The 115,343-nt window shown below is 36.3% G+C and carries 119 protein-coding genes, 1 tRNA gene, 1 rRNA gene, 2 riboswitches and 1 other annotated feature (1 of these 124 running past the window's edge); of the genes, 22 read left to right on the forward strand and 99 right to left on the reverse strand.

Going from position 1 to position 115,343, the window contains the following annotated elements; translation table 11 throughout:
- Both ACK4M9_RS09765 and pulA read right to left on the reverse strand, forming a co-directional pair.
- Positions 1 to 90, reverse strand: a 16S ribosomal RNA gene (locus tag ACK4M9_RS09765); the annotation flags it as partial.
- 567 nt (positions 91 to 657) lie between these two features.
- Complete coding sequence (gene pulA, locus ACK4M9_RS09770) at positions 658 to 2,613, reverse strand: type I pullulanase (RefSeq protein ID WP_409849875.1); 1,956 nt, start codon at positions 2,611 to 2,613, stop codon at positions 658 to 660.
- Positions 2,614 to 2,796: 183 nt separating this feature from the next.
- Between pulA and ACK4M9_RS09775 the strand changes: the two genes are divergently transcribed.
- Positions 2,797 to 3,432: a 3'-5' exonuclease gene (locus ACK4M9_RS09775; RefSeq protein WP_409849877.1), complete on the forward strand. Its 636-nt coding sequence runs from the start codon at positions 2,797 to 2,799 to the stop codon at positions 3,430 to 3,432.
- Positions 3,433 to 3,706: 274 nt separating this feature from the next.
- Positions 3,707 to 4,633: a GNAT family N-acetyltransferase gene (locus ACK4M9_RS09780; RefSeq protein WP_409849879.1), complete on the forward strand. Its 927-nt coding sequence runs from the start codon at positions 3,707 to 3,709 to the stop codon at positions 4,631 to 4,633.
- Between the two features lie 58 nt (positions 4,634 to 4,691).
- Here ACK4M9_RS09780 and ACK4M9_RS09785 read toward each other — a convergent pair whose 3' ends face one another.
- On the reverse strand, positions 4,692 to 5,624 hold the full coding sequence (locus ACK4M9_RS09785) for a manganese-dependent inorganic pyrophosphatase (RefSeq protein WP_409849881.1): 933 nt from the start codon (positions 5,622 to 5,624) through the stop codon (positions 4,692 to 4,694).
- A gap of 116 nt (positions 5,625 to 5,740) precedes the next feature.
- Complete coding sequence (locus ACK4M9_RS09790) at positions 5,741 to 7,060, reverse strand: solute carrier family 23 protein (protein ID WP_409849883.1); 1,320 nt, start codon at positions 7,058 to 7,060, stop codon at positions 5,741 to 5,743.
- A gap of 387 nt (positions 7,061 to 7,447) precedes the next feature.
- Here ACK4M9_RS09790 and ACK4M9_RS09795 point away from each other — a divergent pair, with 387 nt between their 5' ends.
- Positions 7,448 to 7,999: a hypothetical protein gene (locus ACK4M9_RS09795; protein ID WP_409849885.1), complete on the forward strand. Its 552-nt coding sequence runs from the start codon at positions 7,448 to 7,450 to the stop codon at positions 7,997 to 7,999.
- 68 nt (positions 8,000 to 8,067) lie between these two features.
- On the opposite strand, the gene ACK4M9_RS09800 is transcribed toward ACK4M9_RS09795, so the two are convergent.
- The 4 genes from ACK4M9_RS09800 to asnB form a co-directional block, all read right to left on the reverse strand.
- Positions 8,068 to 9,480, reverse strand: a complete 1,413-nt coding sequence (locus ACK4M9_RS09800; protein ID WP_409849887.1) for a sigma-54 interaction domain-containing protein — start codon at positions 9,478 to 9,480, stop codon at positions 8,068 to 8,070.
- Between the two features lie 164 nt (positions 9,481 to 9,644).
- Complete coding sequence (locus tag ACK4M9_RS09805) at positions 9,645 to 10,385, reverse strand: AIR synthase related protein (protein ID WP_409849889.1); 741 nt, start codon at positions 10,383 to 10,385, stop codon at positions 9,645 to 9,647.
- Positions 10,386 to 10,889: an ECF transporter S component gene (locus ACK4M9_RS09810; RefSeq protein WP_409849891.1), complete on the reverse strand. Its 504-nt coding sequence runs from the start codon at positions 10,887 to 10,889 to the stop codon at positions 10,386 to 10,388.
- A gap of 77 nt (positions 10,890 to 10,966) precedes the next feature.
- Positions 10,967 to 11,155: riboswitch (cobalamin riboswitch) on the reverse strand.
- Between the two features lie 113 nt (positions 11,156 to 11,268).
- Positions 11,269 to 13,116, reverse strand: a complete 1,848-nt coding sequence (gene asnB / locus ACK4M9_RS09815) for an asparagine synthase (glutamine-hydrolyzing) (RefSeq protein WP_409849893.1) — start codon at positions 13,114 to 13,116, stop codon at positions 11,269 to 11,271.
- 196 nt (positions 13,117 to 13,312) lie between these two features.
- Here asnB and ACK4M9_RS09820 point away from each other — a divergent pair, with 196 nt between their 5' ends.
- Positions 13,313 to 13,492, forward strand: coding sequence for an H-type small acid-soluble spore protein (locus tag ACK4M9_RS09820; protein ID WP_409849895.1), 180 nt, complete (start codon positions 13,313 to 13,315; stop codon positions 13,490 to 13,492).
- A 188-nt stretch (positions 13,493 to 13,680) separates the two neighbouring features.
- Here the strand turns inward: ACK4M9_RS09820 and ACK4M9_RS09825 are convergent, their stop codons facing one another.
- The 5 genes from ACK4M9_RS09825 to ACK4M9_RS09845 all read right to left on the reverse strand — a co-directional run bounded on the left by ACK4M9_RS09825 (position 13,681) and on the right by ACK4M9_RS09845 (position 17,422).
- Entirely contained in the window at positions 13,681 to 14,151 is a 471-nt protein-coding gene (locus ACK4M9_RS09825; RefSeq protein WP_409849897.1) for a low molecular weight protein-tyrosine-phosphatase, read from the reverse strand.
- A 305-nt stretch (positions 14,152 to 14,456) separates the two neighbouring features.
- Positions 14,457 to 14,744 (reverse strand): hypothetical protein, encoded by a 288-nt coding sequence (locus tag ACK4M9_RS09830; protein ID WP_409849899.1) that lies wholly within the window; start codon positions 14,742 to 14,744, stop codon positions 14,457 to 14,459.
- 136 nt (positions 14,745 to 14,880) lie between these two features.
- Positions 14,881 to 15,216 (reverse strand): YolD-like family protein, encoded by a 336-nt coding sequence (locus ACK4M9_RS09835; protein WP_409849900.1) that lies wholly within the window; start codon positions 15,214 to 15,216, stop codon positions 14,881 to 14,883.
- A gap of 39 nt (positions 15,217 to 15,255) precedes the next feature.
- Positions 15,256 to 16,518, reverse strand: coding sequence for a Y-family DNA polymerase (locus ACK4M9_RS09840; RefSeq protein WP_409849902.1), 1,263 nt, complete (start codon positions 16,516 to 16,518; stop codon positions 15,256 to 15,258).
- Positions 16,519 to 16,627: 109 nt separating this feature from the next.
- Positions 16,628 to 17,422 carry an SDR family NAD(P)-dependent oxidoreductase gene (locus ACK4M9_RS09845; protein WP_409849904.1) on the reverse strand — a complete coding sequence of 265 codons (795 nt, stop codon included), beginning with the start codon at positions 17,420 to 17,422 and terminating at the stop codon, positions 16,628 to 16,630.
- Positions 17,423 to 17,654: 232 nt separating this feature from the next.
- Positions 17,655 to 17,864: a binding site (T-box leader), on the forward strand.
- Between the two features lie 53 nt (positions 17,865 to 17,917).
- Here ACK4M9_RS09845 and proB point away from each other — a divergent pair.
- The 4 genes from proB to ACK4M9_RS09865 all read left to right on the forward strand — a co-directional run bounded on the left by proB (position 17,918) and on the right by ACK4M9_RS09865 (position 22,378).
- Positions 17,918 to 19,036 (forward strand): glutamate 5-kinase, encoded by a 1,119-nt coding sequence (proB, locus tag ACK4M9_RS09850; RefSeq protein ID WP_409849906.1) that lies wholly within the window; start codon positions 17,918 to 17,920, stop codon positions 19,034 to 19,036.
- Position 19,037: 1 nt separating this feature from the next.
- The gene (locus ACK4M9_RS09855; RefSeq protein ID WP_409849908.1) at positions 19,038 to 20,285 is read left to right on the forward strand and encodes a glutamate-5-semialdehyde dehydrogenase; all 1,248 of its coding nucleotides are present in this window, start codon (positions 19,038 to 19,040) and stop codon (positions 20,283 to 20,285) included.
- Positions 20,286 to 20,482: 197 nt separating this feature from the next.
- Positions 20,483 to 21,316, forward strand: a complete 834-nt coding sequence (proC, locus tag ACK4M9_RS09860) for a pyrroline-5-carboxylate reductase (RefSeq protein WP_409849910.1) — start codon at positions 20,483 to 20,485, stop codon at positions 21,314 to 21,316.
- A 237-nt stretch (positions 21,317 to 21,553) separates the two neighbouring features.
- Positions 21,554 to 22,378 carry an ion transporter gene (locus tag ACK4M9_RS09865; protein WP_409849912.1) on the forward strand — a complete coding sequence of 275 codons (825 nt, stop codon included), beginning with the start codon at positions 21,554 to 21,556 and terminating at the stop codon, positions 22,376 to 22,378.
- Positions 22,379 to 22,446: 68 nt separating this feature from the next.
- On the opposite strand, the gene ACK4M9_RS09870 is transcribed toward ACK4M9_RS09865, so the two are convergent.
- Positions 22,447 to 23,820 (reverse strand): aspartate kinase, encoded by a 1,374-nt coding sequence (locus ACK4M9_RS09870; RefSeq protein ID WP_409849914.1) that lies wholly within the window; start codon positions 23,818 to 23,820, stop codon positions 22,447 to 22,449.
- A 363-nt stretch (positions 23,821 to 24,183) separates the two neighbouring features.
- Between ACK4M9_RS09870 and ACK4M9_RS09875 the strand changes: the two genes are divergently transcribed.
- Both ACK4M9_RS09875 and ACK4M9_RS09880 read left to right on the forward strand, forming a co-directional pair.
- Complete coding sequence (locus tag ACK4M9_RS09875; RefSeq protein WP_409849916.1) at positions 24,184 to 24,489, forward strand: MerR family transcriptional regulator; 306 nt, start codon at positions 24,184 to 24,186, stop codon at positions 24,487 to 24,489.
- A gap of 110 nt (positions 24,490 to 24,599) precedes the next feature.
- On the forward strand, positions 24,600 to 25,394 hold the full coding sequence (locus ACK4M9_RS09880; protein ID WP_409849918.1) for a divergent polysaccharide deacetylase family protein: 795 nt from the start codon (positions 24,600 to 24,602) through the stop codon (positions 25,392 to 25,394).
- 96 nt (positions 25,395 to 25,490) lie between these two features.
- Here ACK4M9_RS09880 and ACK4M9_RS09885 read toward each other — a convergent pair whose 3' ends face one another.
- Positions 25,491 to 25,751, reverse strand: coding sequence for a hypothetical protein (locus tag ACK4M9_RS09885; RefSeq protein WP_409849920.1), 261 nt, complete (start codon positions 25,749 to 25,751; stop codon positions 25,491 to 25,493).
- 161 nt (positions 25,752 to 25,912) lie between these two features.
- On the opposite strand from ACK4M9_RS09885, the gene cbpB reads away from it, so the two are divergent.
- Positions 25,913 to 26,362: a cyclic-di-AMP-binding protein CbpB gene (cbpB, locus tag ACK4M9_RS09890; RefSeq protein WP_409849922.1), complete on the forward strand. Its 450-nt coding sequence runs from the start codon at positions 25,913 to 25,915 to the stop codon at positions 26,360 to 26,362.
- 44 nt (positions 26,363 to 26,406) lie between these two features.
- On the opposite strand, the gene ACK4M9_RS09895 is transcribed toward cbpB, so the two are convergent.
- The gene (locus ACK4M9_RS09895) at positions 26,407 to 26,775 is read right to left on the reverse strand and encodes a DUF2512 family protein (RefSeq protein ID WP_409849924.1); all 369 of its coding nucleotides are present in this window, start codon (positions 26,773 to 26,775) and stop codon (positions 26,407 to 26,409) included.
- A gap of 122 nt (positions 26,776 to 26,897) precedes the next feature.
- Here ACK4M9_RS09895 and namA point away from each other — a divergent pair, with 122 nt between their 5' ends.
- Positions 26,898 to 27,914 carry an NADPH dehydrogenase NamA gene (gene namA, locus ACK4M9_RS09900; protein WP_409849926.1) on the forward strand — a complete coding sequence of 339 codons (1,017 nt, stop codon included), beginning with the start codon at positions 26,898 to 26,900 and terminating at the stop codon, positions 27,912 to 27,914.
- A 52-nt stretch (positions 27,915 to 27,966) separates the two neighbouring features.
- Here namA and ACK4M9_RS09905 read toward each other — a convergent pair whose 3' ends face one another.
- Positions 27,967 to 28,398, reverse strand: a complete 432-nt coding sequence (locus ACK4M9_RS09905) for an SRPBCC family protein (protein WP_409849928.1) — start codon at positions 28,396 to 28,398, stop codon at positions 27,967 to 27,969.
- Between the two features lie 118 nt (positions 28,399 to 28,516).
- On the opposite strand from ACK4M9_RS09905, the gene ACK4M9_RS09910 reads away from it, so the two are divergent.
- Both ACK4M9_RS09910 and ACK4M9_RS09915 read left to right on the forward strand, forming a co-directional pair.
- Positions 28,517 to 29,473 (forward strand): DUF4236 domain-containing protein, encoded by a 957-nt coding sequence (locus ACK4M9_RS09910; protein WP_409849930.1) that lies wholly within the window; start codon positions 28,517 to 28,519, stop codon positions 29,471 to 29,473.
- A complete protein-coding gene (locus ACK4M9_RS09915; RefSeq protein WP_409849932.1) occupies positions 29,446 to 29,760 on the forward strand; it encodes a hypothetical protein in 315 nt (104 codons plus the stop codon). The genes ACK4M9_RS09910 and ACK4M9_RS09915 overlap by 28 nt, the downstream gene beginning before the upstream one ends.
- Positions 29,761 to 29,894: 134 nt before the next feature.
- Here ACK4M9_RS09915 and ACK4M9_RS09920 read toward each other — a convergent pair whose 3' ends face one another.
- The 10 genes from ACK4M9_RS09920 to mce all read right to left on the reverse strand — a co-directional run bounded on the left by ACK4M9_RS09920 (position 29,895) and on the right by mce (position 41,494).
- Positions 29,895 to 30,332, reverse strand: a complete 438-nt coding sequence (locus ACK4M9_RS09920) for a YaaR family protein (RefSeq protein WP_409849934.1) — start codon at positions 30,330 to 30,332, stop codon at positions 29,895 to 29,897.
- Between the two features lie 119 nt (positions 30,333 to 30,451).
- Positions 30,452 to 31,879 carry a flagellin N-terminal helical domain-containing protein gene (locus ACK4M9_RS09925; protein WP_409849936.1) on the reverse strand — a complete coding sequence of 476 codons (1,428 nt, stop codon included), beginning with the start codon at positions 31,877 to 31,879 and terminating at the stop codon, positions 30,452 to 30,454.
- 30 nt (positions 31,880 to 31,909) lie between these two features.
- Complete coding sequence (gene fliS, locus ACK4M9_RS09930; RefSeq protein WP_409849938.1) at positions 31,910 to 32,332, reverse strand: flagellar export chaperone FliS; 423 nt, start codon at positions 32,330 to 32,332, stop codon at positions 31,910 to 31,912.
- A 66-nt stretch (positions 32,333 to 32,398) separates the two neighbouring features.
- Entirely contained in the window at positions 32,399 to 32,698 is a 300-nt protein-coding gene (locus tag ACK4M9_RS09935; RefSeq protein WP_409849940.1) for an EscU/YscU/HrcU family type III secretion system export apparatus switch protein, read from the reverse strand.
- A complete protein-coding gene (locus tag ACK4M9_RS09940) occupies positions 32,695 to 35,835 on the reverse strand; it encodes a hypothetical protein (RefSeq protein ID WP_409849942.1) in 3,141 nt (1,046 codons plus the stop codon). The genes ACK4M9_RS09935 and ACK4M9_RS09940 overlap by 4 nt, the downstream gene beginning before the upstream one ends.
- Positions 35,836 to 35,944: 109 nt before the next feature.
- Entirely contained in the window at positions 35,945 to 37,225 is a 1,281-nt protein-coding gene (locus ACK4M9_RS09945) for a DNA polymerase IV (RefSeq protein WP_409849944.1), read from the reverse strand.
- 174 nt (positions 37,226 to 37,399) lie between these two features.
- Positions 37,400 to 38,857, reverse strand: coding sequence for an NAD(P)/FAD-dependent oxidoreductase (locus ACK4M9_RS09950; protein ID WP_409849946.1), 1,458 nt, complete (start codon positions 38,855 to 38,857; stop codon positions 37,400 to 37,402).
- Between the two features lie 174 nt (positions 38,858 to 39,031).
- Positions 39,032 to 39,553 carry a MarR family transcriptional regulator gene (locus tag ACK4M9_RS09955; protein WP_409849948.1) on the reverse strand — a complete coding sequence of 174 codons (522 nt, stop codon included), beginning with the start codon at positions 39,551 to 39,553 and terminating at the stop codon, positions 39,032 to 39,034.
- Between the two features lie 319 nt (positions 39,554 to 39,872).
- Positions 39,873 to 40,994 (reverse strand): M20/M25/M40 family metallo-hydrolase, encoded by a 1,122-nt coding sequence (locus tag ACK4M9_RS09960; RefSeq protein WP_409849950.1) that lies wholly within the window; start codon positions 40,992 to 40,994, stop codon positions 39,873 to 39,875.
- A gap of 83 nt (positions 40,995 to 41,077) precedes the next feature.
- The gene (mce, locus tag ACK4M9_RS09965) at positions 41,078 to 41,494 is read right to left on the reverse strand and encodes a methylmalonyl-CoA epimerase (RefSeq protein ID WP_409850388.1); all 417 of its coding nucleotides are present in this window, start codon (positions 41,492 to 41,494) and stop codon (positions 41,078 to 41,080) included.
- Between the two features lie 317 nt (positions 41,495 to 41,811).
- Here mce and prli42 point away from each other — a divergent pair, with 317 nt between their 5' ends.
- Positions 41,812 to 41,904: a stressosome-associated protein Prli42 gene (gene prli42 / locus ACK4M9_RS09970; protein WP_159432452.1), complete on the forward strand. Its 93-nt coding sequence runs from the start codon at positions 41,812 to 41,814 to the stop codon at positions 41,902 to 41,904.
- A gap of 52 nt (positions 41,905 to 41,956) precedes the next feature.
- On the opposite strand, the gene ACK4M9_RS09975 is transcribed toward prli42, so the two are convergent.
- The 18 genes from ACK4M9_RS09975 to ACK4M9_RS10060 form a co-directional block, all read right to left on the reverse strand.
- Complete coding sequence (locus ACK4M9_RS09975; protein ID WP_409849952.1) at positions 41,957 to 42,466, reverse strand: L,D-transpeptidase; 510 nt, start codon at positions 42,464 to 42,466, stop codon at positions 41,957 to 41,959.
- A 51-nt stretch (positions 42,467 to 42,517) separates the two neighbouring features.
- Complete coding sequence (locus tag ACK4M9_RS09980; protein WP_409849954.1) at positions 42,518 to 43,471, reverse strand: aromatic acid exporter family protein; 954 nt, start codon at positions 43,469 to 43,471, stop codon at positions 42,518 to 42,520.
- A 267-nt stretch (positions 43,472 to 43,738) separates the two neighbouring features.
- On the reverse strand, positions 43,739 to 44,461 hold the full coding sequence (locus ACK4M9_RS09985; protein ID WP_409849956.1) for an amino acid ABC transporter ATP-binding protein: 723 nt from the start codon (positions 44,459 to 44,461) through the stop codon (positions 43,739 to 43,741).
- Complete coding sequence (locus ACK4M9_RS09990) at positions 44,454 to 45,113, reverse strand: amino acid ABC transporter permease (RefSeq protein ID WP_409849958.1); 660 nt, start codon at positions 45,111 to 45,113, stop codon at positions 44,454 to 44,456. The genes ACK4M9_RS09985 and ACK4M9_RS09990 overlap by 8 nt, the downstream gene beginning before the upstream one ends.
- Positions 45,114 to 45,142: 29 nt before the next feature.
- Positions 45,143 to 45,940, reverse strand: coding sequence for a transporter substrate-binding domain-containing protein (locus ACK4M9_RS09995; protein ID WP_409849960.1), 798 nt, complete (start codon positions 45,938 to 45,940; stop codon positions 45,143 to 45,145).
- Between the two features lie 307 nt (positions 45,941 to 46,247).
- Positions 46,248 to 46,322, reverse strand: a tRNA-Arg gene (locus ACK4M9_RS10000).
- Between the two features lie 190 nt (positions 46,323 to 46,512).
- Positions 46,513 to 46,872 (reverse strand): hypothetical protein, encoded by a 360-nt coding sequence (locus ACK4M9_RS10005; RefSeq protein WP_409849962.1) that lies wholly within the window; start codon positions 46,870 to 46,872, stop codon positions 46,513 to 46,515.
- Positions 46,873 to 47,341: 469 nt separating this feature from the next.
- Positions 47,342 to 47,761, reverse strand: coding sequence for a BrxA/BrxB family bacilliredoxin (locus tag ACK4M9_RS10010; protein ID WP_409849964.1), 420 nt, complete (start codon positions 47,759 to 47,761; stop codon positions 47,342 to 47,344).
- Positions 47,762 to 47,944: 183 nt separating this feature from the next.
- Positions 47,945 to 49,141 carry a metal ABC transporter solute-binding protein, Zn/Mn family gene (locus ACK4M9_RS10015; protein WP_409849966.1) on the reverse strand — a complete coding sequence of 399 codons (1,197 nt, stop codon included), beginning with the start codon at positions 49,139 to 49,141 and terminating at the stop codon, positions 47,945 to 47,947.
- Positions 49,142 to 49,272: 131 nt separating this feature from the next.
- A complete protein-coding gene (locus tag ACK4M9_RS10020; protein ID WP_409849968.1) occupies positions 49,273 to 49,740 on the reverse strand; it encodes a hypothetical protein in 468 nt (155 codons plus the stop codon).
- Positions 49,741 to 49,914: 174 nt separating this feature from the next.
- Positions 49,915 to 51,198 (reverse strand): dihydrolipoamide acetyltransferase family protein, encoded by a 1,284-nt coding sequence (locus ACK4M9_RS10025; protein ID WP_409849970.1) that lies wholly within the window; start codon positions 51,196 to 51,198, stop codon positions 49,915 to 49,917.
- Positions 51,199 to 51,217: 19 nt separating this feature from the next.
- A complete protein-coding gene (locus ACK4M9_RS10030; RefSeq protein WP_409849972.1) occupies positions 51,218 to 52,201 on the reverse strand; it encodes an alpha-ketoacid dehydrogenase subunit beta in 984 nt (327 codons plus the stop codon).
- 3 nt (positions 52,202 to 52,204) lie between these two features.
- Positions 52,205 to 53,203 carry a thiamine pyrophosphate-dependent dehydrogenase E1 component subunit alpha gene (locus tag ACK4M9_RS10035; RefSeq protein WP_409849974.1) on the reverse strand — a complete coding sequence of 333 codons (999 nt, stop codon included), beginning with the start codon at positions 53,201 to 53,203 and terminating at the stop codon, positions 52,205 to 52,207.
- Positions 53,204 to 53,309: 106 nt separating this feature from the next.
- Complete coding sequence (lpdA, locus tag ACK4M9_RS10040) at positions 53,310 to 54,731, reverse strand: dihydrolipoyl dehydrogenase (protein WP_409849976.1); 1,422 nt, start codon at positions 54,729 to 54,731, stop codon at positions 53,310 to 53,312.
- A 17-nt stretch (positions 54,732 to 54,748) separates the two neighbouring features.
- Positions 54,749 to 55,855, reverse strand: coding sequence for a butyrate kinase (buk, locus tag ACK4M9_RS10045; protein WP_409849978.1), 1,107 nt, complete (start codon positions 55,853 to 55,855; stop codon positions 54,749 to 54,751).
- An 87-nt stretch (positions 55,856 to 55,942) separates the two neighbouring features.
- Entirely contained in the window at positions 55,943 to 57,040 is a 1,098-nt protein-coding gene (gene bcd / locus ACK4M9_RS10050; protein WP_409849980.1) for a branched-chain amino acid dehydrogenase, read from the reverse strand.
- Between the two features lie 32 nt (positions 57,041 to 57,072).
- On the reverse strand, positions 57,073 to 57,975 hold the full coding sequence (gene yqiS, locus ACK4M9_RS10055; RefSeq protein WP_409849982.1) for a phosphate butyryltransferase: 903 nt from the start codon (positions 57,973 to 57,975) through the stop codon (positions 57,073 to 57,075).
- A gap of 146 nt (positions 57,976 to 58,121) precedes the next feature.
- Positions 58,122 to 60,212, reverse strand: a complete 2,091-nt coding sequence (locus ACK4M9_RS10060; RefSeq protein WP_409849985.1) for a sigma 54-interacting transcriptional regulator — start codon at positions 60,210 to 60,212, stop codon at positions 58,122 to 58,124.
- Between the two features lie 222 nt (positions 60,213 to 60,434).
- On the opposite strand from ACK4M9_RS10060, the gene ACK4M9_RS10065 reads away from it, so the two are divergent.
- On the forward strand, positions 60,435 to 60,680 hold the full coding sequence (locus ACK4M9_RS10065) for a DUF2627 domain-containing protein (RefSeq protein WP_409849987.1): 246 nt from the start codon (positions 60,435 to 60,437) through the stop codon (positions 60,678 to 60,680).
- 124 nt (positions 60,681 to 60,804) lie between these two features.
- Here ACK4M9_RS10065 and ACK4M9_RS10070 read toward each other — a convergent pair whose 3' ends face one another.
- From ACK4M9_RS10070 to ACK4M9_RS10245, 36 genes are all read right to left on the reverse strand, one after another.
- Positions 60,805 to 61,569, reverse strand: coding sequence for a hypothetical protein (locus ACK4M9_RS10070; protein WP_409849989.1), 765 nt, complete (start codon positions 61,567 to 61,569; stop codon positions 60,805 to 60,807).
- Positions 61,560 to 62,243, reverse strand: a complete 684-nt coding sequence (locus ACK4M9_RS10075) for a glycosyltransferase family 2 protein (protein ID WP_409849991.1) — start codon at positions 62,241 to 62,243, stop codon at positions 61,560 to 61,562. The genes ACK4M9_RS10070 and ACK4M9_RS10075 overlap by 10 nt, the downstream gene beginning before the upstream one ends.
- Positions 62,240 to 62,698 carry a hypothetical protein gene (locus tag ACK4M9_RS10080; RefSeq protein ID WP_409849993.1) on the reverse strand — a complete coding sequence of 153 codons (459 nt, stop codon included), beginning with the start codon at positions 62,696 to 62,698 and terminating at the stop codon, positions 62,240 to 62,242. The genes ACK4M9_RS10075 and ACK4M9_RS10080 overlap by 4 nt, the downstream gene beginning before the upstream one ends.
- A 6-nt stretch (positions 62,699 to 62,704) precedes the next feature.
- A complete protein-coding gene (steA, locus tag ACK4M9_RS10085; RefSeq protein WP_409849995.1) occupies positions 62,705 to 63,832 on the reverse strand; it encodes a putative cytokinetic ring protein SteA in 1,128 nt (375 codons plus the stop codon).
- A gap of 147 nt (positions 63,833 to 63,979) precedes the next feature.
- Positions 63,980 to 64,708, reverse strand: a complete 729-nt coding sequence (gene pflA, locus ACK4M9_RS10090) for a pyruvate formate-lyase-activating protein (RefSeq protein WP_409849997.1) — start codon at positions 64,706 to 64,708, stop codon at positions 63,980 to 63,982.
- A gap of 5 nt (positions 64,709 to 64,713) precedes the next feature.
- The gene (pflB, locus tag ACK4M9_RS10095; protein ID WP_409849999.1) at positions 64,714 to 66,942 is read right to left on the reverse strand and encodes a formate C-acetyltransferase; all 2,229 of its coding nucleotides are present in this window, start codon (positions 66,940 to 66,942) and stop codon (positions 64,714 to 64,716) included.
- Positions 66,943 to 67,375: 433 nt separating this feature from the next.
- Entirely contained in the window at positions 67,376 to 68,173 is a 798-nt protein-coding gene (spo0A, locus tag ACK4M9_RS10100) for a sporulation transcription factor Spo0A (RefSeq protein WP_409850001.1), read from the reverse strand.
- Between the two features lie 317 nt (positions 68,174 to 68,490).
- A complete protein-coding gene (gene spoIVB, locus ACK4M9_RS10105; RefSeq protein WP_409850002.1) occupies positions 68,491 to 69,765 on the reverse strand; it encodes a SpoIVB peptidase in 1,275 nt (424 codons plus the stop codon).
- A gap of 111 nt (positions 69,766 to 69,876) precedes the next feature.
- Positions 69,877 to 71,622 carry a DNA repair protein RecN gene (recN, locus tag ACK4M9_RS10110; RefSeq protein WP_409850004.1) on the reverse strand — a complete coding sequence of 582 codons (1,746 nt, stop codon included), beginning with the start codon at positions 71,620 to 71,622 and terminating at the stop codon, positions 69,877 to 69,879.
- 28 nt (positions 71,623 to 71,650) lie between these two features.
- The gene (gene ahrC, locus ACK4M9_RS10115) at positions 71,651 to 72,100 is read right to left on the reverse strand and encodes a transcriptional regulator AhrC/ArgR (protein ID WP_409850006.1); all 450 of its coding nucleotides are present in this window, start codon (positions 72,098 to 72,100) and stop codon (positions 71,651 to 71,653) included.
- A 140-nt stretch (positions 72,101 to 72,240) separates the two neighbouring features.
- Positions 72,241 to 73,059 (reverse strand): TlyA family RNA methyltransferase, encoded by an 819-nt coding sequence (locus tag ACK4M9_RS10120; RefSeq protein WP_409850008.1) that lies wholly within the window; start codon positions 73,057 to 73,059, stop codon positions 72,241 to 72,243.
- Positions 73,060 to 73,061: 2 nt separating this feature from the next.
- On the reverse strand, positions 73,062 to 74,951 hold the full coding sequence (gene dxs / locus ACK4M9_RS10125; protein ID WP_409850010.1) for a 1-deoxy-D-xylulose-5-phosphate synthase: 1,890 nt from the start codon (positions 74,949 to 74,951) through the stop codon (positions 73,062 to 73,064).
- Between the two features lie 9 nt (positions 74,952 to 74,960).
- Entirely contained in the window at positions 74,961 to 75,572 is a 612-nt protein-coding gene (locus ACK4M9_RS10130; RefSeq protein ID WP_409850012.1) for a hypothetical protein, read from the reverse strand.
- Positions 75,573 to 76,411: 839 nt separating this feature from the next.
- Positions 76,412 to 77,305 carry a polyprenyl synthetase family protein gene (locus ACK4M9_RS10135; protein WP_409850014.1) on the reverse strand — a complete coding sequence of 298 codons (894 nt, stop codon included), beginning with the start codon at positions 77,303 to 77,305 and terminating at the stop codon, positions 76,412 to 76,414.
- A gap of 2 nt (positions 77,306 to 77,307) precedes the next feature.
- Complete coding sequence (gene xseB / locus ACK4M9_RS10140; RefSeq protein ID WP_409850016.1) at positions 77,308 to 77,538, reverse strand: exodeoxyribonuclease VII small subunit; 231 nt, start codon at positions 77,536 to 77,538, stop codon at positions 77,308 to 77,310.
- A gap of 10 nt (positions 77,539 to 77,548) precedes the next feature.
- A complete protein-coding gene (xseA, locus tag ACK4M9_RS10145) occupies positions 77,549 to 78,892 on the reverse strand; it encodes an exodeoxyribonuclease VII large subunit (protein WP_409850018.1) in 1,344 nt (447 codons plus the stop codon).
- A gap of 12 nt (positions 78,893 to 78,904) precedes the next feature.
- Positions 78,905 to 79,765 (reverse strand): bifunctional methylenetetrahydrofolate dehydrogenase/methenyltetrahydrofolate cyclohydrolase FolD, encoded by an 861-nt coding sequence (gene folD / locus ACK4M9_RS10150; RefSeq protein ID WP_409850020.1) that lies wholly within the window; start codon positions 79,763 to 79,765, stop codon positions 78,905 to 78,907.
- A gap of 30 nt (positions 79,766 to 79,795) precedes the next feature.
- A complete protein-coding gene (nusB, locus tag ACK4M9_RS10155; protein WP_409850022.1) occupies positions 79,796 to 80,191 on the reverse strand; it encodes a transcription antitermination factor NusB in 396 nt (131 codons plus the stop codon).
- 239 nt (positions 80,192 to 80,430) lie between these two features.
- Entirely contained in the window at positions 80,431 to 80,838 is a 408-nt protein-coding gene (locus ACK4M9_RS10160) for an Asp23/Gls24 family envelope stress response protein (RefSeq protein WP_409850024.1), read from the reverse strand.
- A 51-nt stretch (positions 80,839 to 80,889) separates the two neighbouring features.
- Complete coding sequence (gene accC, locus ACK4M9_RS10165) at positions 80,890 to 82,242, reverse strand: acetyl-CoA carboxylase biotin carboxylase subunit (protein ID WP_409850025.1); 1,353 nt, start codon at positions 82,240 to 82,242, stop codon at positions 80,890 to 80,892.
- Positions 82,243 to 82,254: 12 nt separating this feature from the next.
- Positions 82,255 to 82,752, reverse strand: coding sequence for an acetyl-CoA carboxylase biotin carboxyl carrier protein (gene accB / locus ACK4M9_RS10170; protein ID WP_409850027.1), 498 nt, complete (start codon positions 82,750 to 82,752; stop codon positions 82,255 to 82,257).
- A gap of 337 nt (positions 82,753 to 83,089) precedes the next feature.
- A complete protein-coding gene (locus ACK4M9_RS10175) occupies positions 83,090 to 83,437 on the reverse strand; it encodes a hypothetical protein (protein WP_409850029.1) in 348 nt (115 codons plus the stop codon).
- A gap of 382 nt (positions 83,438 to 83,819) precedes the next feature.
- Entirely contained in the window at positions 83,820 to 84,392 is a 573-nt protein-coding gene (locus ACK4M9_RS10180) for a SpoIIIAH-like family protein (protein WP_409850031.1), read from the reverse strand.
- Between the two features lie 3 nt (positions 84,393 to 84,395).
- Complete coding sequence (gene spoIIIAG / locus ACK4M9_RS10185; RefSeq protein ID WP_409850033.1) at positions 84,396 to 85,061, reverse strand: stage III sporulation protein AG; 666 nt, start codon at positions 85,059 to 85,061, stop codon at positions 84,396 to 84,398.
- Positions 85,058 to 85,699 (reverse strand): stage III sporulation protein AF, encoded by a 642-nt coding sequence (gene spoIIIAF / locus ACK4M9_RS10190; RefSeq protein ID WP_409850034.1) that lies wholly within the window; start codon positions 85,697 to 85,699, stop codon positions 85,058 to 85,060. The genes spoIIIAG and spoIIIAF overlap by 4 nt, the downstream gene beginning before the upstream one ends.
- Positions 85,700 to 85,990: 291 nt before the next feature.
- Entirely contained in the window at positions 85,991 to 87,154 is a 1,164-nt protein-coding gene (gene spoIIIAE, locus ACK4M9_RS10195) for a stage III sporulation protein AE (protein ID WP_409850036.1), read from the reverse strand.
- 38 nt (positions 87,155 to 87,192) lie between these two features.
- Positions 87,193 to 87,582, reverse strand: a complete 390-nt coding sequence (gene spoIIIAD, locus ACK4M9_RS10200; RefSeq protein ID WP_261179262.1) for a stage III sporulation protein AD — start codon at positions 87,580 to 87,582, stop codon at positions 87,193 to 87,195.
- Between the two features lie 15 nt (positions 87,583 to 87,597).
- Positions 87,598 to 87,801 (reverse strand): stage III sporulation protein AC, encoded by a 204-nt coding sequence (gene spoIIIAC / locus ACK4M9_RS10205; RefSeq protein WP_129079017.1) that lies wholly within the window; start codon positions 87,799 to 87,801, stop codon positions 87,598 to 87,600.
- A gap of 26 nt (positions 87,802 to 87,827) precedes the next feature.
- Positions 87,828 to 88,340, reverse strand: coding sequence for a stage III sporulation protein SpoIIIAB (gene spoIIIAB / locus ACK4M9_RS10210; RefSeq protein ID WP_409850038.1), 513 nt, complete (start codon positions 88,338 to 88,340; stop codon positions 87,828 to 87,830).
- On the reverse strand, positions 88,337 to 89,263 hold the full coding sequence (gene spoIIIAA, locus ACK4M9_RS10215; RefSeq protein WP_409850040.1) for a stage III sporulation protein AA: 927 nt from the start codon (positions 89,261 to 89,263) through the stop codon (positions 88,337 to 88,339). Before spoIIIAA ends, spoIIIAB begins: the two co-directional genes overlap by 4 nt.
- A 91-nt stretch (positions 89,264 to 89,354) precedes the next feature.
- Entirely contained in the window at positions 89,355 to 89,636 is a 282-nt protein-coding gene (locus ACK4M9_RS10220; protein ID WP_409850042.1) for a YqhV family protein, read from the reverse strand.
- Positions 89,637 to 89,872: 236 nt separating this feature from the next.
- Positions 89,873 to 90,274 (reverse strand): hypothetical protein, encoded by a 402-nt coding sequence (locus ACK4M9_RS10225; protein ID WP_409850044.1) that lies wholly within the window; start codon positions 90,272 to 90,274, stop codon positions 89,873 to 89,875.
- A 222-nt stretch (positions 90,275 to 90,496) separates the two neighbouring features.
- A complete protein-coding gene (efp, locus tag ACK4M9_RS10230) occupies positions 90,497 to 91,060 on the reverse strand; it encodes an elongation factor P (protein WP_409850046.1) in 564 nt (187 codons plus the stop codon).
- Positions 91,061 to 91,075: 15 nt separating this feature from the next.
- Complete coding sequence (locus ACK4M9_RS10235) at positions 91,076 to 92,146, reverse strand: M24 family metallopeptidase (RefSeq protein WP_409850048.1); 1,071 nt, start codon at positions 92,144 to 92,146, stop codon at positions 91,076 to 91,078.
- Positions 92,146 to 92,583, reverse strand: a complete 438-nt coding sequence (gene aroQ / locus ACK4M9_RS10240; protein ID WP_409850050.1) for a type II 3-dehydroquinate dehydratase — start codon at positions 92,581 to 92,583, stop codon at positions 92,146 to 92,148. Before aroQ ends, ACK4M9_RS10235 begins: the two co-directional genes overlap by 1 nt.
- Before the next feature lie 251 nt (positions 92,584 to 92,834).
- Positions 92,835 to 93,305: a YqhR family membrane protein gene (locus tag ACK4M9_RS10245; RefSeq protein ID WP_409850052.1), complete on the reverse strand. Its 471-nt coding sequence runs from the start codon at positions 93,303 to 93,305 to the stop codon at positions 92,835 to 92,837.
- A gap of 376 nt (positions 93,306 to 93,681) precedes the next feature.
- Here ACK4M9_RS10245 and ACK4M9_RS10250 point away from each other — a divergent pair, with 376 nt between their 5' ends.
- Entirely contained in the window at positions 93,682 to 94,056 is a 375-nt protein-coding gene (locus tag ACK4M9_RS10250; protein ID WP_409850054.1) for an SA1362 family protein, read from the forward strand.
- Between the two features lie 18 nt (positions 94,057 to 94,074).
- On the opposite strand, the gene ACK4M9_RS10255 is transcribed toward ACK4M9_RS10250, so the two are convergent.
- The 4 genes from ACK4M9_RS10255 to ACK4M9_RS10270 form a co-directional block, all read right to left on the reverse strand.
- Positions 94,075 to 94,962 (reverse strand): patatin-like phospholipase family protein, encoded by an 888-nt coding sequence (locus ACK4M9_RS10255; protein ID WP_409850056.1) that lies wholly within the window; start codon positions 94,960 to 94,962, stop codon positions 94,075 to 94,077.
- Positions 94,963 to 95,144: 182 nt separating this feature from the next.
- On the reverse strand, positions 95,145 to 95,573 hold the full coding sequence (gene mntR / locus ACK4M9_RS10260; protein ID WP_409850058.1) for a transcriptional regulator MntR: 429 nt from the start codon (positions 95,571 to 95,573) through the stop codon (positions 95,145 to 95,147).
- 89 nt (positions 95,574 to 95,662) lie between these two features.
- Positions 95,663 to 96,688 carry a spore photoproduct lyase gene (gene splB / locus ACK4M9_RS10265; RefSeq protein WP_409850060.1) on the reverse strand — a complete coding sequence of 342 codons (1,026 nt, stop codon included), beginning with the start codon at positions 96,686 to 96,688 and terminating at the stop codon, positions 95,663 to 95,665.
- 133 nt (positions 96,689 to 96,821) lie between these two features.
- Entirely contained in the window at positions 96,822 to 99,377 is a 2,556-nt protein-coding gene (locus ACK4M9_RS10270) for a vitamin B12-dependent ribonucleotide reductase (protein ID WP_409850390.1), read from the reverse strand.
- A gap of 595 nt (positions 99,378 to 99,972) precedes the next feature.
- Here ACK4M9_RS10270 and dat point away from each other — a divergent pair.
- Positions 99,973 to 100,818 carry a D-amino-acid transaminase gene (dat, locus tag ACK4M9_RS10275; RefSeq protein ID WP_409850062.1) on the forward strand — a complete coding sequence of 282 codons (846 nt, stop codon included), beginning with the start codon at positions 99,973 to 99,975 and terminating at the stop codon, positions 100,816 to 100,818.
- Positions 100,819 to 100,997: 179 nt separating this feature from the next.
- Here dat and ACK4M9_RS10280 read toward each other — a convergent pair whose 3' ends face one another.
- Positions 100,998 to 101,831: a lipoate--protein ligase family protein gene (locus ACK4M9_RS10280; protein ID WP_409850064.1), complete on the reverse strand. Its 834-nt coding sequence runs from the start codon at positions 101,829 to 101,831 to the stop codon at positions 100,998 to 101,000.
- A 186-nt stretch (positions 101,832 to 102,017) separates the two neighbouring features.
- Between ACK4M9_RS10280 and ACK4M9_RS10285 the strand changes: the two genes are divergently transcribed.
- Positions 102,018 to 102,398 carry a rhodanese-like domain-containing protein gene (locus ACK4M9_RS10285; RefSeq protein ID WP_409850066.1) on the forward strand — a complete coding sequence of 127 codons (381 nt, stop codon included), beginning with the start codon at positions 102,018 to 102,020 and terminating at the stop codon, positions 102,396 to 102,398.
- Between the two features lie 326 nt (positions 102,399 to 102,724).
- Here ACK4M9_RS10285 and gcvPB read toward each other — a convergent pair whose 3' ends face one another.
- From gcvPB to gcvT, 3 genes are read right to left on the reverse strand one after another with little or no spacing between them, the layout of a single operon-like run.
- Positions 102,725 to 104,179 carry an aminomethyl-transferring glycine dehydrogenase subunit GcvPB gene (gene gcvPB, locus ACK4M9_RS10290; RefSeq protein WP_409850068.1) on the reverse strand — a complete coding sequence of 485 codons (1,455 nt, stop codon included), beginning with the start codon at positions 104,177 to 104,179 and terminating at the stop codon, positions 102,725 to 102,727.
- Positions 104,179 to 105,525 (reverse strand): aminomethyl-transferring glycine dehydrogenase subunit GcvPA, encoded by a 1,347-nt coding sequence (gcvPA, locus tag ACK4M9_RS10295; RefSeq protein WP_409850070.1) that lies wholly within the window; start codon positions 105,523 to 105,525, stop codon positions 104,179 to 104,181. Before gcvPA ends, gcvPB begins: the two co-directional genes overlap by 1 nt.
- Positions 105,526 to 105,551: 26 nt before the next feature.
- Positions 105,552 to 106,649 carry a glycine cleavage system aminomethyltransferase GcvT gene (gene gcvT / locus ACK4M9_RS10300; RefSeq protein WP_409850072.1) on the reverse strand — a complete coding sequence of 366 codons (1,098 nt, stop codon included), beginning with the start codon at positions 106,647 to 106,649 and terminating at the stop codon, positions 105,552 to 105,554.
- Between the two features lie 343 nt (positions 106,650 to 106,992).
- A riboswitch (glycine riboswitch) is annotated at positions 106,993 to 107,137 on the reverse strand.
- A 159-nt stretch (positions 107,138 to 107,296) separates the two neighbouring features.
- On the opposite strand from gcvT, the gene ACK4M9_RS10305 reads away from it, so the two are divergent.
- Positions 107,297 to 108,988: a DEAD/DEAH box helicase gene (locus tag ACK4M9_RS10305; RefSeq protein WP_409850074.1), complete on the forward strand. Its 1,692-nt coding sequence runs from the start codon at positions 107,297 to 107,299 to the stop codon at positions 108,986 to 108,988.
- Positions 108,966 to 109,760 (forward strand): YqhG family protein, encoded by a 795-nt coding sequence (locus ACK4M9_RS10310; protein ID WP_409850076.1) that lies wholly within the window; start codon positions 108,966 to 108,968, stop codon positions 109,758 to 109,760. Before ACK4M9_RS10305 ends, ACK4M9_RS10310 begins: the two co-directional genes overlap by 23 nt.
- 143 nt (positions 109,761 to 109,903) lie before the next feature.
- Here ACK4M9_RS10310 and ACK4M9_RS10315 read toward each other — a convergent pair whose 3' ends face one another.
- From ACK4M9_RS10315 to comGC, 7 genes are read right to left on the reverse strand one after another with little or no spacing between them, the layout of a single operon-like run.
- Positions 109,904 to 110,089 carry a YqzE family protein gene (locus tag ACK4M9_RS10315; protein WP_409850078.1) on the reverse strand — a complete coding sequence of 62 codons (186 nt, stop codon included), beginning with the start codon at positions 110,087 to 110,089 and terminating at the stop codon, positions 109,904 to 109,906.
- A 51-nt stretch (positions 110,090 to 110,140) separates the two neighbouring features.
- Complete coding sequence (locus tag ACK4M9_RS10320) at positions 110,141 to 110,638, reverse strand: shikimate kinase (protein ID WP_409850392.1); 498 nt, start codon at positions 110,636 to 110,638, stop codon at positions 110,141 to 110,143.
- A gap of 4 nt (positions 110,639 to 110,642) precedes the next feature.
- Positions 110,643 to 111,023: a competence type IV pilus minor pilin ComGG gene (comGG, locus tag ACK4M9_RS10325; RefSeq protein ID WP_409850080.1), complete on the reverse strand. Its 381-nt coding sequence runs from the start codon at positions 111,021 to 111,023 to the stop codon at positions 110,643 to 110,645.
- Positions 111,013 to 111,450, reverse strand: a complete 438-nt coding sequence (gene comGF / locus ACK4M9_RS10330; protein WP_409850082.1) for a competence type IV pilus minor pilin ComGF — start codon at positions 111,448 to 111,450, stop codon at positions 111,013 to 111,015. Before comGF ends, comGG begins: the two co-directional genes overlap by 11 nt.
- On the reverse strand, positions 111,447 to 111,782 hold the full coding sequence (locus ACK4M9_RS10335) for a prepilin-type N-terminal cleavage/methylation domain-containing protein (RefSeq protein WP_409850084.1): 336 nt from the start codon (positions 111,780 to 111,782) through the stop codon (positions 111,447 to 111,449). Before ACK4M9_RS10335 ends, comGF begins: the two co-directional genes overlap by 4 nt.
- Positions 111,769 to 112,221: a competence type IV pilus minor pilin ComGD gene (gene comGD, locus ACK4M9_RS10340; RefSeq protein WP_409850086.1), complete on the reverse strand. Its 453-nt coding sequence runs from the start codon at positions 112,219 to 112,221 to the stop codon at positions 111,769 to 111,771. The genes ACK4M9_RS10335 and comGD overlap by 14 nt, the downstream gene beginning before the upstream one ends.
- A gap of 1 nt (position 112,222) precedes the next feature.
- Complete coding sequence (comGC, locus tag ACK4M9_RS10345; protein ID WP_409850088.1) at positions 112,223 to 112,528, reverse strand: competence type IV pilus major pilin ComGC; 306 nt, start codon at positions 112,526 to 112,528, stop codon at positions 112,223 to 112,225.
- 368 nt (positions 112,529 to 112,896) lie between these two features.
- Here comGC and ACK4M9_RS10350 point away from each other — a divergent pair, with 368 nt between their 5' ends.
- Entirely contained in the window at positions 112,897 to 113,223 is a 327-nt protein-coding gene (locus ACK4M9_RS10350) for a helix-turn-helix domain-containing protein (RefSeq protein WP_409850090.1), read from the forward strand.
- A gap of 109 nt (positions 113,224 to 113,332) precedes the next feature.
- On the opposite strand, the gene ACK4M9_RS10355 is transcribed toward ACK4M9_RS10350, so the two are convergent.
- From ACK4M9_RS10355 to comGA, 3 genes are all read right to left on the reverse strand, one after another.
- On the reverse strand, positions 113,333 to 113,659 hold the full coding sequence (locus ACK4M9_RS10355; protein ID WP_409850091.1) for a DUF2325 domain-containing protein: 327 nt from the start codon (positions 113,657 to 113,659) through the stop codon (positions 113,333 to 113,335).
- A gap of 86 nt (positions 113,660 to 113,745) precedes the next feature.
- Positions 113,746 to 114,780, reverse strand: a complete 1,035-nt coding sequence (comGB, locus tag ACK4M9_RS10360) for a competence type IV pilus assembly protein ComGB (protein WP_409850093.1) — start codon at positions 114,778 to 114,780, stop codon at positions 113,746 to 113,748.
- Positions 114,780 to 115,343: the 3' portion of a competence type IV pilus ATPase ComGA gene (gene comGA / locus ACK4M9_RS10365; RefSeq protein ID WP_409850095.1), read on the reverse strand. 480 nt of this gene lie beyond the right edge of the window; 564 of the gene's 1,044 nt are visible here — the last part of the coding sequence; its start codon lies off the right edge, out of view — the gene reads right to left on this strand; the stop codon is at positions 114,780 to 114,782. The genes comGB and comGA overlap by 1 nt, the downstream gene beginning before the upstream one ends.

Here is a 115,343-nt window from a genome sequence, read left to right on the forward strand (position 1 = left end):
AAAGTAAACTTTTTTTCAACTCCGCTCGACTTGCATGTATTAGGCACGCCGCCAGCGTTCGTCCTGAGCCAGGATCAAACTCTCCATAAAAGTGTTTGATATAGCTCAAAAAATTTTGTTAAATTGACGAGATATTACTATCTCTTTAATTCGCTTGGCTGTGTGTTCAGTTTTCAAAGAACAATATCATTCATCTCAATTACATCATGAGACACTACCTGAAAGTACATCGTGCAATATTGCGACGAGAAAGTGACGCAAGTAACGCGCAGGAGCAGATCTCTAAGTTATTGTCAGTGCACTACTTAACTTTCGCCGTTTCAGCGACAAGAAATTAATTATATCACGATAATATTTCTCTTGTCAAATTATTTTCCAAGAAACATTAAGCTGAAATAGCAACTTAAACATCATATCACATTACCTTTACATAACGCAACATTTTTTTATATTCTGTGTGACAAGATAACATCACTATCAGAACTTCAATACCGCCACTTCAGTAGCAGATAATTAATATACTATACGAATGATCATAAGACAATAGAATTCTACTATTATTACATGTCCAATTGTTTCCATATGTGAAATCCTAAAACAAAAAAAGAGGCTACATTAAGGTAGCACTCAGTTTCTATTTTTATAAACCTAGCTTAATTATTCGGCAACTAAGATAACACTACTAAGCGGTGCAATTACTAAAGAATCGCTCCCTACTATAAAATTACACTTATCCTCACCTAAAATAACGCTCCACTCTTTTACAAATGGAAGAGTGACTTTCACTTCTGCTCTACTTGCATTATGTGCAACACACAAGGTATCAGCATCACCATTCGCATGATCTCTTAAAGTAAAGGCCACACATTTTTCTGGAGTTTCTTCAAAGAAAAGATGCTTACGGATTTCTTCTGCCGTTTTCATTCGGAATGCAGGATGCTTTTTTCTAATAGCAATAAGTTTTTTCATGAATGATACTTCGTCTTGAAACTCGCTACATCGTTCCCAATCTAGTTGATTTACTTCTGTCGAAGATTTATAGCTATTTTCATCGCCGCCCTTAGTTCTCATAAACTCTTGTCCGGCATGAATAAATGCTATTCCTTGCGAAGTTAAAACAATTGCAGATGCGAGTTTATGCATCCTCTTTAAGGTATCAACTGAATCACCAGGGTTGGTTAATGCTAACTTATCCCATAACGTATGATTATCATGCGCCTCTACATAACTAACTGTTTGGGTCGGTTCTATGGCAAATGTCGATATTTCTTTTGAATACTCTATACCACCAACAAGCCCTCTTTTAATTTCTAATTCCATATCGTCTTTACCATTTACAAAGCCACTTTCATCTACAAAAAATACACTACCTTTTATCCCATCTCTCAAGTAATCATTAAAATGAGCTATATTCGGCATTTTAGGTGCATTTGTTTGGTTCGCTTTCATATCGTCAACAAGCGGCGTATCCAATACCCACCCCTCACCAATTGTAATAATTGAAGGGTCAATAAGGTCTAACTTTTTACGTATTTCATTCATTGTTTCCACATCATGAAGGCCCATTAAATCAAATCGAAAACCATCAAGGTGATACTCTCTTGCCCAGTAGACGACTGAATCAACAATAAACTTTCTAACCATCTTTCGTTCAGATGCGGTGTCGTTCCCACACGCTGATCCATTAGCTAAGGAACCATCTTCGTTATAACGGAAATAATATCCTGGCACTAATTTCATAAAATTCATACGAAATGCATCATATACATGATTATAAACTACATCCATAACTACTCTTAACCCATTGTTATGAAGCGTCGATATAAGCTCCTTTAATTCTTTAATTCGACAAGATGGTTCATACGGATTTGTTGAATAAGACCCTTCTGGAACATTATAGTTTTTTGGGTCATAGCCCCAATTATATTGAGGTGTATCTAATTTTGTTTCATCGACACTATCGGTACTATAATCATAGATCGGTAATAACTGAACATGAGTTACCCCTAAATCCTTGATATATGATAATCCTGTTGGAATTCCATTAGGACCAGTCGTACCTTGTTCACAAAGCCCTAAAAACTTTCCTTTTTTAGTCATTCCACTTTCAGGGTGCATCGATAAATCGCGAATATGTAGTTCATAAATAATTGCATCAGTCGCCGCTGTAAATGAAGATTTCTTAACTGGCCAATTAGTTGGGTTTGTTTTACTGAAATCTATGATTGCTGAACGATCACCGTTAACTGCCACCGCTTTAGCGTATGGGTCAGCCGCTTCATTCCAAGTATTGTCAATCTTTACTTTATAAGTATATAATTTACCTTCATAATTCCCAGGTAATTCTATAAACCAAACTCCTTTTTCTTGACGTTGCATAAGATGCTCACATAACGCCTCTCCATCCCAGCTATCGTACAAAACTACATATGCTTCGGAAGCTGTAGGCGCCCAAACCTTAAGAACTGTACTTTCTTTAGAAAACGTGCAACCTAGATCATCTTTTTCGTAATAAAAAAGATCATCAAACTCCTCTGAAAATACAGAGATACCTCCTGTAACAGAAGGGTCTCCATACGAAATTTCATAATTAATTTCCTTTTGTACCGCCATAATTAACCCCTTTCTCTTTAGAAAAAACAAATTTTATTATATTATTAACAATAACATATTTATCGCATTCCGTTGGCAATCGTTTGCACAATTTTGTTAACATTACTAATGATTATATTAAAATGACTCGTTTTAATTAAGGGAAAGATAAACAAACAAACTTGTACCGAAGGGAAGAGAATATTGAATGCCATAGTTTTTGATTTAGAATTAGTAAAACGTTTCCGAAAAGGTCAGCTTAGTGAAATTGTTGAAATTGGCGCATGTAAGATCGATTTGAAAGAAAAAAAACTTATTGACCAATTTCAGATTTATATCTCACCTAAAAATGGTTACATTTCAAAAAGCACAAGAAAATTTATTAAAATGACGAAAGAAGACATAAAAACTGCTATTCCATTTAGCAAAGCAATTGAACAATTTTCAATTTGGTTAGGAGATGATTATTATTTATGCGCCTGGGGAAAAGATGATAAGGCTCATATTATTAACCAATGCGTTCGAAGTAAAATGAATTTAGATTGGTTCAAAAATTATAACGATATTCAAAAACAAATTGGAGACTTATTAGTCGCCGATAACAATAGTCAATTAGGATTAAAAAATGCTTTGCAACTGGCCCAAATTGAACCCATGGGGAAAGCTCATCGAGGTATTGATGACGCTATAAACACTGCTCAATTGTTATTAAGATTTATTGATGAAATTAAACTCAACAAAAATAACGTCACAAAAAAAGAAATTTCTCAACAGTTTCTAAAAAACAAAGAAACTATCGAGCAAAATAAATTATATAAAGCTAACATATCAGCTAAATGATCAAAAACACATTCGCATTTGAAAGGACACTGAAAAGTCCCTTCATAATTGAATGTGTTTTTTACCTAACAACAAAGCTAGTGACCCCTTCATTTGTAAATACTTCATTGATCAACTACATGAACTTTGCATCGAGGTAACAAATTCAAAACAATGCTTGTGTTTATGTAATACATTTCACATAACTAATTTTTCCTTGGCATCATAAAAAAACTTTGACTGCTAAAAAGGCAGGTTATATATTTTATTTATCTAATCTCAAGGAGGAAGCATTATGACTGATGATCGTTCTTTTTATGTAAGACCTGCTAAGCAAGATGATCTTATTAATATAACTGAGCTAATAATTGCTTGTGATATTGATGAATGGGGTGAACCTGATTTTTCTAAAGAAGATTTACAAGAAATATGGGACGATATATCTTTAGATACCAACACATTTATTATCCAAACCTTTGATTACTCTATTGTTGGTTATGGTTTTATTGAAGAGATTAGTGAAGGACGTATTGATTGCTACGGATTTGTTGCCCCAAACCAAAAAGGACTAGGTGTAGGTTCCCTATTAGTAAAAGCTTTTCACGATAGAGCATCCTATTATATCGATAAATATAAAAAGTTAGGGGTTAAGCATACTTTCAATATTATTATCCCAGCCAAAAATAAAAAGGCGGTTTGTTTAATGAAAGAAAACGGATTTTCTTTCAGTAGACTTCATAGCAAAATGAGTATTGATATTGACACTTTAAATGCTTATAAAATACCTGAAACTATAAAATTAAAGTTATTTGATGCCCAAACAGACTGGGAGTTATTGTTTGATTTGTATAATCATTGTTTTAAAGACACTAGAGAACACAGAGAACAGACTTTAGATATGTGGATGACCGAGAAAACTTCCCCTGGATACGATAAAACTCTCTGGTATATTGCATACTTAAATGACGAACCTTCAGGATTTATCATGTGCAAAAAAAGTCCAGAAGCAATATGGATAGACCTACTTGGCGTTATAAATACTAGGAGGAACCTTGGAGTTGCTAAAACATTATTGAATCAAATTTTTCAGGATTGTTATACCATTAACTTTCCAAAAGTACAGTTAATGGTTGATGCAAACAGCTTAACAAATGCTAATCTTCTATATGAAAAAGTAGGAATGAAGGCTATATATCAGATTGCAGTCTTTAGTAAGAATTAGTAAAAAGTCGATACCAGTAAATCTAAAGCCAGCTAAAGATTTAGCTGGCTTTTTGTCATTACATTTTATTAAAAATATCAGTTAACACAGGTACGATTTGTTTTTTACGTGAAACAACACCTTCTAAAAGAGCTGTATTGTTTGTTAACTTAACGTTGTATGCTTGTTCCACTGCTTTCGTTTCTTTTCCTAACGCCAATCCAACAGAGTTACTGTTTAAGATATCCGTCACAACTAATAAAAATAAATCTAACTCTTTTTCTTTAATTACATTCGTAAGAACTTCTTCTAACTCTGGTTGACGAACTAAAACATCATTTGTATCAATCGCATTCACTTGTGCAATTTCCACTTTGTAATTCCCCATCTGAAATTCCTTCGCATCAAGGGATATTAACTGTTCAACTGTTTTATCAGTTAAATTAGCACCGGCTTTTAACATTTCTAATCCGTAAGAATCTGCATCAACTTCTGCAAGGTCAGCTAGTTCGCGCGCCGCTTTTACATCTTCCTCCGTACACGTTGGCGATTTAAATAATAAAGAATCAGAAATTATTGCTGATAACATTAGTCCTGCAATAGCTTTTTCAATTTTAATGCCATTTTCTTTATATAGTTTGTTTAAAATTGTTGCAGTACAACCTACAGGTTCACAGCGATAATACAAAGGATCGCTTGTTTGAAAATTAGCAATACGATGGTGGTCAATTACTTCTAGAACTCGTACCGTTTCAATATCATCAACACTTTGCTGGAACTCGTTATGGTCGACTAATATTACACTATTTACTTCATTAGCGACTGTTTGAACCAATCGTGGTGTTTCAGCTTTGAAGTAATCTAACGCAAATTGAGTCTCTCCACTAACCTCACCTAAACGAACAGGTTCTACGTCCATTCCTAATTTCTTTTTTAAGTCAGCATAAGCAATTGCTGAACAAATCGTATCAGTATCAGGATTTTTATGACCAAAAATAAGTACTTTTTCCATATTTCTACTCCTTTAATATATAATATGCAACAATTTTACCGAAAAAAGCCTGATTTGTCTAAACTGAATTTTTCCTTAACTGAAAAAGTAGCCAAAAACTCGGCTACTTTTATTACTTATTTATTATCCTTTTCGTCTAAACCTGCAAAAAGAGCATAATTTCCGTAGCTTTGCTCTTTCCCTGACAATAACAAATGAAGCACAATTCCAATGATCGTTGCCAAAGCCATACCAGCAATCTGAACATTTTCAGTTAGTTCAATAAACGCTCCTCCTATACCTACTACTAAAATAACCGAGGAAATAATCAAATTTCGTTTATGCCCTAAATCAACTTTGTTATCAATGAGCATTCTTAACCCAGAGGAAGCAATAATACCAAACAATAAAATCGAAACTCCACCCATTACAGCTGTTGGAATGGTCGCAATTAATGCCTCAATTTTCCCCATAAATCCAAATAAAATAGCTAAAACAGCAGCTCCAGCAATGACAAAAACGCTGAAAACTCTCGTGATTGCTAAAACACCAATGTTTTCACCATATGTCGTATTAGGGGGGCCGCCAAGAAATGAAGCAATCATCGTTGCCACTCCATCACCAAGAATCGATCGGTGAAGTCCTGGTTTTTTTATAAAGTCTTGTCCTACTACCTTACTTAAGACCATTTGGTCACCAATGTGCTCTGAAATTGTGACAACTGATATTGGAACCATTAAAGCAATAATCGTCCAAGAAAATTTTGGTGTGTAGGTGACAAACGGAATAATGAAATTAGGCACTCGAAACCAAGCTGCTTCTAATACTGGCGTAAAATCAACAATCCCTAAAAAATAAGCTGAAATATAACCACCGACAATTCCAAATAATATCGGTACTAGACTAAAAAAACCTCTTAAAAATATCGAACTAAAGATCGTAATTGCTAATGTAATGAGTGCAACTGTAAAGTGTAGCATTGGATCAACGAACACTCCTAGCTCATAATTAAAGTTCATTGCCATGTTTATAGCTACACTCGCTAGACCCAGTCCAATTACCATAATAACAGGACCTACTACAATAGGAGGTAATAACTTCATTAACCAATGGATACCAGTACCTTTAATAATTATTGCGATAACCGCATAAACAACACCAGCCATAAATGATCCAATCATTACCCCTTCTACTCCACCGATAGCAGTTGATGCAATAATCGGCGCGATAAAGGCAAATGATGATCCTAAATAGGCTGGAACGTTCCCTTTTGTAATGACTATATAAGCTAGAGTACCTAAGCCGCTAGAAACTAAAGCTACAGCTGGGCTTAGGCCTGTTAAATAAGGAACAAGGATTGTTGCACCAAACATCGCAAATAAATGTTGAATACTTAAAATGATCCATTTATTCCACTTCGGTATTTCGTGTACACCAAACTCTTGATGATTATTCAAAACTTAAATTCCTCCTTTTTTCCTCTTAGCTTTTGTTGAACTTATTCAATTCATTCAATACATTGCGTAAAAAACAAATAGTAAGAAGTGATTTTGCATCATAACTTCCAGAGGGAGATCAGATGGACAAATTGGCAGTTTTTTTATTAGTACAAAACTAATTTTAGTCCATAATAAATTCGTACTGCATTACAGCAATGTTTGTGATGTAGTTCGAAATGGAGGTGCATTACCATTAATGGAATGTTATTCTTCTGGTTTGTCCTATTTATAGCTGTAGTAATTGGTGTTGTTTATGTAACAAGGGTTACAGATAAGCAAAATCCTAAGTACCTACTTGTGAAATCCAACCCAATACCACAAAACCAATTCAAGGAGGAATTTGCTATGGAAAGAGATACAGATAAGATCATAAAGAAAGCTGAGATCGTTGAAACGGATGCTGCTCAAAAAGCACGTATTGAATCAATTGCACAATCTAAAGTAGAAGAAGAGATTGGAGATGAGTTAATGCCTTTAAGAAATCAGTTAGAGAGTATGCAAAATGCATTAACACAAATGCAATCTTCTCAAGGAAGTATGGGAGGAAGTAGCACAACTTCTAATCAAACCATCCAGTCTTCAAACGAACTTTTACAACAAATGCAACAATTCAGCACTCAAGCTCAGCAGCAACAACAAAAAACTTTCCAGCAGCTACAACAATCCGTTCAACAAGCATCACAAATGTTAGGAAGCGTTGGACAATCTCTACAGTCTTTTAACATGTTAAACCAAATCACACAACAAATTAATCAATCACAACAACAATTGCAACAGCAACAGCAACAAATGCAAAATCAAGGCCAAGGCCAAGGTATGTCAAGCCAAAATCAAGGCAGCTCAATGTCTAGTCAAAATATGTCCGGACAGAATGATTACAATCAATATCAACAATAACAGTGAAAAGGTAGCTAATGACATAAAGTCATTAGCTACCTCTCTAAATGTAGATTCATCCGTCCCAGTTAAAAATCTTTGATTTTATATTTTCTAAGCCGATATTGTAAACTTTGGCGACTAATCCCAAGCACCTTTGCCGTATAAGTAATATTATTTTTATTATTCATCAGAACTTTTTTTAAATAGTTTGCCTCCGCTTCTTCCATTTGATCTTTTAATTTCAATGTTAAGTTATCTAAGTCGGAAGGTTCACCCTGATGATGCTGTGACGGATAGCTAGTAACCTGCTTCGATTTATTTAAAAAATGGTATGGTAAATGGTTATAACTAATTTCTGTTTCGTTGCTAATAAGGTTCATTGCACCTTCAATGGCATGTTCAAGTTCGCGGATATTACCCGGCCAATCATAATCTAAAAATAATTGATATACTTTATTGCTTATCTTCCTAACATCCAGCTGGAACAAATGATTATACTTTTCAATAAATGTTTGAACTAATAGCGGAATATCCTCTTTCCGTTCTCTAAGTGGTGGTATGACTAGAGAAACCACACTTAAACGATAATACAAATCTTTGCGTAGTCTATTGTTTGCAATAGCTTCTATTGGGTCTTCATTGATAGTGGCGATAATTCTAACATCAATTTCTTTGTCTTTCGTATCGCCAACTCTCCTAATCGATTTTTCTTGGATCGCTCTTAATAATTTCGCCTGTAGTGCTATGTTTAGCGAATTAACTTCATCTAGTAAAATCGTTCCACCTTCTGCTTGCTCTAGTAAGCCAGGGTGGTCAATTGCCCCAGTAAACGCGCCTTTTTTTGTACCAAATAATAGACTCTCAATTAAGTTATCGGGCAAAGCAGCGCAATTTTGCGAAATAAACGGCTTGTTAGAGCGGTCACTACCGTGATGAATACTTTGTGAGAATAATTCTTTTCCAGTCCCTGTTTCCCCAATAATTAGAACCGACGAAGATGTACGTGTTGCTCGTTTACTATTTTGAATTACTTCTTTTATTGCTCTACTTTCTCCAATAATACTTTCAAACTTATATCTAATATTACCGCTTTTTAATACATTTTCTTTTAACCTTTCTAATTTGGTAATATCACTTGCAAGTTCTACAGCAGCAATAATATTACCATCTTTAATTATCGGGAAGGTGTTATTAATAGTCGTAATCTCTTTTCCTTTATTCGTAAAATAGGTCTGTTTCGCATTTTTTGTTGCAGTACCATTTTCCAATGCTAGTAATAACCTACTCTCTTTTCTACTTTTAAACGAAAAGATCTCTAGTAGGTTTTTATTTAATACATCATTTAGTTGCATTGACTCTAATTGCATCTTTTTCTGATTATAAATAATTGTATTACCTTCAGTATTAACTACTTGAACTCCTACATTTATTTCGTTTAAGATGCTTTCGTATATATAAATCATGTTTTTTAATTGCTTTAATTCCTCTTTGAGCTTCATTTGTTGTCCCCCTCAACAAGAGTATATGCAAAATCAGTTAGCGGTGCAAAATGATATTGCTCTGAACTAAAAAATAGCCGCTCCGTTTAAATTGGATCAGCTATTTTTTGGAGGAGTATGTTCATATTCGAAAACGTCAAAATAGAAAGACTAAAAATTATTGTTCAAGTCTTATCTATTAATCGACCTAATATACTTATAGGTTGAGTAACTATTTTTTTAATCGTTTCTATACATTCAAGCTTAACTGTTGCAATAACACAAGTAACAGGGCCGGCAGATTTATGTAAGTCTAAACCTGTTTGGAATTTAATAAGGGACATCTGGTTTCGTTTTAACAATTCATTTAGTTCATAATTAATCCCTTTAGAACCAATCGGGACAATTTCATGAACCCCAACAATCTCTCGTAATTCTTGAACAACAGGCAAATTGCAAATTTCAGGATCTTCTAAAGACACTTCATTTCCTACTTTGGGAACACCAATACAAATGACTTGATCTCCGGGGGAACTTTCACATTCTAAATTCGACACTTCACCGATAGCCGTTATACCAACACCCGTTTGTTGGACAGGCATATTTTCTTCTGTGCTGCCATTTAATAAGTTATTTGTATCTAATCCTAGTTGCTCTGCTTCTGCTCTAATTCCACTGATAATCTCTTGACCGGTTGGATTCATTTCCACAGCTAATGTGTCAATAATCGTTATCGGTTTTGCACCAACTGAGATTATTTCCATAAGGACAACTCTTGCTAGAAAACGCCCTAATGTATAACCATCTGTTTTTACCACGTCTAATTTCTTTGGACCGATACCACCAGAAGAATCACAGGCAATGACAAAACTTTTCTCATCGTCATGCAAGATTGTCAAATCACGGTACCTACTAATCCTCATCATTTAAATCCTTCCTTTCAAGGTCCGAACTACGATCGCAACAATAATTAAGTTTACCGCAGAACCAACTAATATAGGTATAAGCATCACCGAAAAAAACGGTAGACCAAACTGAGGAATTAATATAAATGAAGCTGGTGCTGCTACTCCATTTAGTAATAGACCAACCACAAGCGCCATGAATAAGCTACCTTTTCTAAAAATAATTCCAACTAAAGCACAAATTAAGCCCATTTCTGTTGCAATTAATAGATGAATAGGAATCGTTAAAGGAAAGCCAACATTTAACGAAGTTAGTAAATGTCCCATAAAAGCTACGATTGCCCCTGGAACAGGCCCTAGTAGCATTGCTGCTATAAATGCCGGTGCAGAATCTAATGCTACTGTTCCAAACGGGCTTGGAATTTTTATAAAGCTTCCCACAAAAGCCAGTGCAATAAACATCGCCATTAGTACGATTTGTTTCGTTTTAAATTTGTAAGTCTTTTTCATCTTTTTCGTTTCCATCTTTTCATTTCCCCCTTTTTTAAAACAAAAAAAGCCATCAATAAGCATACTTAACTTATTGAAGACTTTTCCATCATCCTCATTGTTCACTTTAGGCAGGTCTCCTGGCTTACGGTTCTTTTTACTCCCTTACCTTCCTACTTACGTAGTGGTTTTTAAGGTTTCATCCCCGATTACAGTGGTGGGTCCGCATCATTTAAGAGTTATACAACCTCTTTTGATTTCCCTATTCTCCATTAATTGGCACCTAAAACGTCTATTTAATTACTTTCATTTTATTAACTGGGACAAAAGAAGTCAATGATAAATAGTAAAAACTTTGGACCTTTTAAGGTCACAAAAAGCAACCAAGAATTTAACTCATGGTTGCTTTTGCTTGTTATTCTTTTATCTCAACCTTATACTCCCTAAGCCACGTATCAATCTGGGCTAGATGAGCGATCAGCTGCGGGCCATTCATCAGTTGCCCAAACCACGGTTTCTTAAATGCTGCTCCATCTGTTTCAATTATTTCTCGCACCTTCTGTTCATCTACAAATTGTAACAATGGTGACGATGGATCATCGACTATTTCTTGTAACCATTGTTTGACTGCCTTTGTATAGTGAGGATTATGAGTTTTTGGGTAAGGGCTCTTTTTACGATAAAGGACATTATGTGGCAACATGCCTTCTAACGCTTTTCGTAAAATCCCTTTCTCACGTCCTTCAAAGTTTTTCATTTGCCATGGGATATTCCAAACATATTCGACAAGTCGATGATCAGCAAATGGTACCCTCACTTCAAGACTTGCCCCCATACTCATCCGGTCTTTGCGATCGAGTAATGTCGTCATAAACCAAACAATGTTTAAATAAAACAACTCACGGCGCCTTGCTTCTTCTTTACTTTCACCTTCAAGACGTGGTGTTTCAGCCAATGTGTCTGTATAACGATTCATGACATAATCTTGAAGCTGAAGTTTTTCGCGCCATTCAGATTTCAGTAACGCTTCCCTTTCTAAAGTAGAGTGCATCCAAGGAAAGCTATTTCGGTTCATTAAATCTTCGCGATGGAACCATGGATAACCACCAAAAATTTCATCTGCGCACTCACCTGATAAACCAACTGTTACATCTTTTTTAATTTGTTTACAAAACCAAAGCAATGAAGAATCAATGTCAGCCATGCCTGGTAGATCGCGGACAAGGACGGCTTCTATCAAATAGCCAGCCAAATCTTCATTCGTAATAATACAAGAGTGATGCTTTGTTCCTAAATAATCAGATACCTCTTTAATCCAAGGCCCATCTGCATTTGGTTGAAAATCGTTAGCCTTAAAGTATTTATCATTATCGACATAGTCGACAGAATAGGTATGGAGTGGACCTCTACCTTCTTTTTTAAAATACTTTGCGGCAAAAGACGTTAACGCGCTTGAATCGACACCCCCAGATAAAAATGTACTCACTGGAACATCGGCGACAAGCTGTCTTTCTACCGTATCTTGTAGCAACCATTGAATTTTGTCCGCTGTTTGTTCAATCGTGTCTTCGTGGTACGTACTTTTCAAACTCCAATAACGGTAAACTTTTAGCCCACTACGATTATATTTTAAGGCGTGACCAGGACGTAATTCCTTCATATTATGAAAAACACCGTGGCCTGGAGTTCTCGAAGGACCTAAACCAAATACTTCAGCTAACCCTTCCTTTGTTACCTCTGACTTTACATCTGGATGAGCTAGCACAGCTTTTAGCTCTGAGCCAAACAATAAAGCACCACTTAATTCCTGATAAAAAAGCGGTTTAACACCTAAACGATCTCGAGCAATGAACAACTCCTCTTTTGCTGCATTCCAAATGGCAAAAGCGAAAATTCCATTTAAGCGATCGACACAATCAGGTCCCCACTCGATAAATGAAGTAAGCAAAACTTCGGTATCAGAGTGTGACTTAAACGAGTGTCCTCGTTGTAACAACTCCTTGCGAAGATCCTCTGTATTATAAAGTTCGCCATTATAGGCTATTGTAAACGTTTTGTCATATGCTGACTTTGTCATCGGCTGTTTGCCACCTTCAGGATCAACAACAACTAATCGTGTATGACCAAAGGAAGCATGTGGCGAACTCCAAACATTGGAATCATCCGGACCTCGCTTCTTTAATGTAGCCGCCATTCGTTCTACCATCTTTGTTTCTTTTGTTAAATCCTTTTTCCAATCAATCCAACCAGTAATACCACACATCTATATCAACCCCTCCTAGGGAATCTTGTTAATTTAATGGGGCGTAGCGCCCATACATCAACATATTCACATATAGGGTCACTCGTTCATTAAATTTGTCGATTGGCATGTATTCTCACATAAATTCTTTCATGCATAGTTTTTTCTATTGTAGAGATATTATGGATAGGGTTTACAAAATAAAGGAGGTATACATATGAACGTCAATCGAGCAAAACAAATTTTAGACTCTGCCAAAGAAATTGAAGTACAGCATAACGGTACTTCGATCTGGATTCAGAATGTTAATAATGAGGATGGTACAGCTCGCGTTTATCCAAAGGAAAATCCTGAAAATGAAATGACAGTAGACGTACAAGAACTTCAAGAGATGTAAAGAAGGAATGCGAAAAGCAAAACTTTTTAAAAATCGGTTATCTTTATTTCTTTCTCAAAAAAGAGGTCATCCCAAAAACAAAGTATCAGTCACCTCACCTACTATAAATAGAGTTTGTACAGCCATACACTTCTATCTATAGACGACTTCGAGGTGCTCTGACACTTATAGGACAGCCTCTTCTCCTTTTATTGTAGTTCTTTCTTTCTAATATACGTTAGAAGCTCGTTACATGCTTCCTCTACTAAATCATAAACCTCTTCAAAATTCCCTGTAAAATATGGATCTGGGACGTCAACAACCTCTGACTCAGGAATGAAATCTAAGAGTCTTCGGATTTCGCCTGATGCCTCTCTACCTTTTATACGGTGTAAGTTCCCTAAGTTTTCTGCATCCATCGCAATGATGTAATCAAACTCTTTCAAGTCTTCGGAACTGACCTGTCTAGCTGTAATATTGGCACTATCAATATTCTTGTCTTTTAAAATTTGCAAAGTCCCTTCATGGGGACGGTTGCCAATATGCCAATTCCCTGTTCCAGCTGAATCAATTGAAAATTTATCCTCAAGTCCAGCTTCTTTCACCTTTTGTCTAAAAATGGCTTCAGCCATTGGTGAGCGACAAATATTTCCTAAACAAACAAATAACACTTTTATCATTTTAGAGCCCCTTTGTTAATATGTTAATGAATTTCATAATTCATTATTTTCGCTATTAAGTTCTAAATATAGCTCGGTTAAGGTAATTATGAAATTCACTCATGTAATAAACTAATTATAGCTTTTCTTTATTTTACTGCAATATTACAAAAGTTTGTTTTTCTCTTGTCCTTAACTTTAACGTTCGTCTTGTCTGTCTCTTTTACAAAAGGAAATCCTCTCAACAAGTATTGAGAGGATGTGTGAAAACGTAGTATATATTTTAATTTAATTTTGTAGATAATTATGGCTACGCAACTAACGTTTTACTTAAAGATTTCTCTGTGCTCTTCTTTAATCATTGCAAGAATATCTTCTACAGTCTTAAATTCTTGCCCAACGCAATAGCTCTTAATATTTCGTAGAGAACAACTACATTCAGGATTACCTTGAAGAATTTGAACGATTTCCTCATCATCACATTCTATTTCTTCTAACATGTTGCCTTCGCAGTTACAATCACTGTTTGCAAATTTTTCATAAATAACAAAAAAATCATTCTTTGTTTCCTCTGTGAAAAATTCTGTTGTTTCGATTAGATCTCGAACGATCACGCCTTCACTTCCTATTCTTGTTTTTTGAATTCACTTTTGCACTACTACTATATCACCTTTTCTTACAGATTGGAGTAAACAAATCGTAAAAAAATTATTACAATACGTTGAACAAAAAGTGAACGTCTATTCAGCCTTAGTTACTTTTTATATCAATAATGTCTTCAGTATCAATCGTTAGTAAAGTCCCATCATTATCGATACGAATACACCCTCTAGCAGGATCATAACGTTCAATAACACCTACAACTACTTTGTAATCATATTCTTGGTAGTATGTTACTATTACTGAATTGTTAGTTTCAATTGCAAAACGAATCAAATCGTTCATTTCTTCAAGCTGCTGCTCATCAATAAGTGGCTTTGATTTGTTGTTTTCATTCATCTTTAACTCCCGAAGCATCGCTACATGCTCAGGTAGCATCATCGCTGTCCATTTTATATTACCCCGATCTCTAATAATTTTTCTCACCTCTTTCAAAGTTCTAAAAAATTTTTTTATCTCAAGTATTTACGATTTATGGCCACCAACAAGTTTACTACGATGTTTAGCTGTTCCTGCCTGCGTATAAGAAACTGCTCTAAGTAGCTTATCTGAACCGTGTTTCTCTCTGATAAAGTCCATTACATAACCTAAATTTCTTTGACGAGGCTTGTTCGGTTCAAACAAACTAAGTTGAATTTGATCATCGTTTAGTACATTCGAAAGGGTAATAGAGATGCTTCGGACAGTTTCCCCTTGGTAGTGCTCATAAAAAAGCTGTAAGCACGCTTTATATATTTCTAGGGTAATATTTGTTGCGCCTTGAAGCGTAATCGATCTGTGAAAACCTCCGCCTGCCACATCCTTGCTGTAACCAATTCCTAAGCTAATTGTTCTTCCTGCCTTTTTAGCTGTCCGCGCTCTTCTAGCCACTTCTTCGCACATTTCTAAAATGACGTGTTTTACTTCTTCACGATCACAATAATCACGAAGTAAGATTTGACTTTTTCCAAAGCTAATTTGACCTTGCATAAGAGGAGCACCAAGATCAGAAAGATCGACTCCATTGGCATGATAGTAAAGCTGGTTTCCGATAATCCCAAAATGTTTTTCAAGTAACGGTAATGGCGCATTGGCTAATTGACCAATAGAGAAAATCCCTAATTTATGTAACCGCTTCTCGACTCTCGAACCAATTCCCCACATTTTGCGTAACGGAGATACATTCCAAAGCTTCGTTTCTACATCAGCATATGTCCACTTCGCAACCCCTACCTTTTTCGCTTCTAAATCAAGACAAACTTTTGCCAGCAGCATATTTGGTCCAATACCAATAGAACAGCTTAAACCAAACTCGGTTAACATTTCCTCGCGGATCCGCTCTGCAAGTTCCCACTCACTTCCCCAAAGTCGTCTCGTTCCTTTAACATCAAGAAAGCTCTCGTCAACGCTATACGTGTGAATTGCTTCTAATGGAACGTATTGATTAAAAAACTGGGTCAGCTTTGTAGAAACTTGTAAATACGTCGTCATTTGAGCGTTGACAATTTTTATACGAGGGTCACTCGGAATTTCAAAGAGACGATTTCCGGTTTTAATCCCAAACTCTGCCTTCAATCGAGGTGTGGCAGCTAAAACCACACTCCCTCCCCTCTCGGTATCTCCAACAACAGCTAAATAACATGTCAATGGATCTAAACCAAGGGCGAGAGCCGAACAACTCGCATAAAAACTTTTCATATCAATACAAAATATTGTTCGTACCGGTAATGAATTATAATCTATTTTCATCTTGCCACTCCTTTCTTAAAATAAGTGCATAAAAAAGAGAACGTATATTCGTATATAATATTCTCTATTATAAACGAATATACGTTCTCTTTTCAATTTGAAATTAATTCTATTTTTGGTTAAGCTTCTTTCCTGCAAGTTTTTCAACTAGGCTAGGGAATAGCTGATATAAGGTCGTCCCAAGCCCCATCCAACCTGGTAAGTTAAGCTCACGCTTTGGCTTTTCAATTAATTTGAGAATTTTTTCCGAAACAAAGGCTGGCTCAAGCATAAATTTCTCAACATTTTTCGTATAGCTTCCTGTACCGTCAGCGCGATCAAAAAATGGGGTTTTAATCGGACCGGGATTTACAGCACTCACAAAGATGTTCGTATCATTTAATTCCATTCGTAAGCTATTTGTAATTGCTAAAACAGCATGCTTGGTAGCTGAATAGACACTAGATTTTGGCGTTGCAAGCTTTCCTGCCTGTGAAGCAATGTTAATAATCTGCCCCTCATTTTCTGCGAGCATTGCGGGAAGTACAGCTTTTGTGCAAGCGATTAATCCAAAGACATTAACATCGAACATACCTTTTATGTCATCTAATTTAGAATTAATAAAAGCGTCAAAAATTGCGTAACCAGCATTATTAATTAAAACATCGATTTTCGGGTATTTTTCTAAGATTTGTGCAAAAGTATGAACAACAGCATCGTTGTCAGCAACATCTACTGTAAAGAAGGGCGCTTCTATACCCGTTGTTTTTAAAATTTCCTCACTAACTCTTTGTAACTTATCTGTGGAGCGCGCCAACAATACTGGTATCCCGCCTTTTTTTGCTACATCTAAAGCTAAAGTCGCACCAATTCCACTTGATGCACCTGTGATGATAATGATTTTATTATGTAAATACGAATTCAATGATTTCACCTCTATAAATTTTTCGGAACAATAAGCTTGAAGTAATATATATGACTTTAACCTCTTTCTCTACTTTACTTCAGTAACAAAGTTTATTATAATTCATATCCATATAGGATACTTAATAAGTCCTTAACTTTTTTATACTTTAATCCTTTAATATAGTCAAACTTAAAGGTAAAAAAGTATTGACAGTAAAAATAAAATGACAGATAATTAAAAAAACTCAAAAGATAAAGTGTTGAAAGGGACTAGTAAATAAACGTTTTGGCGAAAGAGAGTGGAATTCAGCGGCTGAAAGATTCCATCGCAGAAAACTTATTGAACCTACCCTGGAGCGTTAGGCTAAACCTAACCGTTACCAGCGTTAATGGTGTTAAGAGGGCATCAAACTGATGTCAATTAAGGTGGTACCGCGGATAATAACTCTTCCGTCCTTGTATTTTTATAAGGACGGAAGAGTTTTTTATATTTTTAGAAAAAGAGGGATTTATTATGAGTAAGCAGCGCATTGTCGTAAAAATTGGTAGTAGCTCATTAACAAACAGCAATGGTGGTCTTTCTATTGAAAAACTCATTGAACATGCGAACGCACTAGCTAAACTAAAAGAACGAGGTCACGAAGTTATTTTAATTTCATCTGGGGCTGTAGCTGCAGGTTTTACAAAGCTTGGTTACCCAACAAGACCTGTGACAATCGCAGGAAAACAAGCAGCTGCGGCAGTTGGGCAAGGGTTGCTAATGCAAGGCTACGAAGAAGCTTTCGGACGCCATGACATTGTTGTTGCTCAGCTCCTGTTAACCCGTAATGACTTTATTAGCCAAGAACAGTACAGCAATGCTTATGCCGTTTTAGCAGAGTTGCTCACGCGCAATGTTGTACCGATCATCAACGAGAACGATTCTACTTCTGTTGAAGAGCTAACCTTCGGCGACAACGACATGCTTTCTGCCTTAGTTAGCGGACTAGTTCATGCAGACTTTTTAGCGATATTAACAGATATAAATGGTTTGTACGACGAAGACCCACGAAAAAATCCTAAAGCCAAAAAATATCATTATCTTCCTACCGTTAATGATGAACTGTTACAGCAAGCTAAGGAAACTGGCTCAAAAGTAGGAACTGGAGGCATGAAATCGAAAATAGAAGCAGCTAAAACTGCAAATCTCCTAGGAGTTAATGTCTTTATTGGCACCGGTCAAGGGGAACATAAGTTGATAGACATCCTCCTTGGCAAAGGCGACGGAACATATATTGGTTTAGCTACAAAAAAAGGCGTAAAGAACAAAAAACAATGGATTGCCCTTCACTCGACGCCAAACGGAAAAATTGTCATTGATGATGGTGCCGTTCAGGCGATCTTAACAAAAGGAAAAAGCTTATTACCTATTGGAATTCAAGACGTTTCAGGAACATTTCAAAGGGGTGATGTGGTGGAAGTCATCAGTTGCCGTGGAAAAGTGATTGGAAAAGGTAAGGTTAACTATTCTTCAGAAGAACTACTTTCAATTAAAGGAAAAGAAAGCTCTGAAGCGAAAAAAACAACAAACTGTCATTATGATGAAGCTATTCATCGTGATCACTGGATCACATTTCATAAGGGAGGTATTTAAATTGAATGAATTAATCATAAAAGCCCAACAAGCAAAGGCAATAACAGGTTTACTTGGAGCCGCTTCTACTGCTCAAAAAAACGAGGCATTAACGCTAATTAATGAAGCATTAATAAGTGAAATTGCTTATCTATTAGAGGAAAATGAAAAAGATATCGTCGCAGGAAAAACAGCCGGTCTTTCTGATGGTTTACTTGATCGTTTAAAACTAACCGAAGCAAGAATTAAAGATATGGCAGCAGCCCTCAGACAATTAGTAGAACTTGAGGACCCTGTCGGTGCCGTAACGTTTGAAGCCGAACGCCCGAACGGACTACAATTAAAAAGAGTTCGCGTCCCTTTAGGTGTGATTGGAATGATTTACGAAGCTAGACCGAATGTAACCGTTGATGCTGCTAGTCTTTGTTTAAAAACAGGTAATGCTGTATTGCTACGAGGAAGCTCATCTGCCATCCATTCTAACAAAGCACTAGTTCGAGTCATTCATAATGGACTTAAACAAAGCTCGCTACCTACAGAGGCCGTCCAGCTAATTGAAGATACATCAAGAGAAACCGCCGAGAAAATGTTTAAGTTAAACGAGTATTTAGATGTCCTAATTCCACGGGGCGGTGCTTCTCTTATTCGTGCAGTTGTGGAAAAAGCTTCTGTTCCTGTATTAGAAACAGGTGTTGGAAACTGTCATATTTTTATTGATGACACAGCTGAAGAAAAAATGGCGATCGATATTCTCACTAACGCAAAAACACAACGCCCTTCCGTTTGTAATGCATGTGAAACAGTACTTGTTCATAAAGACTGGGCAAAGCTTCATTTTACAAGTTTAGTCGATACCCTTATTAAAAAGCAGGTTGAATTACGGGGCGATGAATTAGCGATGAAATTAGACAATCGAATTATTCCCGCGACTAAGGAAGATTGGGAAACTGAATTTCTTGAGTTAACATTAGCTGTAAAAATTGTTAATTCGGTCGATGAGGCAATAAATCATATCAGCCAATATGGCTCTAAACACTCAGAAGCAATCATTTCTGAAACGAAGCAACATGTAGAGCATTTTTTCACCTTTGTAGATGCTGCTGCTCTTTACCATAATGCCTCTACCCGTTTTACCGACGGATTCGAATTCGGCTTTGGCGCAGAGATCGGTATTAGCACACAGAAACTCCATGCTAGAGGGCCAATGGGACTAGAAGCATTAACATCATCAAAATATATTATTTTAGGCAATGGACAAATTCGAACTTAATAAGAAAAGCGCTGAGCGGCCGCGGAGCTGCGACAAGCAAATGTGTCTTTCAAACAACATCTTAAGTACACATCTTGCAAGCTTTGCGACGAGTAACCGCAGGAGCAGTTGGCGCTCGGCGCTAGACAACTTTTAAAGTAAAGCCAGAGCTCTAACTTATGTAACGTTTTGAAAATGAGATAAAGGAGATGAAGGATATGTTAGCGACGAAAAAGATTGCTTTTATTGGTGCCGGAAGTATGGCTGAGGCGATGATTTCAGGAATATTAACAAAAGAGCTTGTACACCCACAACAAATTTACGTAACAAACCGAAGTAACAAGGAAAAACTTGTCCTTTTACAAAAACAGTTTGGCATCGAAACGTTTGTCAACTACGAAGAAATCCTTCCAGAGATAGATATTATAATTATGGCAACAAAGCCAAAAGATATCGCTGAAACAGTAGAAAAGATAAAGCCATATGCGACAGAAAAACAACTAATCATTTCTGTGCTTGCAGGTGTCTCAACAACCTGTATATCGCAATTACTTAACAACGATGCACCGGTTATTAGAACAATGCCGAACACTTCTGCTGCGGTTGGGCAATCTATTACCGCTATCGCCTCAGGGCAATTTGCTACGGAGGAACATCTAAAACTATCAGAAAACTTATTTAACGCCATTGGTGAAGTCGTTATCGTAGACGAAGAAAAGCTAGATGCGATTACTGGATTATCGGGATCAGGTCCTGCTTATATCTATTATTTAATTGAGGCGATGGAAATTGGCGCTAGTGAGATTGGCTTAGATGAACGGCTAGCAAAACAATTAATAGCCCAGGTTCTCATAGGCGCAGCCGAAAGAATAAAGTCTACAGATCTTTCTTCACAAACATTGTATAAACAAGTGATGAGCCCTGGTGGAACGACGGAGGCAGGCTTTAAAGTATTAGAAAGCTTTCATTATCAAGAAGCAATGGTAGAGTGTATTAAACGAGCCGCAGAACGTTCTACAGAACTTGGAAAGTTATATTCTTATATAAAATAGAGCAAATAAACCTTCCCGGTAACTAGATTATTGTATACGTCAGCGCAAGATCTAGACAGTCCCTGATAGTGCTCAGAAACAGCAATCATTTCTAAAGCAAAGGCAGATTTTTTGCCTTTGCTTTTTAAGTTATCTAGTAATTGTAACAAAACTTTCAAAAAATGTTTCATCCAAGCAAAATATTTAGTAGAATTAAAGTTAGCATTTGAAAAAAGTATCATTTAGTGGAGGAGAATTATGTCTGGATTTAATCAGAAAAGCAAACAGTCATCGATACGACAACAAATAAATCAGCTCGTAAATCATAAGTTTTTTACCGGAACAATCCTCGGCTTAATTATGTTTAACGCGATTGTTGTTGGTATTGAAACATACCCAACGATCTACCAATCCTATAAAGAATTATTTTTCTTAATCGATAAGGCTTTAATTTGGATTTTTACTATTGAGATTGTTTTAAGAATGATTGCGGAGAGAAAATTTAGCGATTTTTTCAAAAACAGTTGGAATTGGTTTGACTTTTTAATCGTTGCAGCAGGACATATCTTTATTGGTGCACACTTTGTTACGGTATTACGTATTTTACGTGTACTACGTGTCTTTAGGGCCATTTCCGTTTTACCATCTCTAAGAAGGTTAGTAGATGCATTACTGTTAACAATCCCAGCATTAGGAAATATCATGCTTTTAATGAGTATCATTTTCTATATCTTTGCGGTAACAGGGACAATGCTATTTGCAGAAGTAGCCCCACAATATTTTGGCTCCTTACAATTAGCACTATTAACTTTATTCCAAGTTGTTACATTGGAGTCATGGGCAAGCGGTGTCATGTGGCCAATATTTCATGAGTTGCCTTGGTCATGGATTTATTTTGTCTCGTTTGTTCTCGTTGGCACATTCGTTATTTTCAACTTATTTATTGGGGTTATCGTCAGTAACGTAGAAAAAGCTGATGCTGCCGATAAGCCAGAAGAACCTGATCAATTAGCAGAATTAAGAAGTGAAGTAAAGGAACTAAAACAATTAATTATTAATATGTCTCGTGATAAATCCAGCTAAACAAAGTACATGAGTCTTATTAATTGAAAAAAATATCCAATTATATAAAAAAGTGAAAAGCCCAGTTCTTAAAGAACTGGGCTTTTTGTTGCAACAAAGAAATCGTTATATAATTCTCTCACAGCTTTATCTGCGTCTGTCGCTCTAACTCCAAAGACCATGCTTACTTCTGATGAGCCTTGGTTAATCATGTGAAGGTTAACTCCAGCTCTCGCTAGACCGGCTGTAGCTTTCGCTGTAATACCGACCATTTTCTTCATTCCTTCTCCAACAACCATTACCATTGCAAAATCATGTTCAACGTGAACATCGTCAGCATGAAGCTCTTTTTCAATGCGTTCCACAATTCTTGCTTCCATTTCCGCAGTTAGCTGTGAGCCTCTAAGAATAACCGATGTATCGTCAATTCCAGATGGCATATGCTCATAGGACAAACCTTCATCTTCAATAATTTCTAAGAGACGGCGTCCAAAACCAACTTCCCTATTCATTAAGTATTTTCTAACATAGATCGTACTAAAACCAGAGTCGCTGGCAATCCCAACAACAGGATTAATCATAAAATTCCGCTCATTAACTACCATCGTTCCCCGAGCCGCTGGGTTATTCGTATTTTTAATACAGACAGGTACCCCCTTTTTAAAAGCAGGTATTAACGCTTCGTCATGGAATACAGAAAAACCAGCATAAGATAATTCTCGCATTTCACGGTATGTTAGTTCACTAATTTCCACTGGATTTTGGACGACATTAGGGTTAGCAGCGAAAACAGAATCGACATCAGTGAAATTTTCATAAAGCTCAGCTTCAACAGCTGCTGCCACAATCGATCCAGTAATGTCAGAGCCCCCACGCGGAAAAGTTACAAGTGTTCCTTCTGGCGTATATCCAAAGAAGCCTGGAAAAATTAAAATCCCTTCTTTATTTCTAAGTTCTTTGTATAAATTATCATAAGCTTCAGGCAAAACTTGGGCATTTCCGTATTCCTTACTAACTAACAAACCTGCTTCTTTCGGATCAACATAATGAGCATTTACACCTAGTGATTGCATGTAATATGAAAACAGTTTTGCACAATTATCTTCACCACTCGCCTTCATTAAATCGATAAATTCCTGCTCACCTTCATCTTTGGTTACTAAGCGTGACTGTAGATCGTCCTCAATGACACTTACAATAGTTGAAGAAAGCTTCAATTCGAGAGCTATTTGTTCATAACGACTAACAACTAAGCGTAACGCTTCTTTGACGTCCCCATCTGTTAATGCAGCATCTGCTAAAGATATTAATAAATCGGTTACTTTCGTATCTTCCTTAAATCGCTTTCCTGGTGCTGAAACAACAACAATTTTTCTTTGCGAATCTGCCATGACAATACTTGCTACCTTTTTCATCTGTTCTGCACTAGCTAAAGATGTTCCACCAAACTTACAAACCTTCATAATTTCATAGTCACCTCATAATTGTAGTTTTTTCAGTACCAGTAAATTGATTGATAATTTTAAATTTTATCACTGCATTCATCATGTAGCAACTGGTTATTTCTCCAATAAGAAAGCACCTACTCCTAAATAACTTGAGAAGATGCGCTTATTCATATTATTTCCATTGTTTTAATACTATATCTTCAAGATCCTACCGTTTTATGCTCTACTAGTTATCTCCTTCAATAAAATCATCTTTCCCCAAAAACGAACGAACGTTCCTTGATAGATTTCCTTACAAAATTCCTTATCAATTTATAAAAAGTGGTATAGTGTTATTATTATAAAAAATCATCATATTTTAGACAGGAGTTGATAAACTTGTCTTCCTATAAAGATAAAAAAGTTATAACAATTGGAGTCGTGAGCGAATTAACAGGTTTATCAGAGAGACAAATACGCTATTACGAAGAACGCAAGCTTATTTTCCCAGAGCGCTCAAAAGGTGGGACTCGTAAGTTTTCTTTTTCCGACGTAGAACGATTAGTAGAAATCGCCAATAAGATGGAAGACGGCATGCAAACCTTCGAGATAAGGAAAGCAGAACAAAAGAAAATTCGCGAAAGTCAACTTAGAGAACGAATGCTTCGTGGTCAGTTAAATGCAGCATTTAATATAAGGAAATAAAAATAGGTGCCATCACTTTTGATTGCACCTATTTTTTTGCCTTTATTCATGGGTAAAACTACCGATTCCGGGACAAATTATGTAAGACAATGAACGATGGAGGAAAGTTAATGAAACTTAATAGGATCATGTTATTTTTGCTATGTTTTTGTGCATTTATTAACCCAAAAACACTGAATGCAGAAAATATAGAGGATGTTAAAGTAGCGATTATTATTGACGATTTTGGTGGCAATGTAAAAGGAGTTAATGAATTTTTCGGAGCAAAAATCCCGATTACTGTGGCAATCATGCCTTTCTTAGAGCAATCAAAAGAACAAGCTGAACTAGCGCATAGTCTTGGATATGAAGTAATGATTCATCTACCATTACAACCTAAAAAAGGAAAAATCTCTTGGTTAGGTCCAAACCCAATTACAAAAGATTTACCTTTAGAGGAAGTCAGAAAGCGAGTCATTCAAGCGATCGAAAACGTCCCCCACGCCAAAGGCATGAACAACCATATGGGATCTCTCATCGTCGAAGATGAAGCGATAATGCGAGTGATATTAGAAACTGCTAAGGAGTACAACTTGTACTTTATTGATAGCGGTACAGCACCTAAATCTGTGATCCCAAAAGTAGCTGAGCAGTTGGGTGTGCCTTGGGCCATGCGTGACATTTTTCTAGATGACACCCACTCTTCAAGTGGGCATGTGTTTAAACAGATGAATAAGCTAGTGAAGGTAGCAGAACAAAAAGGACAAGCAATCGGAATTGGTCACGTAGGAATAAAAGGGGAAGAAACCGTAAAAGGCGTAAAAGATGCTGTGCAAAACTTTCACAATAAAAAAGTTAAGATCGTTCCTACTTCGCACCTTTTAAAAACTGAAGTTGAAAAGAAACCTGACCAATTTTGGCAGTGAAAAGTGTTTGTCCCATAAGTAACAGCTCACTTCGTCTTTGCACGAAATCTTGTATTGTTTTCATAGAAACTCTACATATCATGCCTGAGGTGACTGTTACTTAGTTTTTTGGGCAACCTCTTTTAATTGCAATTGATAAATTTTTGCAGGTGATTTGTTTATATACTTTATTTCCGTTTTAAATCCTGCTTGCTTTTGTTTCATAAACGTTTCTTTTGTTATTGGTCTTGGGGCTGACCATGCTAAAGAATCTAAATTGTCCCAGCAGTCATGTGTAATAATTTCCTGTTTATAATAATAACAATTATTAGAAGGATATTTTTCACAAATATATTTCACTGTATTCTTTGAATGCACCGTACCTCACTCCTAATGTTTTTTTAAATTCTTTCCAATAATTTTAGAATTATTCTCCTTGAAATTAAAAGAGCTTCCAGTTGACAAACATTTCAATCACTCCTAGTATTAGAAAGTAGAATGCTATTTTACAATTCTTGACGAAAAGAACGTGATAAATTATGATCCGAGAAACATTAAAAAGTAGTACGTTTTCAGATGAAAAAATTAAGAATTTAATTATCCCCACTGAGAAAGTAGCCCATGTTCAACAGAACAATAGCTTAGAGCATGCGTTGCTAGTACTTGTAAAATCAGGTTATACCGCTATCCCTGTTCTAGACAAGGAATCAAAGCTAAACGGAGTGATTAGTAAGGCTTTAATTTTAGACTCAATCCTTGGACTTGAGCGTATTGAGCTTGACCGCCTTCATAGTTTTAAAGTCGCAGATGTAATGAATTCGAAGCTCGCAACAATGAAAATGACTGAAACTTTTGCTAAAGCACTAGCACTTTCGATTAATAACCCATTTATTTGTATGATTGATGCCGATGGTGCATTTAAAGGAATTTTAACAAGAAGTTCACTCCTAGTTTATTTAAATCAAGAACTGTTTCAAAAAAAGAAATAAGAAGGCCATGTGCCTTCTTTTTTTTCGATTCCTACTATTTAAAATTAATCATAGATTGGTTCACGGTCTTCTCTATTTAATCTGCCAATAATATAAATATGAATAAACCATTCACAAACAGCCACAAGAAACGCGATAAACAACGCTCCTCCAAGAGTTGAGAAATAAAAACCATAACTAGGTACAATCCAAATTAGGATGCCTAAAAAAACTGTCACTCCATCAGTAAGGGTCGCAAACCAATTTCCTTTCAAAGGTAACACAAGCAAATCACCTATGAAATATGTAACTAAAGCTAATAAAGCTGAGAGTATTAGTAAGAAAGAAATCGAAAAACCGTAAAATAACAAAACAAAAGTAGTGAGAATACTATAAATGATAAATTTTACGATGATCGGCTTTACATGGTGCATAAAAACATCTCCTTTATGATCAAGCTTTTCTTAGTATGGATTAAAGGAACTGTTTTCATTAGTGACTTGCCTCTATTTGTGGTAATATTTTGTTAACCGAAATAAATAGGAGGTTAAAATTAATGTCTACACTACTTTTTTCACCGTATGAACTTAAAAATATCACCCTAAAAAATCGCCTTGTAATGGCACCAATGTGCATGTATATGGCCGATAACAAAAACGGCTACGTTACCGACTGGCATGTTACCCATTACGGAAGTCGTGCAATCGGTCAAGTCGGTTTAATTATCATTGAGGCCACTGCGGTAACTCCTCAAGGGAGGATTTCTGAATATGACTTAGGAATTTGGGATAATTCACACGTAGATGGTTTAAAACGATTAGTTGATCACGTTCACCAATTAGGGGGCAAAATTGGTATTCAACTAGCTCACGCCGGAAGGAAAGCAATGGTTGATGGTCCAATTGTTGCACCTTCTGCTCTTCCATTTAATGAAAACATGAAAACACCTGAAGAAATGTCAGAGGAACAAATTTTTGAAACGATTGAGGCTTTTAAAAAGGGTGCAGAACGGGCAAAACAAGCTGGTTTTGATGTAATTGAGCTTCATGCTGCCCACGGTTATTTGATTAATGAGTTCTTATCGCCCTTAACGAATAAAAGAGAAGATACTTTTGGCGGAAATGAAGAAAAACGATATGAAATGTTGAATCGCGTAATTAATGACGTAAAAACTGTCTGGGATGGACCACTTTTTGTTCGAATTTCAGCTAATGAATATAACGAGGCTGGTAATAGCCTAGATGTGTTTGTTGATTATGCGAAGAACATGAAATCCCAAGGTGTTGACCTGATTGACTGCAGCTCAGGGGCTGTTGTTCCCGCAACTATGGATGTTTTTCCGGGCTACCAAGTTCGCTATGCTGAAACAATTCGCAGACAAGCTGAGGTACCAACTGGTGCGGTTGGCTTAATTACAACAGGCAATCAAGCAGAAGAAATATTGCGAAATGAAAGAGCTGATCTCATTTTTATTGCGAGACCATTTTTACGAGATCCTTACTTACCAAGAACGTTTGCAAAAGAACTTGATGCAGCGATAGAAGCGCCAAAAGCCTATGATCGTGGTTGGTGATTTTAACTAAGTTTGCGTTAAACATTTTGCAAAAAGCACAAAACACCTTCTTTTAAATAGGAAGGTGTTTTTTTAATGATTGTTGTCGACCTTTAAACATGACTGTTAGGCCTATTTTTGCAATGAAGATTGGAACGTACGACTCGAACTTCACTTTATCAATCATGACCGTTTTTTCACCGACTTCTTCAAAGGAATGAGTATGTTCCCAAGTTTTAAAAGGAAATGGCACAGTATCACTGCGATCCTTGAAAAACTGCCCTTCCTCAACATCAATGTATGTTAACGTCCATTTTTTACTGAAGAGAAAAAAGTCCAAATAAAGTTCAGTCACACTGTCCTTCTTTGTTCCATTGTGTGAGACAATAGTTATTTTTGGGAAGGATGTTATTCTTACTAAATTGCTTATGTCATTAAAAAAGGTCCAAGCCACTTCTTTTTTAATTGGAAGCGTCGTTTTATAAATAAATTCTCCGCTAAACATGTTCGCTCCTCCTTTTTCATATCATATCGCACTTTTTGAACATATTGTGAAATTACGCTTTATACTTGTGTAAAACTTTAGTACCATATAATTGACATCAGATTAGGAGTGTTTTATTATGAGCTTTCGATTTCAAAAACGTGTGAAAGTAGCACCAGGTCTTCGTTTAAATATTAGTAAACGCGGCATAAGCACCTCTGTTCGCAGACGTGGCGCCTCTGTAACGTTAGGTCGTAGTGGTCTTTATAGTAATGTTGGACTACCTGGAAGTGGACTCTCCTATCGAACAAAATTAGATAAAGCAACAGGTAGAGCTTCATATACATCTTCACAAAAAAACTCACAAGCTGTCCCTCAAACTGTTACTTTAAATTTCGATAAAACATCACAAACCCTTGTTTTTGTCGATGAAGACGGTCTAAGAGTAGATCCAGCAGTTGAACGTGACATTAAGCGAAAGTTCCATGAAGATATTCAAAGAATATATGATCAAAAAGAACAAGAGATTAATGAACATACTACAAAACTTCTTAAATTACATAAAGAAACGCTACAGGAAAAATCAGCTGGAGAGCTTAGAGATTTGGCAAGAAAATCTGTTTCCCTTGATGTACAAATGCCAAACCAAAGAGAAATTATTGAAGAGTTAAGAGTGGAGTTCGAGGAAGGTTTACGTTTTTTTGAAAGGCTCAGCTTGCTTTTCCCTAAGAAACGCAAGGCATTTTTAGAAAAAGTCAAAAATGAAGCCGAGCAGCAATATTTACATGAACTTAAATTATTTCAACAAGCAAAAGAAGAGTATGAAGAAGCAAAACTAAAACGATTAGCAAAAGTAGAAAAAGTCATTGCAGGCGAACCAGTTGCAATGGAGCTTTGGCTAGAAGACTTTTTAGCTGAACTTGATTTTCCATTGGACACAAACGTTTCATTTAACATCTTGTCAGCGGATACCATCTATCTAGATGTGGATTTACCACAGATGGAGGAAATCCCGTTAACAAAAGCAGAAATATTGAAATTAAAGTTCAAAAAAAATCACAAAGAGAATTGCGTGAACATTATGCAATTATGGTAGACGGGACCGCCCTTTATTTATGTTCCTATGTATTTTCACATCTCACTACTTGTGAAACAATTATCATATCAGGCTATACCCAAATAAAAAACAAAGCAACAGGCCATTTAGATGATCAGTATATCTATAGTCTGAAGGTTGATAAAAGAGTTTTCTACTCGCTGAATATGGAAGAAGTTCATCCAATAGCAGCTTTCGACAACTTTAAACCGATCATCAATGCGACAAAGACATTTATTTTTAGAGAAATTAAGCCGTATGAACCGGTGGAAGAAAAAAGGAATTAACCAAGGCTAGGTTAATTCCTTTTTATTAGTGTAGAATTTAAAATCACAGTTGCCAGTAACTAGCTTACCGTTAAACTAAGGAGATTTTAGATTGATGCTGCTTTGTCCAACTCTATATTCTATACTCTATACTACTAAGCGTAGACATTTACGATTAAACCTTTTATTTCCCCAACCATGTCAAGAATTTCTAACCCACTTTTCTCCTTTTTAAGGACGGCGTCTGTTAAGTCTAGAAGTTTTCGATCTACTTCTTTGACGATTTTATATATTTTTGTACGCCCACGGCGGTTGAAGCCTCGGCGTTCTTCTAAACTAAGCCCCAACTTTACCGCATCTTCCATAAATTCTTTGACAAGGGCTTTATATTTGCGAAGTTCATCGACCGTTCGAGAATCAGCTAACGCCTTTCCTTGATCATCAATGTCTCTCATTAATTTATCAAGCTTGGCATAAGCTTGTTCATCGCGTCCCTTTTGCATCAATTCCGTAAATGAGACACTTGCTTGCGGTCCTGCCTTTTTTGCTTCAGTTTTACTTAAGTTTGCACGTCCAACTCTTTGTACGTCCATTTTTTCACCACTTTAACGTTAGATTATAGATTTATTATAGCATAAATCGACTCTGAGACCCTTGGACATTTTTGGTTAGAAAAGAGGTAAGATCGTTTGACCTTACCTCTTGATGATAATTATTGTAATAATTGAAGAACACCTTGTGGTAATTGGTTAGCTTGTGCAAGCATGGCAGTAGCAGCTTGGTTGATAATGTTATTACGAGTAAACTCAGTCATTTCAAGAGCCATATCAGCGTCACGAATACGAGATTCAGATGCTGTTAAGTTTTCGTGTGTTACTTGTAGGTTATTGATTGTGTGCTCCATACGGTTTTGCGTCGCACCTAGTTTTGCACGAACATCAGAAAGGACGTTGATTGCTTGATCTAGTGTGAAGATAGCCATATTTGCACCTTTTTGTGTTGTTACATCAATTTCTTCTATTCCTAAAGTAACGATGTCAAGACGTGGAACATCGATCATTACATTTTGATTAGTATTTGGACCGATTTGGAAAGCTAATGCATTGTTTGTAATTGAGAATTTTGTTTCAGCAGCTTGGATATCGTTATTGAATTTAAACTCAATGCCACCATGTTTAAGGATACCATCATTTGTAATCATCGTTTTTTCTGCAGCGATTTTATTTTCTGGAGAAACATCTTCTCCTCGATATATTGAAACTGTTGCTTGCTGTTCAATAGATACTTTAATCGTTCCTGCTTCTTTAATATTTCTAGTATCGATATTTAAGCCACCAATAGAAATGAATTCATTACCATCTTCACCTGTATTACTTTGAAATACATCTACAGATCTTTCTTCAAGAGGAAGGCCATTTGGCCCAACTACTTGGATTGTTGCACTATATTGTGTTGTACTAGCAACTTCGTTAGCTAAGAAGCTTCTAACGTTAATTGTATACTCACCAAATGCTTGTGGGAAAAAATCACTATTTGCATCTAAGTTAATATTGTTACTATCTGATAATCCTGCACCAACTTGATTTATTGTAACGATTTCGTCAATATTTTCAACATTGATATGATAAGTACCTGTAACTAAACGTGGATCAATTACTTTTGGATTACCGACTACTGCTGCAGCATTATCTGCTGTGCCGCTGATTGAAGATAATACTGCACTCGAACCATTTAATAGTTTACGTGTATTAAATTCAGTTTTTTCTGAGATACTATCTACTTCTAATTTTAATTGGTCAATTTCTTTTTGAATTTGCTCACGGTCGTATTTCGTGTTTGTATCGTTAGCACCTTGAACCGATAATTCACGCATTCTTTGTAAAATTGCATGTACTTCCTGTAATGCCCCCTCTGCAGTTTGCATTAAAGAAATACCATCCATTGAGTTACGCTCCGCTTGCTTTAAACCGCGGATTTGCGAACGCATTTTTTCAGAAATTGCAAGACCAGCCGCATCATCAGCAGCACGGTTAATGCGAAGCCCTGAAGAGAGTTTTTCAAGATTTTTTGATGTTTTAAATTGGTTCCCTGATAAGTTTCTGTAAGCATTTAATGCTTGAATGTTATTATTAATTTTCATTTAAAAGTAGCTCCTTTTATAGTAAATATATTAATTATCGTAAATTGCTGTTTGCTCATAAGCGTTAGCTTTTTGTTTTACTACTTTTGGTTGAAGATTTTTATTATTTTTTAATGCTTGATGCCAAGCTGATGAAATTTGTTTTACTAGGGTTATTACTTCATCAATGGCATTAGTATCTTTATTGTAGTTCGCTTGAACAAGGCGATCTGCCATGTAGTTATATACAGCATCTAGTTGATCAGCGATAATACCAGCTTCATAGTTTAAACCTGCTCCTAAGCGTTCTAATATATCGTTTGCCTTTTGCAGTTTTTCGTTTGCTAGAATATAGTCTTTTTCTTGAATGGCTTTTTTTGCTTCTTCAAGGTTATTAAGACATGCTTCGTAAAGAAGTGCCGTAATTTCTTGTGGTGACTTCTTGTGAAGTGCTTCTTTTGTTATAAGTGTCACTTATGACCCTCCCAACCATCGTGTTCTTTTCTACTAATCTTTTTATCGGCAGAACAAGTCGCAAGTTTAATAGTTTTTCTCCATTTCCTCAATTAATAATAAAATTTCTGCCATCACGGCATAGAGTTGTGGTGGAATATTATCTCCTAAGTCCATATCTATTAGGTTTTCAACGAGCATTGCATCTTCTTGCATGTGAATATTATTTTTTTTTGCAAGGGCGATGATTTGATTAGCAACCTGACCTTTCCCGTGAGCAACGACCTGTGGTCCTTTGTCCGAATTTTCATCATAACGAATAACTGCTGCCGTTGGTCCATTCACAGTTTTACGTTGTTTATGATTAAAGTGTTTGGAAATCATCATACTTTAAAATCAAATCCTTTCTCAGTAAAGGTTGGTGTCATTCGTTCTGGCTGCCCTTGTACTTGGTTATTTTCTACTTTTGGTTTCTGTGTTGCATTTAATTTCGTGAAATTAAGACTAGCAATGTTGTAGCCAACTTCCTTCAATTTTCCTTTGCAAACTTCTGCCAATGGCTCAATTCTTTCTTTAAAGAAAGGTTGATCATTTTTAATCGTTAACGAAAGATTTCGGTCAGTTGATGTTACTAATATCCCGACTTCACCAAGTTTTTTTGTTTCTATTAAAAAGTAGAGGTTACAATTTTCCCAGTCTACTTGCTGACCTTCGTTTCTTGAATTAACAAACACCTGTAAATTCTTCACTTCGTCTTGTAAAATAAACGGAATACTTAAAAACATACTTTGAAGATTACTATTGTCCGATTTACTTAGCAACTGTTGACCTGTAATGTTGGCAAGTGCTTGGCTTGTTTGCTGGGAGACTCGACCTTGCTCTTCTTCCATTTTCATCAGTTGCATCAGCGCTTGTTTCATGTTTTGGTTAGGTTCCTCGTTAGCTTGTTTTCCTGAAGCTAACATTTGAGCAACTTCACTATCTCTGTTTAAACCTAAACCACGAACCAATTCAAACGCTTGACGAGCTGATGGTTCCTGCATTGCAGATCGCCTAGTCATTTCATCAAATTGTTGTAATAGTTGCTGTGAGCCTGTACGATTCGTTAGGTTTTGTTCTTCTTTCATAATAAAATGCTTCACTTTATTTTCAGACGGTTTAAATTCTAGTTTTTCAATCATGGTTTTTACATCTTGAACGATTTTGTTTGCTTCTTGATAATTCCCTTTTGTTAATAGTTTTTTTGCTTCTGCAAGCTGGCTACTCGCTTGCATTAGACTTTTTTCTGTTTTCATATCTGTAAGTAACATCATTTCGCTTTTTAGGATCGCATGATCAAGCTTTTTAATTGTGGTTTCAAGTAAGGGCTTCACTTGGTTCGCTGCTTGGCTTTTAAAAGCTTCAGTTAGACGTTGAATATTATCCAAGTTCCTCGTAATTTCCCTCTGTAACGTTTTAAACTCACCTTGAGCCTTAGCTAACTTTTCCGTGACAGTTTGAACAATAAAATCTTTACTACTTAGTTGCTGCGTTTGAAATGCTTCATTCATCAAATATTGTTGCATTTCTGGTTGAACCGCTTGGTCTAGTTTAGCAACTGGACGTTCTATAGCTGTAAAAGCTTGCATTAATTGTTGGCGGGCTGCAAGCTCTCGACCTTCTTCTTGTAACTTCGTAGCATCGTTAATAGCCTTTTGTAACTGTTCTTTAATTGGCATGTCAAATGGCGCTTTTTCAATTTGATTGTTAAGAAGGTTAACGGCCTTTTGAAAATCGCCTTCTTTTTGAACGGTTGCTTGCATTTGCTTTAATTGCTCAGATGGCTTCAACTGCTCTTCTTGCTGAGCTTGGTTTGCGGGAGATAATTGTTGATTGTTCAATGTTCTTTCAACAGTTTGTAAGACCTGCACAACTCTGTCTCTTGCGGCACTCTCCCTACCAGTCTGTTGTAGCATCCGAGCACCATCTAAGGCTCGCTCAACTTGACGAGCAACTTCTGGGTCGACTCTTGGGTTGTTCACTACTTCTGAACGCACTTGCTCGATCGAACGTTGAACATTTGGTTCGCGTTGCACTTGTTCTCGTACTTCACGGACTTGCTCACCCACTGGCCGATCTGGCATTGGGCGACTTTCTGCTACACGCGGTTCCATTACTTGACGGCTTTCAACTACTCTTGGCTCTGCCTGTGTACGCGCTTCAGTTCTCGCAACATCTCGTTCTGCGGTTTGTAAAGCTTGAACCATGCGTTCACGAGCTGCTACTTCTCGACCAGTTTGTTGTAATGCTCTAGCCTCGTCTACGGATCGTTCCACTTGTCGGACTACTTCTCGGTCAACTCGTGGGTTATTTACTACTTCGTTTCGCACTTGTTCAACCGATCGCTGAACATTCGGCTCGCGTTGCACTTGTTCTCTTACGTCTCGAACTTGATCACTCACTGATCGCTCTGGCATTGGGCGACTTTCTGCTACACGCGGTTCCATTGCTTGACGACTTTCAACCACTCTTGGTTCTGCCTGTGTACGCGCTTCAGTTCTCGCAACATCTCGTTCTGCGGTTTGTAAAGCTTGAACCATGCGTTCACGAGCTGCTACTTCTCGACCAGTTTGTTGTAATGCTCTAGCCTCGTCTACGGATCGTTCCACTTGTCGGACTACCTCTCGGTCCACTCTTGGATTATTGACTACTTCTGAACGTACTTGCTCAATTGAGCGCTGAACATTTGACTCGCGTTGCACTTGTTCTCGTACTTCACGGACTTGCTCACTCACTGGCCGGTCTGGCATTGGACGACTTTCTGCTACACGAGGTTCCATTGCTTGACGCTCAACTACTCTTGGTTCTGCCTGAGCAGTCCGTTGTTCTACTTGGACTCTTGCTTCAGCTCTAGTAATCTCTCGTTCTCTTTCAGGCTGACCGCTACGAATTTGAGAATTAGTTTCAAGCTCTTTTGTGATATTTGTTAATAATTCATTTAAAGGGCGCCCATTTAGCGCTTCATGGACAGACCTTAAATGATTAGGTGTTACTTCTAAACGTTTATTTGCTACTGCTTGTACTGTATTTAATCGTTGTTCAACTGTGCCATTTTCTTTTTCGATAAAGTTTCGTAACTCTTGAACTGACTCCCGATTTAAAGGCACTCCCTTATCTAAGACAATTTGAGCTGCTTGTCTTAGTTCTTGAGATGGATTTGAAATTCCTAGACTTCGTAACGCTTGATTAATGTTTGCTGCTTCCGTTTGTGGAGCAGATGCGGTTGATGTTCTTGGCGTATCCGAAATCGCTTTAACTTGGACTTGTTGATCGTTTTGTCCATTAATTTGGACCGTTACACGATCTTGTAAAGGTGTTTTCCCCTCAAACTTCACTTGAATTTCTCGTCCACGAATTTGCAATATAGCTTCGTTATCAGTACTTCTTTCTTTAATTGTTGCTCTATATATTTCACCTTGTTTTAATTCAAGGGGTTTCTCATGAGTAATCATCTGGTTTGTTATTGCCTGGTTGTTTATTTGCATTGTAACCACTCTCCCACGTTCTTGCTTCTAACACTTTTATCGGTTTAGTTGACTTTTTTGTTTAGAACAAAAAAACGGAAGAACTTCTCAGTTCCCCCGCACCTCACAATTATTTTTCATGGTCACGACTTTCATAGAAAAAATCTTTTTCTAAACTAGTCCCTCGTTTCTTTTTGTCGGTCAGCCTATCCTCCTTATTTACAGCTAACTGTGAGCCCTTAAGTAACGCTTCTTCTCCAAACCGATCTCTTAATTGGTCAACGATTTTTGTGAGTTCGTATTTTTTTTCATCTTTTTTATAGTTAAATAAATCAAGCTGTTTAAAGGCATTCTTTTTATCGAGTAATTGTTGTGCTGTTATGCCTAAAAGACGAATCGGATCACCATTCCAATGCTTTGAAAAAAGAAGGAAAGCAACTTGAAAAATTTCAGACTGACTATTTAGCGGATTTACTACTGTCTGACTTCTTGTCACTGTTTTTCTGTCAAAATAACGAATCGTAATTTGGATCGTTTCTGCGCAAACCTCTTTTCTAGCCATTCTTCTTGCTACTGAGTCTGATAAATTGGTCAATACGAGCTTAATTTTATCTATATTTTTTGTATCTGCTGGTAGTGTTGTTGAAATACCAATGCTTTTAAAGTCATAAACTGCGTCAGGGTCTACAGGGCGGTTATCCATTCCGTTAGCTCGAGCAAAAATTTTCTCCCCGTTTATACCCAAACTACCTTTAAGCTTTGAGACATCAGCCTGTGCTAAGTCGCCAATTGTAATAATCCCAATTTTATTTAACTTCTCTGCTGTTTTCTGTCCTACTCCATGCATATCCCCTACTTTTAATGGCCATAAAACGTGTTCCACTTCCCGTTTTCTTAGTATCGTAATTCCAAGAGGCTTTTTCATATCACTGGCCATTTTTGCTAAAAACTTATTAGGAGCTATACCAATACTACACGGCAAGTTTAACTCTGATAAAAGACGAGTTTGGATCGTTTGAGCAATAAATAACGGTGTACCTAAATCATAACAAGAAGATATATCCATGTACCCTTCATCAATAGATACAGGCTCAACCAATGGAGTATATTCCTTTAATAATTGAAAGATTTGAAGTGAAGCTTTCCGATAGCGGTCAAAGTTTGGCTCCATCACGATTAGCTCTGGGCAATGCTTTTTCGCTTCCCATATAGGCATCGTCGTCTTAACACCTTTAGCCCTTGCTTCATAGCTACTAGTAACAATGATGCCCCGACGCTCTTTCGCATTACCAGCAACAGCGACCGGCTTTCCCTTTAATGAAGGATCAAATGCGATTTCAACTGAAGCATAAAAACTATTCATATCAACATGAAAAATGACTCGTCCATCTTTTGGATAGTATTGTTTCATCAAAAACACCTTTGAATTTGGATTGTAGTGAAGTTTGTTCTCGTCCACCTAAACATACCATTATTATACTAAAACCACTATTAGCTTGCACATTACAAAAAACTCCGTACAACCAAGTACGGAGTCTCAAATAGAAATGTTACTTCGAGCTTTGTAGTCCAGCAAATCTACTCATTAACTAAACACTGGTTGAAGCTGCTCGGCACGCTTCTTTATTATTGCTCGGGCAATATGAACTCCATTCGCACCTGCTTGTGCAAGGCCACGCGTTACCCCTCCACCATCGCCACCGGCATAAAGTCCTGAAATTTGGGTTTCAAAATCGGTAGTTAAAACTGGTCTTGCTGAGTAAAATTTTGCTTCTACTCCATAGAATAACGTATGTTCTGAAGCCAGCCCTGGTGTAACTTGATCGAGAGCTTCCATCATCTCGATTAAACTTTTCATCGTATTATAAGGAAGAACAAGGCCTAAGTCACCAGGAACAGCTTCTTTTAATGTCGGTTCTAAAAAACCTTCTCTAATCCGCTTTTGGGTTGAACGTCTCCCTTTTAAAATATCTCCATACTTCTGAACAATTACAGAACCATCAGATAAATCATTTGCGCGCTTTGATACTTCTTTTGCAAAAGAGATCGGTTCGTCAAATGGTTCCGTAAATGTATGTGAAACAAGCAAAGCGAAATTCGTGTTTTCACTACCTAGCTTAGGATCTTTATAGGCGTGGCCATTAGCAGTCATAATCCCACTATGGTTTTCTACAACAACGTGCCCAGATGGGTTAGAGCAAAACGTTCTTACAGTCGTACCAACAGATGTATTGTAAACGAATTTCGCCTCATATAAATGATGGTTAATTTCTTCCATAATCACATCAGAGGTTTCAACACGAACACCGATATCAACTTGATTGTTAATCATACGATAGTCACGCTTTTTCAATAAGTTCCCTAACCATTCAGAACCATCACGACCTGGGACGATAACAACTTGATCAGCGCTAATTTCCTCACCGTTTTTCAGTAAAACACCAGAAACCTTAAGCCCCTCGTTCGTTTTTTCGGTAATGATGTCTTCAACCTCTGTCCGAAAACGTATCTCTGCTTTACCTTTTAAAAATTCATAAATGCTAGTTAATATTTCTAAATTCTTTTCAGTTCCTAAATGTCTAACGCTAGCACGGAGTAGCTTTAATCCTGCCCCCATTGCCTTTCGCTCAATTTCTCGAACAGCTAAAGTGGTTGGATCCGTACTTTCCTCTGGTGCCCCGTGCTTTAGGTTAACAGCGTCTACATATTTAATTAACTCAAGTACTTTTGATGGTGGTAAATAGTCCTGCATCCAACCACCAAATGCCGTTGTAATATTGAATTTCCCATCTGAATATGCACCTGCTCCACCAAATCCTGCTGTGATTGAACATGCTGGTAAACATCCAGCGAAATCCTTCCTTCCCTTAGGTGGCGGGCATTTTTCAATTTTCTTTTCATTAATTGGGCATCTTCGTTGATAAATTGAGTGGCCTTTATCTATAAATAGTACATTTAGTTTTGGTTGCTGTTCTAGCAGTTCATAAATAGTAAAAATTCCTGCTGGTCCTGCCCCAACGACTACTACATCATATGTCTTCATTCAAACGTCCCCCTTAAGCTGTAAACCTATCATTCTATTGGGTTATTTCTTCAACCTATGCTATCTTACAAAACGAATCAGAAAAAAGCAAGATAAAAACGAACGTTTAATAAAAATAAATTAAACATAGTTCGTATTTTGTCTCACTTTTAAGAAAATACACTTACTATTAAACTAGTTTTCTATTTTTTTTGCGAGAATACTATCAAAATCTTCTTCAAAATCATTTGCTGTTTTATCGACCCATTCAACAAAATCTTCACCATGATAGGTTTTATTAAATTCTATTATAAAACTCATAAACTTGTTGAACCCTTCTCTATCTTTTTCGCGTAGTTGTTGAATGAAATATAAAGAACCAAATTCGGCATTTGCAGTTGACATCTGCCGAATTTTTCCTTCTTCTGTCAAAATTACATATGATACTCGAAGGTCATTATTATCTTTTTCAACAGTAACTAACCCTTTATCTTTTAATCTTTTTACTACTTGCATGACTGTCGATCGATCCCATAGTCCGTGATTTGCGATTGTTGTTATTGAAGCACGACCATCAAAATAAACAATCCACAATGTATGTAATTCTGCTTGGGTTAATCCGACTGAATTTGCAGCTTTTTGCCAATCAATATCAATAACTTTACTAGCCGCTCTAAAATGATTAAGCATTGCGTGTAGGTTCATAACATTTTCCATAAACTGCCTCTTTCTTTTTTACTTATGTTATTTTACATATTCAATATTTTACCATAAATAACAAAGAAAGTAATAGTATTAAATCAGTATTACTATATAGGTCATTAGTTTCAGTGTGAAAATTCCATTTTAAACAAATACGGCATTAGCTGATGAGTGACATCGTCCTATAATTTTGATTTGACCATTTTCCATACGCTGACAGTTTCACGAGAATATAAAAAAGCTAACCTAACCATGTAATTTTCGCCATTAGAGGATCCCCCTAAAGCGAGTTAACCAACACAGTTAAGTCAGCAAATTAGCTTTGTAATTACCTTTATTTTGTTGCTACTTCTTTAATAATTGCAACTACTAGTTCAGCTGTTTTTTCTAATTCTTCAATTGGCATTTTTTCATTTGTTGTATGGATCTCTTCATATCCTACTGCAAGATTAACAGTTGGAATTCCAAATCCTGCAATAACGTTCGCATCACTTCCACCGCCACTAGTTTCAAGTTTTGCTTCACGATTGATTGAGGAAACTGCTTTCTTTGCCACTTCTACAACATGGTCACCATCACCGTACTTAAATCCAGGGTACATCACATCAATTTCAACTTCAGCTCTTCCACCCATTTCGTTTGCAACAGACTCAAAGGCACCCTTCATTTTTTGTACTTGTGCTTCCATTTTTTCAGGCACAAGCGAACGGGCTTCAGCTAAAATGTGGACGCGGTCACAAACAATATTCGTCTGACTACCGCCCTCAAATCGGCCGATATTTGCTGTAGTTTCAAAATCAATCCGACCTAGAGGCATTTTAGCGATTGCTTTTGCAGCTATCGTAATTGCTGAAACACCTTTTTCTGGAGCAACACCAGCATGGGCGGTTTTTCCGACAATAGTCGCTTGAACTTTCGCTTGAGTAGGCGCAGCAATAATGATATTTCCTACTTTCCCATCACTATCTAACGCATAGCCAAACTTAGCTTTTATCAAAGCTGGATCTAATTCTTTTGCCCCTTTTAGACCCGACTCTTCACCGACAGTAATTATAAACTGAATTAATCCGTGGCTAATATTCTCCTCTTTTAAAACTTTTACTGCTTCAAGCATTGCTGCTAAGCCAGCTTTATCGTCAGCACCTAAGATTGTTGTTCCATCTGTTTTAATGTAGCCATCTTCCTCAAATGGTTTTACACCGTTGCCAGGAATAACCGTATCCATATGAGACGTAAAATAAATAGGATCTATGCCGATTTCAGTCTCTTTTAATGTACAAATTAGATTTCCGGCACCGTGGCCTGATTTTTCAGTAGTGTCATCTTCAAAAACATCGACACCAAGCGCTGTAAATTTCTCTTTTAACACATCAGCGATTTGTCGTTCATATTTCGTTTCCGAATCTACCTTAACTAACTCTAAAAATTCATTGACTAATCGTTCTTTATTAACCATATATAAATACCTCCAACTAAACCCTAATTTTTCTATATTTGTTCATTTTATCATTGAACTGTTTTCGCGTAAAATATTGGCTTTCATTTCTTTTCACAATACTCATACAAAACACCAGAAGCAGATTTTGGATGTAAAAAGGCAACATCGGCATTTGCAGCCCCTTTTACTGGACTTTCATGAATTAATTTTACACCATTCTCCTTTAATTCATTCAGGCGAAGCTCAATATTATCTACAGCTAGTGCGATGTGGTGAATACCTTCGCCTCTTTTTTTGATAAATTGCGAAATTGGACTATCCTCACTTAAAGGTTCTAGTAGTTCTAGCTTGGCATCACCAATTTTTAAGAAGGCAACGCGAACTTTTTGTGAGGAAACCTCTTCAATCCCCAGTAATTTAAGCATTAAGTGGTTCGTATAAAAAGGTAATGAATCGTTAATAGACTTTACTGCAATCCCAATATGTTCGATCTTCTTTGGTCTATCAACCTTTTCAATCGTAACCTTATCTAGTAATTCCCCTACTGTTTGCTTCTTCAAGTCCGGATTTGTTGTTAACAGCTCTTTTGTTACTTCAATCCAGCGATTTAAAATCATGTCATTTCCCATAGCTTAATCCCCCAATAAACAAGATTGTAATCACTTCTCTAAAACACAATTAATTTCCTCCTTCCTAAGGAGAGACTAAAGATATTTTCTATAGACATTTCCAGTAAAAATTCACTAAATAGAAGCATGTTTTCACTAGATTAGGTTGTTTTATTTTTAAATTTACAGTAAAATGTTATAGAAATATTATTTGGGAGGTTATAAATATGCCCCGAAAATACCGTAAAATTATCGTTTATATTATGATAGCTACAATGCTTATGGGAACGATCTTTACAGGAGCAGCAATGTTTTTCTAAAAAAATTCAGAAGAATAGCAAAAGAGATACTTAAACAAGTATCTCTTTTATGTTATTCTATCGCACCTTTTTCTCTTCCAAGACTAACAAAGTCCTTAACAGTACTTGTAATGTAAATCTTTGTTCCATAAGGGATTTTTTGAAATAGTTCTTCTACATCTTCATTGTGCATTCGAACACAGCCACCTGTAATGTAGCGCCCAATAGAATTAGGGTCATTGTTACCGTGGATACCATAAATCCGACCATCTGTATCCTCAGCGTCAAATCCAATCCACCTAGTACCTAATGGATTTTCTTTAGTTCCACCTTCAATATTTTTTCTCCTATAATAGGGGTTCACAGCTTTAACGACGACCTGAAACTCCCCTTCAGGAGTTAGTTCAATCGTTCTCCCCGTTGCAACTTGATAAGTTTGTTCTATTTCACCACCTACAATATAAGCCATTTGGTTTGTTTTCTTATTAACAATAATATAAGGGTCTCCAACCAAAGGGTTTTGACCAAGGGGCCATATCGGGGATACAACCAACAACAACATGATAAGAAGTTTGGAAGTCATCTTTTTAACCCTCCTAGACTTTCCCCTTATTTTACGTCAAATAAAAAGAAGCTATGCTTTTTCAGGACGGAAATGCTTTTTTATTATCAAATATTGTTCGATTTCCTTTATAAAAGAAAACAAAGCGGAACGAATTTCAAATTCCTGACGATTTTTTGGAAGTTCCATTTCCTTTAGCTCATTTTGCAGTTCACTTAGCTTTTGTAGAAAATCAATTGGACTTTTTTCTGGGACTACCCCTCTACTGATTTCTTCTAAAAAGGCCGCAATTTTTTCACCTTGGATCACTGTTTCATCTAATGTTGAAATTAATGGCATCACTCGTTCAATAATTTCAAATTGTTTTTCCCGCATTTTAAAATAATGATAGTACTTATCTTCATAACGTAGTAAATGATTTTCAATATTTTGTAAGGCGATTCCTTTACCTTCTGATAACAACTGTGCAGTTTCGGTAATTTCACTCCCCCCCCAACTACTATCGCCAGCTTTTAAGTAAATAGCGAACTGCCAGAAGATTTCTTTGAAGTTCTTCTCAATATTCATTTGAATTTTTATAAGATCCTTTTCAACACTTGGCATATAAACATTCATCAACAATGCCACACCAACTCCAATAACGATAATCCCTACCTCATTAACAATGATCGGTAACGAGACTTCACCAAGAATATAGAGATGCAAGATAATAACGGAACTCGTTGCAATCCCTTCCTGAGCTTTTAGACTTACAACAGTAGGAATAAACGCTAGCAGTAAAAGGGCTACAGCAACTGGATTATAGCCGATAAGCTCAAAAAATAATGTACCGTATATGATCCCAATAAAACATGACAAAAAGCGTTGCCATGATATCAGTAATGATTGGCGCCTCGTTTTTTGAATACATAAAATTGTAATAATTCCAGCTGATGCGTAAAATTCAAGCCCAAATAGTTGAGCCAACGCAATTGCCAAAGATGCACCAAAAGCCGTTTTTAAAGTTCGATAACCAATTTTAAACATAGATTTCCCTTTCCGTGTCGCTTTCATTTTTATCTACTATTTTATAACAGTTTCCGTTCACTATAAACTGGTTTTCAAAAAAACATCTATGAGCTTTCCCTCTAAGGGAAGAGTAATCTCAGACAAGCTATGTAATTACGCAAAAAAAGGATGCCCCAAAATTAAGTACTAGATAACCACAACGCAACACCTAGAAGTTGACAACATCCCCTTCTATTAAAGTATTTATTGTAGTCAGCCTACACTTATAGGACAGCCTCATCTTATTTAAAGTATTTTGTCTAAGAATGCTTTCGCTCTATCTGTTTTAGGATTTGTAAAAAATTGCTCTGGTGGCGTATCCTCTAGTAATTTCCCATCTTCTAAAAAGACAACTCGATCAGCTACCTCTCTGGCAAAGCCCATTTCATGAGTAACAATAGCCATCGTCATACCACTTTGAGCTAATGATTTCATTACTTCTAAAACTTCCTTTACCATTTCAGGATCTAGAGCGGAGGTAGGTTCATCAAAAAGCATCACTTCTGGTTCCATCGCTAACGCTCTAGCAATGGCGACACGTTGTTTCTGTCCACCTGAGAGTCGTACGGGATACTCGTTAGCTTTTTCTTCTAGCCCAACTCTCCTTAATAATTCTAGGGCTTTCTCGTTGGCTTCTGCTCCTTTAAGACCTTTTACTTTCATTGGTGCATACGTAATATTGCGGATCGTATTCATATGAGGGAATAAGTGAAAGTGTTGAAAAACCATCCCTATTTTCTGACGCACTTTCATAATGTTTATCTTTGGATTCGTAATCTCTTGGTCACCAATCCAGATTTGACCTGATGTAGGTGTTTCTAGTAAATTTAAGCAACGTAACAAGGTTGATTTTCCTGACCCTGATGGTCCAATGATGGCAACCACATCACCTTTTTTAATGTCGGTACTAATATCTTTTAATACGTTTAACTTTCCAAATGATTTATGAAGATTTCTAACTTTAATCACTACGTCTTAGCCTCCTCTCAAGAACTCTACCTAAGAGAGTCAATACCATAACTAGAATATAGTATAATAACGCAGCAAATATCAACGGTTCGAATGCGATATATTTTTCAGCTGAGACAATTTGCGATCTTCTCATGATATCTAAAACACCTATTGTAGAAATAATGGCAGATTCTTTTGTTAAAGTAATAAATTCATTTACTAAGGCTGGCAATATATTCTTAATGGCTTGAGGTAAGATAATGTTTGTTAGCATTGGTCGATAAGGTATAGCTAATGCCTCTGCTGCCTCTTTTTGCCCTTTATCGACAGCTTGAATTCCAGCTCGAATGATCTCAGATATATACGCTGCTGAGTTTAATCCGAAGGTTAACACAGCTGCTTGATAAGGAGTAATGTCATATCCAATCACCTGTGGTGTTGCAAAGTAAATTAAAAATAATTGCAAAATCAAGGGTGTTCCTCTAAAAACAGATGTATAAGCATCTGCAAGCCATCTTAAAATAGCAATTTTACCGATCTTAAGTATCGATAAAAAAGTCCCTAAGATAAATCCAAATATAAGTGAAACACTAACAATTTGTAACGTGACCCATATCCCTTTCAGTATAAAAGGGATAGAAGGCACGATTTGGGAAAAATCCAAATTCATGCCTACCTCATTCCTCTCTATTTAAAAAGTTATCCTTGACGGAACCATTTAATAATTAGCTTTTCCATTTCTCCGTTTTCTACCATTTCACGTAGTACCTCATTAAACTGATCCCTTAATTCACTACCTTTAGGGAAAGCAATAGCCGAACCTACTTCACCTTCTTCTTCGATAATAAATGCAGCTAAATCAGCGTTCGCGTTTAGATGTCCCTCAGCAACTTTATCTTCTATAATTGCAGCATCTATTCTGTTAGCTTTTAACTCTTGCACTAAATCCGTAATTTTATTTCTCTCTTCAATTTGTACACCTTCAAATTCTTCTGCGATCTCTTTCGCTAGATCAACTTGAATTGACCCTAACTGAACTCCAAGCTTTTTCCCAGCTAGATCTTCAAGGCTATTAATACCACTGTCAGCTTTAAAAACGATCATTTGTTCAGCGACATAATAAATATCAGAAAAGTCAGCGTTTTCTAGTCTGTCTGGTCTAGGTGTCATCCCAGCTAAGACGAAATCAACTCGATTATTTTGTAGTGCAGGAATCAAACCGTTAAAATCCATATCCTGTATTTTCAGCTCAAAGCCAAGTTTTTCAGCAATGTACATTGCAATATCCACGTCAAAACCAATAATATCATCACTAACTGCAGTATCGATAAATTCGTACGGTGGATAATCAGCAGATGTCCCCATTACTAAAGTTACCTTTTCCTGTGGTGCTTCCCCACCAGTTCCCTGTTTCTCCTTATTTTCTTCACTTGTTCCACACGCTGCCAATAACCCAACTGTTAATACACATGATAATGCAAACTTTAAAATTTTCACCTTTCGTACCTCCTATGTTTCTAAGTAATTATAGTATTTTTTATTAATTATTATTCATATTTATGTATAATAACACATTCTCTTAAAATGTCAATATAGTTTTTTTATCTATGTTTCTGTTTTATCTTTTAACCTTTTTATCAAATTATTCACCGTCCTATAGCTTTAGAATTAAAAAAGGATTTAAACTTTAAAATAGTTTAAATCCAAAATCTCGTTGATTACAATATTATCTGGCTAAATATACAGATTTATAAGCACTAAAAAAACCCCACTATTTACATGGAGTTTTTAATAAGTTTATGTATGGCGCGCCTACCAGGATTCGAACCCAGAATCCGAGAGCCGAAATCTCGTGTGATATCCATTTCACTATAGACGCAATATATTAATGACAAATAATAATATAACATTTTTAAACATAGCATGTCAATAGCTAACCTAATATATTAGGTGAGGCTGCCTGAGGTATCCACACTTATAGTAATAAATAGAAGTATGTGATGCACACGGTCTAATTATAGTAGCCGAGGTGACTAACACGCTACCTTTACGACAGCCTCTTTCATGAGTTAAGCCTTTAGCTTTTCATAATCTTGAAACATCGTTTCAAAACGCTCATTTAACTGATCTTCTGTGTATCCTAGTTTATATAATCTAGCAGCAAAGTTTTGCGCCCATAAAGAAGAACGTTCTGCCATCTTTTTGTATTTTTTTTGCTTTGCTGCTTTCGCTTCTTTCCCACGACTTTCAGCATTAGACATTAAGTTTTCAATAATGAATAACCCTTTCCAAATATCTTCCTCTGCTAAGTTGTCAGAGTCCTCACTAAAATATTTGATGACAGTCTTATAATATTGGTCAAATTCTTCAAATGAAATCTCTTCATCCATATTTAAATATTCATGGATTTTTACATATAACTCTTGCACTAGTGCACTCTCCTTTAAGAAAAACTGGTGACGCCAAGTAGCGAACAGCTTAATTCTTTTTTGTTTAGTCTTATTTAATAAAATACCGAATAAAGTTTAAAGTAAACTTTATATTCACAAAATAATATTATAGCACTAGAAAAACTCGACTTCAAGGCAATAATAAATTGACCAAAAAGAAGCTGTCCCATAAATGACAGCTCACCTCAAAGCGCTACTGTACCTATAAGTGTATGTTTGTACACAATCTTTCTCTAGAAGGTAAGGTGGCTGATATTTACTTTTGGGACAACCTCTGTTTTTTTATAAAGATAAGAGAGTATAACTTTTTGAACTAAAAAAGTTGTCTAGATCCGCGCACCAGTTGCTCCTGCAATTACTCGTCGCAAAGCTTGCAAGATGATTATTCAAGAAGTTGCTTGAAAGACAGATTTGCTTGTCGAAGCACAGCGGGCGCTCTCGGCTTTTCTTATAAATATTCGTCAAAATATTTTTCTAACTTTTGTACAACTTGTACTGGCTCATGCCCTTCAATTTCATGTCTCTCGATCATCGCTTTAATTTCTCCGTCTTTTATAATAGCAAACGATGGCGATGATGGAGCATACCCCTTGAAGTAAGTTCTTGCTCTTTCCGTTGCCTCTTTATCTTGTCCTGCAAACACAGTGACAAAATGATCTGGTTTTTTCTCGTAATTAGCCATATACGCTGCTGAAGGACGAGCAACGCCACCTGCACAACCACAAACGGAATTAATATAAACTAATGAAGTCCCTTTTTTTTCTAGAACTGCATCAACTTCTTCAGGAGTTGTTAATTCTTTATAGCCTGCATCGACCATTTCTTTTCTTGCACCATTAATTACATCATTATAGAAACTAAATTCCATGATATCCACCTCTTTTTTTATATTAACACTATGTTTATATTGTACACTCTACTATCGATATTACAAAACGAAATGCATTAATAATATCGACGAAAGTTGAATTCAACATACAAACTCTGCGCAATATTTTTATTTTATTTAAAAAACAAAAAAGTCCGTCAGCTTGACGAACTTTTTTGTCAACTATTTTAAAGCTGTTTTCAAAGTTTCAATGTTCTTTTCCATTAGGCTAAAGTAATCTTCATTGTTAGCTACATCATCTTGAACTAACGCCTCTAAATTGTGTAACCAAAGGGCTTCGGCACCAACTTGCGAACGAACTGTTTCTGCAATACTTGTTGGGATATTTTGTTCAAAGATAATATAGCCGATTTGTTTATGCTCTACATATTCAATAACACTTTGAATTTGACGAATTGATGGTTCATTAGTTGGTGAAATGCCAGAAATACCAACCTGTTTGATCCCGTAACGTTCAGTCCAATAACCATAACCAGCGTGCGAGACAACGATTGTATCTTTTGAAACTTCTTGAAGCATGTCTTTAAACTTTCCATCTAAAGCTTCAAGTTGTTCCTTTAAGGTTAAAAAGTTATTCTCAAATTGCTCAGATGCTTCAGGTAACAATTGTACAAGTGCATTTTTGATATTTTCAGCTAATTGAATTGAGCGAATTGGATCTAACCATACGTGAGGATCTTCCTCACCATGATCATGGTGGTGATCGTCGTCTCCATGATCTTCGTCGTGTTCATGGTCATCATGGTCATGATCGTGATCGTCGTGCCCGTGGTCATCATGGTCATGATCGTGATCGTCGTGTCCATGGTCATCATGGTCATGATCGTCGTGTCCATGGTCATCATGGTCATGATCGTCGTGCCCATGGTCATCATGGTCATGATCGTGATCGTCGTGTCCATGGTCATCATGTTCATGATCGTGATCGTCGTGCCCATGGTCATGGTGGTCATGATCATGATCGAAGTCTATAAGTTCAATCCCTTCAGATGCCTTTAATATTTTTACATTTCCAGTTTTTAAAACTTCTGCAGCTGCATCTGCAAACCCTTCAATGCCTGCGCCATTATATATATATAAGTCTGCATTTGAAACATCAACCATCGTTTTTGGGCTTGGCTCAAAAGTATGAGCATCCGCTCCGACTGGAACGATATTATTAACTTCAACAAATTCCCCACCAATTTTTTTAGCAAAATCCATAAGTGGAAAAATTGTCGTATAGACTTGTAAAACTTCTTTTTCTTCAACCTCTGGCTCATTTGTTGTGTCCACAGGCTGTTTCTCTTGCCCTCCACAGGCTGCTAAAAATGTCGATAGCACTAGCATTACCGTAAATATGATAGATTTAATTTTCATTTCAATCCCCTTTCGTAACGATTACGTTTTGTTTACCATCTAGGATTATAACGAAGTTATTACGGTTTGTAAACAAAAACGCATCGTCACAAAAAGACAAAAGGAGACAACCTATTGTCTCCTCAGAACTATTATTTCATTTCTTTTAATCGTTTTGTTAATAGCACATTTAATTCTTTTTGATGATCAATGACTTTTGGTACGATCGTTTTCAATGCTTCATCATCTCTTTTCTCTACTGCCACTAGAAACTGTTTATGAATTTCATTATGTACTTTTAACCACTCTTCATCATAAAAGTTCCCAACGTCTTTGCCTGACTTCGTTAGTTCACGATATTTTTTGAGCAAGGCTTCACGATCTTTAATTATTTCATTCCATACTTTCACATGCTTGGGCGCGTACTTTTCGGCAAGAAGTTGATAGTAAAAATCAAAGTGAGGTCTAATCGCTTTGTGTTCATACTTCACTTGCTGCAATTGTTCTAACGTATCTCCCCCATTTAGGTCCTCTGCCATAACATTTCCTACGTTTGAGAAGGATACTAAAATTGTTGCTACAATCACGGCAAATACGAAGTTTTGTTTAAGTTTGATCATGAGAAAATCCCCTTCCTTTTTATTGTATGACCTTTACTATTTTCCCCACTTTACACTAAATCATGTAGTAGAAGATGTTATAAAAATTTTACAGGATTATAGATCTTTTGAAACGAAAAAAGAGCTCAATACACTAGTATAAAAACCTAGGTATTAAAGCTCTCAAAACAACGATTAATATATTTGAGTATTTTCTTTAGATATTGATTGTAAGTTTTCTTTTACCCTTGCTAGGAAACGCCCACAAACTAAACCATCTAATACTCGGTGGTCTAAAGATAAACATAGGTTTACCATATGTCTAATTGCAATTGCATCATTGTCCATCACAACAGGACGCTTGACAATCGACTCTACTGATAAAATTGCCGCCTGTGGATGATTGATTATTGGAGTAGAAAGAATAGATCCAAATGACCCTGTATTATTAATTGTAAACGTCCCGCCTTGCATATCACTACTAGAGATCGTTTTGTTTCTTACTTTACTAGCAAGATCATTAATTTCGCGAGCTATGCCCTTAATTGTCTTTTCATCAGCATGTTTGATAACTGGCACATAAAGGGCATCTTCAGTTGCTACGGCAATAGAAATATTAATGTCTTTCTTTTGGATGATTTTATCTCCAGCCCACATTGAATTAAGTTGTGGAAATTCTTTTAGAGCTTCAACTACAGCTTTAATAAAGAATGGTAAAAATGTTAAATTAAATCCTTCCTTTTGTTTAAAGTTATCCTTCAAACTATTACGATAATGAACAAGGTTTGTAACATCGACTTCTACCATTGTCCAAGCATGTGGTGCTTCATGCTTACTTTTCACCATATTAGCAGCAATCGCTTTTCGAATACCTGAAACTGGAATTTCAATATCCCCTGGAGAAGCGGTTAAGTTTGATTGAGTAGTTGTCATAGCCTCTTTTTCTACCTTTGGTACATGAGTTGACACTGTTTCCCCTTTAACCTCAACTGGCTGGCGAGCTTCAATATTTTTTGCTGTAGGAATATTGCCACTCTCAATCATTAATTGAAGGTCTTTTCTAGTAATCCGGCCGCCGCGCCCTGTACCATTGACAAGTGTCAAATCAATATTATTTTCTCCTGCTAAACGAAGTACAGCTGGAGAATAACGTTTTTTCTCACTAGTTTCACTAGATTGAGAAAAATCAGTAGTTTCAGCTACAGGCGCTTTTGTTATCTCTACTTTTTCTTCTGCTTCACCCTCAACAGAAATTGTACAAATAACACCACCGACTTCAATTGTTTCATCCTCACCCGCAACTAGTTCCTTAATTGTTCCCGTATAAGAGGAAGGAACTTCAGCATTTACCTTGTCAGTCATTACTTCCGCAATTGGATCATATTTATTTACTTTATCTCCTGGCTTTACTAGCCACTTACTAATTGTACCTTCAGTAACACTCTCACCAAGTTGAGGCATTTTAATTTCTGTAGCCATGCTTATAACCTCCCTCTCTTTAAAATTCTGCTAAATCTCGCATCGCTTTTTCGACTTTATCTGGATTAATCATAAAAAACTTCTCCATTGTTGGTGCATATGGCATTGCCGGAACATCAGGACCCGCTAAACGTTTAATTGGTGCATCTAGATCGAATAAGCAATTCTCAGCAATAATTGCTGCAACTTCACTAATTATACTTCCTTCCTTGTTATCTTCTGTAACAAGTAGCACCTTACCTGTTTTCTTAGCGGCTTCGATAATTGCTGCTTTATCTAAAGGGTAAACTGTACGTAAGTCAAGGATATGAGCTGAAATACCATCTTTCGCTAATCTTTCTGCTGCTTGTAGCGCAAAATGAACAGCTAACCCGTAAGTAATGACTGTAACATCATCACCTTCTCTTTTTACATCTGCTTTTCCAATAGGTAGCGTATAATCTTCAGTTGGAACTTCTCCCTTAATTAATCGGTACGCTCGTTTATGTTCAAAGAAAAGTACAGGATCATTATCACGAATAGCCGCTTTAAGTAAGCCTTTTACATCATATGGAGTTGAAGGCATAACAATTTTTAAGCCAGGGATTCCAGCAAACATCGCTTCTACCGATTGTGAATGATAAAGAGCACCATGAACTCCGCCGCCATAAGGCGCACGAATAACAATTGGACAATTCCAATCATTGTTGGACCGATAGCGAATTCTTGCGGCTTCAGAAACGATTTGGTTCACGGCTGGCATGATAAAATCCGCAAATTGGATTTCAGCAATCGGTCTCATCCCATACATCGCAGCACCAATCCCAACACCTGCTATAGCAGATTCAGCTAAAGGGGCATCAATCACTCGTTCTTCACCAAACTGCTCATGCAAACCATTTGTTGCTCTAAATACACCACCACGAGTACCCACGTCTTCGCCAAGCACAAATACCTTTTCATCACGTTCCATTTCCTCTTTTATCGCTAATGTAACAGCATCAATATAAGAAATAATCGGCATCTCTTATTCCCCCTCTCCATAAACATGTTGTAAAGCAGACTCTGCCTCAGCATAAGGCGCCGCTTCTGCATATTCTGTTGCATCATTCACCGCTTTAGAAATTCGATCATTTATTTCTGTTTCAAGTTGTTCAGTTAATATATTTAGTTCTTGTAAATAAGCTTTAAAGGTAAATATTGAGTCCTTTTGCTTCGCTGCTTCTACCTCTTCTCTCGAACGATAAGCACGATCATCATCATCACTTGAATGAGGTGTTAAGCGATAAGAAACCGTTTCCACTAAAGTAGGACCTTCTCCCCTTCGTCCACGGTCTGCCGCTTCTTTAACTGCTTTGTACACCGCAATCGGGTCATTTCCGTCTACAGTAACACCCGGCATTCCATAGCCAATTGCTCGATCTGACACGTTTTCACACGCTAATTGCTTATGAATAGGTACAGAGATCGCATATTTATTATTTTCACACATTAAAATAACTGGAAGTTTATGCACTGCTGCAAAGTTTGCCCCTTCATGAAAATCACCTTGGTTAGAAGAGCCTTCACCGAAAGTTGTAAAAGTAACAAAATCTTTACGTTGCATTTTTCCCGCTAGTGCAATTCCAACAGCATGAGGAACTTGGGTTGTTACTGGTGAAGAGCCAGTAACAATACGATTTTTCTTTTGTCCAAAATGCCCAGGCATTTGTCTTCCGCCAGAGTTTGGATCTTCCGCTTTGGCAAAAGCTGATAGCATAAGATCACGAGCTGTCATACCAAATCTCAATACGACACCCATATCTCGATAGTAAGGTAAAATATAATCCTTTTCCTTATCTAACGCAAAAGCTGCCCCAACTTGTGCTGCCTCTTGCCCTTGACAAGAAATGACAAACGGAATTTTACCAGCTCGATTAAGAAGCCACATTCTTTCATCTATTTTTCTAGCTAGCAGCATCGTCTCATATATTTCTAGCACATCATTATCACTTAAACCTACATTCGCATGACGATTTTCTGTCATTATAAGACCCCCTATTATAAATGTTAAAGAGAATTATAGAAGCTCAGCTATGATGCCCAGTCATAGCATATGCTCATTCATCTCTGAACCTTACCATTACTTTGTTTCAACTATGGATAGCTTTACCATCAACTGCTAAAGCAGCTTCACCAATCGCTTCTGATAGAGTTGGATGAGGATGAATTGTGTTGGCAACTTCCCAATGTGTTGCATCTAATACTTTTGCAAGTGCAGCTTCTGAAATCATATCGGTCACATGAGGCCCAATCATATGAACGCCTAGTAAATCTTCCGTATCTTCATCAACTATTAACTTAACAAAACCATCTGTCTCCCCAAATACTAACGCCTTCCCTATTGCTTTAAATAAAAATTTGCCTGTTTTTACATTAAAACCTTTTTCTTTTGCTTCTGCTTCTGTATACCCAACACTTGCAATCTCTGGAGAACTATATACACATTTAGCAACTAGATTATAATCAAGTTCATGAGGTGCAAGATTTGCCATATGTTCAACAGCAAGTATCCCTTCATGCGATGCAACATGCGCTAACTGTAAGCCACCAATGACATCGCCAATTGCATAAATGTGTGATTCTTTCGTCTGATAAAACTCGTTCGTTTTAATAACACCATTTTCGATTTGAATATCGGTATTCTCGAGTCCAATCCCTTCAACATTTGCTTGCCTTCCGACAGAAACAAGAAGCTTCTCAGCAGAAAAAGCTTTCTTTTCACCTTTATGCTCAGCATGAATTGTAACCACTTCACCTTTTTCAATCGTTTCTGGTAACACTTTTGCACCAGTAATGAACTTGACACCTTTTTTCTTTAGAGATCGTTGCGCTTCCTTAGAAATTTCATGATCCTCAGTAGGTAAAATCCGATCAGCATACTCAAGAACAGTAACCTTGACACCAAAGTCGACTAGCATTGAAGCCCATTCGATTCCGATGACGCCACCACCGACAATAAGAATTGATTCTGGTAACTTCTCTAATTGTAATGCTTCATCACTAGATAATACGTACTCCCCATCAATCTCAAGTCCTGGCAGTGTTCTTGGTCTTGAACCAGTTGCAATCAGAACATTTTTAGGAATTAACATTTCGTTTTCTTCTCCATTACTCATTTCAACAGAAATCGTCCCAGGAGTAGGGGAGAATATTGAAGGTCCTAAAATCCGACCAATTCCTTCATAAATATCAATTTTGCCTTTTTTCATTAAGTGTTGGACACCTTTATGAAGGGTATCAATAATATGTTGTTTTCGTTGTTGAACTTTATCAAAATGCAATGTTATGTCATTGGCACTAACTCCAAATTCAAGCGAGTTCTTCATTGTTGAATATACTTCTGCGCTACGTAACAGCGCTTTACTCGGGATACACCCTTGGTGCAAACATGTTCCCCCTAGCTTACCTTTTTCAACAACAGCTACTTTCAGGCCAAGCTGCGACGCTTTGATTGCAGCAACATACCCTCCGGTACCAGCTCCTAAGATAACTAGATCATATTCGTGAGCCATTTAAACACCTCATTTTTTTATTTTACATTCTCAGTTACTTCTGAGATATTCGGATATTTCTTTGCCTTTTCTTCTTCTCGTAAAACTCTGAGAGCGCCTTCTACTAATGCCTGCAATTCATTTTCACCAGGATGAACAATGACATCTGCAATCCAGCTAATACGATCGGTAATTGCAGAAACAAAATTTTTCCCATAAGCTAATCCGCCTGTTAAGACGATAGCATCAACTTCTCCGTTTAAAACGGCACTGGCAGCGCCAATTTCCTTTGCGACTTGATAAGCCATCGCGTCATACACTAGCTTTGCCTTTTCGTCACCATTAGAAATCATCTTTTCAACTTGAACAGCGTCATTTGTTCCAAGATAACCTACGAGTCCACCTTGACCAACGATCTTTTTCATAATTTCCGCCGCATAATATTGACCAGAAAAACACATTGAAACTAAATCTCCTGCAGGGACAGTCCCGGCTCTTTCTGGGGAAAATGGACCTTCACCATGTAATCCGTTGTTAACATCTATTACACGTCCACCTTTATGAACCCCAACTGTAATACCTCCACCCATGTGAGTGACAATTAAGTTTAGATCTTTATAATTTTTATTCAAATCTTTTGAAACTCTTCTAGCAACTGCTTTTTGGTTTAGAGCATGAAAAATACTCTTTCTTTCAAAGTCTGCAAGACCGGAAATTTTAGCAATTGGCTCCATTTCATCAACAACGACTGGGTCGACAATATAAGAAGGAATATTTAATTGGGTAGCGATTTCAAAAGCTAGTATTCCACCTAGGTTTGAAGCATGCTCTCCAGCAAAACCTGTACGCAAATCCTTTAACATTTCCTCATTAACTGCGTATGTACCACCTTCAATAGGACGAAGTAATCCTCCTCGACCTACCACTGCACTTAGCTTAGAAATGTTAATTCCCTCTTCATGGAGTGTTTCTAGTATCGTCTCTTTACGAAATGAGTATTGGTCAATAATCCGTTCAAAAGACTGAATTTTTTCCGCATCATGACGGATGGTCTTTTCTATTAAGGAACGTTCATTGTCGTAAACGCCAATCTTTGTAGATGTAGACCCTGGGTTTATAGCTAGAATTCGATATTCTTGTTGCAAAAAACTTACCTCCAACTAATTAATTTTATCCCCATCTAAAGAGATAGAGGCTGACCTTGTCATCCTCTATCAATATTTTTATGGAAACTAACGACGTCTTGTTAAAATACTGTGCTCATTAGTTAAAAACTGTTTACGAGATTTACGCATATTTTCAATTCTTTCTTCAGCCATACGGTCGGCAGCTAAATAAGTAGGAATTCGATCACGCTTTGAAATTTCAAAAATCGCTTCGATTTTATCATAGATCGTTTCCACCTTTTTTAACGCACGTTCGCGATTGTAACCATATAATTCATCGGCTACATTAATTACACCACCAGCATTAATAACATAATCTGGCGCATAAACAATCCCTAATTCAGAGATTAAATCTCCATGTCTAGTTTCTTTTAATTGATTATTTGCAGCTCCAGCAATTACTTTTGCTTTTAATTGTGGAATAGTATCATCATTTATAATCGCTCCAAGAGCACATGGTGAAAAAATATCACATTCGACACTATAGATTTCATTTATATCAACTGCTTTTGCTCCAAAATCTTCAACGGCTCTAGCTACTGACTCTTTGTTTATATCGGTAACAATTAACTTTGCTCCTTCTTCATGAAGATGCTTACAAAGAGTATAAGAGACGTTTCCGACACCTTGAACAGCAATCGTAAGTCCTTCTAATGAATCTGAACCGAAGGCTTCTTTTGCAGCTGCTTTCATCCCGACATAAACACCGTAAGCAGTTACAGGTGATGGGTTCCCTGAAGAACCAAAAGCAGGCGAGATACCTGTTACATAATCCGTTTCTTCATGGATAATGTCCATGTCTGCAACTGTAGTTCCAACATCTTCTGCAGTGATATAACGACCATTAAGACCTTGGATGTAACGGCCAAAGGCTCGGAACATTTCTTCATTTTTATCTTTTCGTGAGTCACCAATGATAACGGTCTTTCCTCCGCCAAGATTTAAACCAGCTGCCGCATTTTTGTAGGTCATTCCTTTAGCTAAACGTAGAGCATCTTCAAAAGCTTCTGCTTCTGAATTATATGTCCACATTCTTGTACCACCCAATGCAGGTCCAAGTGTTGTATCGTGGATAGCAATAATCGCTTTTAGTCCTGATTGTTTATCCTGACACACAACAACTTGCTCGTAATCATACGCTTCCATATACTTAAATAGTTCCATATTCTTTTTCCTCCCTATTTTCCACTCTATTTTTAGCTAACTGAACGAACTGCTAATGCTAACGAGTACAATTTAGTTTCTGCTGAATCTGCTCTAGATGTTAATACAATTGGTGCCGACGCGCCAGTAATTACAGCCCCAACTTTCGCCTTGGCGAAATAGACTAAAGACTTGTACAAGACGTTGCCAACCTCAATTGTAGGTACAAGTATGATATCTGCGTTCCCCGCAACTTCCCCTTTAATCCCTTTTACATCTGCTGCTTGCAATGAAATAGCATTGTCTAATGCAAGAGGGCCATCAACAAGACAATTTTTTATTTGACCCCTAGCGTTCATTTGTGTAAGCAATGCCCCATCCATTGTTGCCAGCATATTCGAATTTACTGTTTCCACTGCTGAAATAGCTGCAACTTTTGGTAAGGTTATTCCCAATCGTCTTGCAAAATTTACCACATTGTTGATTATTTCAATCTTTTGATTTAAATCTGGCGCAATATTCATCGCAGCATCTGTTATAAAGAGAAGACGGTCAAAATCTTTAATTTGAAAAGCCGCAACATGGGATAACACACTGCCTGTTCTTAAACCATACTCTTTATTAAGTACTTCTTTTAAAATTACCGATGTTGATACGTTGCCTTTCATTAAGACATTCGCAATTCCCGAACTTACGCCTTGGACAGCAAGTCTTGCGGCATCTCTCTCGTTTTTTGCATCAACGATTTTCACAAATTGATTTACATCATAACCATTATCTCTTGTTGCAAGGAGAGATTTAATTATACTTTCATTTCCATATAAGATGAAGGTTGCTAGTTTTTTTTCGACAGCACAAACTACAGCTGCAATTACCTCCTCATCCTCTGCAGCAGCTACCGCGACAACCTTCGTTGGAAGTTGAATTGCCTCTTCCATATATTGATCTAAACTCACCAAATCTCCGCCTTTCGTACAATGGTTACACTTTTGTTATGCAATATTAATGCCAAAAAAATAAATATTATGAATTAGTTAATTTTGTACACTTTTTGTTCACAAATTAAGTGTGTAACCGTGCAACTTTTATCATACCATGCAAATTATTGCATGTCACTTATTTCAATATTATACTTATCCATCTTGTAATATAGGTTTCTTATCGAAAGTTCTAAGCTTTTCGCAGTCGCCGTTTTATTTCCATTAAATTTTTGTAAAGCGACTACTATTTGCTCCTTTTCAAATTGTTGGACCTTTTGAGCTAATGATTTTTGACTATTTTGATCAAATAAAGAGATTTCTGTCAGCTTTTTCTCTTTCACTTGCTCTACGAATAGTTCAGGAATATGATAATCATCCATCTCCAGTTCATTAAAGCGCATAAAAATCATTGCTCTACCTAAGATATTTTCCAGTTCCCGAACATTCCCTGGCCATTCATATGTCATTAACAGTTTTTCTGCTTTTTTAGTTAAGCCAGTTACTTTCCTACCATAATCTTGGTTTATTTTAGAAATTAAATGATTAGACAAAGCCGGTATATCATCCTTACGTTTTCTAAGAGGTGGAATATAGATAGGCATACGATTAATCCTATAGTATAAATCTTCCCGAAAGGTATTTTCACTTATACCTTTTTCTAAATTTACATTTGTAGCAGCAATGACTCTAACGTTAATAGAAATTGGCTTTGTGCCACCCACCCTAATGATCTCACCTTCCTGCAAGACACGAAGTAGCTTCGCTTGAGTATTTACACTTAGTTCACCAATTTCATCTAAGAAAATACTCCCTTTATTTGCCTCTTCAAAAAGCCCGCGTTTGCCCCCTCTTTTCGCTCCTGAAAACGCCCCCTCCTCATATCCAAAAAGCTCACTTTCTAATAAAGTTTCTGAGATTGCTGCACAGTTAACCCTAACAAACTTATTGTATTTTCGATCACTTTCATTATGGATTGCATGTGCAAAAAGCTCTTTACCAGTCCCAGATTCTCCTCGAAGTAAGATTGTAGCAGGAGTAGAAGCCGCTAACTTCGCCTGTTGAATGGCAAATTCCATTTCTTCTGAAGATCCGATAATATCATCAAATGAATATTTTGCTTCTAAAGTTCTAATAATTTGCCTAGCACGCTCTAATTCATCAGTTAGTGATTTTATTTCCGACATATCATGAAGAACACCTACACTACCTTTCAATTTCCCATCGACAATAACTGGGGCTACATTTACAACGACATCTTTCTTCTTCGGACCGACCTTCATCCTCGTTCCCCGAACCGCTTTACGATTTTTTAAAACATGCATGTGCATGCTCTCACCTTCAGAAATATCAGCTGTAGCAGGCATACCAATTACTTGTTCCGCTTTTAAACCAGTTAATCGAGTGTAAGCTGGATTTATCATTAAGCCGAAGCCCTTTTCATCAACTACCGAGATAGCCTCATCAGAGGAAGCGAAAATAGCTTCTAACATTGTCTGAATACTTTTTAAATTAGTAACCTCCTCTGCCATCTGGACTATTTCAGTTATGTCTTTAAAAACCGCTAAAGCACCGACAATCTCGCCATCTTCTATCATTGGTACACGAGTTGTTACAATCGTTAATCCATTACTAATTTCTTGCATTTTATTCATTTCCATTTTACCTGTTTGCAGGACTCGATTTAACTCACTAGAAGGCAAAACTTCTTGAATTCCCTTCCCAACAGCTTCCCCTCTAGAAATCCCTATCATCTGTGCTGCACTTCGATTAATCAACGTCACAATTGATTGTTTATCAATGGCAATCATACCATCGTGCGTCGAATTTAAAATAATTTCTTGTTTAGAGTAATAGTTTTTTAATTGATCGATAAGTATTTCTTTTTCTTCTATTAAATTAAAAATCAACGTCGCCACCATACTAGGTATTAACAATACCCCCGCTTTTTCACAAGCAACCTTCAGTTGCAGAAAAACCTCTTCATCACCAGTAGCTTCAACTACAACATCAACTTCATCCGTTAGAAGGATTCGCCAGTCCTGATTTGTTCTTATTCCAATTTTTTCAGCTTTAGTAATCCCAGGACTTGTCAAATCTTTATCAGCGACCGCGATTACTTCCATCATTTCCGCTTCGACCAAAATATCTAGTAAGGCAGTTCCACCTCTACCTCCACCAACAATTAAGCACTTTCTCATTAACACACCCCACATTAGAAGCGTGAGATATCAAATCTCTTGACACCTCACTTAGATAAAATACTATATAAGTTCCCCTTAATTTATTGCGATCTCCCAGACAAGTATAATTCTTACTATAACTATACACTATGGAGGTTACATCTAACAAAAGATTATCACTTGGACAACTCCTTTCAGTTCTAGTAAAATAAGGGTTGTACACTTAAAACATTTATGATTAGAGAGGGTTAAATTATGCAACGATTTATAGCACTTTTAATTTTAGTAATCCCCGGCTTACTAGCTGGTTACGGTATTAAATTAATGAGAGATATATTCTTTAAAATTCTTCATCCCCCTTTCCCTTCTCTTTGGCTTCAATTTATATCAGGTTTTATTTTCCTCATTTTAGGTGTTGGATTTATCGCAGGTTTCGTTTTATATCGCGATCGCAAAAATAATAAAGTTGCTCCAAGGTTTCAAAAGAAGAAACATGAATAAAAGAGGCTAGGACAAAAGTGTCTGACACAACAAGGATCCTACTGAATATAGACATACAGATTTATCTTATGTCTATGTTCGCTGCCTGGCGGTGTCTGATACTTTGTTATGTCCCAGCCTCTTTTTAAGAAACTCCCCAACGATCAATCCTTCTTAGAAAAGGTCTTTCCTCAATCCACTCCGAAATAGATATTTTCTCAGTTAAGAAAACAATCAACAAGTAAAGACAAATTAACAACCACTGTAATGAAATTGAAAGTTGGTAAATAGCTACAATACTAATAATTCCACCTAATAGAGTCGCACCATTATCGCCTAACATTCCATATTTTCTCCCTTCAAAATAAATGAGAAATGCAATTATTCCACCTAGAGAAAATAGCATTTGGAAAGAGAGTTGGAACATAACCGGCAAATAAATAACAGAATGAATGGCGCAAACCTTCCAAACCCGTAAAGGCCGAGTATCAAATAAATTCATGACGTGCGGAGGAAGAACTAATAATAAAAACAAGGCACTCTTCTCAAGTATTCCCCCTTCACTGACGACAAGAAACAGCGACGACACGGTTATCGTACTTACCAATTTAACTAAACCTGTAGTAATTTTTCCGGTCGAAATAAATAACCCGATGTGCCCTTTTAACCCCTTTGGATATTTAGTCCCAAAGCGATCATCAATAAAGCCAGTAAACCATAGTACCGTTAAGTATATAATAATTAAAGAGTTATTAATAAAAATGACGTACGCTAAAACAACTAAAAAAATGCAAAAACCTAAATTATATGGTGTTTCGACACCTTTGTAATTGGTGACTATCCAACCAAATTTTTTAAAAACGATGAAAGTTACCGACAAAACCAATGGAAATAAAAAGACTATTGCCATGATGCCCTCATTTTCCGCAATGTTTTTTCCATATCTAACCACTGCCTACCTCGATGTAGAAACCCATCAAAGTCTTTACCAGTTGCACGGTGAAAAAAACTTACATCTACCTCATCTACATTCGCTCCAGATTTTAATAAATCAACAGTCATCGCCATTTCGACTCCAAAACCGACATAGTCTTTTTCTAACAAAACTTCAAGCCACTTTCTCCTTAAAGCTCGTTGTCCTGATAATGGGGACTCAAACCATTTACCAGTTCTCGAGAAAATTAATTTTTGTGCCCGGTGTCTCATTAGGCCAAACCCTCGTTTTTCTTGGACTGGTAATTTAGCTATGACACAATCTAAATGATCTAGATGAAGTTTTTCCACTAGACGCTCTCCCTCTCTAGCAGTCATACCTAAGTCAGCGTCTAGAGTGACAATAATGTCTCCATCAACTTTTTTCCAACCTTCTTTTAACGCAAACGCTTTTCCTCTATTCCTATTTAACCGGATTACATGATCACAATATCTCTCTGCGATATTAGCTGTATCGTCCAAACTACCATCATCAACAACAATCAATTGATTAACCCAAGTGCAACGATTTAACGTTACTAACGTCATTTTAATTGTCTCTTCCTCGTTATACGCGGGAATAACTACACTAATTGATAACTTTTCTTTCATTGAAGTAACTCCTCTTTCATTCGCAATAAAGATAAATACATTAAGTTTAGTTCAACATCATGTGCCGGTATAGCTTTTAAATTCAAATGCGGTAATCCATATGTCTCTTCAAGCTCCTCACCTAATGAGATAATGATCCCTTGCTGCTGATAAACCCCCATTGTTTCTGGTAACCTTTCTAAGGTTATACCTATACTCGCTAACACCTGTCCTAAATTCTGAAACTGCTCATTTTCTTCTACTGTTGTATAGAATTTAATTTGATTAAATTCATCCCCAACATAACGCACCCAGGCCTGTTTCTCTTGAACAAGAAGTTCATTCTCTACTTTTAATTGTTGAACATACTTTATTTGCTCTTCATGCAACCAATCCTTATCAAAGACTAGTCCAAGCAATAGTCCCAAAAAAAAGTAACTAGTTATCACGAATAGAGTTTTTATATGTTTACTCATCAATTTTTACCCCCCACCCCACCATTGAAATACTAATGAGACAAACAGCTCAAATCGCTCACTAAGGCTCATTAATCCAAGCACAAGGATAGCAGGAATTAACACCCATCCACTTAGTCCACGATCACTTTCCGTAACGAATAGAGAATGAATTCCTTTTAGATCGACTAGAGCATGACTAACTTTCATCCTAGTTAACAAACTAGATCCCATTCCAATTCGACCTTTTTCTAAAAATTCATTCATCCCAAGGCGGGTACCTACTGTATATATTTTTCTTGCTCCGGAGCAATACGCATATGTAATGGCTGCATCTTCACTAGTCCCCAAAAGTGCAATCCGTTTCGAAGGAAGATTTAAAGATATAATCCTCCCCTCTCCAGGAGAACGTCCATCTCGATAAGCATGAACTAGGAGTTGAGCACCACTTCTTAAAGATTTTTCAGAAACGGAATCCATATCACCAATTATATAATCAGGCTTAACCCCAATTTTCATTAGGCCGTCAGCCCCACCATCAACTGCAATTGTTATAAACCTCTTTTTCTTAATAAATGGTTTTAATAACATCAAATCTCTTTCATAATTTGCGCCCCGAGCAACAATTAATACTTCCTTACCTAGAAATTGTCGTAGCACCGGGAGGTTTTCAACTTCTCTTATAAATTGATCTAGTTCTTTATCGCCATAATCTAACGAATTTCCTACAAATTTTTTAAATTGTTCAGCAAAATGAGTGTTTGCTAATAATTTTAATTGTCGTAGCTGAGAATAACTGTAACGAGAAAGCTTACAAACCTTTACCCAACTTCCATTAATACCTTCGAAAAGATGATCTTCTTTTACAAGAATTAATTTCCCCTCTAAGTCGTCTTCAAGATCTTCTTCAATATCAAAAACAGGTATTTTCGCATCCAATAATACTTCAACACCATTATGGACAAATAATCCACTCATTGATTTTTTAAAGTTGATGACCGCTTTTACTCTACAACTAATTAATTTTTCAGCAGCAGCCATATCAATATCTTGGTGAACTACAACAGCAATACTCTTTTTAGGTATACGCTCAACGAGCAACTTCGTTTTTTTATCTTGATATGCATAGCCTTTTATTTGGTCATTAGACAACATAACAGCCACCACTTTTTATAAAAATGTAGATTCCAAACATAGTATTAGTCATTACCTAATTTTTCATCCTAACTATTACCTTTTTTACATAAATCCAGTATTATTTCACAGAAAAAGAGCATAGCTGTTAAGCTATGCTCTAATCATTTATTTTTTTATAACTTTACATGTTTTTGTTAATAATTGATGGGCAAAATCAACTTCCGCCTGCTTTGGAGGCATTACATCAACAAGTTTATTAGTTAAACCTAATTGCTCCCATTTATATTCACCCATTTTATGATATGGGAGAACTTCAACCTTTTCGACATTTGAAAGCGTTGCTAAGAAGTCACCAAGTTCACTTAAATCTTTTTCTTCAGTTGAAAGACCAGGGACAAGGACATGTCTAATCCAAACCGGAATTCCCTTTTCGTCTAGAAGTTTTGCAAATTTTAGTGTATTTTTGTTCGAAACCCCTGTAATCTTTTTATGCTGTTCTTCTCTGATATGCTTAATATCTAAAAGAACAAGGTCTGTCACTTCCAGTATCTCTTCAAGATTAGCCGGCTGAACAAAACCCGATGAGTCAAGGGTTGTATGAATTCCAGCTTCTTTACACTTTTTGAAAAACTCTAGAACAAAATCAGGTTGCAAAAGGGGTTCTCCACCACTTAATGTAACACCACCGTTAGAAAACTTCATATACGGCAGGTATCCTTTCGCTTCTTCTAGTAATTCATCTACACTCTTTTCAATTCCACCACTAACCTTCCAAGTGTCAGGATTATGACAGTAAGCACAACGCATCGCACATCCTTGAAGGAAAATGATAAATCGCAAACCGGGACCATCTACTGTTCCACAAGATTCAACCGAATGGATTCTTCCTAACATTTAGATCACATACTTTCGTGGAAAGTACGGTTAATTACATCAATTTGCTGTTCTCTCGTTAATTTAATGAAGTTAACAGCATAACCAGACACACGGATGGTTAATTGTGGATACAATTCAGGGTGCTCCATTGCATCCATTAATTGCTCACGATCAAATACGTTAACATTAATATGGTGTCCTGTTTGTGATGAATAACCGTCTAAGATTGAAGCTAAATTACTAATACGAGACTCTTCGTCTTTACCAAGAGCTTTAGGTACGATTGAGAATGTACACGAAATCCCATCTTGGCAATCTTCATAAGGAAGCTTCGCTACAGAATTTAGTGATGCTAACGCACCCTTTTTATCACGACCGTGCATTGGATTAGCACCTGGCGCAAAAGGTTCTCCAGCTTTCCGTCCATCAGGAGTATTACCTGTTTTTTTACCATATACAACGTTTGACGTAATCGTTAATACAGATTGAGTTGGTAGCGCATTTCGATACGTCGGTTGTTGACGTAACTTGTTCATAAAGTTTTTCACTAAATGAGTAGCAATATCGTCTACACGAGAGTCGTTATTGCCGTATTGCGGGAATTCGCCTTCGATTTCAAAATCTGTAGCAATTCCATCCTCGTCACGGATTACTTTTACTTTTGCAAATTTAATTGCACTTAAAGCATCAGCAACTACTGACAATCCAGCAATTCCGCAAGCCATTGTTCGTAGAATTTCTTGATCGTGAAGGGCCATTTCAATTCTCTCATAGCTATACTTGTCATGCATATAGTGAATTACATTTAGCGAGTTCATATAAAGTTCGGCTAACCAATCTTGGAACTTTTCAAACTTCTCAACAACTTCTTCGTAATCAAGATATTCTGAAGTAATTGGTTCAAAGTTAGGTCCTACTTGGATTTTTAACTTTTCATCAATACCACCGTTAATTGTATAAAGAAGCGCTTTAGCTAAGTTAGCACGGGCACCGAAGAACTGCATTTGCTTTCCGATACGCATCGCTGATACGCAACAAGCAATTCCATAGTCGTCGCCATAATCAGGTCTCATAATATCATCATTTTCATATTGGATCGAGCTAGTCTCAATAGACATCTTTGCACAAAACTTTTTAAAGCCATCTGGTAATTGCGTAGACCATAAAACTGTTAAGTTTGGCTCAGGTGCTGGACCTAAATTAACAAGTGTATATAAGAAACGGAATGAGTTTTTCGTTACTAACGGACGGCCATCTAATGACATACCAGCTATAGATTCTGTCACCCATGTTGGGTCGCCACTAAATAACTCATCGTAATCAGGTGTTCTTAGGAATTTAACTAAACGAAGTTTCATAACAAAATGGTCAACAATTTCTTGAGCTTCTTCTTCTGTTAAGATCCCAGCTTGAATGTCTCTTTCAATATAAATATCTAAGAAAGTCGAAACACGCCCTAAGCTCATTGCTGCGCCATTTTGCTCTTTAATTGCAGCTAGATAACCAAAATATAACCATTGGAACGCTTCCTTAGCTGTTGTTGCTGGGTTAGAAATATCAAACCCATACGATGCTGCCATTTGTTTTAGTTCTTGTAGTGAACGAATCTGCTCAGAAACCTCTTCACGATCTCGAATAACCGTTTCAGACATTACACCTTTTTCTAAGCCTTTTTTAACTGCCTTTTTATCAGCTATTAATCGATCTACTCCATATAATGCAACGCGACGGTAGTCTCCAATAATACGTCCACGTCCATATGCATCCGGTAGCCCAGTAATTATTCCAGCTTTACGGGCTGCAAGCATCTCACTAGTATAAGCATCGAATACACCCGCATTATGGGTTTTACGATAATCCGTATAAATCTTTTCAATTTGTGGATCTAATTTAAAGCCATATGCTTCACAACCTGATGCCATCATTCGAATCCCACCGGTTGGTTGGATCGAACGCTTAAGCGGTGCATCTGTTTGTAAGCCTACAACTTGCTCTTTATCTTTATTTAAGTAACCTGGTCCATGAGATGTGATCGTAGAAATCGTTTTTGTATCAACATCTAACACGCCACCATTTTCTCTTTCTTTTTTCATTAACTCTAGAACTTGTTCCCATAGTTCTTTTGTTGTGTCCGTAGGGCCCACTAAAAATGTTTCGTCCCCTGTATACGGATCCCAGTTTTTGTTAATAAAATCTCTAACATCAATTTTATCTGTCCATTCACCAACGTTAAAACCTTTCCATGCTTCCATTTAACATCTCCCTCTCTGCTCATGACTGCATAAAATGTGTTTTTTTCACATTTTATATTATTTTTTTAATAACTAAGATTATTTTGTGCTTAGGCAACGTCAGATGAACTTTTTTTGTAATCTTATCTTTATCTGTATTATTAAGATTATTCAATCTGTATTACCCAATTGCTTATATTTATTATATAATGTTTTTAACCGTTTGTATATGACAAAACGGTGAAATAACTTTATATTTTCAATATTAACTTGGATAGAATTCCCTTCTAAACTACTAACTGTTATACATCTATACAAGAACTGTTATATAATTAGATTGTCATTTTTACCCTTTCATTCGATTAATAAAATCCAGACAGGATAAATCTAATTCTAAAAATCAAAAAGACTCACCCGTTTTTAGGATGAGCCTTTTATTAATAAAAAATTCTTCTTATGATACTTTATGTTCAATCCGAAGTTTATCTGCAACCATTGCGATAAATTCCGAATTCGTAGGTTTTGCCTTCGTGTGACTAACAGTGTAGCCAAAAAGACTAGAAATTGACTCGATATTCCCGCGACTCCACGCTACTTCAATCGCATGGCGAATTGCACGTTCTACTCGAGAAGATGTCGTGTTGAACTTCTTAGCAATATCAGGGTAAAGTACTTTTGTAATTGAACCCAATAATTCGATGTCATTGTAGACCATTGTAATAGCTTCCCGCAAATACATATAACCTTTTATATGAGCAGGAACACCAATTTCATGGATAATACTCGTGATACTTGCATCTAGATTAAATTGTTTTGGTTCATTTCTCGTATAGTTCATTGTGGATGTACTTTTATGTTGAATAATCGGTTGTGAGTTACCACTAACATCTTTTATTTTATTAATTAATGTCTCCATATCAAACGGCTTTAAAATATAATAAGATGCACCAAGATCAACAGCTTTTTTTGTAACATCCTCCTGACCAAAAGCAGTTAACATAATTATATTAGGGCGCTTAGCTAAACCTTGTTGGTTTAATCTTTCTAATACCGCTAACCCGTCAAGATGCGGCATGATAATATCCAATATTAATACATCAGGTTGCTGTTCCTGAACTAAAGATAAACATTCTTGTCCATTATATGCAACTCCTACTACTTCCATCTCATTATGGCTTGAAATATATTCTTCAAGCAAGCTCACTAATTCTCGATTATCATCAGCTATACAAACTTTTATTTTATTATGCACCGACTGTTTCCTCCCTGATATTTAAAATATGCTTTTTGTTTCCATCACAACAAATTCGACAATCGGATAACAATTCCTTTAATTTTTTTAAAAAAATATTAAAAAACTTTATTTTTATTGGAAAACTTACGGTTTACTCCCGTTTTCGACCACATTCGGCACTTGACAACATTGAAAATGAAATTTTGTCGAAAATTCTTTATGATATATATATATTACCATAATTATGAGGAATTTTAATTTTTTTTTCAAAATATTTACTGTGAATCTCACCTAACATTATGTAGTTAAACTTGAAAAAAAAGGCATCGGTCGATTTAACTCGCCTTTGCCTTTTCTTTGTTATAAATATCTATCCCAGCTTCTTGTAACATCCACTCAATGTGACAGCCATAGCCACTTGTAGGATCGTTAACAAAAACGTGGGTAACCGCCCCAATCACTTTACCATCTTGTATAATAGGACTTCCACTCATCCCTTGGATAATGCCACCTGTAGCTTCTAAAAGTTCCGGATCAGTTACTTTAATGACCATACCTTTAGTTGCAGGAAATTTTTGTGGAACTGAACTTATGACTTCAATATCATATTCTTTAACTTTTTCGCCGTCTACAACAGTTAAAATTTTCGCTGGTCCTTCTTTAACTTGATGTGAAAGTGTTATTGGCAATGCTTCATCTAAAATTTGATTTTTAATATTTTCGTGGAGTTTTCCAAAGATGCCAAAAGGGCTATTTTTTGTTATTGTTCCTAACACTTTTCTATCATTTGAAAACCTCGCTAATTTTTCTCCTGGATCTCCATTGCTTCCTTTTTCAATAGAAGTAACTAATGAACTGACAATTTGGCCATCGTTAACAACAATAGGTTTCTGTGTATCCATGTCAGATATAACGTGACCTAATGCACCATAACTTCTTGACTGCGGTTCATAAAAAGTCATTGTACCTACTCCTGCGGCAGAATCACGAATATATAAACCTAAACGATAGGAACTTTCCCCTTTTGCTTTAATCGGTTTTAGTCTTTTTTGTAACACATCATTTTCTCTAATTACCTCAAGCTTTAAAGTTTCCTCTTTTTCACCAGCTTCTTGTACTAATGGAGTAACTTCAGTCATATTTTCAATTTTCTTGCCATTTATTTTCGTAATTATGTCACCAACTTCAATTTCAGCCAGCTCTCCTGGCGACTTTTCACCATCTTCGCTGTCGACTAAGTGATGCCCAACTACTAATACACCTAGTGTATTTAGTTTTACTCCAATTGATTGACCACCTGGTATTACTTTTATATCCTTTAGAACACGTACATCGACATTCTTTACAGGAGCCCCTCCCACTGTAACCGTCACGTTAGCATCTCCTTGCTCTTTTGCTAAAACTGCAAATTGTTCCTCATCTACTGCAACAAATTCATTGTTAGAGGACATCTTAAATACAGGTAAAGCCTTTTGCAATGATTGCTGTTGGCCTTCAATTAAGACCAACTTCTTTGGGATACTGACGTACTCTTGGACCGGCTTTGCAAAACCGATGCTTATTATGAAAACAAGGAGAATTACACCTATAATTTTTCTAGTTTCTGTCATGAATTGTCTTCACTCTCCTCGCTCCTAACCTACACCTCCATGTTTGGCTGTAATATTAATGTTGCCTCCCAGCACTGTATTTATAACCACTTAACAATAAAAAAGCTAACCTTAATTGGTTAGCTTTACATATTCATCTTTAATATTCTCTGCTTGAGCTAGTAGTTCTTTAGCATTTTCCCTTGTTAGGTTTGTTGTTTCAGCTCCAGATAACATCCTTGCCACTTCTTCGATTTGTTCCTTTTTAGACATTGCGGTTACTTTTGTTACTGTTTTATCGTCCAATTGCTCCTTAGAAATGTAAAGATGAGTCGTCGCCATTGCAGCTACTTGAGGCAAATGAGTAATACATAATACCTGAGAATTTACTGATATTTTATAAATTTTTTCGGCAATCGCTTGTGCTACTCGACCACTAACACCAGTGTCAACCTCATCAAATATCAAAGACGTTAACCCTTGATGTGTTGAAAAAATTGATTTTAATGCAAGCATAATTCGAGAGATCTCTCCGCCAGAGGCGATTTTAGCTAATGGTTTGAGTGGTTCACCAGGATTAGTCGACAGTAAAAATTCGACCCGGTCGATGCCATCTTCTTGAAAGTGGATATGACTACCATTCACTAATGGGTCTTTATTTGATGCTGACCTTTGATAAACTTCAATGTGAAATTTGGTTTTCTCCATATAAAGATCTTTTAATTGTTGATGTATTTTATCAACCAAAACTTTCGCATTATTACTTCTAATATCACTTAAATTTTTCGCCTCAAGAAAAAGATCATGACAGATATTCTCCAATTGGTTTAGAAGTTGCTGAATTTTTTCGTCTCGATTAATTAAATGATCGATTTCCTCTTCTATCTTGGCAGAATACTCTAAAATATCTGTAACGTTTTCACCATATTTTCTTTTTAGCTGAGTAATTTCATTTAACCTTGCTTCAACTAGATCTAATTGTTTCGTATCGAATTCAATGGATTCATAATAGTCCCTTAACGAAAAAGTAGCTTCTTCCAATAAATAATAACAGTTACTTATCGTCTCTTTTAAAGGAATTAATTGTTTATCAACCGCAGCAGCTTCCTCCACATGGTTCATTGCAGACAAAATCCAATCTAAACCTTTTTGGTCTCCGTATAGCGCATGATAAGAGTTATGTATGGCCTTAGACAATTTCTCACCATTTGCTAGCTTATTTCTTTCATCTAGAAGAATTAAATCCTCATTAGGCTTCAACTTGGATTTTTCAATTTCGGTTAACTGATATTGGAGCAAATCTAGACGGTGGGCAAGCTTTTGTTCGTTTTCAGAAAATTGTTTAACCCTAGAATTTAGGTCAACAAATGTTTTGTAAATTTTCTTATATTCACTTAACGCATAGGTAAGCTTGTCCCCAATATATTGGTCTAAAAGAGATAAATGTCGTTCAACTTGCATTAAGTGTTGATGTTCATGTTGTCCGTGGATATCGACTAGTGAATTTCCTAATTCCCGTAAAATCCCTAAAGTTACCAACTTACCATTTACTCTACAAATGCTTTTTCCTTGAGCAGTAATATCTCGATGTAGTACAACCATTTGATCTTCGTTTATCTCAATCCCTAACTGAAGAGCTTTCTCGTAGATAACATGGGATGGGTCATCAATAAAAAATAACCCTTGAATTTCAGCACGATTCGTTCCGTGTCTTACAAACTCTACTGAGCTTCTACCACCTACAAGCAAACTAATGGCATCAATAATAATTGATTTACCTGCACCTGTTTCTCCAGTTAAAACAGTTAACCCCTTTTCAAATGGAACTGTAAGATTTTCTATAATAGCAAAGTTTTTAATGGAGAGTTCAATTAGCACTTTTGATTCACCTCCTTACAACGTTATCCTATAACATGTCTAGAAATCGTTCGCTTAAGATTGGACTATCTTCAGTTGTTCGACAAATAATTAATATTGTATCATCACCACAAATTGTTCCTAATATTTCATTCCAATCCAGATTGTCAATTAAAGCGCCAACTGCATTAGCATTACCAGGTAATGTTTTCATTACAATTAGATTATTGGCATGGTCAATCGTTACAAAACTATCCATGAGAGAACGCTTTAATTTTTGCAATGGATTAAAACGTTGATCGGCAGGTAGACTATATTTATACCTACCATCTTGCATTGGTACCTTAACAAGGTGAAGTTCTTTTATATCTCTAGAAACAGTAGCTTGAGTTACATTAAAGCCAGCATTTTTTAAATTTTCGACCAAATCATCTTGTGTTTCAATTTCTCTATTTGCAATAATTTCACGAATTTTAATATGGCGTTGCCCCTTATTCATTCCCATCTCCTCCAATATAATTAAATCGCTTTTTTACTGGTATGTTCTATCTTTATTAACTGTATATTAACTTATTTTTATACATAATACAACGAAAAAATGAATAATAAAAAAGGGAGTAGCAGCGTCTACTCCCTTTTTTATAGTTTTAAATTATTATGTGCTGATGCAACAAGATCGGAAATTGCCGGAATACGACTTTCGCCAATATTAGCTGTTCCAGACCAATAAAGGTGCAGCAAAAATTCGATATTCCCTTCTCCGCCTTTGATTGGCGAATAGGATAAACCATAAACATCAAAACCTATTTTCAAAGCGAAATCAACAATTTCCTGTAGTACTTTTTGATGTACTCGTTCATCTTTAACAATTCCCTTTTTTCCAACCTCATCACGCCCTGCTTCAAATTGTGGTTTGACTAAAGCAGAAACGTGACTCCCTTTCTCTAACACATTAGCTAACGCCGGTAAAATTAATCTAAGAGAGATGAAAGATACATCAATTGTTGCGAAATTTGGAAATCCTTTTGTAAAATCAGCAGCTGTGACATATCTAAAATTCGTTCTTTCCATCACAACAACTCGCTCATCCTGTCGTAACTTCCACGCTAATTGATTATAGCCAACATCAACTGCATAAACGAGCGCTGCACCGTTTTGAAGAGCACAATCAGTAAATCCACCCGTCGAAGAACCAATATCAAGGACAACTTTATTATTTAAATCAAATTGAAATTCTTGAATGGCTTTTTCAAGTTTTAAGCCACCTCTACTTACATATGGGAGAAGATCACCCTTTACTAACAGCTTCGCATCAAGATCGACTTTTGTTCCAGGCTTATCAACTCTTTCATTATTACAAAGGACAAGGCCTGCCATAACAGACCTTTTCGCCTTTTCCCTCGTTTCAATTAAACCTCTTTCAACTAAGAGAACATCAATTCTTTCCTTTTTAGCCATTTCTATGCCCTCTGTTGTTTTCTAGGAAACATTTTTTGGATGTTAGTAACAACATCAATTGTCGTCATCCCTATTTCTTCCATTAACTCATTTACACTACCATGTTCGATAAATTGATCCGGAATTCCCATTCTATCTACAATGACATTATGATATGAGTGGTCATGATAAAATTCTAATACCGCACTTCCAAAGCCGCCTTGGAGAGCAGCCTCTTCAATAGTTAGGATACGATAGTTATTATTAACTAAATCTAAGAGCATTTCTTTATCTAACGGCTTAATCGATCTTGCGTTAATGACTTTTACAGAAATACCGTCTTTGGCTAATAATTCAGCAGCTTCTTCAGCCATTGGAATTGTTGTTCCGAAAGTTAAAATAGCCATATCGCTACCTTCTCTTAGCACTTCCCACTTGCCGATTGGTATTTCCATCAGTTGATCATCCATTTTCACACCGTAGCCATTCCCTCTAGGATACCTTACAGCTATAGGGCCGTCACTATATTGAACAGCTGTATAAACCATATGCTGTAACTCGTTTTCATCTTTAGCTGATAGTATCGTCATATTTGGTATATGACGTAAGTAAGAGATATCAAAGACACCTTGATGTGTTTCTCCATCAGCCCCGACAAGACCGGCACGATCAATTGCAAAAAAGACATTTAAGTTTTGTCGACAAATATCATGAACAACTTGGTCATAACCACGTTGCAGAAATGTGGAATAGACTGCAAATACTGGCTTATATCCTTGTGTAGCTAATCCACCAGCCATCGTTGTAGCATGTTGCTCAGCGATACCGACGTCAAACATTCGATTAGGAAATTCTTTCGCAAAAATATCTAATCTTGTGCCACCCGGCATTGCAGCGGTTAGTGCGACAACTTTTTCATTTTCTTTAGCAGTTTTTACTAGTGTATTTGCAAAAACAGCGCTGTAGCTTGGCGGACCAGGTTTTTTGACTACTTCTCCTGATTCGATCTTATATGGACCTAGTCCATGCCATGTACCTAAAGCATCATTTTCTGCTGGTGCATAACCTTTTCCTTTTTTCGTAAGTACATGGACAATGACTGGTCCCTTTGTTTTCTTCGCATATTTAATATTCTCAAGGATATCGTCTAAATTATGACCGTCTACAGGGCCTAAGTAAGTAAAACCCATCTCCTCAAAAAACATACCTGATACAAATAAATACTTTAAACTATCTTTTAGTCGTTCCGCAGTTGATGCAATTTTCCCACCAAAAGCAGGAATTTTTTTCAATAACTGTTCTAACTCATCTTTGGCCTTTTGATACTTTCCAGCTGTACGTAGTCTTCCTAATACACTGTGAAGAGCTCCGACATTAGGTGCTATCGACATTTCATTATCATTTAAAATAACAATTAAATCTGTTTGTTCATGTCCTATATGATTTAATGCTTCTAGAGCCATTCCACCAGTAAGTGCACCATCACCAATGATAGCTATGATGTTTTCATCGGTACCTTTAAGATCTCGAGCCACAGCCATTCCCATGGCCGCTGACAGCGATGTAGAACTATGACCCGTTTCCCAAACATCATGTTCGCTTTCAGATCGTTTTGGGAAACCACAAAGCCCTTTATATTGTCGTAATTCATCAAAGCGATTAGCCCGTCCAGTTAATATCTTGTGAACGTAGGCCTGGTGGCCCACATCCCAAATAAATTTATCCGACGGACTATTGAATTCTTTATGCAAAGCAAGTGTTAATTCTACTACACCTAAATTTGGCCCTAAATGTCCACCTGTTACCGAAAGCTTTTCTACTAAAAAAGCTCGAATGTCCACAGCTAAAGCCTCTAATTGCTCTTTATTATACTTCTTTATAAAATTTGGATCGTTTATTGTCGTTAAATCCAAGAAAAACCCTCACTTTCTTTTGGCTTTCTTTTTCCTCTTGTCTCTGTCTTTCCCATTTTTCAAAATATTTATTTTCAATTTTACCTCTAATAAAAAAAATAATCTACCTACATGGAAAATAATTGCTGTCGCATACTGCAAAGCAATCGTTTTTCCTAGTGATTTCCCCCCCACTGTAAGACTAGCTACAATACTTGTAAAAATGACAGAAATCCAAAACTGATAAGCTGAATTATCGCCTTGACCAATTTGCTGTGCAAATTGAATAACAACGAATGCTGACGCAGTTCCACTAATAATACCAGCAATATCTCCGATAACATCATTACATAAGTTCGCAAATTTATCTGCATTTCGTGTAATTAATACAGCTTCTTTTGCACCAGGGACTCGTTCAGCTGCCATTGCATGAAAAGGTGCTTCTTCAGCAGCAGTTGCAGCTACCCCTATTGTATCAAAGATCACACCGACGAGTACAATAACAAAGACTATGAGCATTCCTACTCCCCAAGTGACTCCACTCAAAATAAAAGTAGATACGATTGAAAAAAGAGCCGCTAACACAAGAGTGATAACGGCAATCGCTAACGTCCAATTTAAAGAATGTTTTATTTTAATCATATTAGTTTATGACACACCAATCTATTAATGTAGAAATTAATTTAATATTAATTATTACTATAAATAAAGTTATCCACTTTAACTCATGCTAATATTAAATATTTTCATAAGTATGTATATGTGAGTGGCCATTTAAAGAGTAAAGACTGCGTCTTAGGTCCAGTAGGTTTTCCCAAGCAAATACCGACATGTCGCCACATTGGCGGTTTCCCTTTAAATCTGCCTTAACGCTGTTGCCAAACGTTAGACTGGATTACCACTTAGCACGCACTATAATCCCCTTTAAATGTCATACGAACAGTCTAGGAGTTTTCCTCTACAGCCCTTAACCATCCTCTATCCTCTTTTGCAGAGTAGATTTCATGTGGATTACTAATTTATCATACAGTGTATACAATTTAGTATCCATAATCCCCTCTAACTCCACTCAAGGCAGGCTACGCTGCCACAAGGGGAAACTTGTTATGCAGGTTCATACCAAAAACCGTAACGTACTCATTCCCAAGAGATTGTCACGTGTTCTGGCCTCCGCGGAAAGAGGGTCAACGCCCACATGCCATTGTGGATCGCCCTAATTCCTTTACTCCCAGCAACGACCCAAGGCTGGGCGCCTCAAGCCAATACTAGGAACTTCATCGATGTGCCCTTTAGCGGATTTTTAGGCCCGCCTTCGAGAATGGAGGACTGACTAGAATACTGCACCACTCACTTTTCAACATTATACATGATATATACTATTACAACAATTAGTAAATACTAGCTTGCTATTTTAGCAATAAATAATTCATGAAAGTTATTTATTATATTATGAAGCTTTGACTTAGGATATTCTGGATTTTTTATCGATCACGATACATGATATAGTCAACTAAAAGTTCTAACTTTTCTTTATCGATATCGACATTATATAAGTATTCTTTTGATTTAATAATATGATCATCTAATTTATTCTTTGCACCTTCAATTCCTAATAGCTTCGGGTAGGTGCTCTTTTCATTATTCATGTCACTTCCGACAGGTTTACCTAGGCTCTCTTCACTACCCTCAATATCAAGAATATCATCTTTTATTTGAAACGCTAAACCTAGATGTTTAGCAAAGCCCCTTAAATTTTCAACATCTTTATCTGAAGCTTTCGCTAAGATTGCACCTGAGATAATTGAATAACTTAATAGATCGCCAGTTTTATGGTGGTGAATATATTCTAACTCGGTTAGAGTTAATTGTTTGTTCTCACCTTCCATATCTGCAGCTTGGCCACCAACCATTCCTTCTGGACCGGCGGCTTTTGTCAGCTCAACAATTAGTCGGAGCTTTTGAGATGAGTCAACAAATGTCTCACTCATCGTAGCAATAACTTGGAAGGCATATGTCAATAGAGCATCTCCAGCCAAAATTGCTGTAGCCTCCCCAAATACTTTATGGTTTGTTGGCTTTCCCCGTCGTAAATCATCATTATCCATAGCCGGGAGGTCATCATGGATTAATGAATATGTATGGATCATTTCAATGGCACAAGCTACAGGCATACTTTCTTTAAAGTCCTGACCAAAACCTTCTACAGTTGCGAATAATAACATTGGGCGAAGTCGCTTGCCGCCAGCTTCTAGTGAATAAATCATTGCCTCTTGCAGTTGTGTTGGGACTTCTAATTGTCGTACATATTCAGTAAGCTTTTGTTCTAATAGCAATTTTCTATTATTAACAAAAGACGATAAAGTTAACTTTGTCACTGTTACTCCTCCTGAAACGTTGTTAGTTCAACTTTTCCGTCTGCATGCAGAATACGATCCATACTGCTTTCAACTGATTTTAATTTATCATGACATTGTTTAGATAAAGTCATTCCTTCCTGAAACATTGATATCGCTTCTTCTAAAGGTACATCCCCTTGTTCAAGCTTTTCAACAACTTCCTCCAGCTTTTCCATTGCTTCTTCAAAGGACAATTCTTTCTTTTTACTCATGCTCTACACCTCATTTCTTTTCAATATCTTTAATTTGACATGAAACTGCCCCATCTTTTAACTCAATTGTTAATGGCTCACCAACAGTTACGTTTGAAATACTTTTAATTAATGTCCCATCTTGCTTATATGCTAAGCTATAACCCCGTGTCATGATTTTTAATGGGCTTAATGCTTCTAATTTCGTAGTAAGATGCTTAAATTGAAATTCCTTCTCTTTTTTTATTGAACTAACGTGTTGTCTTAAAAGGGTTTCATTTTTTTCTAGCTGTTCCCTTGCCTTTGCAATGTAGCTTTTAGGATGATTTCTTTGTACATCCTTTTCAATATTAAGTAAAGCCGTTCTTTTCCTTTCGATTAATTGCAGCATGTTTCGCTGTAAATCATCGAATAAACGATCTAATTGCTGCTCCTTTTGTTTGACAAGTTGTTCTGGGTAACGGAATGCATACGACTTCTGTAGATTAGTTAGCTTTTTTCGTTCAGTTTCGATTTTTTTAGCAATCGCTCTTTGAATCCGAATTTTTCGTTGTCCTATTTTTTCATGAAGATCTTCCCAATTTGGAACAGCTAATTCGGCTGCTGCTGTTGGAGTCGCGGCACGTTTATCTGCTATAAAATCGGCAATCGTAATATCGGTTTCATGTCCTACTGCACTAATAATCGGAATTGTTGATTGAAAAATTGCTTTAGCAACAACTTCCTCGTTAAACGCCCATAGCTCCTCAATCGAGCCTCCCCCCCTACCAACTATTAATACATCGATAGTTTCTGTTTGGTTTGCTTGATAAATCGCTTTTGCAATTGAATTAGGGGCTTCTGATCCTTGCACAAGAACTGGAAATAATGTAATTGTAACACTCGGAAAGCGTCTTTTGAGCGTTGTAATAATATCACGAACGGCAGCACCTGTTGATGATGTAATGACTCCAATTTCTTTAGGGATTTTTGGTAAAGGTTTTTTATACTGATCGTCAAAATAACCAGCCGCCTCTAACTTCTTTTTCAGCTGCTCATATGCCAAATACAAGTTTCCGACACCATCTGGTTGCATTTCATTAACATAAATTTGATATTGTCCAGTTGCTTCATAAATTGTAACATTGCCACGAACAATGATGTTCATCCCGTCTTCAGGAATGAACTTCAAGAAGCGGTTATTGCCCGCAAACATAACCGCTTGAATTTTTGAATGATCATCCTTAATTGTAAAGTACATATGCCCCCTGCTATGTTTTTTAAAATTAGAAATCTCACCTTTTATCCATATATTTTGTAGGATTTCATCATTGTCAAATGTTCGTTTTATGTACTTATTTAACGCTGATATCGTAAAAATTTGATCATTTGACATCCGAACCTCTCCTTACTTCACACTTACCAATAATTTTTTTGCAGACTGGATTGTATTAAATAGTAACATCGTAATCGTCATCGGCCCAACTCCACCAGGAACAGGGGTAACATGCGAAGCAACTTCTTTCGCTTCATCATAAACGACGTCTCCACAAAGTTTGCCCGTATCTAAACGATTTACACCCACATCGATAACAACACTACCCTCTTTAATATAACTTGCGTCAATAAAGTTTGCTTTTCCTACAGCAACAACAAGAATATCTGCTTGTTTTGTAATAGACTTCATATCCTTAGTACGCGAGTGACAATACGTAACAGTCGCGTTTTCATTAAGAAGTAATTGTCCAACTGGTTTGCCAACAATATTACTACGGCCAACAACTACTACATGCTTGCCTTCGATTGTAATTCCTTGAGACTTAATCATTTCAACAATTCCGAATGGAGTACATGGTAGAAATGTTTCTTCACCGATCATCATTTTTCCTACACTGATTGGATGAAAACCATCTACATCCTTATCTGGACTAATCCTTTCAATTACTGCCTTTTCAGAAATATGGGCTGGCAATGGCAATTGAACCAAAATTCCATGAATACGTGGGTCGTCATTAAATGATTGAATTGCTTCTAATAGTTGAGTTTCAGTAATAGAGTCATCTAACTTATGAAGAACAGAGTATATGCCGATTTCCTCACAAGCTTTTTGCTTTGCTTTAACATAAGATTGACTTGCAGGATCCTCCCCTACTAAAATAACAGCTAAGCCTGGTTGAACTCCTTCTTTCACCAATAGTTCTACCTCTTCTTTCATCTGTCCCCTTTTTTCTTTCGCTAAATCTTTACCACTAATTACGATTGCTGACATCCTTATTTCCCCCTTTGACTTTCGGACTTTTTATACTTTTAATGTTTCAGCTATTTTTGATAAAACACCGTTCACAAAACGACCGCTTTCTTCCCCACCAAAACTTTTTGCTACATCAACTGCTTCATTAAGCGAAACATTGACAGGAATATCCTCCAAATACTTCATTTCAAAAATAGCCATTCGGATTACTGAGCGATCTACATTTCCGACACGTTCGATCTTCCAGTTTTGCAAATTACCTATAAAAATTTGGTCGATCTCTTCTAAATGTTCTAGCGTACCAGAAACTAGCTTGTCTAAAAATAAATCTTTCTGTTCATTATCTTCCAATACGTTACTTATTGCTTCCTCTTTATCAGTTCCACTCATATCCACTTGAAAAAGTGATTGAACCGCTTTAATTCTAGCAAGTCTTCTTTTCATATGTAAATATCTCCTTTAAAATACATTAATACCATTTTTCTAAACTTGATCATACCACATTCTTGTCCCTCATTACACAACTCAATGTATTTAGTATTTAAAAAACCGCCTAAATATATTAAGAAAAAGCATGTCCAAAACATTCGCCAAAAAAAGGACGACTTTTAGGAAAGGGCATACATCTTCCATAGTGAGCAACTTGGAAGAGGCAGACCCCCTAGAGTCATCCTCGTTTCTACTTATTCTTGATTAGTGTCTACAACTACCTGCTGTGATTCGAGCTGAATTCCAACTACATGAATATTTACTGCGCTTAAATCTATTGCCGTCATTGTTTTTAGTGTTTGATGAATATTATCCTGGATTTTTCGTGCTACCTCTGGGATCGATACGCCATACTTTACAATTACATAAGCATCTACTGAAATTCCATCCTGGCCTAAATCGACTTTGACACCTTTACCATGGCTTTTTCTACCTAGTTTTTCGGCAACTCCAGTCGCAAAATTCCCTCTCATTGTAGCAACACCTTCAACCTCAGCCGCTGCTAAACTCGTAATAACTTCAATAACTTCTGGGGATATTTCTACTTTACCTAGTTTTTCATGTTGCTCTTCGAGATCAATTACGTGATTTTTTTCTGTCATTATTATAACCTCCTATGGATAGTCCATCACACAATCCAATTTTACCATTATTTATTTACCAGTTAAATTATGAATTTCTAAAAACTTTGTATTAAAGTCACCACTTACAAATGTTTCGTTATCTAACAATTTTAGATGGAAAGGAATTGTTGTATCAATGCCTTCAATCACAAACTCCTGTAAAGCTCTTTTCATTTTCGCAATTGCCTCTGACCTAGTTGCCCCATAAGTGATTACTTTTGCAATCATTGAATCGTAAAATGGGGGGATGGTGTAACCAGGATAAGCTGCTGAATCTACCCTAACACCTAAACCTCCTGGTGGCAAGTACATCGAAATTTTCCCTGGAGAGGGCATAAAGTTTTTATCAGGGTTTTCAGCATTAATTCGACACTCGATTGACCAGCCATTAAACGTAATATCCTCTTGAGTAAATTCTAACCGTTCACCTGAAGCAACTAATATCTGTTGTTTGATTAAGTCAATACCAGTGACCATTTCAGTAACAGGGTGCTCTACTTGAATTCTCGTATTCATCTCCATAAAGTAAAAATCACCTGTATGATGATCAAAAATAAACTCGACAGTTCCAGCTCCAGAATATCCAACTGCTTGGGCAGCAGATACAGCTGCATCGCCCATTTCTTTTCGTTTCGTTTCTGTAATTGCCGGTGAAGGTGTTTCTTCTAATAGTTTTTGGAGGCGGCGCTGAATACTGCAATCTCTTTCTCCTAAATGAACGACATTGCCATAGTTATCTGCTAAAACCTGGATTTCAACATGGCGAAAATCTTCAATAAACTTTTCAATATAGACACCTGGGTTACCAAATGCTGTTTGAGCCTCTTGTTGCGTGATTGAAACACCTTTTATGAGCTCTTCTTTATTCCTAGCAACCCGAATTCCTTTTCCACCACCACCAGCTGTCGCTTTGATAATGACCGGAAAAGTTATTTCACTGGCAATAGCTAGGGCATCATCAATATCTTTGATAATTCCATTTGAACCAGGAACAATCGGAACTCCCGCTTGCTTCATCGTTTCCCTTGCGACATCTTTCGTTCCCATTTTATTGATAGCCTCTGGGCTAGGTCCAACGAAAATAATGTTACATTCAGCACAAATCTCAGCGAAGTCAGCATTCTCAGCTAAAAATCCATATCCTGGATGAATGGCATCAACTTCAGTTAATGTAGCAACACTCATAATATTAGTGAAATTTAAATAACTTTTTGCTGAAGCTGTAGGGCCAATACAATAAGCTTCGTCGGCCAATCTAACATGCAATGAGTCTTTGTCAGCTTCGGAATAAACGCTAACAGTTTCTATCCCCATCTCACGGCAGGCCCGAATAATTCGAACGGCAATTTCCCCTCGGTTGGCAATTAATAATTTTTTTATCATTTAGCTTCTCCCCTATTCCGGTTTCACTAAAAATAGCTCTTGACCGTACTCGACAAGTTGCCCATTTTCAACAAGGATTTCAACAATTTCCCCTTTAATTTCTGCTTCAATTTCATTCATAAGTTTCATTGCCTCAACAATACATACTACTGATTCTTTCTTTACTTTATCCCCTACTTTTACATAAGGATCAGAATCTGGTGACGGTGATGCATAAAAGGTTCCAACCATCGGGGATGTTATTTTATGTAAATTAGTTCCCAGGGGAACAGGTGTTTCTTGCTTCACTTCTTTGTCTACACTATTAACAACTTGCGGTTGTTCAGTAGGGATGATTTGTTGTTGTGGAATTTGTACTGGAGCTTGCTGAGCGAACTGCTGCGCTTGTTCAAAAATTTTTCGTTCTTTTCTTAAAGTTATTTTGGTACCTTCTTGCTCGTATTTAAATTCTTCAATACTTGATTGATCAATAGCCTTTATTAATTCGCGAATATCTTGAATTTTCATCATGTTTCTTCACTCCTCGTTATTCTCCATCATTTCTTATTCAACTCGGTTTTATACTTTTTACAACGACATCCTAATTACTTTGTCTTATGACTTAGTACTAATTCAATGCTACCTTAAAATTTATCATTTTAAAAGGTTTTTTTCTACTAAAGAATCGTAATTTTAAATAAAGTCCAAAAAAACAGCCATCAGCTCTTCTTCTCAACCTAGAATATCAATATCAGGAAACTCGTTTCACCGCACTGTTATTAAAACTAGTATAGAAGCATTTCTCAAATATACCCGAAAAAATCTGCACAAAAAAGATGACCCAGTCTTTGAGTCATCTAAAAAATGGTTATTCTTGTTCTTCCGTTGCTGTTACACTATCATTTTTATATTGTTTAAAAACAGGGAATTCTGAAAGATTTTCCGGTATTTTTCCATTTTCCAACAAAATAATTTTTACAATATTCTTATTTCTTGCCATATGAAACTTATCACCATACTCGTTTTCCTGAGTATATTTTTTCAATGATTGATAATCTTCTTCTTGAATCGAGACGTTGTATATTTCGCTATCTGATGCTTCGAACTGTTGCTCGAAACCGACTTCAAACTCAACAATTTGAATTTGATCATTTTTCATATTTCTTGTCTGTTCTAGTACCGCTTTGGCGCCTTCTGTTAAGTCAGTCCATTGCATGATGATCTCTCCCTTACAATAAGTAAATTAAATGTAGATGAGTTGGCTTTAATCCATTAATCAATTTCACAAACCTTTTTCAATACCACTATGTTACAACTATAGCTGATTTAAACTGTTCTTAACTAATGTTGCACAATCAGGTTACTTTTATAAGATTATGAAATTAATTTGAGTAAAATTTGTTATATTTCCTTTACTTTACCAAGGTCGTATTATACCACTATTAATTTAGAATTGCACCTTATCAATAGCATTATTCCAAAATAGGCTGATTTATTATTATTCATCCATTCATAATTTCCCGCTCACAACCTTGATTGATAATATTGACTGACAAAATTTAAAAAGAAGATTGGTCCGTAAGACCAATCTTCTTTGCTTACTTTGTAGTTGGTTGGAAAGCGACAGCAATATTATCAATACCAAGTTGCTCGCGAGCCATTAAATTAATTGTTACCGCTTCTTCTCTAGATAGTTCATTAGCTTTAACAATAATTTTCACTTCATCACCTTCAGCAATGACTAAAACATCTTCATAGCCCTTTGTTTTAATTAAGGTTTCAAGCATTTCTTCTTTTTGCGCTAAAACATGAAGGTGTTCAATATTATCTAATGCTCGACTTTGAAGATCGGCTGATGCCTCTACTGAAGCAATAACTGCAACGTAATCCTCATTCATTCTTTCTCTTGCCTCTCTGCGCTCTAAACGAATTGAGTTGAATACTTCATCATTTGTAAAGCTAGTTAAAATTTTGTCACCAAACAACTCTTCCATTGATTCTTCTGTAATCTCTTCAAACTCTACAAAAGTATTGTTATTTTCGCCCTGCTTTTCTTCTTCACCAACAAACGCTAACTGATCCTGCATTGGAGATGTAATATAGTACACCGATAATACAATAATTAAGCTAAGCATTGTAAGCAACCAAACTGTTTGTCTTTTTAATACCATTTTTTATTCCTCCTTTGTTTTCTTTGGTAGAACTGAAACTCGATGAGAAGGCACGTCTAACACTCTACTCACAGCTTCTACTACCCAAGTTTTCACTTGAATGTTTTCGACTCCTCTAGCGACAACGAGAACGCCTCTTATATTTGGTTTTTCTGTTTTCGCTACTAGCGCCTCTTCTTTATCACCAGTTCGAATGATAATAACTTCTTCCTCACGAGTGGTATCTTCAACATTTCGCTTACCACCTTCGCGATCAGTCTCATTCGTTTTTTGCTCCTTGATGCTTTTATTTCTTTCGAATACTCTCGTTTCAGTTTCTGCTAGATTAACCATAACTGTCACCTCAGAAACTCCAACAATTTCTTCAAGGGCATCTCTCAGTTGTTTCTCATAGTTATATTCATAGTCTTGCATCGTAATTGGTTCATCACTAGAATTTTTACTTGTGAAGACCGGTACGGACTCACCAGTTTCTTTTGACTCATCTTTAAACACTGGTATACCTTCTTGTAAGCTGCTAGATTTTGAGAAATTGCTAAAGATCATTAACGCAAGACCTACACACATAACGATAGCTAAATATTGTAGTGGACTACTTCGTTTTTTTCTATCATCGTTATTTGCAAAAAGTTTTTTTAACCATTGGCCATTTTGCTCCTTTTGGGTCATTGATCTAAACTCCCTCCTTCCATTAAAACTTCAACTTTCTCTATTGGTATAGTCCAAGTAGTTGCTAGATATTGAAGAATTTCCTGTTTATTTGTTGTTGTTTCTTGCAAAGGCTCTACTCCTTTACTCGTATCGATCTCAACGAGGGCAACGACTGGGACTGTTTTGTCTCCTTCTTCTATGTCGCTGTCAACCTTTTTTAGTAAAATTGATACTTGAACAATGCTATTCAAATAGTCATCTTCTTCTAAAAAATCGTTTAAATCTACCATCACTTCTACAACTTCTTTATCAAACTTTGTAATCATCTCCTCTTCTACTTGTCTCTTAAGTTGGACAGCCACCTGTTCTGAAATATATGCAAGAGTTACCTGTTGTATTTCTTTTTTCTTATTTTCTAATGAAAATTGTACATTTTTTTCTTCAAGGTGGTTTGATAAGCCGATTGAAGATACCCAGCTATCAACATCCTTCGTAAAAATTGAAATTAGTGGAGTCAAGATTATAACTAGTAACAACAAACCAACGACCATCTTTACATACCTTTGCAAACTTGAGTTAGGCAGGAGGAGTTCTAATACGCTTGCTAAAAGGATTAGTAAAATTATATTGCTTATCCATTCTGTTAATAGCTGCATCGCTACCCTCCCCTTTTTAGTGTGGAAATCCATTTGTAAAGAAAGTTAGTTTACTAATTAAAAGGGAGCGGAAATCGCTTCCTCTATACATGTTTTCAGAGGCTCTTTTATAAATGGATAAAGAAATACAATAAACCGATAACGAATATTGATAAAAATATAGTAGTACCCGCTTCTTTTATTGATTCAACCTTATTCATCAACTCACCCCATTTATAAAACTTTTTAGATATTCATTAACCCGCATATACGGTAATTTTCTGTAGTAAAAAAGCGCCACATTAATTTTAGTTACCTCATCATCAGTGATAAGTTCCCTGCAGCAACCATAATCGTAATCGCTAGAAAGAACATTAAACATACTGTCGCGAGGGCAGCAAATATAAAAATAACCGCTTTTCCAATGATTGATAAACTATTAATAATAGCACCACCACCAAGTGGCTGAAGGACCGCTGCGGCTAAATTAAAAATAATCGCTAGCGTTAAAACTTTTATTGCTGGAAAAGCACAAATTAAAAGGAGTATAGCTAGTCCAACAATTCCAACTGTATTTTTCAACAATATTGACGCACCCATAACTGTATCAGCGGCATCTGTAAATACACGGCCAACTACTGGGACAAAATTCCCTGTAACAAACTTTGCTGTTCTAATTGTTATTCCATCTGCAACAGCAGTAACTGCTCCTTGTACAGAAATAACGCCTAAAAATATTGTTAGAAAAATTCCGAGCGTTCCTATACTAATATTTCGTAATAAGTTGGCTAGCTTGGTCACTTTATAATGATCTGTTAGAGTACTAACAAGGCTTAATAACGTCGATAAGAATAAAAGTGGTAATACGAAATGCTGGACTATGAGTCCACTCGTATTCACTAAAAATATAATTAACGGATGGAACAATGCTACTGACGTTAAACTTCCGATTGAAGCTAGAAGTGCTAATAACAATGGCAACAAAGCAATCATAAAATTAATCATCGAAGAAATCGCCGTTTGTGCATATGTCGCAGCTACATAAAAACTATTAATCGCTATGATCATCAACACCATATACACAATGGCATTCGCTACTTTACTGACCGCATTTGTTTCAAAAGCTGTTTGTAAATTTTGTAGGATCATACTAAATACCGTTAGTAAAATTAACGTTCCTAGTAACTTACCATTAACAATTAATTCGTGAAAAAAGTAACGGACAAAACCTAACATCCACTCTTTTAGTGAAAACTTCTTTTCTCCACGAACAAATTCCATAAATGATCCTTTTTGATTTTCAGGAAGAAAACCGCCATATTCAGTAACGATTTGCTCCCAATATTCTCTAATTTCATCTACTCCTAATTGCGAAAGCTGCTGTTCTACTAGATTTTCTTGGGGTTGTGGTTCTGCCAATGCTACAATAGGTACGAGAAAGAACATAACGATTGCTAAAACAACTATTTTTTTCATGATATAAACCCCTATCTTAGAAATCCCAGGAATTTTCGTTAGTATGGCAGTAGTCCAATAACGGTTTCAATGATAGCTGTAATGATCGGGATAGCCATGACCAGAATAAATACTTTACCAGCCAATTCAATTTTTGAAGCAATCGCGCCTTGCCCCGCATCTTTAGCAATTTGTGCTCCAAATTCTGCAATATAAGCAATTCCGATAATTTTTAAAATTGTTTGGACATACACCATATTTATATTTGCATTTACAGCTATTTTTTGAAGCATTGTTACGATCATATAAATTTGATCAATTAGAAAAATGAAAATTAATACACCTACGAAAACTGTTAATAAGAATGCAAATATCGGTTTCTGTTCCTTTACTACAAGGGCTAAGAACGTAGTAATTAACCCTAAGCCGACTATCTGTATAATTTCAATGGCCCAACACCTCCCTTATTGAAAGAGAAAGACACCCTTAATTTTCTGAAACAAGTTATCAACGATCGAAGCAACCATATAAAGAACAACAACAAATCCAATCAACGTGACCCAATGCGCCCAGTCTTCTTTACCCATTTGCTTCAATACTGTGTGGATCATCGCAACAACGATCCCAATCCCTGCAATTTGAAATATTGTGTTAACATCGTAGCCCATGGTACTCTCCTCCTTAGCCTAAAACCCTACATCATCAAAATGACAATTAACAATCCTGTTAAAAAACCAAGGCTTTTTAACATTTTCTCATACCGGTTCTGGGACTCAATCGCGTCTCCTTCTTCCCTTTCTAAATGGTTTAATGTCAAACGAATTTGCTTTTGTTGATGCTCTCTATCATGCTGACCTAATGTGGCACCAAACTGACTCATCACTTCCAATTCCCCTTTACACAAAGCTGTTAAATGCCATGTTTCTTTTAAACTTTCTTCCCAAGCTCTATGTACACTAACTTCTCCCATCTTTAGTCTTTCGGAAAAACAAGTGAAAAAGTAAGTTAATGGCTTCGGAAGTTGTTTAGCAATATGATCACAAGCATCTGCTAGTGGGGTAAGTCCGTACATAATTTCGGACTCTAATGATTGCAAAGCAACTTTTAAGTGCCTAAGTTGACGCGGTCTCTCAGTTAACCTTTTCGCAAACTCAAATCCCACCCATGTCGTAGCAATTAAAATTAAAATAGCTCCTAAAATCTTCAAAGTAATCTCACCACATCTTTTCCGTTTCCATCCCTGATCCGCTTTACTTTGCCAGGCTGAAATCCCCTAGTCAATTCAATACAACGTGTAAAGACATTCATGTTAAGTAGTTGTTTTAAAGTTGGCCGATCCATAACATCCTCCAACCTATTCCCATGCACGGTTGTTATAATTTTCACACCTGAGTGGATAGCTTCCATAATTGCATCACTATCTTCAACTCTGCCGATCTCATCAACAATTAATACTTGAGGGCTCATAGATCTAATTAACATCATCATTCCTTCAGCCTTAGGACAAGCATCTAGTACATCTACTCGATTTCCTAAGCGGTGTTGTGGGATCCCTTTTACACATCCAGCAATCTCAGAGCGTTCATCAACAATACCGATCTTCATTGATGGTATATGCTGTTTGCCCTCGCTAATAATTCTCGCTAGATCTCTGAGAATAGTTGTTTTTCCAGTTTGAGGCGGACCAATGATTAGCGTGTTATGCCACTCATCATTGGTGTATAAATTCTGGGTATACATTTCAGCAACACCAATTTTCTGACGGGCGACTCGAATGTTAAAAGAACTAATATCACGAATTGCCTTCACTTGTCCTTTTTCAGTAATTACTTTCCCTGCAAGTCCGACACGATGGCCACCACGAATCGTTATATAGCCTCTTTTCAGCTCTTCTTCAAGCGCATATAATGAGTAATCACTTAATTGATTAAGTAAGTGGATAGCATCACTTGCAGAAATTAAATATTGAGTGTCAAGACGGGTTGGGAAAACTGGTTTACCATCAATCACAATTTCAAGAGGTTTAGAAATTCTAATTCTTACCTCCTCAATTCGTTCCTTCATTTTAGGAGGTAAGTTCACAACTATTTCCCTAATTTTTTCTGGTAAAACAGCTAAAATTTCATCCATACCATCCACGCCTTCCATTAGGTCTTGAACTTGTCTTACTATAAAAAATGTATGCATGCTTGACCATATTATGACTATTCATTTTAAGTGTTCACCTTCTTACACCGATTAGAATAAGTAAGACGCCACATCCTATTAAAAAAAGTTTACTAAATGAAAGTTTATCAGCCATGCCAATCAAACCAATACTCATCGTCAAAATGAGAACTATTGGGCCTACGATTGCTAAAGACGCATTAATCATCACAGCTTTATCAACGGAGTTGAATTTTAACATCAGTGTGGCTGCACTAATTTCAATTAACCCAGAAATTATTCTTAAAATAACCATTCCTAGGACCGCTGTTTCCACAGTCGCAATCCAGTTTTTCATTTACTCCACCCCAAATACATTTTTAAAGTTCTAGAAGACAATATTTCTTCAAAAGATGCCTTCTCTTTCTTTGAAAAACATCTTTTTTATACGGTTAGTACAAGCTTATGAAAACGTAGCTAAATTAGAACAGAAAAAACACCTACTTACAAAAGTGTAAATAGATGCTTTATAATATTTAAAAAAAGTAACCAGATGCCACTTATTTTTAAATTCTCTATCCTATTCCTATATCATCACTCTATCTGACTCTCTATAACACTTAATAAGGCTCCTTCTTCCTCCATCCACTCCTCAAAGGAATAACGATCGGAACAGAAAGCTCCGATTTGAGTATCATCTTTATAAACATTTACACAAAACATATCATCAAAATGGTTGTAATATTCAAGTTCATACTGGGCAATTTTTTTTCGGTTTTTATTTGAAGGGATCTTTGCATTCTTTACTTGTTTAATATGTGTCTCAGTTAATTGCAGAAGGTCTGTCTCATCCCATTCTTCAAAATAAGATACATCGGAACAAAATTGGCCCATGTTTTTCCCATGCTGATAAACTTCTACACAAACAATGTCCTTCGAGAATTCATAGTAAGAAATTTGTAAACCTTCTTTAAATTTCTTTACTTTCTTTTCCACGTTAACACCCCTTTTTTTGATATGTTATTAACCCCTTACCCATACATACCCTATATTTGAAAATTCATGCATATTTTTTTGAAAATTCTTAAAACTTTTTTAAAGGAAAATAAAAAAGGCCGACATAAGTCGACCTTGGCCCATTTTTAGCAATATTAGCTTTTTGAATACACTTTAAAATTAATTGCTACATTTTACCCCAATTGCTACTCAACTGAATGCTTATTCTTTTGCTCTAGACATATAAGCAGCATTACGAGTATCGATTAAGAGGATTTCACCTTCATTAATAAAGAATGGTACTTGTACTGTTAAACCTGTTTCTAGAACTGCAGTCTTTGTTCCACCTGATGAAGTATCACCTTTAATGCCAGGCTCCGTCTCTGCCACTTTTAACTCGACTGTATTTGGTAATTCAACACCAAGCGTTTCTCCTTGGAATGTCATTACTTGCACAACCATATTTTCTTTTAAGAATTTTAACTCATATTGTAATTGTGCTGAAGATAATTCAAGTTGCTCATAAGATTCATTATCCATAAATGTATGAACGTCACCGCTAGCATAAAGATATGCCATACGGCGATTTTCAATATGTGCTTTAGAAACTTTTTCACCTGCACGAAATGTCTTTTCTTGAATCGCTCCTGTACGAAGGTTACGAAGCTTTGAACGAACAAAAGCTGCTCCTTTTCCTGGCTTTACATGTTGAAATTCAACAACCTGCCATAAACCTCCATCAACCTCTATTGTTAAACCTGTTTTAAAATCATTTACTGAAATCATTTGTTACTCCTCCTATTATTCGCCTATAATTAATAATTCTTTTGTAGAATACGTTAACGATTCATTACCATTTTCTGTGATAACTGTATCATCTTCAATACGAGTACCACCAACCCCTGAAATATATATACCAGGCTCAACCGTAACAACCATTCCTGGTTTTAATATTGTATCTGACTTCATCGATAATCCAGGCCCTTCATGAACTTCCATTCCAAGACCATGTCCTGTTGAATGACCAAAATACTCCCCGTAGCCCTGTACTGTTATATAATCTCTAGTTATAGCATCTGCTTCTTTTCCTGTCATTCCAGGTTTTATGCCATTCATTCCTCTAAGTTGAGCCTCTAATACTGTTTGATAAATTTTTTCTAATTCACTGGATGGTTTACCAACAGCGACAGTTCGTGTTATATCCGAACAATAGCCTTTATAGTATGCGCCAAAATCAAGAGTTACAAGCTCACCCTTTTTGATGATTTTGTTTGTTGCAACACCGTGAGGAAATGCTGAACGTATACCTGAAGCAACGATAATATCGAATGATGATGAAGCTGCTCCTTGTTTTCTCATGAAGAATTCTAATTCATTAGAGACGTCTAACTCGGTAAGTCCTGGTTTTATGTAAGTGATGATATGATCAAAGGCGGCATCAGCAATTTTTGCTGCATCCTTTAGTATCTTAATCTCTCGTTCATCTTTAAGCAAGCGTAAATCTTCAATTATGCCACTAACTGGGACTAGTTGTGAATTTGCAAAATTGACTTTATACTCTTCGTACTGAGCGAATGATACATATGATTTTTCAAATCCTAACTTTTTAATCCCCAATTCGTTCAGCTGATTTGCGATCTCCTCTATGATAGATGCTTTATGTTGAACAATTTCAAAATTCTCAGCTTGTTCAGATGCTTGATCAATATAGCGAAAATCTGTGATGAATTTAGCCTCTTTCTCAGAGATAAGGGCAACACCAGCAGTCCCCGTGAAACCAGTAATATATCTTCGGTTGTAACTACTTGTGACTAAAATTCCATCAATTTCGTTTTCTTTTAACTTTTTACGTAGTTGTACCAATCTTTCCATCAAAAATCCTCCTTTACTAATGACAATAGGGCAAGCTTATAACCTTTAGTTCCTAATCCTACAATTTGACCAATAGTAACTGGTGAAATTACTGATTGATGTCTAAAAGATTCTCTAGCATGTACATTAGAGATATGCACCTCAATAGTCGGAAATGATACACTAGCAATTGCGTCTCTGATTGCATAACTATAGTGAGTAAATGCGCCCGGATTAATGATTAGGCCTGCATAATCTCTATCTTCAGCCTTGTGAATTAAATCAATAATCTCACCTTCATGATTTGATTGTTTAAAGGCAAGTTCACAACCCAATTGACTAGCCAGTTTTTCTAGATTAGCTTGTAAATCTGCTAATTTTTCAGTCCCATAAATATGTGGTTCACGCTTCCCAAGTCTATTTAAGTTGGGGCCATTTAAGATTAATATTTTTTTCATCATTTCCCCCCTATGTACGGGTTATTTTGTAAGAAAAGTACAGAGCGCCTAGCTACGACAAGCAAATGTTCTAGCAAGCAACTTCTTGATTGCAATTCTTGCAAGCTTTGCGACAAGTAACCGCAGGAGCAGTTGGCTAGACATCAAGCCAAATTCAAAAAAATTTATACTTTCTTAAAAAAACGAAAAGAATGCCCTATTGGACATTCTAACATAAGCATATAACCTTTGAATAGGTTAACATCTTGCTACTATTGCCGTTCACTATACTCATAAGAAATCGAGTAACCGATAAAGACACCATATAGTATGTAAATACATAAACTAGTGACTATCGTGTTTAAATCAAGCTTAAATAATGGCTTTAGATCCGGGAAAATTGGATTTAACAAAAAGAATACAAGCAACCATAAGCCCAAACCAAAAGCAACTCCAGGCCAGATGCTATTAAATCTTGCTAAGATAAAACGATATAAAAACGCAACACCAATAGATAAGACACCAATCACTGCTATCCCTATTAATTGTCCTATATAACCATTTTTCCAATCACCCAATGCCCACGGCATTAACACCAAAGCTGGACCTACACGAATAAAATTAAAGAAAAAAGCTAAATAACCTACGAAACTCCAGATTAACCCACCAAAAAAACCAATAGATGTAACAGTTGCATTGAAACTCATCGGCTCTTGGCGTTTATTTTGTTCAAGATTTTCCATTCACTCATCACCTCTTTTGTAGTATGACCGAATTTATGGAAACTATAGCTTTTTCAAAGTGAAAAAAAAGAAGTGTAAATGCTGATAAAATTGGGAATATTATATAGTAGGAAATTTAAATTTCTAGAGGGAAATAAATAATTCGTGTAGAATAAAACTAATAGGAAGAATTTCTGATAATTGTAAAATATAGAGAATTTCAACAAAAAACACGTATAAAGCATATACGTGAAAAAAGTGTTCCAATGCAAAGGATTTACGCATAAAATAATTAATACAATTAACAACATTGAAAATGATTAAAAACATTCTTTATTAAATTTAGTATCAGCTAGTAAGAAGTATTGATATATTTATAAACTTGGAGGTGAGCAATATGACTCGATATTCTTTTCATCCACTTATTTTATGTGTTCTTGGTTTATCAATCATTGGTTTATTGTACCGGCTTTACACAGAGCCTGTCGCATTAATCCAGCAAGCTTTATTTATGATTCTGTTTGCAGGTATTATTTTCTTTTTAGTGAAGAGATTTTTAGCACATAAACTTAGTTCTGGTAATTATTATAGCTCACAGCCTCAGCCTAGAAAAATGAACTACAAAGCTTCAGCAAAAAGTAATATTGTTCCTCATAAAAAGAAAAAAGAAACGAAAAAGTTTTCTCGTCCACTCGTTAAAAAACGTACTGACGTTACCTTAACAGTTATTGAGGGTAAAAAAAATAAAAAGAAAAATCGAGCTCTTTTTTAGACGCTCGATTTTTTCTTTTTAATGCCAACTTCTAAAGAAACGCTCTGTTTCTTCCCTTCCTATTTGTATTAATGCTTCCTTGTTTTCTTTCTTTAAGTCAAAGTCAATTGTACTAACTTCATCAACAGGAATAAAAACAATACTTTTCGCATGTTCTTCGGAAATATATCTTAAATCATGGGCTGTTCGCATCGTTTTAAAAAGAGAAGTGAACATTTCCACAGCATTAGTTATTTTATTCGGCGGAATTTTATCAAGGTTTGGCGTCAAGTTAAAACCAATCACTGGCCGATCTAACCTCATTGCTTTCTTTTTCATAAATAACCAAATTGGAAAATTACTTAAAACGCCACCATCAACAAAAATAGACGGTTGTCCTTTCCCATCATATATTTTGATTGGTTCAAAAAAATAAGGTAAACTGCTACTCATTCTTACCGCTCTGGCAATTGAAAACTTTTCAGGCACCATACCATACTGTGGTAGATCATCTGGTAATACGGCAAGACGTCCTTTCGTCAAATCTGAGGCAATCAACCGTAACGAACCAGGCTCGATGTCTCCAAACGTTGAAATCCCCTTTTTTTGCAACATTTCTGCTAGCCACTCTTCTAACTCATTTCCTTTATAGAGACCTAGTCGTCTATATAAACCCAGCCACTTCATAAAAGAAAATGGAAGAAATGAAGGCTTTGGATCTAAAAACTGTTGAAAATTAACTCTTTCTATTTCTTCAATAATCTCCTTACTTGTGTAGCCCGCTGTTATTAAGGCAGAGAAAATTCCACCCGCACTTGTACCAGCCAAACGTTTAAACGTTGCACCCTTTTTTTCCATTGCTTGTAATGCACCTACAAAAGCTATAGCCTTAATTCCACCACCAGCAAATACACCATCAAACTCCAAACTAATCCACCTCCTACCCTTTCTAATTACAATATGCAATCACTTAGCCTAAGTGATTAATTGAAAGTTATTACTCTAAAAAATAAAAAGCTGCCCTACGTGGACAGCTTCTACTGTTTGAACACAGTCTATTATTAGACGAGAATGCCTAATACTTGCCTTTTGGACAACCGCTTTTTTAATCACTTTTTTTCAGGTTCATTTTTCTTTTGAATTTGTCTAAGTAAGTCAATACGGCTTTTATCTTCTTCAAAGTATTGAACTAAATCGCCAATCCGGTCAATCGCATCCCAACTTAAATGATGTTCAATGCCTTCTACATCTTGATAAATTTTATCGTTACTAACACCAATGATCCTTAAAAACTCTTCTAGTAGTTCATGGCGCAAAACTAATCTTTTCCCTATCTTTTTCCCTTTAGCAGTCAAAATGAAACCGCGATATTTTTCATAAATCACATACTCAGTTTGATCTAATTTTTGAACCATTTTTGTAACAGAGGACGGATGGACTTCTAGTGCTTCTGCAATATCAGAAACTCTTGCATATCCCTTATCTTCTATTAATAAATAAATTCTTTCTAAATAATCTTCCATACTTGGTGTTGGCATCGTGTCCCCTCCGATTTTCCTCTCCAGACCAATCATTACATAAATTATCTATTTCAAAATTATACTATAATCATTTTTTTTGGACAACCTTACGTGAAATATTCAGTTTTAGCAGTTGGAAAAAATTTATGGATATATCCTTCAATCGTTTCTTTTAGTTCATCTGCTTCTTCAGTTTTATAAACATATTTACCCCGTCCATATTTCCCCCACTTGTATTTTCTTTCTTCCTCATTCATTTCTAATTTAGACTTAGGGTATCTTTTTAATATGGTTCTTTTGGCAGTTTTTGTGAAGCGGTGTTGAATTAGTTCGAAAGTCAAATCTTTCGTTGCATAGTGTGGTAAAGTCGCTTCTAGTTTTTCAAATAATTCTAAATAGCCTGCTTCCCAACCTTCATGCCTATAAAGAGGTGCTAAAATAAAGCCAAGAGGATATTGAGCTTTTGCTACCTTTCCTGCCGCTTCAATCCGAAGATCAAAAGAAGATGTACCTGGCTCAAAATTTTTAATGACATAATTAGAATTGAGACTAAAACGAAAACGGGTATTTCCATTATGCTTTGCATCTAATAAGTGATCTACATGATGATATTTCGTTACAAAACGAAGTCGTCCAAGGTCTGTCTCACCAATAAATTCGATCGTCTTTTTTAACGAATGTGTTAAATGGTCTAGGCCTACTATATCTGATGTACAAGCAGCTTCAAAACGGGTAATTTCAGGTTCTCTTTCCTTTATATATTTCATCGTCGCATCAAAAATATCTTCTAAGTTAACATATGTTCGAAGATAAGGTTTGTCACCCATCGTTGTTTGTAAATAGCAATAATGACAATGTCCCATACAACCCGTTGCGAGTGGTATTGCATACTCTGCAGACGGTTTTGACGTATCAAATTTCAATGTTTTTCGTACGCCAACTACTAGTGTCGATTTTGCATTTCGATAAACCTGATTTTCATTATCGCCAGGAATATTTCTAACTTGATTATGCGATGTAGTCTCCCTAATTTCAATTCCCATTTTTTCGAATTTATCTTTTAGCTCCCTGCCTAGTGGATAATCCAGAGCTTTTGGTTCAATATAGACTAACTGAGGAATAAACGGTTCCATTTTATCTCTCCACCTTAAATAGTAATAGCTGTACTATTTATTAAGGTGTACAATAATTTCTAATTGTTGACGAGCAAATACAACCAAAAATGGAAAAAAGGAGAGAACGAGTATGTTCTCTCCTGCCCTTACCTTATAGTCCACATTTTAATTGCGCATTGCAATTTGTACAAGTGTTACAACCACCAATATCTTCCACAGTTCCAGTACGGCAAACAGGACAAGTATTTCCAACTTCAGAACCAATTGTAACAGAGGTTGAACGTAAATCAGCAATTGTATCAATTAGTACGACTTGGTTTTTTACGCGTTTCTTCTCTGTTAATGGAACTTCTTCAAAATTATTTTCTTCGGCAGTCAATGACAATACTTGTGCATCACGACTCCCATCAACATATACAGTTCCACCTTTTGCTCCGCCACGGTAAAGTCGCTCATAAACCGCTTGAACTTGATCTACAGAGTATCCGCGTGGTGCATTCACGGTTTTTGAAAGGGAACTATCAACCCAACGTTGGATGATACATTGCACATCAGCATGTGCTTCTGGCGCAAGATCCATCGTTGATATAAACCATTCTGGTAAATTGTTTGGATCCGCATGTGGATTTTGCTTTAAGTATTCCTCAACTATTTCGGCTTTCACTTCAATAAATTTACCTAGTCGTCCACTGCGGTAGTACGAGAACGAATAATATGGTTCAAGTCCAGTGGATACCCCAACCATTGTTCCAGTTGAGCCCGTAGGAGCAACAGTTAGTAAATGAGAATTACGAATACCATATTTTAGAATATCTTGACGAATATCTTCCGGCATCTTTTTCATATAACCACTATTAATAAACTTTTCACGTAATAACTGTGTTTGGGCATCTGACTCACCTAGTAAAAATGGGAAACTCCCTTTTTCTTTTGCTAATTCGATGCTTGTACGATATGCAGTTACAGCTATTTCCTCAAAAATTTGATCAATTAGGCTATTGCCTTCTGGGGAACCATAAACTGTTTCTGTATAGATTAACAAATCATGAAGACCCATGACCCCTAAACCGATCCTTCTTTCTCCCTTAGCCATTTTTGTGTTAGCTTCTAGGAAGTATGGCGTCGCATCAATAACATTATCTTGCATTCTTATTCCTACTGCTACGGTACGTCTAAGCTTTTCAAAGTCGACCTGTTTCGTGTCTTTATTGGCCATTGCGCCTAAATTAATTGCAGCTAAGTTACAAACACTGTATGGTGCAAGTGGTTGCTCACCACACGGATTTGTCGCTACTACTTTCTGTCCATAGCTAACAGCATTAGTCATGTCATTGGCATTATCAATGAAGAAAATCCCTGGTTCTGCTGAGTATGTTGCACAAATATTTACTAATTTCCATAATTCACGTGCTTTAATTGTTCGGTAAGTCCTAATCTTAAACCCTAGAGCTTCCCACTCACGTACATCGCCGTAGTTGTTCCAATCACGGTTGTATGCTTCCATTTCCTCTTTAGAATAATTTTCTACATCTGGAAAACGCAGTGGATAATCTTCATCGTTCTCAACAGCTGACATAAATTCCTTCGTTAAGCAAATAGAGATGTTTGCTCCCGTTAAAAATTCTGGGTTATTTACACTATATGTCCCACCCAATGTTAGTTTCTCTAAAGCTTCATTGTTTACTTTCTCATCAAATCCACCTTGACCAGGGATTGTTTGATAGTTAAGGATACCTTGGTACATTGCCTTTTCTGTTTCAGTTAAAGGCGTAAATTTCAGTTTATCTTTTACAAGTTGTTTAATTTGTGTATCTTCACTGTGTTCTAGTAAGAATTGTAAGATCCGCGGATTTTGCATCTTCGAAATAATAAATTCAAGTATATCAGGATGCCAATCTGACAACATAATCATCTGTGCACCCCTGCGCGAGCCACCTTGCTCTACTAAGTGAGTTAATTTAGCAATATCATCTAACCAAGAAACTGAGCCAGATGACTTCCCATTCACTCCCCTAGCTAACGTATTTCTCGGTCTTAAAGTTGAACCGTTCGTTCCAACACCACCACCACGGCTCATGATTTCCATTACTTGTGTTCGGTGCTCAGAAATTCCACCTCTTGAATCTTTCACATAAGGCATAACGTAACAGTTAAAGTAAGTCACATCTGTCCCTGATCCAGCACCATACAGCACACGACCTGCAGGGATAAAGTTCAAGTTAGCTAATTCTTCATAAAAATCATTAAACGATTTTTGTCGACGTTCTTCTGATGTTTCAACAGTAGCTAAGCCTGTAGCATTTCGTTTAGCAATCTGTTCATAATAGATCTCTAGTGGTTTTTCAATTGAGTCTATCGCTCTCTTTACTATTCCTGTTTTCATTTCTTGGGGATCTTCAAGAACGCCTTGAAATTCCTCATCAACATAAATCTCAACTTCATTTTTAGCCCAGTTAATTTCCTGCACAAAGCCAAATCCTCGTGACGGAAATTTGGGATCTTGTTTAACAGTTAAGACAACGAAATCGCCTTCTTTTAGTGTCTTTTTTTCTGTATCTTTAAAAGTATATCGGTCTAGCATAACTAGCCTCGATACACCTTTTTTTTGAATTTTCATGTCCGGTGTGATTTCATGAACTTGCGGAAATTGTTTAATATCCTCATTAAGCCTTTCCACATTAATTTTCATCACTTTTGACATTGCCATCGCCACACGCATTCTCCCCTTTTAGATTAATATCATCTACTTCTCCCAAAATGTTAAAATTAGTGTTACCAAGTCTAGTAAATGTTGTCAAATCTCATTGTTGTAATAGCTTGTCTTAGATTAACACATAATTTACGATCAATCAATATATAGTATGTAATTATCATACCTAAGTACTATATGTTGTAATGCGAGAGAAGAAATTGATATTTGTCAACTTTAAAAGATATTAAAAAACTGAGTTAAGTATAGAATTTTCGACTTAAACCGCAAAATAACCTGAATTATGAACTATTTTGTCACTTGCAAAAATCGCTAGTAACACGATACCTAATAAACGCAAGGACTTAACAAATTAGTTACAAATTTTTTAAAAAAATTTGTTACAATAGTTCTTAAATAACACATGAAAAATGTTTTTTCACCGTCACTATATATAGGCAATGAATTTCATCATTCATTGTTTTCGCTATTTAAGTTCTAAATGTAGTTGCGAAGAAACCATTTGCAACTACATTTAGATTGATATAGCTCGATTAAGGTAATTAAAAAATTCACTTAGTCGTTAAAAAAAAATAATTTTGGAGGGCTGAATATGTCATACGTCTTATTTAACGATCAAATTACTAAACGTGAACATGTAAACATTGATATGGAGGACCGTGGTTATAATTTTGGTGATGGAATTTATGAAGTTATTCCTATTTACGAAGGCAATACATTCGCTATGGAAGAGCATTTACAACGCTTCTTGGAAAGTGCTTCAAAACTTGAAATAAAGCTACCGTATGACAAAACTGTTTTAGAGCAACAATTAAACGAGTTAAAAATCAAAAATAAAGTAATCAATGGGATCATTTACATACAAATGACTCGTGGCGTTTCCCCACGAGCCCATCTTTATGAACGAAATGTAGAAGGTCTCATCACGGGTTTTTGTCGTGAAATGGCTTTTCCAACTGAACAAAAGCTTGCAGGGGTAAGTGTTTTATTAACGGAAGATATTCGCTGGCTCCGATGTGATATTAAATCTATAAATTTATTAGGAAATATAATGGCAAAAAGAAAAGCAACTGACAACGATTGCCATGAAGCGATTATGCACCGTAATGGGATTTTGACAGAAGGGTCTTCTTCAAATTTATTTATTGTAAAGGGAAAACAACTACAGACTCATCCTCCTACTAATTTAATCTTAAACGGAATAACCAGACAAATCGTAATAAAACTAGCCAAGGAAAATGGTTTTACTGTTAACGAAGAAGCTTTCTCAATGCAACAATTATTAGAAGCAGATGAGGCCTTTATAACTAGTACAACACAAGAAATCACTCCCATCACTAAGATCATTGGCGATATAAACGCTACATTCCCAGTAGGAACTATTACAAAAGAATTGCAACATGCCTTTAAAGCCTTTATTGATAAAGAAACAAAGTAGTAAAAAATGAAAGTCGCTGGATTTCCTTTGTCTTCGATGTAAAACATTAACGACTTTTAGAGGCTTGTACAAGGAATCCGGCACAATGGAGCGGTGCACGTAACCGAGAAATAATTAATGCTAAAAAGTGTATACTTCTTATAAAAAGATTTGGCACCAAAATTGGTAGCCAAATCTTTTTATTTTCTGAAATTCCACTCATCGTTTGCGTAGCGATCTACGGCGAGTTTATGAACATAACTAATTTGATCTTCAGATAACGTATAAGGTTTTAGAACAATGTCTAGTCCCTTTTCAAATCCGCTTTTGAAGGCAATTTCAGCGTCTTCTATTGTAATTTTTTTTTCACTTAATTCATTTATTGCCACAGCTTTTTTGCTAAAGCCTTTTAACATCCGCTCACGAACGCGTTCGTTTGAGAACTTAAATAAGTCAAATAACTTTTTTTCATCTAAATCTAAAATGATAGAACCATGCTGCAAGATAACATTTTTTTGCCTAGTCTGAGCACTTCCAGCAACTTTTCTACCTTCAACAACTAATTCATACCAGGACGGGGCATCAAAGCAAACAGCTGAACGAGGACTTTTCAAAAGATCTTGCTCCTCTTTTGTTTTCGGAACAGCAAAGTATGCATCAAGTCCCAAGTCCCTAAAACCCTCAAGAACGCCTTCTGAAATGACCCTATATGCTTCTGTTACTCCTTTAGGCATTTTCGGGTGGTCTTCTGAGACAATTACACTGTATGTAAGTTCATGTTCATGTAGTACCCCTCTACCACCTGTAGGTCTACGAACAAAACCTAAACCATATTTTTCGACTGCTTCTAAATTAATTTCTTTTTCAACTTTTTGAAAATAACCAATTGATAAAGTAGCTGGGTCCCAGCCATAAAAACGAATCGTTGGATTAATTTTCCCTTGGCTATGCCACTCTAATAAAGCTTCGTCTAGCGCCATGTTAAAAGCAGCTGAACTTTTTCCAGAGTTAATAAAATTCCATGTTTCTTTCATTTGTTTCCTCTTTCTATAAAGAATTGTTATTCTTAATCTATAGTAGGTAAAGTAGGGATGTCAACCAACGTGAATTGCATACATCTTGAATAATCACATTGGATCATTTATATTTGTTATTATAATATACGATTTGTGTTGATCTAACATTTTGACTAACACAGCGTTCTCAAAGGAGTAGAGTAGATGAATTGGGCGAATTTGGTTTTAGGTATTATGACAGCAATTCTAGTGTTTTTAATTGTGAAAAGGTTTATTAAGCCAAAATACTTGAAAGATCTTCATGAAGATGAGTTTCGTCAAGGGTACCGAAAAGCACAGCTTATTGATGTAAGAGAACAAAGGGAGTTTGAAACCGGTCATATTTTAGGTGCTAGGAATATTCCATTATCACAAATGCGTCAAAGAGCAGCAGAAATTAGACCGGACAAGCCTGTTTATCTATACTGTCAAACAGGATCTAGAAGTATTCGGGCTGCCGAGTTCTTAAAGAAAAAACAAGGTTGTGAAGACCTAAGTCATTTAAAAGGTGGCTTTCGTAAATGGACAGGTAAAGTAAAAAAATAAGAAATTACCGTGTTTTAACCAACAAAATAACTTCTCTTTTAGGTATTCTTTAGTAAGTAACTGAAAAGAAAAAATTTTTTTCACGTGAATTCTCTATGAATTCACGTTTTTCGTTGTAAATTACAAGGGAGCTAATAGAAAAGAGACTGACCCAAGAGCATAGTACCAGCGAGCTCGGTTATATAAATAGAGTGCAAAGATACAATTCTATAGATAGTTCACTTCGAGATGTGCTGGGCACTTCGGGACAGCCTCTTCGTTCCATAAATGTCATGTTGCTCGTTTCAAAACTCCAAAACTTAAATTTTTAAGGGCAGCTTCTTATTTTATTGCTTTTGGTATTTTAAAATTGGTTTTCTAGCTGCAGTTGTTTCATCAAGGCGACCGATAACCGTATGGTGTGGTGCCTCTTGAACAATCTCAGGATTGTCCTCTGCTTCTTTCGCAATTTGGATCATAACTTCAATAAATTCATCCAAAGTTTCTTTTGTCTCAGTTTCAGTAGGCTCAATCATTAAACACTCTTCAACGTTTAACGGGAAATAGATTGTTGGTGGATGATAGCCAAAATCTAAAAGGCGTTTTGCCATATCTAATGTTCTTACCCCTAGTTTCTTTTGACGTCTTCCTGATAAGACAAACTCATGTTTACAATGCTGCGTATAAGGTGCATCAAAATATGGTTGCAACCTTCGGAACATATAATTCGCATTAAGGACAGCATCTTCTGAAACTTTACGAAGTCCATCTGGCCCCATTGTACGGATATACGTATAAGCGCGAACGTTAATTCCAAAGTTTCCGTAATATGGCTTTACGCGGCCAATTGACTCAGGACGATTATAATCGAAGAAGTAACGATCCCCTTCTTTGGCAATAACTGGCTTTGGTAAAAACGGAATTAAATCCTTCTTAACTCCTACTGGACCAGAACCAGGTCCGCCACCACCATGTGGGCCAGTAAATGTTTTGTGAAGATTTAAATGGACGACATCAAAGCCCATATCTCCAGGTCTAGCAATACCCAAAATCGCATTTGAATTGGCACCGTCATAGTATAGTTTCCCACCTGCACTATGGATAATTTCAGCCATTTCTAAAATGTTTTCTTCAAATAATCCAAGTGTGTTTGGATTCGTTAACATTAATGCTGCTGTGTCCTCACCAACTACTTCACGTAAATGATCTAGGTCAACTAACCCTTTTTCATTCGAGCGTACTGTAATGGTTTCAAAGCCTGCGACAGTTGCTGAGGCTGGATTTGTACCATGGGCAGAATCTGGGACAATTACTTTTGTACGGTGGAAATCACCATTCTTTTCGTGGTAAGCTCGAATTAACATTAATCCTGTCCATTCACCGTGCGCACCTGCCGCAGGTTGTAATGTCACTTCATCCATTCCAGTGATTTCCTCTAAAGACACTTGCAAATCATATAGTAATTCTAGGGCACCTTGAACAGTATTTTCATCTTGCAAAGGATGAATATGTGAGAAGCCTGACATCCTTGCAATATCTTCGTTAATCTTTGGATTATATTTCATTGTGCATGATCCTAGTGGATAGAAACCAGAATCAACACCATGGTTACGATTTGAAAGAGCCGTGTAGTGACGAATTAACTGTAGCTCAGAAACCTCCGGTAGTTCAGGAGCTTCTTCTCTAATAAACTGACTTGGGAGTATTTCATTTACATCCAGTTCTGGAACATCTAACGCAGGTAAACTGTAGCTAATTCTCCCAGATTTACTTTGTTCAAAAATTAACGGTTGGTTTTTCATTATTTTACTCCCTCCAATGCTTCAAGAAGACTGTCAATTTCGGCCTTTGTTCTTAGTTCAGTAACCACTATTAACATGTGATGATCGAGATCAGGATAATCTCTCCCTAAGTCAAAGCCACCGATGATCCCTTGTTGAAATAATAACTCATTTACTTCTTTAACCGGCTTTGCAAGCTTAACGACAAACTCATTAAAAATAGCATTATTTGAAAAAGAAACACTAAAACCTTTATCGATAAATGATTTTTTTGCGTAATTTGCTTTTTGAATGTTTTGCAGAGCCATTTCCTTTACTCCAGCTTTTCCGATCGCAGTCATCGCGACAGATGCCGCTAACGCATTCAGAGCTTGGTTTGAACAAATATTTGATGTCGCTTTATCACGACGAATATGCTGTTCACGCGCTTGTAAAGTTAATACAAAGCCACGCTGACCTTTATCATCAGTTGTTTGTCCGACAAGTCTTCCAGGAACTTTACGCATAAGCTTGGTTGTAGTTGCGAAATATCCACAATGGGGCCCACCGAATTGTTGTGGAATACCAAATGGTTGTGCATCCCCGACAACAATATCTGCACCAAATTTTCCTGGAGGCTGCAACGCACCTAAAGCTAATGGATTGCTTGATACGACAAAGAGACCTTTACCAGAGTGAGCAACTTCCTCAATCTCAGTTAAATTTTCTATGTTTCCAAAAAAGTTTGGATATTGTACAACAACACAAGCCGTGTCATCATTATACTTTCCTCTTAGATCATCAATATCGGTGACACCGTCTACGATGTCAATTTCAACAACGACTAAGTTTTGCCCCTTTGCATTGGTCTTCAATACATCTCTTGCTTCAGGATGAACAGCCTTTGAAACAAGAATTGTCTTTTTCTTTGTCTGACCGGCACTCATCATTGCAGCTTCAGCAAGTGCAGTATGCCCATCATACATAGAAGAGTTGGCAAGGTCCATTCCAGTTAATTCACTAATCATTGTTTGGAATTCAAAGATGGCTTGAAGCTCTCCTTGAGAAATTTCCGGTTGATATGGTGTATATGCTGTGTAAAATTCTGATCTTGATATAATGTGATCAACTACAGAAGGAATGTAGTGCTCATAAACACCTGCCCCTAAAAATGATATGTAATCTTTCGTATTGGCATTTTTGCTTGCCATTCTCCCTAATTCTTTTACAGTGTCTGGCTCAGAAAGTGCTTGTTTTAAATTCATCTCGCCTTTAAAACGAACTTTTTCCGGAATATCAGCAAATAACTCTTCAACAGATGTCACACCTATACTATCCATCATGTCCTGCTTGTCTTGCTCGGTAACTGGCAAATAACGAAATTTCAATTTACTTCCCCCTTAAATTAAATGTTTTAGGTACGCTTATAAAAAGGTGATTTCACCACTTGTGCTTTTAACCGCTTTTTCCTTACTTGAACTTCAATCATTGTATTTAGTGGCGCATACTCAATGTCTAATAAAGCTAAGCCGACATTTTTCTTTAATGTTGGTGATTGCGTCCCACTCGTAATTACCCCTATTTGAGTGTCGCCAACATAGACTTCATAGCCTGTTCTTGGAATCCCTTTATCAATCATTTCAAGACCGACAATTTTTCTTTTAACTCCTTTTTCTTTCTGAAGCTTTAGAGTTTCCTTACCGAAGAAGTCACTATCCTTATCAACTTTTACTGCAAAACCGATACCAGCTTCAATTGGCGTAATATCCTTCGTTAATTCTTGACCGTATAAGGGTAAACGAGCTTCAAAGCGAAGAGTGTCTCTAGCTCCTAAACCACAAGGTAAAATCCCTTCTGAGCTTCCAGCTTCAATAATCTTTCTCCATAACATAGGAGCATCAGCTTGCTCACAATAAATTTCAAAGCCATCTTCACCAGTATATCCAGTTCTTGAAACTAACGCTTTCGCCCCTTGAAGATCTATGCAATCTTGAAATTTAAAAAACGTGATTTCCGAAAGATTTGTTGTCGTTAATTTTTGTAATACTTTTTCGGCAAGCGGACCTTGAATAGCTAGTTGCGCTATTTCTTCAGAAACATTCGTAAGTTCGACACCTTCAAGTAAATGAGATTCCATCCACGTAAAATCTTTTTCAATATTAGAGGCATTGACGACGATTAAGTAATCATTTTCTGATTTTTTATAAATAATTAAATCATCAACAGTTCCACCGTCAACATAGCACATCGCTGCATATTGAGCGGAGCCAGCTTTCAATTTAGAGACATCATTTGTAACCAATCTTTGCAAATATTGCTCAGCCAAAGCTCCCTTTACAGTAAACTCACCCATGTGCGAAACATCAAATAGGCCGACTCTTTCTCTTACAGCTTCATGTTCTTCTTTAATGCTACTAAACTGAACCGGAAGATCCCAACCACCAAAATCAATTGTTTTTCCACCATACTCTGCATAAAGTTCAAAAAGTGGTGTTCGTTTTAAAACACTCATTACGCAACCTCCCATTAGCTATTCTGCTTTGATATTTTTTTCACCTTTATTACTTATTCCTAGCAATTTCCCTTCTTTCTGAGTTCATACGCTTTAGCTCTTTAATTAATTAACTTAAAGACTTTAAGATATAAAAAAGGACAGAGAAATACACATTTTTTGTGTATTTCTCTGTCCTTAAACCAGAAAGTTTATTCCTAAATTAGGAAGTATCCTCGTGGGTGGCCTATATATCCAATAAAAACTTAGCCTAAGTTCTACAAAGTAATTGCAAAACAGTTTTTAGTTTTTTTAATCCTTAACACTTGTAGGACTAAAAGGTTATAGACACTCTCCAGAGTTGCGTCAAACAAGAGTCTTTTTGCCTGAGAGATTCACGTTCTCGCTTGCTCCTTCGGCGCTGCAGCAATTCCTAAACAGAAATTATCATTAAATACGGTTTTTTATAAAACTCGTAAATACGGTGCAGTCTCTCCCCATGTTCTCATTCGCCCTTATTATATTGTTAGATTAAACTCATGTTTTTCAACTGCTTTGTCCATACTAAACAATATGACTATGTGAAAAACACCCTATCGATATCCTATCATTACCTAAGTTTAATTGGCAATCATTATTTTTTAAAACCATAGAAAGGATTGGTGTCCATGAATATTACGATAAATTTTGATTCTTCATGGAAAGAAGGATTGCTAAAAAAAATGGATGAGGATGGCCCTTGGTCAAGTTGGGAGTTATACAAACTTGCGATGGAAGCAGAAAGGAACTTATCAATTAATGAATTCTTTGGTCTTGTTGCACCTACCCATCTCCCAAACTTAACAATTTTTCCACATCAATTAGAAGTGGCTAAAAAAGTCATAGAAGAAATGAATGGAAAAGCAATTTTAGCTGATGAGGTTGGTCTTGGGAAAACTATTGAAGCAGGGCTGATCTTGAAAGAATATATGATTCGAGGCCTAGTAAAAAAAGCATTAATTTTAGTGCCTGCCTCACTTGTATCGCAATGGGCACAAGAACTAAACCAAAAATTCTTTATCCCGGCTATTCCACAGCGTAAAACGTACGTTTGGGAACAATGTGATGTTGTCGTTGCCTCTATTGATACAGCAAAGCGGAACCCACATCGAGACATTGTCTTAGCACAAAACTACGATTTAATCATCATTGATGAGGCTCATAAACTAAAAAACAAAAAAACAAAAAATTACGAGTTCATTCAAAACTTGAAAAAAAAGTTTTGTTTACTTTTAACTGCCACTCCAGTTCAAAATAAACTAGAGGAAATCTTTAACCTGGTCTCGCTCCTAAAACCTGGACATCTTGGTGATGAAGCAACTTTTGACGATAATTTCCGATCAAATAGCCGGTCCCCTAAAAATGATGAGAAGCTACGAGAGCTTGTTAATAAAGTAATGGTAAGAAACCGTCGAGAAGATACTGGAATTGAATGGACAAAACGAATCGTTGAAACAATTACGATTCCTTTCTCAAAGGAAGAACAAGAGTTATATGATGCAGTAACTGCCTTGAGAGAAGTTGGTACGAATGAAGAAAATTCCATTATAAAAAATCATTTCTCCTTATTGACATTACAACGAGAGGTTTGTAGTAGTCGGGAGGCGGCTTTTTTAACTTTAAAAAATATGACCGAAAAGCTTACGAATACTCCTGAAATAGCAGAAACCATTAAAAATATCTTCAAAAAAATTGAACAAGTAACTAGGAATTCAAAAGCTGAAAAAGCGCTGGAGCTCATTCAAAAAATTGATGATAAAGTCATTATTTTTACTGAATATCGAGCAACTCAACTCTATTTACAATGGTTTTTTAATCAACATGGAATTAGTTCAGTTCCTTTTCGTGGTGGTTTTAAGCGTGGGAAAAAGGATTGGATGAAACAACTATTTAAAGACCGTGCCCAAGTTCTTATAGCAACAGAAGCAGGTGGCGAAGGAATTAACCTTCAATTCTGTCATCATATCATTAACTATGACCTTCCTTGGAATCCTATGCGTATTGAACAACGAATCGGTAGAATTCATCGATTAGGTCAAGAAAAAGATGTCCATATTTATAACTTCGCTACAGAAAATACAGTAGAGCAACATATTCTAACACTGCTTTATGATAAAATCCGTCTATTTGAAAGGGTAATCGGTGAATTAGATGATATTTTAAGTAGACTAGAACTTGATAATATCGAGGATCACATTTCTGATATTCTCATCCAATCCAAAAGCCAAGGTGAAATGAGAGTGAAAATGAATCATCTTAGTGAATTAATAAAATTAAACGAGGGAGAGACGCAAGAAAATGCAGCAGCAGGACATTCATAACTTTTTAGAACGGTATTTTACGGCAAATGAAAGTCCCATACTTGAAAATAGTGACGGCTATCTTCACATTCAGCTCTCCATTGATTTAGATAAAATGTTAATGAATCGGCCATTTTACTGGCACTATCTAGAGAAAACAGGTGGAACTCCGAATCCAATGGAGATGACCCTTATTACAAATCCTGAAAAATGTAAGGAAGATAAAAAAGGTGAACAAATTCACTTCGGTTCACCAAGACTTCACCAGATCTTTCAATCTGCACAACAATTAGGGGCCTATATAAGACTGTTTGAACAAATCTCCATTGAGGACCGAAGAAGTTCAACGGCTTTACATCCATGGCTTTGCTTAAATACAAAAATATCCTACCAATGTGACCGTAAAAAAGACATGATTATTTCTTTGGGACTTAATTTAATTACAGGTGAAGTCAAAGAACATTTTCATGATTTACTTTTATCGAAATCGCTGACTCCGAAAATACCTGATTTTTGTTTTACTTTATCGCCATTAATTACACCAGCTAGCGGTCTTACTAGACTTGAGAATGTCATTCGGACAATGGTAGCAAAAGACAATCATCAATGGGCTGAAGATGCCCAATTCCGCTGGGAACAAGATTTAAAGCTACTAGAAACTTTTTATGAGGATATAGAAGATAAGCCCGAAAACTATTATTTGGAAATTACCGCTTTAAAAGAACAATACGAACCTAAAATTAATATAAGCATCATAAATGGGGGCGTATTTTACTTAGGTCTGCCACACTAAGAAAAGCGCAGCAACTTTTTAAAAAAAGTGTCAGTCACCATAGCCGCTATTAAAGATGTAACAAAAGATAACATCTTTATATAAAGATAAGGGCCTTTGGTAAACTGACACTTCTAAAATAATCGTAACGTACTTAATGTTTACTAACGCTTCTTCTTACTGTTAAACATCTGCCCTATAGCATATGGCAGTAAGCCGAACCACTTATATGCAAAGGGAAGTTTATTAGCTTTTCTTTCTTGTCTCATTTCTTTTCGTTTTTCACTAGGTGTATCTACATAGCTTACAAATTGTTGTGTCACATATTTTACATAATCATTTGTTTTCATTTCGGTTCACCAGCTTAGTTTTTTCATTAGTATTGCCAATGATTGCAATAATTATTCTAAGCAGGAGATGATCTCTTGGATGATTTGTTCTACTGTTTTATTCGTTGTTTCAATGACAAAATCAGCTTCAAGGTATAGTGGGAGTCTATCCTCAAATCTTCTCTTATTTTGCTCAAGATCTGCTTTGAATAACGGTCTACTATCATCCATCGCCAACCTTCTCATTGTCTCCTCTAAATCACAATAAAGAAAAAACACTTTTCCTTTTCGCTTCATTAATTCACGATTTTTGACACTTAGAACAATTCCGCCACCTGTTGTAATTATCTTTGGAGATTGCTTACAAATTTCTTGAAGTGCCTCTGATTCATATTCGCGAAATCTAGCTTCACCCTCTTCTTGGAAGATTCCGCTAATTTTTTTCTCTTTAACAGTTTCTATATAATAGTCAGTGTCAATGACGGCAATGTTTAAGCAGTTTGAAAGAAACTTCCCAACAGTAGTTTTCCCAGCCCCCATAAATCCAGTTAAAAATATATGTTCGTTAATCACCTTATCGCTCCTCTAACCACGGTAATACAGTCTCAGTTTTTACATCATAAAAGAAAGTAAATTCTTTTGTTTTAGGCGCTACCGTTCTACTTATTAGTCTAACTGATTTCATTTCATTCCTCTCTTTTTTGACAACAAACGAAACTTCTCCTTCTTCGTAATAAAAATTCCCTGAAAAATTTTCGCGATTATCTGAACCTAGTATGTTTAAAACATCGACAACTCCCATTTGCAATAAGCGTTCAGCTGTATAAAGTTCTCCTTCTTCCGACAAGATTTTTTTTTCGAGAGCGTATTGACTTACTTGAAAAATAACAAAGCTGGATAGAAGCAACATGATGATAATTGTCGTCGGTAAGATAAACCCCTTCTCATTTCCCATAATACAATGCCTCTATAGGTAACAAATGAGTAATTCTTCTTACATGTGTTTGATTATATAGGTCCACGACCGTAACATCAATGCCATTGGAGACTTTTTGGAAATGTACATCTGCTACTTTTTGCAGGGCAATTTCTTGCCCTTTTTGATTTACTTGCCTACGGATCCGTTGTTGAAATTGTGCATACGTTACTTGTTCGTTATTTTCCTGTTGGAGATACAAAACATTGTTTGCGACGTCAATCTTAGCAGATTTTTGAATATCAATCGCAAACTGTTGAAAAAATAAAGAAACCTCAATATTGTGGAGATGTTTTGGTTCATCTGAAATAAGCTTTACGAATTGAGGGATAAAGGAAGCAATAACGAGGAAAATCGAGAAGGCAAGTAAAACTTCAATTAGGGTAAAGCCATTGTTCTTTTTCATCTTTTGGCACTCTCACACCTTTCATAATGACGGTCATTGGCTGCATTCCAAGCGATACATGCCCTGAGCTCCTGATGGTCATTGTTGAAGGTGAACGTTAATTTATACGTAGTTTCTAAATCCGTTATATTAGTTTCCAAAAAAGATTTGTCTTCGTAAATCCAGCTTGTGATCGCCTTATCAAGGTAATATAGTGCATTTTTTTCCTGCTGAATAGCGATACGTTCATTGTAGACAATCAGTAAAATAGGGAGAACAATCGTCGTTACAACAACCAGGACCATTAACGATGTGATTGCTTCAATTAGGGTAAAGCCTTTACAATTGTTCAATGTAAAACCGTCCTTTTCCTAATAGTAGGACAAGTCGATAGCGATGGTCATTCATCCTTATCGTAAGACTACCAGACTTTTGAACGTTGCCATTGGGAAGAAAAGAAATGTCTGTTAATGATAATGTCCCTTGGACAATTGTTGTTCCTTCGACTTGGAACTTCCTACGTAAAATAACTTCTCCACCTTGGCGAATGATATATTCTTTACTGCCATTCAAGAAAACGACAGAGGCAACTAATTGCTGACTCAACGCCATTTGCTGGGCATAGTAAAGATCCTGTTGCAACTGATAGATAAACTGATTTCGTTCACTAGCGTCAGCAACTGCTCCGAGAGAAACTAGAGGGAGCGTCAATACAGTCGCAATAATAAGTAGAACAAGAGTCATCTCAAGTAAGCTGTGACCTTTTTCATTACGAAAATAAAGTTTATCCATATCACTTCACAACGACTTTATTATTTACTAAGATAAGTTCAGTTCCGTTTGGACAAACAATAGTATCTACATACTTGTCTTTTAAATCTTCTAATTTTACAGGGTACTTTTTATGTTCGACAAAGTAAGCTCCGACTTGCGCTTGTAATAAATCTATCGTAGCATCACAGCCACGTTGATTGGCAAGATCATTATTATTTGTCATATTTGGAATGGCAATGAGGAGTAAGATTGAAATAATCATTAAGACAATCATCATTTCGATTAGCGTAAATCCATCATTATTCTTAATACTTTTAAATTTCATTTTGTTCCACCTCTCAATATTTAATAAAACTTTTTAATATTGAGACCGTCTCTAACTAATGATCAGATTAATAAAATGATTTAAATTGGGGAGAAAACAATAGGAATTCACGAGGGGCGGTACTTTTTTCTTTCACCTCTTTCATTTAAGGTTTGTAGTAAAGTGGAGACAACGATGAATTACATGTAGTAACTCAGAAAAGGAATTAGACAAACACTAACAAAATTCCTGCTTTTTTTATAATTTTTATCATTTTTTTTGAAATTTAATGTAAATTTACCTATTCTCATGGTTCTATTTACAGAACAATCTATCAAATGTTATAATAAAATAATTATATTCACAGGGTGAGAAAGGAAACGATAAAGATGATTGGTGAACAAGTGAAAAAATTACGGTTAGAAAAAGGAATGTCTTTATCTGAACTAGCAGAAACTGCCGGTGTAGCAAAATCATACTTAAGTTCAATTGAAAGAAATATCCAATCTAATCCTTCCATTCAATTCCTAGAAAAAATATCTACTGTTTTAGGAGTAACTGTTGAATCCTTATTAAATGAAAATAAGGATAACAAAGCACAGAATAATCTTGATTCCGCTTGGATTGAGTTAGTCAAAGAGGCTATGGAGTCAGGAGTTAGTAAAGAACAATTTCGGGAATACTTAGAATTTAACAAATGGCGTAAAAACCAGTAATTATAAAAATAGATTTCCCGTGTACATGTCATGGAAAATCTAATCGAAAAGTCGAAAAAACTCCCACATATGAACCGCAATGGGAGTTTTTCTATTTTTAAAACAAGGTTTAATGTTTCATTGTTTGTTTACAGTCGTTATGTACAGGACACAACAATTCACACTTAGACAATGCTTGATAGATGGAACACCATGATCTTTTTGCATAGTAAACCGGTACTGATTGATCTTGAGCTTTTTTCTTTAACGTCTTAGCTAAATTATGATTAATAAAGTCAGTTAAAACAAGAATTGAATCGACGTTTTCAGGGATTTCCCGCTTCACCATTTGTACCTTTCTTCCACTTAAATGTGTCACCTCTGAAAACCCTAATTCTTCGAGTTTCTGAGGTATTGACCCCAGATGATCCGCTCCTACTATTAATAATGACCTCATATTACCACCCCTTTATTCAAATATTCGTTACAATCATTTTAACTGATAATGATTATCAATGTCAATATTTTTTTTCAGGATCAATACTATAACCCATTGATTAAAGAAAACACTGGTAACAATATAGAGACGAACATAAGTAAGATGATAATTCCTATAAGAAAAAATAATATTGGCTGAATAATCATAAACAGATTTTTCATTTTTGCCTCTAAATCATTTAGCAGCCATTGACTGTAATGTTCCAACTCCTCATCAAGGCGCCCATTTGCTTGACCATGCTCGACGATATAGGCTAAAGCTTTACAATAAAGAGTGTTGTAAAGTAACACATTCTGTAGTTTTTCCCCTGATTCCAAATGTGCGGTCATATTCTCTGCTTCTTTACTTATATAGCCTAAACCTTCAACGTTTTTAAAAATAGCTAAAGCATCATAAATTGCTAAGCCGCTCTTCATTAAACAGCTTAAATTAATGGAAAAAAAGTAGGTTATCATCCCTCTATAATAATTTCCTATGATAGGAGTTCTCGCATAAACTTTTGCTTGCTCCAGAATAGTCTTCTTTCTAAAAACAAAAACAAAGTATAAAGATATCGATAGAACGGTTGCTAAAAAAACTAGCGCGAATTTTGGAGAGTTTTCAACGAATAGGAGAAAGAGCCTCGTGATCAATGGCAGTTGAATATTCAACGTAGAAAACAAGTGCGTAAAGTGGGGAAATAAATAAAGATACATGATGACTAAAAACAAACCTAGGATCCAAAAGAGAAATAAAGGATATTTAATTAACTTTTGAAATTTCATCTTACTGTCTAGGGTCTTTTTCAATAAGTTGCCACCATCGATAAGTCCTCTTGATAAGTTCCCATAATATTCAGCAAAATAAACAAAACTTATAATATTTTTCGGTAATTGTAACATTACTAATGCTTCACTAATTGAGCTTCCTTTTTCAAGTCTCGCTAGCATCGATGTTAACGTCGGCTTGAGCTTTTCATTTTCATATTTGAGAAAGAATTGTATAGCTTCAGAGATTGTGTAGCCCTGTTCGGTGAGCGTACCTATTCTAATTAGAAATTCGACCTTCTCCACAGAATTCCAGCTATGTTTAGTTTTCATTAACATAGCCACCTCTCATATTCAGCTTCTCTCACAAAGCCTAATGCAATTCCTTTGTTAATCAGCTGCCCTAACTTCGGATAGTTGACTTTCATGTTGCTATAAGTTAAAACAGCGTCTAAAGGGCTTCCTGCAAGAATTTCGTAAACAGCTAACCTTCTCTTTTTCCGCTTTAACAAACAATGAATCGTGCACTCATTACCACAATACGGACAAGACAAGCCCACAAGCCTTTGTGAAACGAGCCCAATCACCGATTCTTTAATATCAACCTCGGCACAGCCGAATTCTCGCAACCTAGAAATACATCCTTTAGTATCGTTACTGTGAATTGTACTCAAGACTAAATGGCCTGTCATCGCTGCACGTATCGCAATTTTTGCCGTTTCGGGATCGCGAATTTCACCAATCATTATAATATCCGGGTCATGCCTTAATGTCGCCTTTAGTGCTTCGGCATAGGTTAAACCAGCTTTTTCGTTGATTTCCACTTGAATGAATGCATCTGTCTTTTTTTCAATAGGATCCTCAATCGTAATAATTCTCCGATCCTTCTGGCACTG

Origin of the sequence: Anaerobacillus sp. (genome assembly GCF_046314235.1) — a bacterium.
Classification (GTDB): domain Bacteria; phylum Bacillota; class Bacilli; order Bacillales; family Anaerobacillaceae; genus Anaerobacillus.

What these genes read in the sequence shown, in the direction of transcription:
- pulA (WP_409849875.1), bottom strand. Translation starts at nt 2,613, where the DNA reads ATGGCGGTACAAAAGGAAATTAATTATGAAATTTCGTATGGAGACCCT.
- ACK4M9_RS09780 (WP_409849879.1), top strand. Translation starts at nt 3,707, where the DNA reads ATGACTGATGATCGTTCTTTTTATGTAAGACCTGCTAAGCAAGATGAT.
- ACK4M9_RS09785 (WP_409849881.1), bottom strand. Translation starts at nt 5,624, where the DNA reads ATGGAAAAAGTACTTATTTTTGGTCATAAAAATCCTGATACTGATACG.
- ACK4M9_RS09795 (WP_409849885.1), top strand. Translation starts at nt 7,448, where the DNA reads ATGGAAAGAGATACAGATAAGATCATAAAGAAAGCTGAGATCGTTGAA.
- ACK4M9_RS09800 (WP_409849887.1), bottom strand. Translation starts at nt 9,480, where the DNA reads ATGAAGCTCAAAGAGGAATTAAAGCAATTAAAAAACATGATTTATATA.
- ACK4M9_RS09805 (WP_409849889.1), bottom strand. Translation starts at nt 10,385, where the DNA reads ATGATGAGGATTAGTAGGTACCGTGATTTGACAATCTTGCATGACGAT.
- ACK4M9_RS09810 (WP_409849891.1), bottom strand. Translation starts at nt 10,889, where the DNA reads ATGGAAACGAAAAAGATGAAAAAGACTTACAAATTTAAAACGAAACAA.
- asnB (WP_409849893.1), bottom strand. Translation starts at nt 13,116, where the DNA reads ATGTGTGGTATTACTGGTTGGATTGATTGGAAAAAGGATTTAACAAAA.
- ACK4M9_RS09820 (WP_409849895.1), top strand. Translation starts at nt 13,313, where the DNA reads ATGAACGTCAATCGAGCAAAACAAATTTTAGACTCTGCCAAAGAAATT.
- ACK4M9_RS09825 (WP_409849897.1), bottom strand. Translation starts at nt 14,151, where the DNA reads ATGATAAAAGTGTTATTTGTTTGTTTAGGAAATATTTGTCGCTCACCA.
- ACK4M9_RS09840 (WP_409849902.1), bottom strand. Translation starts at nt 16,518, where the DNA reads ATGAAAATAGATTATAATTCATTACCGGTACGAACAATATTTTGTATT.
- proB (WP_409849906.1), top strand. Translation starts at nt 17,918, where the DNA reads ATGAGTAAGCAGCGCATTGTCGTAAAAATTGGTAGTAGCTCATTAACA.
- proC (WP_409849910.1), top strand. Translation starts at nt 20,483, where the DNA reads ATGTTAGCGACGAAAAAGATTGCTTTTATTGGTGCCGGAAGTATGGCT.
- ACK4M9_RS09865 (WP_409849912.1), top strand. Translation starts at nt 21,554, where the DNA reads ATGTCTGGATTTAATCAGAAAAGCAAACAGTCATCGATACGACAACAA.
- ACK4M9_RS09870 (WP_409849914.1), bottom strand. Translation starts at nt 23,820, where the DNA reads ATGAAGGTTTGTAAGTTTGGTGGAACATCTTTAGCTAGTGCAGAACAG.
- ACK4M9_RS09880 (WP_409849918.1), top strand. Translation starts at nt 24,600, where the DNA reads ATGAAACTTAATAGGATCATGTTATTTTTGCTATGTTTTTGTGCATTT.
- cbpB (WP_409849922.1), top strand. Translation starts at nt 25,913, where the DNA reads ATGATCCGAGAAACATTAAAAAGTAGTACGTTTTCAGATGAAAAAATT.
- ACK4M9_RS09895 (WP_409849924.1), bottom strand. Translation starts at nt 26,775, where the DNA reads ATGCACCATGTAAAGCCGATCATCGTAAAATTTATCATTTATAGTATT.
- namA (WP_409849926.1), top strand. Translation starts at nt 26,898, where the DNA reads ATGTCTACACTACTTTTTTCACCGTATGAACTTAAAAATATCACCCTA.
- ACK4M9_RS09905 (WP_409849928.1), bottom strand. Translation starts at nt 28,398, where the DNA reads ATGTTTAGCGGAGAATTTATTTATAAAACGACGCTTCCAATTAAAAAA.
- ACK4M9_RS09910 (WP_409849930.1), top strand. Translation starts at nt 28,517, where the DNA reads ATGAGCTTTCGATTTCAAAAACGTGTGAAAGTAGCACCAGGTCTTCGT.
- ACK4M9_RS09920 (WP_409849934.1), bottom strand. Translation starts at nt 30,332, where the DNA reads ATGGACGTACAAAGAGTTGGACGTGCAAACTTAAGTAAAACTGAAGCA.
- ACK4M9_RS09925 (WP_409849936.1), bottom strand. Translation starts at nt 31,879, where the DNA reads ATGAAAATTAATAATAACATTCAAGCATTAAATGCTTACAGAAACTTA.
- ACK4M9_RS09935 (WP_409849940.1), bottom strand. Translation starts at nt 32,698, where the DNA reads ATGATGATTTCCAAACACTTTAATCATAAACAACGTAAAACTGTGAAT.
- ACK4M9_RS09940 (WP_409849942.1), bottom strand. Translation starts at nt 35,835, where the DNA reads ATGCAAATAAACAACCAGGCAATAACAAACCAGATGATTACTCATGAG.
- ACK4M9_RS09945 (WP_409849944.1), bottom strand. Translation starts at nt 37,225, where the DNA reads ATGAAACAATACTATCCAAAAGATGGACGAGTCATTTTTCATGTTGAT.
- ACK4M9_RS09950 (WP_409849946.1), bottom strand. Translation starts at nt 38,857, where the DNA reads ATGAAGACATATGATGTAGTAGTCGTTGGGGCAGGACCAGCAGGAATT.
- ACK4M9_RS09955 (WP_409849948.1), bottom strand. Translation starts at nt 39,553, where the DNA reads ATGGAAAATGTTATGAACCTACACGCAATGCTTAATCATTTTAGAGCG.
- ACK4M9_RS09960 (WP_409849950.1), bottom strand. Translation starts at nt 40,994, where the DNA reads ATGGTTAATAAAGAACGATTAGTCAATGAATTTTTAGAGTTAGTTAAG.
- prli42 (WP_159432452.1), top strand. Translation starts at nt 41,812, where the DNA reads ATGCCCCGAAAATACCGTAAAATTATCGTTTATATTATGATAGCTACA.
- ACK4M9_RS09975 (WP_409849952.1), bottom strand. Translation starts at nt 42,466, where the DNA reads ATGACTTCCAAACTTCTTATCATGTTGTTGTTGGTTGTATCCCCGATA.
- ACK4M9_RS09980 (WP_409849954.1), bottom strand. Translation starts at nt 43,471, where the DNA reads ATGTTTAAAATTGGTTATCGAACTTTAAAAACGGCTTTTGGTGCATCT.
- ACK4M9_RS09990 (WP_409849958.1), bottom strand. Translation starts at nt 45,113, where the DNA reads ATGAATTTGGATTTTTCCCAAATCGTGCCTTCTATCCCTTTTATACTG.
- ACK4M9_RS10010 (WP_409849964.1), bottom strand. Translation starts at nt 47,761, where the DNA reads ATGGAATTTAGTTTCTATAATGATGTAATTAATGGTGCAAGAAAAGAA.
- ACK4M9_RS10015 (WP_409849966.1), bottom strand. Translation starts at nt 49,141, where the DNA reads ATGAAAATTAAATCTATCATATTTACGGTAATGCTAGTGCTATCGACA.
- ACK4M9_RS10020 (WP_409849968.1), bottom strand. Translation starts at nt 49,740, where the DNA reads ATGATCAAACTTAAACAAAACTTCGTATTTGCCGTGATTGTAGCAACA.
- ACK4M9_RS10025 (WP_409849970.1), bottom strand. Translation starts at nt 51,198, where the DNA reads ATGGCTACAGAAATTAAAATGCCTCAACTTGGTGAGAGTGTTACTGAA.
- ACK4M9_RS10030 (WP_409849972.1), bottom strand. Translation starts at nt 52,201, where the DNA reads ATGCCGATTATTTCTTATATTGATGCTGTTACATTAGCGATAAAAGAG.
- ACK4M9_RS10035 (WP_409849974.1), bottom strand. Translation starts at nt 53,203, where the DNA reads ATGACAGAAAATCGTCATGCGAATGTAGGTTTAAGTGATAATGATGTG.
- lpdA (WP_409849976.1), bottom strand. Translation starts at nt 54,731, where the DNA reads ATGGCTCACGAATATGATCTAGTTATCTTAGGAGCTGGTACCGGAGGG.
- bcd (WP_409849980.1), bottom strand. Translation starts at nt 57,040, where the DNA reads ATGGAACTATTTAAGTATATGGAAGCGTATGATTACGAGCAAGTTGTT.
- ACK4M9_RS10060 (WP_409849985.1), bottom strand. Translation starts at nt 60,212, where the DNA reads ATGTGGGGTGTGTTAATGAGAAAGTGCTTAATTGTTGGTGGAGGTAGA.
- ACK4M9_RS10065 (WP_409849987.1), top strand. Translation starts at nt 60,435, where the DNA reads ATGCAACGATTTATAGCACTTTTAATTTTAGTAATCCCCGGCTTACTA.
- ACK4M9_RS10070 (WP_409849989.1), bottom strand. Translation starts at nt 61,569, where the DNA reads ATGGCAATAGTCTTTTTATTTCCATTGGTTTTGTCGGTAACTTTCATC.
- ACK4M9_RS10075 (WP_409849991.1), bottom strand. Translation starts at nt 62,243, where the DNA reads ATGAAAGAAAAGTTATCAATTAGTGTAGTTATTCCCGCGTATAACGAG.
- ACK4M9_RS10080 (WP_409849993.1), bottom strand. Translation starts at nt 62,698, where the DNA reads ATGAGTAAACATATAAAAACTCTATTCGTGATAACTAGTTACTTTTTT.
- steA (WP_409849995.1), bottom strand. Translation starts at nt 63,832, where the DNA reads ATGTTGTCTAATGACCAAATAAAAGGCTATGCATATCAAGATAAAAAA.
- pflA (WP_409849997.1), bottom strand. Translation starts at nt 64,708, where the DNA reads ATGTTAGGAAGAATCCATTCGGTTGAATCTTGTGGAACAGTAGATGGT.
- pflB (WP_409849999.1), bottom strand. Translation starts at nt 66,942, where the DNA reads ATGGAAGCATGGAAAGGTTTTAACGTTGGTGAATGGACAGATAAAATT.
- spoIVB (WP_409850002.1), bottom strand. Translation starts at nt 69,765, where the DNA reads ATGACAGAAACTAGAAAAATTATAGGTGTAATTCTCCTTGTTTTCATA.
- ahrC (WP_409850006.1), bottom strand. Translation starts at nt 72,100, where the DNA reads ATGAATAAGGGGCAACGCCATATTAAAATTCGTGAAATTATTGCAAAT.
- ACK4M9_RS10120 (WP_409850008.1), bottom strand. Translation starts at nt 73,059, where the DNA reads ATGGCTAAAAAGGAAAGAATTGATGTTCTCTTAGTTGAAAGAGGTTTA.
- ACK4M9_RS10130 (WP_409850012.1), bottom strand. Translation starts at nt 75,572, where the DNA reads ATGATTAAAATAAAACATTCTTTAAATTGGACGTTAGCGATTGCCGTT.
- xseB (WP_409850016.1), bottom strand. Translation starts at nt 77,538, where the DNA reads ATGAGTAAAAAGAAAGAATTGTCCTTTGAAGAAGCAATGGAAAAGCTG.
- xseA (WP_409850018.1), bottom strand. Translation starts at nt 78,892, where the DNA reads ATGTCAAATGATCAAATTTTTACGATATCAGCGTTAAATAAGTACATA.
- folD (WP_409850020.1), bottom strand. Translation starts at nt 79,765, where the DNA reads ATGTCAGCAATCGTAATTAGTGGTAAAGATTTAGCGAAAGAAAAAAGG.
- nusB (WP_409850022.1), bottom strand. Translation starts at nt 80,191, where the DNA reads ATGAAAAGAAGACTTGCTAGAATTAAAGCGGTTCAATCACTTTTTCAA.
- ACK4M9_RS10160 (WP_409850024.1), bottom strand. Translation starts at nt 80,838, where the DNA reads ATGACAGAAAAAAATCACGTAATTGATCTCGAAGAGCAACATGAAAAA.
- accC (WP_409850025.1), bottom strand. Translation starts at nt 82,242, where the DNA reads ATGATAAAAAAATTATTAATTGCCAACCGAGGGGAAATTGCCGTTCGA.
- accB (WP_409850027.1), bottom strand. Translation starts at nt 82,752, where the DNA reads ATGATGAAAATTCAAGATATTCGCGAATTAATAAAGGCTATTGATCAA.
- ACK4M9_RS10175 (WP_409850029.1), bottom strand. Translation starts at nt 83,437, where the DNA reads ATGCAATGGACTGACTTAACAGAAGGCGCCAAAGCGGTACTAGAACAG.
- ACK4M9_RS10180 (WP_409850031.1), bottom strand. Translation starts at nt 84,392, where the DNA reads ATGGTATTAAAAAGACAAACAGTTTGGTTGCTTACAATGCTTAGCTTA.
- spoIIIAG (WP_409850033.1), bottom strand. Translation starts at nt 85,061, where the DNA reads ATGACCCAAAAGGAGCAAAATGGCCAATGGTTAAAAAAACTTTTTGCA.
- spoIIIAF (WP_409850034.1), bottom strand. Translation starts at nt 85,699, where the DNA reads ATGCAGCTATTAACAGAATGGATAAGCAATATAATTTTACTAATCCTT.
- spoIIIAE (WP_409850036.1), bottom strand. Translation starts at nt 87,154, where the DNA reads ATGAAAAAAATAGTTGTTTTAGCAATCGTTATGTTCTTTCTCGTACCT.
- spoIIIAC (WP_129079017.1), bottom strand. Translation starts at nt 87,801, where the DNA reads ATGGGCTACGATGTTAACACAATATTTCAAATTGCAGGGATTGGGATC.
- spoIIIAA (WP_409850040.1), bottom strand. Translation starts at nt 89,263, where the DNA reads ATGGATGAAATTTTAGCTGTTTTACCAGAAAAAATTAGGGAAATAGTT.
- ACK4M9_RS10220 (WP_409850042.1), bottom strand. Translation starts at nt 89,636, where the DNA reads ATGAAAAACTGGATTGCGACTGTGGAAACAGCGGTCCTAGGAATGGTT.
- efp (WP_409850046.1), bottom strand. Translation starts at nt 91,060, where the DNA reads ATGATTTCAGTAAATGATTTTAAAACAGGTTTAACAATAGAGGTTGAT.
- ACK4M9_RS10235 (WP_409850048.1), bottom strand. Translation starts at nt 92,146, where the DNA reads ATGGAAAGATTGGTACAACTACGTAAAAAGTTAAAAGAAAACGAAATT.
- aroQ (WP_409850050.1), bottom strand. Translation starts at nt 92,583, where the DNA reads ATGAAAAAAATATTAATCTTAAATGGCCCCAACTTAAATAGACTTGGG.
- ACK4M9_RS10245 (WP_409850052.1), bottom strand. Translation starts at nt 93,305, where the DNA reads ATGGAAAATCTTGAACAAAATAAACGCCAAGAGCCGATGAGTTTCAAT.
- ACK4M9_RS10250 (WP_409850054.1), top strand. Translation starts at nt 93,682, where the DNA reads ATGACTCGATATTCTTTTCATCCACTTATTTTATGTGTTCTTGGTTTA.
- mntR (WP_409850058.1), bottom strand. Translation starts at nt 95,573, where the DNA reads ATGCCAACACCAAGTATGGAAGATTATTTAGAAAGAATTTATTTATTA.
- splB (WP_409850060.1), bottom strand. Translation starts at nt 96,688, where the DNA reads ATGGAACCGTTTATTCCTCAGTTAGTCTATATTGAACCAAAAGCTCTG.
- ACK4M9_RS10270 (WP_409850390.1), bottom strand. Translation starts at nt 99,377, where the DNA reads ATGGCAATGTCAAAAGTGATGAAAATTAATGTGGAAAGGCTTAATGAG.
- dat (WP_409850062.1), top strand. Translation starts at nt 99,973, where the DNA reads ATGTCATACGTCTTATTTAACGATCAAATTACTAAACGTGAACATGTA.
- ACK4M9_RS10280 (WP_409850064.1), bottom strand. Translation starts at nt 101,831, where the DNA reads ATGAAAGAAACATGGAATTTTATTAACTCTGGAAAAAGTTCAGCTGCT.
- ACK4M9_RS10285 (WP_409850066.1), top strand. Translation starts at nt 102,018, where the DNA reads ATGAATTGGGCGAATTTGGTTTTAGGTATTATGACAGCAATTCTAGTG.
- gcvPB (WP_409850068.1), bottom strand. Translation starts at nt 104,179, where the DNA reads ATGAAAAACCAACCGTTAATTTTTGAACAAAGTAAATCTGGGAGAATT.
- gcvT (WP_409850072.1), bottom strand. Translation starts at nt 106,649, where the DNA reads ATGAGTGTTTTAAAACGAACACCACTTTTTGAACTTTATGCAGAGTAT.
- ACK4M9_RS10305 (WP_409850074.1), top strand. Translation starts at nt 107,297, where the DNA reads ATGAATATTACGATAAATTTTGATTCTTCATGGAAAGAAGGATTGCTA.
- ACK4M9_RS10310 (WP_409850076.1), top strand. Translation starts at nt 108,966, where the DNA reads ATGCAGCAGCAGGACATTCATAACTTTTTAGAACGGTATTTTACGGCA.
- ACK4M9_RS10315 (WP_409850078.1), bottom strand. Translation starts at nt 110,089, where the DNA reads ATGAAAACAAATGATTATGTAAAATATGTGACACAACAATTTGTAAGC.
- comGG (WP_409850080.1), bottom strand. Translation starts at nt 111,023, where the DNA reads ATGGGAAATGAGAAGGGGTTTATCTTACCGACGACAATTATCATCATG.
- comGF (WP_409850082.1), bottom strand. Translation starts at nt 111,450, where the DNA reads ATGAAAAAGAACAATGGCTTTACCCTAATTGAAGTTTTACTTGCCTTC.
- comGD (WP_409850086.1), bottom strand. Translation starts at nt 112,221, where the DNA reads ATGGATAAACTTTATTTTCGTAATGAAAAAGGTCACAGCTTACTTGAG.
- comGC (WP_409850088.1), bottom strand. Translation starts at nt 112,528, where the DNA reads ATGAAATTTAAAAGTATTAAGAATAATGATGGATTTACGCTAATCGAA.
- ACK4M9_RS10350 (WP_409850090.1), top strand. Translation starts at nt 112,897, where the DNA reads ATGATTGGTGAACAAGTGAAAAAATTACGGTTAGAAAAAGGAATGTCT.
- ACK4M9_RS10355 (WP_409850091.1), bottom strand. Translation starts at nt 113,659, where the DNA reads ATGAGGTCATTATTAATAGTAGGAGCGGATCATCTGGGGTCAATACCT.
- comGB (WP_409850093.1), bottom strand. Translation starts at nt 114,780, where the DNA reads ATGAAAACTAAACATAGCTGGAATTCTGTGGAGAAGGTCGAATTTCTA.